General features: G+C 70.8%; 85 protein-coding genes, 1 pseudogene and 2 riboswitches (2 of these 88 cut by a window edge). Of the genes and pseudogenes, 34 read left to right on the top strand and 52 right to left on the bottom strand.

The window, feature by feature from the left end:
* Positions 1-198 carry the start of an anti-sigma factor antagonist gene (locus ABZ953_RS10250; protein WP_361719776.1) on the bottom strand. Its footprint begins 648 nt before the window's first position, so 198 of the gene's 846 nt are visible here — the first part of the coding sequence; it begins with the start codon at positions 196-198; its stop codon lies beyond the left edge, outside the window.
* A gap of 128 nt (positions 199-326) precedes the next feature.
* Between ABZ953_RS10250 and ABZ953_RS10245 the strand changes: the two genes are divergently transcribed.
* Complete coding sequence (locus ABZ953_RS10245) at positions 327-677, top strand: helix-turn-helix domain-containing protein (protein WP_361719773.1); 351 nt, start codon at positions 327-329, stop codon at positions 675-677.
* Between the two features lie 26 nt (positions 678-703).
* Here ABZ953_RS10245 and ABZ953_RS10240 read toward each other — a convergent pair whose 3' ends face one another.
* Positions 704-2206: an acyl-CoA synthetase gene (locus ABZ953_RS10240; RefSeq protein WP_361719770.1), complete on the bottom strand. Its 1503-nt coding sequence runs from the start codon at positions 2204-2206 to the stop codon at positions 704-706.
* Between the two features lie 155 nt (positions 2207-2361).
* Between ABZ953_RS10240 and ABZ953_RS10235 the strand changes: the two genes are divergently transcribed.
* Complete coding sequence (locus ABZ953_RS10235) at positions 2362-4809, top strand: penicillin acylase family protein (RefSeq protein WP_361719767.1); 2448 nt, start codon at positions 2362-2364, stop codon at positions 4807-4809.
* A gap of 50 nt (positions 4810-4859) precedes the next feature.
* On the opposite strand, the gene ABZ953_RS10230 is transcribed toward ABZ953_RS10235, so the two are convergent.
* The 4 genes from ABZ953_RS10230 to ABZ953_RS10215 form a co-directional block, all read right to left on the bottom strand.
* Positions 4860-6410 carry an acyl-CoA synthetase gene (locus ABZ953_RS10230; RefSeq protein ID WP_361719764.1) on the bottom strand — a complete coding sequence of 517 codons (1551 nt, stop codon included), beginning with the start codon at positions 6408-6410 and terminating at the stop codon, positions 4860-4862.
* Entirely contained in the window at positions 6407-7519 is a 1113-nt protein-coding gene (locus ABZ953_RS10225; protein WP_361719761.1) for a nitronate monooxygenase family protein, read from the bottom strand. Before ABZ953_RS10225 ends, ABZ953_RS10230 begins: the two co-directional genes overlap by 4 nt.
* Positions 7520-7673: 154 nt before the next feature.
* A complete protein-coding gene (locus ABZ953_RS10220) occupies positions 7674-8879 on the bottom strand; it encodes a beta-ketoacyl-[acyl-carrier-protein] synthase family protein (protein ID WP_361719758.1) in 1206 nt (401 codons plus the stop codon).
* Positions 8876-9184 carry a phosphopantetheine-binding protein gene (locus ABZ953_RS10215; RefSeq protein WP_361719756.1) on the bottom strand — a complete coding sequence of 103 codons (309 nt, stop codon included), beginning with the start codon at positions 9182-9184 and terminating at the stop codon, positions 8876-8878. Before ABZ953_RS10215 ends, ABZ953_RS10220 begins: the two co-directional genes overlap by 4 nt.
* A 109-nt stretch (positions 9185-9293) precedes the next feature.
* Here ABZ953_RS10215 and ABZ953_RS10210 point away from each other — a divergent pair, with 109 nt between their 5' ends.
* Entirely contained in the window at positions 9294-10058 is a 765-nt protein-coding gene (locus ABZ953_RS10210; protein ID WP_361719753.1) for a 1-acyl-sn-glycerol-3-phosphate acyltransferase, read from the top strand.
* Between the two features lie 21 nt (positions 10059-10079).
* Here the strand turns inward: ABZ953_RS10210 and ABZ953_RS10205 are convergent, their stop codons facing one another.
* Together ABZ953_RS10205 and ABZ953_RS10200 are read right to left on the bottom strand one after the other, a co-directional pair.
* Positions 10080-11534, bottom strand: coding sequence for a hypothetical protein (locus ABZ953_RS10205; RefSeq protein ID WP_361719750.1), 1455 nt, complete (start codon positions 11532-11534; stop codon positions 10080-10082).
* Between the two features lie 36 nt (positions 11535-11570).
* The gene (locus tag ABZ953_RS10200) at positions 11571-13049 is read right to left on the bottom strand and encodes a hypothetical protein (RefSeq protein ID WP_361719747.1); all 1479 of its coding nucleotides are present in this window, start codon (positions 13047-13049) and stop codon (positions 11571-11573) included.
* Positions 13050-13212: 163 nt separating this feature from the next.
* On the opposite strand from ABZ953_RS10200, the gene ABZ953_RS10195 reads away from it, so the two are divergent.
* Both ABZ953_RS10195 and ABZ953_RS10190 read left to right on the top strand, forming a co-directional pair.
* A complete protein-coding gene (locus ABZ953_RS10195) occupies positions 13213-14613 on the top strand; it encodes a hypothetical protein (RefSeq protein ID WP_361719745.1) in 1401 nt (466 codons plus the stop codon).
* A 27-nt stretch (positions 14614-14640) separates the two neighbouring features.
* Positions 14641-15381, top strand: a complete 741-nt coding sequence (locus tag ABZ953_RS10190; RefSeq protein ID WP_361719742.1) for a hypothetical protein — start codon at positions 14641-14643, stop codon at positions 15379-15381.
* Here the strand turns inward: ABZ953_RS10190 and ABZ953_RS10185 are convergent.
* The 4 genes from ABZ953_RS10185 to ABZ953_RS10170 all read right to left on the bottom strand — a co-directional run bounded on the left by ABZ953_RS10185 (position 15372) and on the right by ABZ953_RS10170 (position 20880).
* Entirely contained in the window at positions 15372-16943 is a 1572-nt protein-coding gene (locus ABZ953_RS10185; protein ID WP_361719739.1) for an NAD(P)/FAD-dependent oxidoreductase, read from the bottom strand. The genes ABZ953_RS10190 and ABZ953_RS10185 overlap by 10 nt on opposite strands.
* A 93-nt stretch (positions 16944-17036) precedes the next feature.
* Positions 17037-19277 (bottom strand): serine/threonine-protein kinase, encoded by a 2241-nt coding sequence (locus ABZ953_RS10180; protein WP_361719736.1) that lies wholly within the window; start codon positions 19275-19277, stop codon positions 17037-17039.
* On the bottom strand, positions 19259-20203 hold the full coding sequence (locus ABZ953_RS10175; protein ID WP_361719733.1) for an oxygenase MpaB family protein: 945 nt from the start codon (positions 20201-20203) through the stop codon (positions 19259-19261). Before ABZ953_RS10175 ends, ABZ953_RS10180 begins: the two co-directional genes overlap by 19 nt.
* 209 nt (positions 20204-20412) lie before the next feature.
* Positions 20413-20880, bottom strand: coding sequence for a hypothetical protein (locus ABZ953_RS10170; RefSeq protein ID WP_361719730.1), 468 nt, complete (start codon positions 20878-20880; stop codon positions 20413-20415).
* 360 nt (positions 20881-21240) lie between these two features.
* Between ABZ953_RS10170 and ABZ953_RS10165 the strand changes: the two genes are divergently transcribed.
* Entirely contained in the window at positions 21241-22392 is a 1152-nt protein-coding gene (locus ABZ953_RS10165; protein ID WP_361719728.1) for a hypothetical protein, read from the top strand.
* Between the two features lie 291 nt (positions 22393-22683).
* Here ABZ953_RS10165 and ABZ953_RS10160 read toward each other — a convergent pair whose 3' ends face one another.
* The 9 genes from ABZ953_RS10160 to ABZ953_RS10120 all read right to left on the bottom strand — a co-directional run bounded on the left by ABZ953_RS10160 (position 22684) and on the right by ABZ953_RS10120 (position 32230).
* A complete protein-coding gene (locus tag ABZ953_RS10160; RefSeq protein WP_361719725.1) occupies positions 22684-23433 on the bottom strand; it encodes a hypothetical protein in 750 nt (249 codons plus the stop codon).
* A 74-nt stretch (positions 23434-23507) separates the two neighbouring features.
* On the bottom strand, positions 23508-24707 hold the full coding sequence (locus ABZ953_RS10155; protein WP_361719722.1) for an acyl-CoA dehydrogenase family protein: 1200 nt from the start codon (positions 24705-24707) through the stop codon (positions 23508-23510).
* A gap of 83 nt (positions 24708-24790) precedes the next feature.
* Entirely contained in the window at positions 24791-25987 is a 1197-nt protein-coding gene (locus ABZ953_RS10150) for an MFS transporter (protein ID WP_361719719.1), read from the bottom strand.
* Entirely contained in the window at positions 25984-27225 is a 1242-nt protein-coding gene (locus ABZ953_RS10145) for an ATP-grasp domain-containing protein (RefSeq protein ID WP_361719716.1), read from the bottom strand. The genes ABZ953_RS10150 and ABZ953_RS10145 overlap by 4 nt, the downstream gene beginning before the upstream one ends.
* The gene (locus ABZ953_RS10140; protein ID WP_361720171.1) at positions 27222-28325 is read right to left on the bottom strand and encodes a pyridoxal-phosphate dependent enzyme; all 1104 of its coding nucleotides are present in this window, start codon (positions 28323-28325) and stop codon (positions 27222-27224) included. Before ABZ953_RS10140 ends, ABZ953_RS10145 begins: the two co-directional genes overlap by 4 nt.
* A 110-nt stretch (positions 28326-28435) precedes the next feature.
* Entirely contained in the window at positions 28436-29440 is a 1005-nt protein-coding gene (locus ABZ953_RS10135) for an ABC transporter substrate-binding protein (protein ID WP_361719713.1), read from the bottom strand.
* A complete protein-coding gene (locus tag ABZ953_RS10130; RefSeq protein WP_361719710.1) occupies positions 29437-30261 on the bottom strand; it encodes an ABC transporter ATP-binding protein in 825 nt (274 codons plus the stop codon). Before ABZ953_RS10130 ends, ABZ953_RS10135 begins: the two co-directional genes overlap by 4 nt.
* Entirely contained in the window at positions 30262-31386 is a 1125-nt protein-coding gene (locus tag ABZ953_RS10125; protein WP_361719707.1) for an iron ABC transporter permease, read from the bottom strand.
* Between the two features lie 103 nt (positions 31387-31489).
* The gene (locus ABZ953_RS10120) at positions 31490-32230 is read right to left on the bottom strand and encodes a methyltransferase domain-containing protein (protein ID WP_361719704.1); all 741 of its coding nucleotides are present in this window, start codon (positions 32228-32230) and stop codon (positions 31490-31492) included.
* Between the two features lie 226 nt (positions 32231-32456).
* On the opposite strand from ABZ953_RS10120, the gene ABZ953_RS10115 reads away from it, so the two are divergent.
* From ABZ953_RS10115 to ABZ953_RS10090, 6 genes are all read left to right on the top strand, one after another.
* Complete coding sequence (locus ABZ953_RS10115; protein ID WP_361719701.1) at positions 32457-33449, top strand: DJ-1/PfpI family protein; 993 nt, start codon at positions 32457-32459, stop codon at positions 33447-33449.
* Positions 33450-33558: 109 nt separating this feature from the next.
* Complete coding sequence (locus tag ABZ953_RS10110) at positions 33559-34182, top strand: isochorismatase family protein (protein WP_361719698.1); 624 nt, start codon at positions 33559-33561, stop codon at positions 34180-34182.
* 115 nt (positions 34183-34297) lie between these two features.
* A complete protein-coding gene (locus ABZ953_RS10105; protein ID WP_361719695.1) occupies positions 34298-34756 on the top strand; it encodes an SRPBCC family protein in 459 nt (152 codons plus the stop codon).
* Positions 34749-36368, top strand: coding sequence for an NAD(P)/FAD-dependent oxidoreductase (locus tag ABZ953_RS10100; RefSeq protein WP_361719692.1), 1620 nt, complete (start codon positions 34749-34751; stop codon positions 36366-36368). The genes ABZ953_RS10105 and ABZ953_RS10100 overlap by 8 nt, the downstream gene beginning before the upstream one ends.
* Positions 36369-36381: 13 nt before the next feature.
* Entirely contained in the window at positions 36382-37071 is a 690-nt protein-coding gene (locus ABZ953_RS10095; RefSeq protein ID WP_361719689.1) for a YoaK family protein, read from the top strand.
* Between the two features lie 320 nt (positions 37072-37391).
* Positions 37392-39008: a hypothetical protein gene (locus tag ABZ953_RS10090; RefSeq protein ID WP_361719686.1), complete on the top strand. Its 1617-nt coding sequence runs from the start codon at positions 37392-37394 to the stop codon at positions 39006-39008.
* A gap of 92 nt (positions 39009-39100) precedes the next feature.
* Here ABZ953_RS10090 and mmsB read toward each other — a convergent pair whose 3' ends face one another.
* The 5 genes from mmsB to pstS all read right to left on the bottom strand — a co-directional run bounded on the left by mmsB (position 39101) and on the right by pstS (position 45417).
* Positions 39101-40069 (bottom strand): 3-hydroxyisobutyrate dehydrogenase, encoded by a 969-nt coding sequence (gene mmsB, locus ABZ953_RS10085; RefSeq protein WP_361719683.1) that lies wholly within the window; start codon positions 40067-40069, stop codon positions 39101-39103.
* The gene (locus ABZ953_RS10080) at positions 40066-41142 is read right to left on the bottom strand and encodes an enoyl-CoA hydratase/isomerase family protein (RefSeq protein WP_361719680.1); all 1077 of its coding nucleotides are present in this window, start codon (positions 41140-41142) and stop codon (positions 40066-40068) included. The genes mmsB and ABZ953_RS10080 overlap by 4 nt, the downstream gene beginning before the upstream one ends.
* The gene (locus ABZ953_RS10075; protein ID WP_361719677.1) at positions 41139-42293 is read right to left on the bottom strand and encodes an acyl-CoA dehydrogenase family protein; all 1155 of its coding nucleotides are present in this window, start codon (positions 42291-42293) and stop codon (positions 41139-41141) included. The genes ABZ953_RS10080 and ABZ953_RS10075 overlap by 4 nt, the downstream gene beginning before the upstream one ends.
* A gap of 5 nt (positions 42294-42298) precedes the next feature.
* Complete coding sequence (locus tag ABZ953_RS10070; RefSeq protein WP_361719674.1) at positions 42299-43798, bottom strand: CoA-acylating methylmalonate-semialdehyde dehydrogenase; 1500 nt, start codon at positions 43796-43798, stop codon at positions 42299-42301.
* A 210-nt stretch (positions 43799-44008) separates the two neighbouring features.
* Positions 44009-44190: riboswitch (cobalamin riboswitch) on the bottom strand.
* A 72-nt stretch (positions 44191-44262) separates the two neighbouring features.
* Positions 44263-45417 carry a phosphate ABC transporter substrate-binding protein PstS gene (gene pstS / locus ABZ953_RS10065; RefSeq protein WP_361719671.1) on the bottom strand — a complete coding sequence of 385 codons (1155 nt, stop codon included), beginning with the start codon at positions 45415-45417 and terminating at the stop codon, positions 44263-44265.
* A 206-nt stretch (positions 45418-45623) separates the two neighbouring features.
* Between pstS and ABZ953_RS10060 the strand changes: the two genes are divergently transcribed.
* Entirely contained in the window at positions 45624-46346 is a 723-nt protein-coding gene (locus ABZ953_RS10060) for a transporter substrate-binding domain-containing protein (protein ID WP_361719668.1), read from the top strand.
* A 27-nt stretch (positions 46347-46373) separates the two neighbouring features.
* Here ABZ953_RS10060 and ABZ953_RS10055 read toward each other — a convergent pair whose 3' ends face one another.
* The 3 genes from ABZ953_RS10055 to ABZ953_RS10045 form a co-directional block, all read right to left on the bottom strand.
* On the bottom strand, positions 46374-47126 hold the full coding sequence (locus ABZ953_RS10055; RefSeq protein WP_361719665.1) for an SDR family oxidoreductase: 753 nt from the start codon (positions 47124-47126) through the stop codon (positions 46374-46376).
* Positions 47123-48343 carry an acyl-CoA dehydrogenase family protein gene (locus ABZ953_RS10050; protein WP_361719662.1) on the bottom strand — a complete coding sequence of 407 codons (1221 nt, stop codon included), beginning with the start codon at positions 48341-48343 and terminating at the stop codon, positions 47123-47125. The genes ABZ953_RS10055 and ABZ953_RS10050 overlap by 4 nt, the downstream gene beginning before the upstream one ends.
* Before the next feature lie 129 nt (positions 48344-48472).
* Positions 48473-49108 carry an HAD family phosphatase gene (locus ABZ953_RS10045; protein ID WP_361719659.1) on the bottom strand — a complete coding sequence of 212 codons (636 nt, stop codon included), beginning with the start codon at positions 49106-49108 and terminating at the stop codon, positions 48473-48475.
* A 219-nt stretch (positions 49109-49327) separates the two neighbouring features.
* Between ABZ953_RS10045 and ABZ953_RS10040 the strand changes: the two genes are divergently transcribed.
* From ABZ953_RS10040 to ABZ953_RS10020, 5 genes are all read left to right on the top strand, one after another.
* Entirely contained in the window at positions 49328-50278 is a 951-nt protein-coding gene (locus tag ABZ953_RS10040) for an alpha/beta hydrolase (RefSeq protein ID WP_361719656.1), read from the top strand.
* Between the two features lie 114 nt (positions 50279-50392).
* Entirely contained in the window at positions 50393-51049 is a 657-nt protein-coding gene (locus ABZ953_RS10035) for a TetR/AcrR family transcriptional regulator (protein WP_361719653.1), read from the top strand.
* A 75-nt stretch (positions 51050-51124) separates the two neighbouring features.
* Positions 51125-51649 (top strand): GNAT family N-acetyltransferase, encoded by a 525-nt coding sequence (locus tag ABZ953_RS10030; RefSeq protein ID WP_361719650.1) that lies wholly within the window; start codon positions 51125-51127, stop codon positions 51647-51649.
* 537 nt (positions 51650-52186) lie between these two features.
* Positions 52187-52942 carry a hypothetical protein gene (locus ABZ953_RS10025; protein ID WP_361719647.1) on the top strand — a complete coding sequence of 252 codons (756 nt, stop codon included), beginning with the start codon at positions 52187-52189 and terminating at the stop codon, positions 52940-52942.
* A gap of 182 nt (positions 52943-53124) precedes the next feature.
* Positions 53125-53922, top strand: coding sequence for a hypothetical protein (locus ABZ953_RS10020; protein WP_361719644.1), 798 nt, complete (start codon positions 53125-53127; stop codon positions 53920-53922).
* 310 nt (positions 53923-54232) lie between these two features.
* Here the strand turns inward: ABZ953_RS10020 and ABZ953_RS10015 are convergent, their stop codons facing one another.
* On the bottom strand, positions 54233-54877 hold the full coding sequence (locus tag ABZ953_RS10015; protein ID WP_361719641.1) for a DUF6629 family protein: 645 nt from the start codon (positions 54875-54877) through the stop codon (positions 54233-54235).
* Positions 54878-55084: 207 nt separating this feature from the next.
* Positions 55085-55320, top strand: a riboswitch (cobalamin riboswitch).
* Between the two features lie 163 nt (positions 55321-55483).
* On the opposite strand from ABZ953_RS10015, the gene metE reads away from it, so the two are divergent.
* Positions 55484-57802 carry a 5-methyltetrahydropteroyltriglutamate--homocysteine S-methyltransferase gene (gene metE / locus ABZ953_RS10010; protein ID WP_361719638.1) on the top strand — a complete coding sequence of 773 codons (2319 nt, stop codon included), beginning with the start codon at positions 55484-55486 and terminating at the stop codon, positions 57800-57802.
* Positions 57803-57873: 71 nt separating this feature from the next.
* Here metE and ABZ953_RS10005 read toward each other — a convergent pair whose 3' ends face one another.
* Positions 57874-60630, bottom strand: a complete 2757-nt coding sequence (locus ABZ953_RS10005; RefSeq protein ID WP_361719635.1) for a glycosyl hydrolase family 65 protein — start codon at positions 60628-60630, stop codon at positions 57874-57876.
* Positions 60631-60873: 243 nt separating this feature from the next.
* Positions 60874-61749, bottom strand: coding sequence for a PRC and DUF2382 domain-containing protein (locus tag ABZ953_RS10000; RefSeq protein ID WP_361719632.1), 876 nt, complete (start codon positions 61747-61749; stop codon positions 60874-60876).
* Positions 61750-62078: 329 nt separating this feature from the next.
* On the opposite strand from ABZ953_RS10000, the gene ABZ953_RS09995 reads away from it, so the two are divergent.
* From ABZ953_RS09995 to ABZ953_RS09985, 3 genes and pseudogenes are all read left to right on the top strand, one after another.
* Positions 62079-63044 carry a pirin family protein gene (locus ABZ953_RS09995; RefSeq protein ID WP_361719629.1) on the top strand — a complete coding sequence of 322 codons (966 nt, stop codon included), beginning with the start codon at positions 62079-62081 and terminating at the stop codon, positions 63042-63044.
* 252 nt (positions 63045-63296) lie between these two features.
* Positions 63297-63524, top strand: a complete 228-nt coding sequence (locus ABZ953_RS09990; RefSeq protein ID WP_361719626.1) for a hypothetical protein — start codon at positions 63297-63299, stop codon at positions 63522-63524.
* Between the two features lie 307 nt (positions 63525-63831).
* Positions 63832-64053: pseudogene (locus tag ABZ953_RS09985) on the top strand (Tn3 family transposase); the annotation flags it as partial.
* Here ABZ953_RS09985 and ABZ953_RS09980 read toward each other — a convergent pair.
* Positions 64044-64925, bottom strand: a complete 882-nt coding sequence (locus ABZ953_RS09980) for an SDR family oxidoreductase (protein WP_361719623.1) — start codon at positions 64923-64925, stop codon at positions 64044-64046. The pseudogene ABZ953_RS09985 and the gene ABZ953_RS09980 sit on opposite strands and share 10 nt — an antisense overlap.
* A gap of 89 nt (positions 64926-65014) precedes the next feature.
* Here ABZ953_RS09980 and ABZ953_RS09975 point away from each other — a divergent pair, with 89 nt between their 5' ends.
* The gene (locus ABZ953_RS09975; protein ID WP_361719620.1) at positions 65015-65593 is read left to right on the top strand and encodes a helix-turn-helix domain-containing protein; all 579 of its coding nucleotides are present in this window, start codon (positions 65015-65017) and stop codon (positions 65591-65593) included.
* Between the two features lie 159 nt (positions 65594-65752).
* Here ABZ953_RS09975 and ABZ953_RS09970 read toward each other — a convergent pair whose 3' ends face one another.
* Positions 65753-66859, bottom strand: coding sequence for an MFS transporter (locus ABZ953_RS09970; protein ID WP_361719617.1), 1107 nt, complete (start codon positions 66857-66859; stop codon positions 65753-65755).
* 966 nt (positions 66860-67825) lie between these two features.
* On the opposite strand from ABZ953_RS09970, the gene ABZ953_RS09965 reads away from it, so the two are divergent.
* From ABZ953_RS09965 to ABZ953_RS09955, 3 genes are all read left to right on the top strand, one after another.
* Complete coding sequence (locus tag ABZ953_RS09965) at positions 67826-68002, top strand: hypothetical protein (RefSeq protein ID WP_361719614.1); 177 nt, start codon at positions 67826-67828, stop codon at positions 68000-68002.
* Between the two features lie 234 nt (positions 68003-68236).
* Positions 68237-68440, top strand: a complete 204-nt coding sequence (locus tag ABZ953_RS09960; protein WP_361719611.1) for a hypothetical protein — start codon at positions 68237-68239, stop codon at positions 68438-68440.
* A gap of 138 nt (positions 68441-68578) precedes the next feature.
* Positions 68579-69796 (top strand): cytochrome P450, encoded by a 1218-nt coding sequence (locus tag ABZ953_RS09955; protein WP_361719608.1) that lies wholly within the window; start codon positions 68579-68581, stop codon positions 69794-69796.
* Here ABZ953_RS09955 and ABZ953_RS09950 read toward each other — a convergent pair.
* Complete coding sequence (locus ABZ953_RS09950) at positions 69777-70337, bottom strand: isochorismatase family cysteine hydrolase (RefSeq protein ID WP_361719605.1); 561 nt, start codon at positions 70335-70337, stop codon at positions 69777-69779. The two genes, ABZ953_RS09955 and ABZ953_RS09950, sit on opposite strands and share 20 nt — an antisense overlap.
* Before the next feature lie 299 nt (positions 70338-70636).
* On the opposite strand from ABZ953_RS09950, the gene ABZ953_RS09945 reads away from it, so the two are divergent.
* Positions 70637-72199 carry an FAD-dependent oxidoreductase gene (locus tag ABZ953_RS09945; protein WP_361719602.1) on the top strand — a complete coding sequence of 521 codons (1563 nt, stop codon included), beginning with the start codon at positions 70637-70639 and terminating at the stop codon, positions 72197-72199.
* Positions 72200-72240: 41 nt separating this feature from the next.
* Here ABZ953_RS09945 and ABZ953_RS09940 read toward each other — a convergent pair whose 3' ends face one another.
* The gene (locus ABZ953_RS09940) at positions 72241-72843 is read right to left on the bottom strand and encodes a hypothetical protein (protein WP_361719599.1); all 603 of its coding nucleotides are present in this window, start codon (positions 72841-72843) and stop codon (positions 72241-72243) included.
* 479 nt (positions 72844-73322) lie between these two features.
* Here ABZ953_RS09940 and ABZ953_RS09935 point away from each other — a divergent pair, with 479 nt between their 5' ends.
* Positions 73323-74234, top strand: coding sequence for a MerR family transcriptional regulator (locus tag ABZ953_RS09935; protein ID WP_361719596.1), 912 nt, complete (start codon positions 73323-73325; stop codon positions 74232-74234).
* Positions 74235-74289: 55 nt separating this feature from the next.
* On the opposite strand, the gene ABZ953_RS09930 is transcribed toward ABZ953_RS09935, so the two are convergent.
* Together ABZ953_RS09930 and ABZ953_RS09925 are read right to left on the bottom strand one after the other, a co-directional pair.
* Positions 74290-75111, bottom strand: coding sequence for a hypothetical protein (locus tag ABZ953_RS09930; RefSeq protein WP_361719593.1), 822 nt, complete (start codon positions 75109-75111; stop codon positions 74290-74292).
* Between the two features lie 143 nt (positions 75112-75254).
* Entirely contained in the window at positions 75255-75689 is a 435-nt protein-coding gene (locus ABZ953_RS09925; protein WP_361719590.1) for a peptidase inhibitor family I36 protein, read from the bottom strand.
* Between the two features lie 275 nt (positions 75690-75964).
* On the opposite strand from ABZ953_RS09925, the gene ABZ953_RS09920 reads away from it, so the two are divergent.
* The gene (locus ABZ953_RS09920; protein ID WP_361719587.1) at positions 75965-76924 is read left to right on the top strand and encodes a winged helix-turn-helix domain-containing protein; all 960 of its coding nucleotides are present in this window, start codon (positions 75965-75967) and stop codon (positions 76922-76924) included.
* 70 nt (positions 76925-76994) lie between these two features.
* Here ABZ953_RS09920 and xdhC read toward each other — a convergent pair whose 3' ends face one another.
* From xdhC to ABZ953_RS09905, 3 genes are read right to left on the bottom strand one after another with little or no spacing between them, the layout of a single operon-like run.
* Entirely contained in the window at positions 76995-77804 is an 810-nt protein-coding gene (gene xdhC / locus ABZ953_RS09915; protein WP_361720168.1) for a xanthine dehydrogenase accessory protein XdhC, read from the bottom strand.
* Position 77805: 1 nt separating this feature from the next.
* Positions 77806-80253, bottom strand: coding sequence for a xanthine dehydrogenase molybdopterin binding subunit (gene xdhB, locus ABZ953_RS09910; protein WP_361719584.1), 2448 nt, complete (start codon positions 80251-80253; stop codon positions 77806-77808).
* On the bottom strand, positions 80250-81770 hold the full coding sequence (locus tag ABZ953_RS09905; protein WP_361720165.1) for an FAD binding domain-containing protein: 1521 nt from the start codon (positions 81768-81770) through the stop codon (positions 80250-80252). Before ABZ953_RS09905 ends, xdhB begins: the two co-directional genes overlap by 4 nt.
* Positions 81771-82222: 452 nt before the next feature.
* Here ABZ953_RS09905 and ABZ953_RS09900 point away from each other — a divergent pair, with 452 nt between their 5' ends.
* A complete protein-coding gene (locus tag ABZ953_RS09900) occupies positions 82223-82492 on the top strand; it encodes a hypothetical protein (RefSeq protein WP_361719581.1) in 270 nt (89 codons plus the stop codon).
* The gene (locus tag ABZ953_RS09895) at positions 82459-82626 is read left to right on the top strand and encodes a hypothetical protein (protein WP_361719578.1); all 168 of its coding nucleotides are present in this window, start codon (positions 82459-82461) and stop codon (positions 82624-82626) included. Before ABZ953_RS09900 ends, ABZ953_RS09895 begins: the two co-directional genes overlap by 34 nt.
* 100 nt (positions 82627-82726) lie before the next feature.
* On the opposite strand, the gene ABZ953_RS09890 is transcribed toward ABZ953_RS09895, so the two are convergent.
* From ABZ953_RS09890 to ABZ953_RS09880, 3 genes are all read right to left on the bottom strand, one after another.
* Positions 82727-84988, bottom strand: a complete 2262-nt coding sequence (locus ABZ953_RS09890) for an excinuclease ABC subunit UvrA (RefSeq protein ID WP_361719576.1) — start codon at positions 84986-84988, stop codon at positions 82727-82729.
* A gap of 73 nt (positions 84989-85061) precedes the next feature.
* Complete coding sequence (locus ABZ953_RS09885; RefSeq protein ID WP_361719573.1) at positions 85062-85829, bottom strand: ABC transporter permease; 768 nt, start codon at positions 85827-85829, stop codon at positions 85062-85064.
* The gene (locus ABZ953_RS09880) at positions 85819-86802 is read right to left on the bottom strand and encodes an ATP-binding cassette domain-containing protein (RefSeq protein ID WP_361719570.1); all 984 of its coding nucleotides are present in this window, start codon (positions 86800-86802) and stop codon (positions 85819-85821) included. Before ABZ953_RS09880 ends, ABZ953_RS09885 begins: the two co-directional genes overlap by 11 nt.
* A 169-nt stretch (positions 86803-86971) precedes the next feature.
* On the opposite strand from ABZ953_RS09880, the gene ABZ953_RS09875 reads away from it, so the two are divergent.
* The 3 genes from ABZ953_RS09875 (at position 86972) to ABZ953_RS09865 (ending at position 88931) form a co-directional block, all read left to right on the top strand.
* Positions 86972-87820 (top strand): TetR/AcrR family transcriptional regulator, encoded by an 849-nt coding sequence (locus ABZ953_RS09875; protein ID WP_361719567.1) that lies wholly within the window; start codon positions 86972-86974, stop codon positions 87818-87820.
* Positions 87821-88043: 223 nt separating this feature from the next.
* The gene (locus tag ABZ953_RS09870; protein WP_361719564.1) at positions 88044-88691 is read left to right on the top strand and encodes an LmbU family transcriptional regulator; all 648 of its coding nucleotides are present in this window, start codon (positions 88044-88046) and stop codon (positions 88689-88691) included.
* Positions 88692-88724: 33 nt separating this feature from the next.
* Entirely contained in the window at positions 88725-88931 is a 207-nt protein-coding gene (locus tag ABZ953_RS09865) for a ferredoxin (RefSeq protein WP_361719561.1), read from the top strand.
* 78 nt (positions 88932-89009) lie between these two features.
* Here ABZ953_RS09865 and ABZ953_RS09860 read toward each other — a convergent pair whose 3' ends face one another.
* The 8 genes from ABZ953_RS09860 to ABZ953_RS09825 all read right to left on the bottom strand — a co-directional run.
* Positions 89010-90299: a cytochrome P450 gene (locus ABZ953_RS09860; RefSeq protein ID WP_361719558.1), complete on the bottom strand. Its 1290-nt coding sequence runs from the start codon at positions 90297-90299 to the stop codon at positions 89010-89012.
* Between the two features lie 26 nt (positions 90300-90325).
* Entirely contained in the window at positions 90326-91366 is a 1041-nt protein-coding gene (locus tag ABZ953_RS09855; RefSeq protein ID WP_361719555.1) for a methyltransferase, read from the bottom strand.
* A 68-nt stretch (positions 91367-91434) separates the two neighbouring features.
* Positions 91435-92697, bottom strand: a complete 1263-nt coding sequence (gene kynU, locus ABZ953_RS09850; protein WP_361719552.1) for a kynureninase — start codon at positions 92695-92697, stop codon at positions 91435-91437.
* A 71-nt stretch (positions 92698-92768) separates the two neighbouring features.
* Positions 92769-93623: a tryptophan 2,3-dioxygenase family protein gene (locus ABZ953_RS09845; protein ID WP_361719549.1), complete on the bottom strand. Its 855-nt coding sequence runs from the start codon at positions 93621-93623 to the stop codon at positions 92769-92771.
* On the bottom strand, positions 93620-94498 hold the full coding sequence (locus ABZ953_RS09840; RefSeq protein WP_361719546.1) for an alpha/beta hydrolase: 879 nt from the start codon (positions 94496-94498) through the stop codon (positions 93620-93622). Before ABZ953_RS09840 ends, ABZ953_RS09845 begins: the two co-directional genes overlap by 4 nt.
* Entirely contained in the window at positions 94498-95133 is a 636-nt protein-coding gene (locus tag ABZ953_RS09835) for a DUF6875 domain-containing protein (protein ID WP_361719543.1), read from the bottom strand. The genes ABZ953_RS09840 and ABZ953_RS09835 overlap by 1 nt, the downstream gene beginning before the upstream one ends.
* Before the next feature lie 71 nt (positions 95134-95204).
* On the bottom strand, positions 95205-107984 hold the full coding sequence (locus ABZ953_RS09830) for an amino acid adenylation domain-containing protein (protein ID WP_361719540.1): 12780 nt from the start codon (positions 107982-107984) through the stop codon (positions 95205-95207).
* Positions 107981-115343, bottom strand: partial view of an amino acid adenylation domain-containing protein gene (locus ABZ953_RS09825; RefSeq protein ID WP_361720162.1) — the 3' portion only. 467 nt of this gene lie beyond the right edge of the window; the window shows 7363 of its 7830 coding nt (coding positions 468-7830); the start codon falls outside the window, past its right edge — the gene reads right to left on this strand; the stop codon is at positions 107981-107983. Before ABZ953_RS09825 ends, ABZ953_RS09830 begins: the two co-directional genes overlap by 4 nt.

Below are 115343 nucleotides of genomic sequence, written 5' to 3'. Positions count from 1 at the left end.
GCCCGCGTCGAGGTCGAGGTCGCCCCGCACTGCCACGCTCCGCCTGCCGCCGCCCGGCACGGCGGCGAGCGGCGTCGCCGACGACAGGGGCGGCCGCGGTGCCGGGAGGGGCACTGCTGTGCGGCCGTGATTGCTTCCCTCGCCCGCGAACGGGTCCTGCCCCGCGAAGGGGTCCTGGGGGAACGCAGGCTCCGGCATGGCCTCTTCCTCTCCTCGCTGCCTACCGCCGCTCCTAGGCTGCCCGTAACCCCGCACACACGTCAACTAATACCGGAACCTCCGTACGTGTTTTTGAAACCACGTATTCTTCGTCCTAGAGTGAGGGCATGGATGGAGTGCCCGAGTCACACACCGGATGGACGTTTCTCACCAATCACGCGCGCGTGCTGGCGGTCATCGCCGACGACCACAACGCCCGCATCCGCGATATCGCCGCCCATTGCCGCCTCACGGAACGTGCGGTTCAGAAGATCATCGCCGACCTGGAACAGGACGATTACCTCTCCCACACCCGGGAGGGACGTACCAATACGTACCGGATCAATCCCGGCAAGGTCCTTCGCCACCCCGCCGAGTCCGGACTTGCCGTCGCCTCACTGCTCTCCCTGCTCGTCCGGGACGAAGCCGACCGCACCGGCTCCGGCGAGAACGAAGAGCGGCATCACGCCAGGGCCTGACGCGGGCGACCGGCCCACGTCAGCCGTCAGCTCGCGCCGAAACGCTGCCGCAGCTGCCTCTTGAGGATCTTGCCGCTGGCATTGCGCGGCAGTTCGTCCACGAACAGGACCCGTTTCGGCGCCTTGAAGTGAGCGAGCCTCTCACGTGCGTGGGCAAGGAGCCCGGTCTCGGTGAGCTCCTTGTCGCCACGTACGACCACGGCGGTGACCGCCTCGATCCAGCGCTCGTCCGGCAGCCCGATCACTGCCGCCTCCGCGACGCCCGGGTGCTCGTACAGCGCGTCCTCGACCTGCCGCGACGCGACGAGGACTCCCCCGGAGTTGATGACGTCCTTGACCCGGTCGACGACCGTGAAGTACCCCTCGGCGTCCCGCACCGCGAGGTCACCTGAGTGGAACCACCCGTCGCGGAACGCCTCGGCCGTCTCCTCCGGCTTCTTCCAGTAGCCCTCGCACAACTGCGGTGAGCGGTACACCACTTCGCCCTGGGTTCCGTCCGGCACCTCACGCCCGTCCTCGTCGACGACGCGCGCCTCGACGAACAGGACGGGCCGCCCGCACGAATCCATCCGCCCCTCGTGCTCGTCGGGCCCGAGGACCGTGGCGAGCGGCCCGATCTCGCTCTGCCCGAAGCAGTTGTAGAAGGCGATCCCCGGCAGCCCGGCCCGCAGCCGCTCCAGGACCGGCACCGGCATGACCGACGCTCCGTAGTAGGCCTTGCGCAGCGCCCCGAGGTCGCGGGTGGCGAACCCGGGGTGGTGCGAGAGGCCGATCCACACGGTGGGCGGCGCGAAGAGGCTGTCGGCCCGGCCCGCCTCGACCAGCTCGAAGATCCGCTCGGCGTCGGGCCCGTCGAGGATGGTGTTCTCGGCCCCGACCGCCAGGTAGGGCATGAGGAAGACGTGCATCTGTGCCGAGTGGTAGAGCGGCAGCGAGTGCACGGGCCGGTCGGTCTCCCGCAGGTCAAGGGCCGTGATCGCGCTGACGTACTCGTGGACGAGGGCGCGGTGCGACAGCATCGCGCCCTTGGGCAGTGCGGTGGTTCCGGAGGTGTAGAGCAGCTGCGCCAGGTCGTCGCCGCGGGGCCCCTCGCCGTCGTACGCCGGTGCCGTGGCGAGCCGCGCGAGCAACGAGTCGTCCGCGTCCCGCAGCGCCAGGACGGCCACATCCGCGGGCAGTCGCCCGGCGAGGTCCGGATCGGCCAGCACGAGCGAGCAGCCGGACTGCCGGACGATGTACGCGAGATCGTCGCCGGTCAGGTTCTGGTTGACCGGCACGTGGACAAGCCCGGCCCGCGCGCAGGCGAGGAAGCCGAGCAGGTAGGCGTCGGAGTTGTGGGCGTAGGCGGCGACCCGGTCGCCGCGGGCCAGGCCGAGGCCGCGCAGCGCGCCGGCCGCGCCCGAGACGGCGTCGTCGAGTTCCCCGTACGTCCAGGCCCGTTCGCCGTAGCGCAGCGCCGTGCGCAGCGGTGTGCGGCGCGCGCTGCGCCGGAGGACTCCGTCGACCGTGTTGTCGCGTACACCCGTCATGGCGTGATCCTGTGCGCCGCGCGCCGCCCCGGTCAAGGTCCGGCACACGGAGCGCGCCGAGCGGGATCACAACAGGGCACGCCGAGCGGGATCACAGGTGACCAACCGCTTGGTACGCTCAACCGCTCCTTCCCTGACCCCAGTTGGGAGGCACGATGCGCATCCGCACAAGACGCCCGGCGGCCGTGGCGATCACTCTGCTGACAGCGGTGGCCCTGCTGCCGGCGTCCGGCGCGGGGGCCATGCCCCGAGGCGCCCACCCGTCCGGCGGCGGCCTGCACGCCACGATCCGCTACACCGAGTACGGCATTCCACACATCCTCGCCAAGGACTACGAGAACCTCGGCTTCGGCACCGGCTGGGCACAGGCGGCCGATCAGGTCTGCACGCTCGCCGATGGCTATGTGACCGTCCGCGGCGAGCGCTCCCGGCACTTCGGCGCCGACGCCTCCCCCGGTTCCGCCCTGTCGTCCGCCTCCACGAACCTCGCCAGCGACCTGTACTTCCGCGGGGTGCGGGAGGCCGGGACGGTGGAGAAGCTCCTCGACCGGCCCGCCCCCGCAGGACCGGGCCGCCGGTCCAAGGAGCTCATGCGGGGCTTCGCCGCTGGTTTCAACGCGTGGCTGAAGCAGAACCGCATCACCGATCCGGCCTGCGCGAAGGCCGACTGGGTCCGCCCGATCACCGCTCTCGACGTGGCACGGCAGGGATTCGCCGTACAGGTCCTCGGCGGGCAGGGGCGCGCCATCGACGGCATCACGGCGGCCACGCCACCGGGCGCGACGGGACCGAAGGACGCGCAGGACGCAAAGGACGCGAAGGACGCGACGAACCCCGTACCCGATCCCCGGCGTACGGCGAAGGCCGCCCGCGAGCTGTTCTCCACGCAGGACGCCGACATGGGTTCCAACGCCGTCGCGTTCAGCGGGAAGACCACCGCGAACGGCAAGGGACTGCTCCTCGGCAACCCGCACTACCCCTGGCACGGCGGACGCCGCTTCTGGCAGTCGCAGCAGACCATCCCCGGCGAACTCAACGTCTCCGGCGGCTCGCTGCTCGGCACGAGCGTGGTCAACATCGGCTTCAACGGTGACGTGGCGTGGAGCCACACGGTCGCCACCGGCGTCACGCTGAACCTGCACCAGCTCACCCTGGACCCGGCCGACCCGACCACCTATCTGGTGGACGGCAAGCGGCGGAAGATGATCAGGCGGACGGTCACGGTGCCGGTCGAGGGCGGCGACCCGGTGACCCGCACGCAGTGGTGGACCCGCTACGGCCCCGTCGTCACCGGGCTCGGCCCCCAGCTGCCGCTGCCCTGGTCCCCGACCACGGCGTACGCACTGAACGACCCCAACGCCGTGAACCTGCGCGGCAGCGACACCGACCTCGGCTTCGGCAAGGCCCGCTCCACCGCCGGCATCCTCAAGTCCCTGCGCGAGACGCAGGGGCTGCCCTGGGTGAACACCGTCGCCGCCGACCGTCACGGCCACTCGCTGCTCAGCCAGTCCCAGGTGCTTCCCCGGATCACCGACGACCTGGCGCAGCGCTGCAGCACACCGCTGGGCAAGGCCACCTATCCGGCGTCGGGCGTCGCCGTCCTCGACGGTTCGCGGGGCGCGTGCGCGCTCGGCTCCGACAAGGACGCGGTGCAGCCCGGCATCTTCGGCCCGTCAAGGATGCCGACCCTCAAGGACGCCCCGTACGCGGAGAACTCCAACGACAGCGCCTGGCTGACCAACGCCGACAAGCCCATCACCGGCTACGAGCGGATCTTCGGCACGATCGGCACGCAGCGCTCGATGCGCACCCGGGGCGCCGTCGAGGACGTCTCGGCGATGGCGGAGAAGGGCGGGCTCACGGTCCGCGACCTGTGGCGCCAGCAGTTCGCGAACCGTGTTCCCGCGGCGGATCTGGCGGCCGCCGACACGGCGAAGGCCTGCGCCGCACTGCCCGGTGGCTCGGCAACCGGCACCGACGGCAGGGCCGTTGACGTACGCAAGGCCTGCGACGTCCTGGCCCGCTGGGACCACACCATGGGCACCGACAGCCGCGGCGCCCTGCTCTTCGACCGCTTCTGGCGGAAGCTGACGGCGGCCGTGCCGAACGCGCGGGTCTGGAAGGTGCCGTTCTCGGCGGCCGACCCGGTGCGCACCCCGAACACCCTCGACACGACGCTGCCGGGCTTCAGGACCGCGCTGGCCGACGCGGTGACGTCGCTGACCGCGGCGGACATCGCCCTGGACGCGCCCCTGGGCCAGAACCAGTACGTGGTGCGCGGCGGCGAGCGCCTCCCGGTCCCCGGCGGTACGGAGTCCCTCGGCGTCTGGAACAAGATCGAGGCCGACTGGGACGCCGAGAAGGGCTACACCGAGGTCGTGCACGGGTCCAGTCACATCCAGGCGGTCGGCTGGAAGGCCGGACGCTGCCCCGAGGCTCGGACCCTCCTGTCGTACTCCCAGTCCTCCAACCCCCAATCGCCGCACTTCAGCGACCAGACGAAGCTGTACGCGAAGGAGCGCTGGGTGACCTCGCGCTTCTGCGAGAAGGACATTCTCGGCGACCCGGCACTTGAGGTGGTGCGGGTGCGCGAGCGCCGCTAGGGCCTGTGTCGGCAGGGGCACGGGGGGGCAGCCCCCCCGTGCCCCCATCCTCACAGCACCCGCTCCCGCCCCTCCCAGTACGGCTCTCGCAACCGCCGCTTGTACAGCTTGCCGTTGGGGTCGCGCGGCATCGTCTCGATGAAGTCGACGCTCTTGGGCCGCTTGTAGCCAGCGAGCCGCTGCTCGCAGTGGCCGAGGATCTCGACTGCCAGCGCGTCGTCGGCGCTGCGGCCCTCGGCGACCTCGACGACCGCCTTGACCTCCTCGCCCCACTCGTCGTGCGGAATCCCGAAGGCGGCGGCGTCGGCTACCGCGGGGTGCGTGAGCAGCGCGGACTCTATCTCGGCGGGGTAGATGTTGACCCCACCCGAGATGATCATGTCGATCTTGCGGTCGCGCAGGAAGAGGTAGCCGTCCTCGTCGAGGAGACCGAGGTCGCCGACGGTGAAGAAGTCCCCGATGCGGTTCTTCTTCGTCTTCGACTCGTCCTTGTGGTACGAGAAGCCGCCGGTGGACATCTTCATGTAGACGGTGCCGAGCTCACCGGGCGGCAGCCGGTTCCCGTCGTCGTCGAAGACGGCCAACTCGCTGATGGGCCAGGCCTTTCCGACCGTGCCCGGCTTCTTCAGCCAGTCCTGCGCGGTGGCGAACGCGCCGCCGCCCTCGCTGGCCGCGTAGTACTCCTCGACGCACTCGCCCCACCACTCGATCATGGCCCGCTTCACGTGGTCGGGGCAGGGCGCGGCGCCGTGGATGGCGTGCCGCATCGAGGAGACGTCGTACGCGGCCCTCGTGGCGTCCGGCAGCGCGAGCAGGCGGTGGAACTGGGTCGGCACCATATGGGTGTGCGTGCACGTGTGCGCGTCGATGAGGCGGAGCATCTCCTCGGGCGTCCACTTGTCCATGAGAACCAGCGGATGGCCGATGTGCAGGGCGGCGCCCGCGAACTGGAGGACCGCCGTGTGGTAGAGCGGTGAGCAGACGAGATGGACGTTGTCGTCGAAGGGCTTGATCCCGAAGATGCCGAGGAAGCCGCCGAGGTAGGACTCCTCGGGGAGCTTGCCCGACAGCGGGCGGCGGATGCCGCGCGGGCGGCCCGTCGTGCCCGAGGTGTAGTTCATGACCCAGCCGAGCGTGCGGTCGTGCGGCGCGGACTCGGGCTGCCCGTCCAGGAGTTGGGTGTAGCCGCGGAAACCGGGCACGTGCCCGACGGCGTAGCGGTGGCTCGCCGGGAGGTCCGCCTCGTCGGCCGCCGCCACCGCGGCGTCCGCGAACCTCTCGTGGGCGATCAGCACCTTGGCGCCGGAGTCGGCGACGATCCAGGCGATCTCGGGGCCGACCAGGTGGTGGTTGACGGGGACGAGGTAGAAACCGGCCTGGGAAGCGGCGAGATACGCGGTGAGGAACTCGACGCCGTTGGGCAGCACCACGGCGAACGCGTCGCCGCGCTCAAGGCCCGCGGCGCGCAGCCCGTGCACCAGCCGGTTGACGGCGCCGTGCAGCCGGCCCGCCGTCCACTCCTCGCCGCCCGGCGCGACGAGGATGGTGCGGCCCGGGTCGGCCGATGCCTGGGCCCAGAATCCATTCGGGGGTGTGCTCACGACTGACTTCCCCTTCCCGCGATACGGATGACACGGTCGACGGCCCGCTCGAAACCGCGCGTCAGATCGTCGAAGACGGCCTGGACGCTGCGTTCGCTGTTCATCCGGCCGACGATCTGCCCGACCGGGGTGCCGAGCAGCTCCTGGACCTCGTACTTCTGGATGCGTGAGACGGCCTCGGCGACCAGCAGCCCCTGCAGGGGCATCGGCAGCGGCCCCGGGCCCTGCGGATCGTCCCAGGCGTCCGTCCACTCGGTGCGCAGCTGGCGGGCGGGTTTGCCGGTCAGGGCGCGGGAGCGGACGGTGTCGCCGGAACCGGCGGCGAGCAGTTTGCGGGTGAGGGCAGCGGAGTGCAGGTCGGCCTCGGTGGTGGTGAGCCACAGCGACCCGAGCCAGACACCCTGCGCGCCGAGCGCGAGCGCGGCCGCGATCTGCTGGCCGCTGCCGATGCCGCCGGCGGCGAGCACCGGCAGCGGCGCCACCGCCTCGACGGCCTCAGGGGTGAGCACCATGGAGGCGATCTCGCCGGTGTGCCCGCCCGCCTCGTACCCCTGGGCGACCACGATGTCGATGCCCGCGTCCGCGTGCTTGCGGGCGTGCCGGGCGCTGCCCGCGAGGGCGGCGACGAGGACGTCGTGGTCGTGGGCGCGCCGGATGACATCGGCCGGTGGGGAACCCAGCGCGTTGGCGAGGAGTTTGATCGGGTAGTCGAAGGCGACGTCGAGCTGGTTGCGGGCGACCTGCTCCATCCAGCCGGTGATGCGCCAGCCCGACGCCTCGCCCTCGGCGAGCTCGGGCACGCCGTGCTTGGTGAGGGTGTCCCTGACGAACCGCCGGTGCCCCTCCGGGATCATCGCCTCGACCTCGGCCTCGCTCACGCCCTCGACCTTCTTTGCGGGCATGACGACATCGAGCCCGTAGGGCTTGCCGTCGACGTGCTCCTGGATCCAGTCGAGGTCCCTGGCGAGCTCGTCGGGCGCCGTGTAGCGGACCGCGCCGAGCACCCCGAACCCGCCTGCTCTGCTGATGGCCGCGGCCACCGCGGGGAAGGGCGTGAAGCCGAAGATGGCGTGCTCGATCCCCAGTCTCTTGCTCAACTCCGTCTGCATGGGCGCAGGATGCCGCAGGGGCCCGCATGAGGGAAGAGATTTCCTGATGCAGTGTCAGATTCGCCCTGATGCAGTGTCAGGTCCACTCGGTTTCACCGGCACCCGAGACCAGCACCCGAGACCAGCACTCAAGACCAGCACTCAAGACCGGCGCTCACTCCCGGGCCAGCACCACGACCGCGTTGTGCCCGCCGAAGCCGAACGAGTTGCTGACGGCGATGTCCGAGGACAGGGACCGGGCGCGACCGGCGACCACGTCGATGTCGAGAGCCGGGTCCGGATCGGTCAGCCCGGCCGTGGGCGGGACGACATCCTCGCGAAGTGCGAGCACCGTCAGCGCGGCCTCGACCACGCCGGCCGCGCCGAGCGTGTGGCCCAGGCTGCCCTTGGCCGAGGTGACGGGCGGCCGGTGCGGGAGGACCCGGGCCAGGAGAGCCGCCTCCATCGCGTCGCCGCGCGGTGTCGACGTGCCGTGCGCGTTGACGTGACCGACGTCGCCGGGGACGACGCCCGCCTCGGTGAGCGCGGCGCGCAGGGCCCGCTCGGCGTGCCGCCCTTCGGGATGCGGGGCCACGAGGTGGTGGGCGTCGCTGCTCGCCCCGTAGCCGATGAGCCGGGCGAGCCGGGGCGCGGAGCGGGCGGCCGCGTGCTCGGGACGCTCCAGGATCAGGACGCCCGCGCCCTCGGCGATGACGAAGCCGTCGCGGGCCCGGTCGAACGGGCGCGAGCACTGGTCGGACAGCGCGCGGAGCTGGGCGAAGCCGGTCACGATCAGGGGGGTCACGGCCGCGTCGGCGCCGACGACCACTGCGATGTCGCACTGGCCCGAGGCGAGCAGGTCGCGGGCCGTGCCCAGGGCGGTGGCGCCGGAGGCGCACGCGGTCGCGACGTTCAGGGTCGGCCCGGTCACGCCGAGGTGCAGGGCGATGGCGCCGCACACCATGTTGGGCAGGTAACCGGTCAGGAAGTACGGGGAGACGCGCTCCGGGCCGTCCGACGTGAGGCGCGATGCGGCGGTCCGCTGGGTGTGCATCCCGCCGAAGGAGCAGCCGGTGACGACGGCGACGCGGGTCGGATCCCACTCCGTGGGGTCGAGCTTGGCCGCGTCCAGGGCCTGGGTGACGGCCGCCAGGCCCATACGGGCCACGGGATCGAGGTGTGCGGCGCCGGGCTGTCGGGGGTGCGGCCCGTCCGTGTCGTCGACGCGGCAGCTCAGGGAGACCGGCAGGTCCCGCAGTTCCGGGTCGGGCCTGGCGGTCGCACGCCCGGATCGGACCGCGGCCCAGGTGCTGTCCGTGTCGTGCCCTGCCGCGGTCACCAGGCCCAGGCCGGTCACCGCGGCGGTGGCGTCCCGCGTCATCCGGCGCGGCGCTCGTCGACGCGTCGCTCGTCGACACGGCGTGCGTCGACACGGCGTGCGTCGACACGGCGTGCGTCGACGCGGGCGGAGAATTCGGCGAAGGTGAGCTTCCGAAGCTCGTCCTCGGTGGCGTCGACACGCAGTTCGTCCTTGAGCGTGATGGCCATCTCCACGACCATCAGCGAGTCGACGAGCAGATCGGTCATATGCGCGTCGGGGCGCACGGCGGCCGGGTCGACGCCGAACCTGTCGATGAGCAGACCGGTGATCAGATCCGCGGTCGCGGGGGACGCAGAGGTACTCATGGCGGGCCTTTCCTGAACGGCACCCGGAATTCGGGCGCTAGGAAGAGAGACCACCTCAATGGCACCTTTAGTCTTGCGGTGGCCCATTTTCAACTGAAAGTGGGACCTTGTGACCGAAACGAATACGGGACCGCGAACCGAAGCCTCGACCGGCCTGCTGGCCGACGTCGGCATCGATCTGCTGGACAGCGTGCTGGGGTGGCTCGCCGACGACTACCTCCGCGTCGAGGTGTCGGGCCTGGAGAACATTCCGCGCTCGGGACCCGCGCTCGTCGTCGCCAACCACTCGGGCGCCTGGGGCCTCGACGCGTTCGTCCTGCACAAGCTCCTCCACCGGGAGCTGCGCAGACCCGTGCACGTCTACGCCTCCCCCGTGGTCTTCCGGCTGCCGGCCGTGGCCGCGTACGCCCGCCGGTACTCGGTCTTCACCGACGATCCGACGCTCGGCCGGGACCGGTTGACGGCGGGGCACCTCGTCGCGGTGTTCCCCGAAGGCCTCGACGGGGTCGGCAAGCGCTTCTCGCAGCGCTACCGGCTGCGTCCCTTCAGCCCCGGCTTCGCGGTGACCGCGGTGCGGACCGGAGTCCCGGTGGTGCCCGTGTCGATCGTGGGCGCCGAGGAGACATTGCCGAAGCTCGGTGAGATCCGCACGTTGGCCCGTCGGTTCGGCCTGCCCAGCTTTCCGGTGACCACGCCGCTGCCGCTGCCCTTCAAGTGGCGGATCGGCATCGGCGAACCGATCCCTGCGCCCGCCCGCGCCGCGTCCTTCGCCGACCGTGCGGCAGCCGCGCGGCAGCTGTGCGACGAGGTGTGGTTCACGGTCCAGGGGATGGTCGACCGGGACCGGCGCCGCAGGCCGACGTCGTTCTGGTAGCCGACGTCGTTCTGGTAGTCGTCAGTTCGCCAGCCATTCGGCGGCTCGGCGGGCGTCGGCCGCCGACCGGGTGCAGCGTTCGGCGTGGGCGAGGAGCGTCATCCGGCACTGTTCACCGAACGCGTCGTGGTTCCAGCCGGACTGCTGTGCGCAGTCGGTGAGTTTCCTGGCGTGCTCCTCCAGACTGCAGGCGCCTGCCTCGGCGGACGCGGCGTAGTGGGCGGGGCTCTGTCCGCCCGCGGTGGCCACGTATCCGTCGGCCACAGGGCGGGCAGGCATGTCGGCTGCCTCATGTGCGCCGTCCGCGAGGGCGAGGCGGAGGGAGGCGGCGGGCAGGTCGGCCGGCGGCGCGTCGGGGGTGAGGTGGGGAGAGAGGACGACTGGTTCGGCGTGCCGGGTGAGGGCGCGGACGAGTTCGGTGGCCGTGAGGACGGCGAGTTCGGCGGCGGCGCACGGTCCCGGAGCCGCGCACAGGGAGGCCGACGGGTCGTGACTGCCGTGCCCCTGCGCCTCGTCCAGATCGCGCAGCCAGGCGGTCGCACAGAGGATCTCGGCGCCTGCGTCGACCTCCAGGCCGCGCCAGGTGAAGGGGGCACGGACCTCGTGCAGGCTGGCGGCCAGCGGCGGATAGCGGCGCAGGGCCTCGCCCACGGCCCGCTCCGTGCGGTCGGTGGCGGGCATCAGCGGCTGCACCGTGAGCAGCGCGAGGGCCTGCGGCACGGTGTCGGCGAGGGCCCGGGTGAGAGTCTCCAGCGCGTGCTCGACCACGGTGTCCCTGGTGTCCTCGGCGACATCCTCGCGGACCGACCCGGCGAGTCCGCCGGGGTGCACCGCATGGACGTACACGTCGAGACGCCGCCGCAGCGCGGCCGCACGGGCGGCGTACTCGGTGCTGTCCTCCGCCTGGGCCACGGCTTCGAGGATGGCGCTGATCAGGCTGTCGTCGGCTGCGGCGTCCCCGAGGACGATCCCCCGCGCGAGGCGCGCCGTGAGCGCGCACCAGTCGTCCCGGGCGACGCTGCCGTCCCTGCGGCGGGCCGCGCGGATCTCGGTGGCCTCCCGAGCGACGGCCTCCCGGACCTGAGCACGCATCGTGCCCAGCGCGACGGGCAGCGCCGCATGCGGCGTGACCCGCAGGCGGCGCCCCTCAGCGGTGAGCGCGGTGACGGTGCCCCGGGCCCCGGCTTCTTCGGCCCGGTCGATCAGACCCGTGGCGTCGTCAGCGTGCAACGGCATCAGGAAGGTGCCGAACGCGGTGCGCAGCCGGGTCGGCCGCCCGCCCGTCGTACGCCGCAACTGAGCCAGGACCTGCCGGGTCAGGTGCTGCCGCGTGAACGGCTTGAGCCCGAGGGCGCGTGCCGGGGCATCGATCCAGGACACGCGCTGGGCCGCAAGCGCGGCGCTGATCAGGGCGCTCTCCAGGGGCCATGCCTGCTGCGGGCGGCGGGAAGCGGTCGTGGTGTCACTGGCGTTCATCGCCGGTCTCCCTCTGGGGTCTGCTGGCCCGCGGCGTCACTTGTCGCGCGTCAGGTAGGGCTGGTTGCCGACGATCTCGCCGTCGTAGCGGGTGATGAGCTCGTTGACGCGGTCGCGGTACGACACCTCGCCTCTGCGCAGGGTGTCGGCGTACGCCTGCGGGGCGTGCGAGAGCGGATAGTCGTACGTCTCGTCCAGCCAGGTGCACTCGATCCAGCTGGCCGGTGTGTCGTTCGCGGAGGCCGGTCCGCGCCCGTCGAGGCCGGGGATCACGTCGTGTTCGTTGACGAGGCTGACCACCTGCGTGGTGGGGTCGACGGGCCGTTTGGCATCGATGGGTGAACCGACGGCGACCACATGGGTGAGCCGGTACGTGGACACGAAGTCGAGGTCACAGGCCAGGTTCATGGCGGTGATGCCGCCCAGGCTGTGCCCGATGAGCATCACCTCGGCGCCCTCGGGCACGCCCGCGCGCACCAGCACCTGCCGCGCGGAGCGGCTGTACGTGGTGTCGGTGCGCAGCAGCGCGTCGAACGCCCCGACGAGATCTTGCGGAGTTCCGTTGTTCAGCCGTCCGAAACCGGTCCCGGGAAGCAGCAGGACGTATCGCGTGGCGCCGTCCGTGCAGTCGATCCTCCGCAGCAGGGCGAGTCCGTGGTTGCCGAGGGCGGCGATGTCGTCGATGTAGCGGACGATGTCGTTGCCGGACCGGGCCAGGACGCGGGCCAGCATCGCGTCGGCGTCGCAGCGCTCGGCCCGGCCGGGACCCGGGTTGAATTGCCTGATCAGGGCGGAGGGCAGGCCGAACAGCGGTTCTGTGGTAGGTACTCCACCGGCCAGGGTGACCCAGGCGAAGCTGTCGTTGGTCGGGTTCTCGTCGAGCAGCCCGGTCAGCGCGAGCAGCTCCATGACCACGGGGCTGATGGTGGTCAGGGTGCGGGTGACGCCGAGAAGTTTCACCAACTCCCTTGCGGCACGCAGCGCTTCGATCCTACGGCCCGCGACGACGGCGTTGGTGAGTCGCTTGGCGAGCGGCGCCGCGAGGCTCGGGTGTGCACGGGCGGCGGCCTCGATGCGCATCGCGAAGGCGTCCACGGCCATGGCGACGCAAGCGGGTCGCCGGCGCGCCACGACTCCCAAGGACCGCACCGTCTCGCCGACCGGGCCGCCGTTGGCGGCGAGCCCGAGCCCCGCGGGGTTCGACATCGCGCGGGCCGCGGACAGCGCGGTGCCGAGAGCCCACGCGGGGCGCCGCACCGCTTGCAGACCGACCCGCCAGCTCGCGCCCGCCAAGCTGAGCTCGGCGCCGGTCCTGCGAGCGGCGAGCGCGGCGTCCGCGAGCAGAATCGAGGCCGAGATCAACAGCTCGGGATCGGTCTGTTCCAGCTGTTCGTGCGGTACGGCGTGTTGCTTCCGTACGGAGTGCTCCTGACGTACGGGTTGCTCCTGACGTACAGGTTGCTCTTCCCGTACGGGCGTCGTCTCGTCGGCGGCGTCGGCTGCCCGGGCTGTCATCCCCGCACCTCTTCCCTGAAGGTCACTCCCAGCAGTAGACCTTTCCCCATGCCGGTCGGCAGGGCCGCTGCCGCCGCTCAGGTGAATCACCGAGCGTGCGCGCGTGCCGGGGTCGACGGCCAGGGACACCCCGTACCAGCATTCCGGTGTGATCATCGGGAGAGTGGGCGCGAGATCGGCGCGGACGCGATGGCTGCTGGTCGGCCTTCTCCTGACCGGGGGCTGCTGGTGGGCCGCCGGGCCCTCCGCCGCCGACGGCCCCACGGCCGACGGACTCGCCCTGGAAGTCACGGTCAACACCCGCCCCGGCCTCGGCGCCCTCACCCCCGGCATCCGTACGGGCGCCGCGGTCGTGAAGTCGTACCGCCTGGTCAACCGCGGCGGCGCCGACCTGTACGACGTGCGGGTACGGGACCCCGCCCTGCCCGGCGCCGCGATCCGCTGCCCCGGCGGTCTCGACCGCGTGCCGATGCTGACGGGGCTGCGCTCGGCGCTCTGCACGGCCACCGCGCCCGCACGCCCCGGAGCCTGGGTCGGTGACGTACGCGCGGTCGGACAGCAGCCCTACCTGCGCGCGACGGTGCAAGCGACCGCGCGCTCCGGATACGCCGGGGTCGGCGCGGCCCTGGGCCTGGCGGAGACGGCGCGTGTCACGGGACCTGACCGGGCGGAGGTCCGCTACGACGTGGCCAACCATGGCAATAAGCCCGTCCACGGCGTACGTGTCACGGATCCGGCGCTGGGCGCGGAGCGGATCGGCTGTGCGGGGTCCGCGCAGCCGGTCGTCGCCCACCTCGCCCCCGGTGCGCGGGCCACGTGTGTCGCCGTGGTGCGGCGCGCTCCCGGTACGTACGAGAGCCGCGGGCAGGCCGACGGCAGCGACCTGCTCCGCACGCTCGATGCCCGCGGCGGACCCGTGGCGCCCCCTCTGTTGACGGCACGTTCCTCGGCACGGTTCACGCTCCGCGCGCCGCCGCCCGTCGCGCGCGTGCCGCGGCCTCCCCCGCGGGCGGCCGTGGCACCGCGGCGCCCGCCCGCCGTGCCGCCCCCGGAGCGACCGCGCGTCGCGCCACCCCCGCCCGGGCCTCCCCTCATCGCGCTCTTCCCCCTGCCACCGCCTCCCCCGGGCATCGCGGCACCGGTGCCCGGCCCCCTGGGCCCCGCCCCGCCGCCAGGTGGCGGTCTGGGGGTGGTGGTCCCGCCTGGGGTGGCCGCGCTGGGTGCCGTACCGCCTGGGGCCGTACCCCCACCTGGGGCCGTACCACCAGGGGCCGTACCACCAGGGGCGGTTCCGCCGGGCGCCGTGCCGCCGGGGGGCCTGCCACCGGGCGCGGCCCGCAAACAGGTGCAGCCGCCGAAGACGAACGAGTCACGTACCGAACGACGAAACGAACGACGAGAAGAACGGCGTGACGAACGACGTACCGAACCACGGCGCTCCCTGACCAGCCGCTTCGTCCGCAGGGACCACACCCCCACCGGTCTCGGCATGCTGACCGCGCTGTTCCTCATCCTGCTCCCCGCAGCCATCGCGGCCGCCGTGTTCGGCTCCCGCAGACTCTGACCGTGCCACAACGAATCGGGACCGCCGATGATCGAGAGTTTCGCCATCGTCCTGGGCGTCGCCCTGCTCGCCGCGGCGGCCGTCCTCCTCAAACACAAGTTCTGGCCGCCGAAACCGGACGACGAACCACGCGAGGACGTCGCCGAGTACATCTCGATGATGGTCAGCGTCCTGTACGCCCTCGTCCTGGGCCTCGCCCTGGTGTCGGTGTGGGACGCCCACTCCGGCGCCGAGGACCACGCCGCCACCGAGGCCAGTGCCGCGCACCAGATCCATCTGCTCGCGGCGGGTCTGCCCGCCGGTCAGGCCGCCCGGATGCGCGGCGACATCGAGTCGTACATCCGGCACGTCACCGACACGGAGTGGCCCGCCATGGCCGAGCGCGCCCCGCTCGGCACGACGGGCTGGCAGCTGCTCGACAAGGTGCGCGCGGCGGGGCAGGTTCCGGCCGATGCCACACCGGCCCAACAGGCGACGGGCCAGGAGACGCTGGCGCAGCTGAGCATCCTGGACGAGGCACGCCGCGGACGCGAGGCCGATTCCGGAGAACAGCTTTCCCCGGTGATCTGGTTCGGTCTGATCGTCGGCGGCGTCCTCACCATCGCCTTCATGTTCATGTTCGGCGTGCAGCGCAGCTTCACCCACGTGGTGATGGTGATGGGCCTGTCCGGCCTGATCGCCTTCACCGTCCTCCTCATCTACCAGCTGGACAGCCCCTTCAACGGCTTGTTCGCCGTGGACGCGACCCCGTTCACGCGCTACTTCTGACCGGCCTTCGACTCCGCCTCCAACGCCGCCATCGCGGCGTTGTGGCCGGGGATGCCGCTGACACCACCGCCGCGCACCGCGCCCGCGCCGCACAGCAGGACGTTGGCGTGCCGGGTCTCCACACCCCAGCGTCCGGTGCCCTCCCGGGCATGGGGGAAGGCGAGATCGCGGTGGAAGATGTTGCCGCCGGGCAGACGCAGGTCACGCTCCAGGTCGAGCGGGGTCTTCGCCTCGATGCAGGGGCGGCCTTCGGCGTCGAGGGCCAGACAGTCGGCGATCGGCTCCGCGAGGTGCGCGTCGAGCTGGGCGAGGGTGGCCTTCAGGAGTTCGGCGCGCGCGGAGTCGTTGTCCCGGGCGAACAGCCGGGCGGGCGTGTGCAGCCCGAAGAGGGTGAGGGTCTGATGGCCGCTCTCGACGAGGTCGGGCGCGAGGATCGTCGAGTCGGTGAGCGAGTGGCAGTAGATCTCGGAGGGCGGCGCGGCGGGCAGCACTCCGGCGGCGGCCTGCGAGTACGCGACCGCGAGCGCCTCGTATCCCTCGGCGATGTGGAAGGTCCCCGCGAAGGCCTCGTGCGGGTCGACGGACGCGTCGCGCAGCCGCGGCAGCCGCTTGAGCAGCATGTTGACCTTGAGCTGGGCGCCTTCGGCGGGCTGCGGGGGCTCGTCGCCGAGGAGCGCGGCGAGGGCCTGCGGTGATGCGTTGACCAGCACGTGCCGGGCGTCGGCGGTCCGTTCCCCCTCGTCCGTCACGTACGTGACCTCGGCGTGCTCGCCGTCGGTGGCGATCCGCGTCACTTCGCACCCGGTGCGCAACTGCGCCCCCGACATCCGCGCCGAGTCGGCGATGGCGGCGGTGAGGGCGCCCATGCCGCCGACGGGCACGTTCCAGTCACCGGTGCCGCCGCCGATGACGTGGTACAGGAAGCAGCGGTTCTGGCGCAGGGACGGGTCGTGGGCGTCGGCGAACGTGCCGATGAGGGCATCGGTGAGGACGACGCCGCGCACCAGGTCGTCGTCGAAGCGCTCCTCCACCGCCGCGCCGATCGGCTCCTCGAAGAGGGTGCGCCAGGCGGTGTCGTCGTCGACGCGGGCGCGCAGCTCCGCGCGGCTGGGCAGGGGCTCGGTGAGGGTGGGGAAGACGCGGCGGGCGACCTCGCCCGTCATGGCGTAGAAGTCGCGCCACGCCTCGTACTCGCGGTGCCCGCCGGTGAGCCGCGCGAACGCCTGCCGGGTGCGGGCCTCGCCGCCGCCGACGAGCAGTCCGGTGGGCCGGCCGCCCCGCTCGGTCGGGGTGTACGAGGACACGGTGCGGGTGCGCACCCGGAAGGCCAGGTCGAGGTCCCGGACGATCTTCTTGGGGAGGAGGCTGACCAGGTACGAGTAGCGGGAAAGGCGCGCGTCGACCCCGTCGAAGGGCCTGCTGGAGACGGCGGCGCCGCCGGTCGCGTCGAGCCGCTCCAGCAGCAGCACGGAGCGCCCGGCGCGGGCGAGATAGGCGGCGGCGACCAGGCCGTTGTGGCCGCCGCCGACGATGACGGCGTCGTACGCATCACGATCAGGCATGGCTCTTCCTAGCACGGAGGGCCGGGAGTTGGGGGGCTGTGTGCCGGGTCAGGCGTGGCGGTCGCGCCAGGCCGGGACGGCTCCGCAGACCGCTCAATGCCCCCCGGTGGCCCACTGCTGACGGAGCGCCGCCACCCGGCGGTAGAGCTCGACGGCTTCCGTGCCGCGGCCCAGTTGTTCCAGGCAGTGCGCCTCGTCGTTGCGGCTGGCGAGGGCGTCGGGGTGGTCGGCGCCGAGCACCTGCTCGCGGGCCGCGGCGACCCTGCGGTACTCGGTGAGCGCGTCGGCCCAGCGTCCGAGCCAGCCGAGGCCGACGGCGACCTCGCGGCGGCTCACCAGGGTGTCGGGGTGGTCGGGGCCGAGGACCCGCTCGCGGATGGCGCACACGTCGCGGGCCTCCGCGAGCGCCTCCTCCCAGCGGCTCTGGCGTCCCAGGTTCACGCCGAGCCCGTGCCGGGCCCGCAGCGTCTCGGGGTCGGCGGGTCCGTTGACGCGGGTGCGGTCGTCGATCAGGTCGCGGTACAGCTCAAGGGCCTCACCGCTGCGGCCGAGCCTGCCGAGGCTGATGCCGACCTCGTAGCGGGCGGCGAGCGTGTCGGGGTGATCGGCGCCGAGGGCGTGCTCCCGCGCGTCGGCGACTTCGCGGTAGGTCTGCAAGGCCTCGGGCCAGCGCCCCAACTGCCCCAGCGCGTACGCCACTTCGTACCGCGTGACGAGCGTGTCCGGATGGGCCGGGCCGAGCACCCGGGCCCGCGCCGCGGCCACCGCCTCGGCCAGCCGGTAGGAGTCCTCCAGGCGCCCGAGGCGGCTCAGGTTGTACGCGAGGTTGTGGCGGCAGCGCAGCGTGTCCGGGTGGTCGGGGCCCGCCGTGCGCTCGCGGGCGGCGAGCACCGCGGTGTACGTCTGGTGCGCCTCGAAGTGCCGGCCGAGCTGGCCCAGTACGTACGCCATCTCCTGGCGGGCGGCGAGCGTCTCCGGGTGTTCGGCGCCGAGCATGCGCTCCCTGCCCTGGGCGACGCGGCCGTACTCGCGCAGGGCGTCGGCGGCCCGGCCGGTGCGGGAGAGCGTGAAGCCGACCTCGTACCGGCTGGCGAGCGTGTCCGGGTGGTCGGGACCGAGGGCGTGCTCGCGCTCGGCGGCGACGGCGCGGTGCACCTCGCCCGCCTCGGCCCAGCGGCCCAGGCGCCCCAGGCTGAGCCCCGCGTTGTGGCGGCTGGTGAGGGCGGCGACCACTTCCGGCTCCGGCTCGGGCCGTTCGGGGCCGCGGAGGGCCGCCGAGCGGCGTGCGTCGACGCGCGGGATCCACTCGCCGGTCAGCCCGGCGGCCGCGTCGGGCGGGGTGGTGCGCAGGACGGACGCGCCGCTCGCCTTGTGACCGGTGGTCATGCCGCGGGTCCAGGAAGGCAGCCGGGGCTCGTGGGACGGCAGGTGTTCGGGGTCCCGGCCGGGGGGCGTGGTGGCGGTGGTCGGGGCGTACGGGAGGGAGGCGCGGCCCGCGGCGATGCGGCGGCCCAGCTCCCGCGCGTCGTGCGGTCGGCCGCCGGGCTCCTTGGCGAGCAGGTCGAGGACGATCCGGTCGAAGTACTCGGGCAGTTCGTCGCGGTGCGCGCGGAGCGGTTCGGGCGCGGTGTCGCGGTGCCCGACCAGGACGGCCCAGGCGTCCTCCATGTCGAAGGGCGGGGCGCCGGTGGCGATCTCGTAGAGCACGCAGCCGAAGGAGTAGAGGTCGCTGCGCTGGTCGACCGGCTCGCCGCTGATCTGCTCGGGCGACATGTAGTGCGGCGTGCCCATCGCGATGCCCGTACCGGTCAGGCGCGACGTGAAGCCGATGTCGGCGCCGAGGCGGGCGATGCCGAAGTCGCAGATCTTCACCGTGCCGTCGGCGAGCCGCATGATGTTCGCGGGCTTCAGGTCCCGGTGCACGATGCCCTGTTCGTGGGTGTACGCGAGGGCGGCGGCGACCTGGTCGGCGATCTCCACGACCTCGGCGACCGGCAGGGGGTGCTGCTTGTTGTCCTCCAGGAGCTGGCTGAGGTTGTGGCCTTCGAGGAGCTCCATCACCAGGTACAGCACGCCGTCGTACTCGCCGAAGTCGTGGACGACGGTGACGCCGCGGTGCTGGAGCGCCGCCGCGACGCGCGCCTCCCGCCTGAACCGCTCGCGCAGCACGCGCGTGAAGGACTCCTCGTGCTGGGGCCCCATCGGCTTGAGGCATTTGACGGCGACCTGGCGGCCGAGCGACTCGTCACGCGCCCGCCACACCTCGCCCATGCCGCCGCGGCCGATGAGATCCAGAAGCCGGTATCGGCTCTGGATCAGCCTGGTGTCCGCCATCTCCTGCTGTCGCCCCCGTTGCCTCGCTGCGTCCTCCCCGGCCCGTCCAGTATGGCGTTCCGTCTGTCGAGTTTGTACGGGGCCGGGCGGCTGCCGGGCCCGAGTCTCGCGATGGCGCGCAGGATGTGTTTGGGCGGAAGTTGCCAGCGTACGCGTGTGGGGATGCGGCGCAGCACGGTGCCCGTGAGGGCGAGGCGGCGGGCGACGGTCGTGGGCGGTGGGGCGGGCCTTCCGTACAGCTCGTGGGCGTACGGCGGCAGGGAGGCGTACGCCAGATTCGCCACGCGCCGCCACAGCAGGGCGCGCGCCGGAACGAGCAGCGGGTGCGTGGGCGGGCGCTGCAGGAAGTCGTCGACGGCGCGGGCGTCGGCCCCGGCGGCGAGCTCGGGGCGTACCTTCTCGAAGTACGCGGCGAGGTCGGCCGTCGACGCGGGTACGTCGGCGGGGTCGAGCCCCACGAGACGGGCGCTCTGCCGGTGCTCGTCGACATACCGGTCGGCCAGCTCGTCGTCGAGCGGAAACCCTGAACGCCGTACGACGTGCAAGTAGGAGTCGATCTCCGCACAGTGCACCCAGAGCAGCAGCCCGGGCTCGTCGACGCCGTAGCGCTCCCCCGTCATCGGGTCGGTGGCCTTGAGCATCCGGTGGATCTTCCGCACCCGGGCCCCCGCCTTCTCGGCCACCTCGGCCGTCCCGTAGGTGGTGGTGCCCACGAAGCCCGCTGTCCGCATGAGGCGCCCCCAGGCGTCCTTGCGGAAGTCGGAGTTCTCCATGACGCCGCGGACGGCGCGCGGGTGCAGGGCCTGAAGGTAGAGGGCACGGATCCCGGCGACCCACATCATGGGATCGGAGTGGGCCTGCCAGGTGACCGAGCCCGGCCCGAAGAGTCCCGGGTCGGGGTCGGACGCGGGTATGTCGTCGGGCATGGCGCGTTCATCTCCTCACGGGTCAACTACCGAGGTCGACAGGGCTTGTTCGCCCTCTGCAGGTTACGTCCATGCGGGATGAGGGGCTGTGCCGCATGCCCGGTCGAGCTTGCCCGATCTGGCCCTGCTGATCACGATGGCACTGGTCGGCGACCACTGGGCAGTGGCCCGAAAACCGGAACGACCGCGCCCACCGGGAGAAGGACGGCTCAGTTGCCAGTGGTGCCGTTACTGTTCAGCGCGGTGGTGAACGCCTCGATCGTGCGGCGGCGTGCGGTGAGGAAGGCGAGCCAGGATCCGTCCGCGTAGTGGACCCGGAAACGAGCCATGAGCTGAAGGCGGGGGCGCCGCTCCACCTGGGCGGCCCAGGTGCGGGGGATCTCCCAGACAGGGGTGCCGTCCAGGTGTCGTACGAGGCCGATCCGCTGGTCCGTCACCCGCATCAGCAGCGCGCCGGACGTGGACGGCATGGCCGCCGCGATGCTCTGCGCACCGCCTGACTGGGCGCCGTACCGGTGCATCAGGTGGTCGCCGAGCTTCCCACCGATCATCCCGTGCTTGACCTTGATTCCTTCAGCGCTCTTCACCGGGACGACGATTCCGAAGGAGAGGAGCTGCTCGCCCGGTGCCAACTGGCTCAAAGCAGATTGCTGTTGGACGGACTGGACTTCCGGCATGACGATGCTTCCCCGTGATCTTCTCGACTACGACGGGGATCGTATCGGCCGGAGCCGCCACGGTGGACGGCGCCCCCAGCGGTGGACCACGTAGCGAGAGGTCCGCCTGCCGCATGAGGTCGGCTTCACCGGCCGCGGGTGTTGCGCGACCGCGGGGACCTGCTTGTGCGGGAGCTACCGCACGCGTGACAGGCTGCTGGTGACGCCCGATCCAGCCAGGTACACGTCCAGGTGCACGTGATGGCCTGGCAGGAAGGCAGCGTTGACGTTGATGTGGACGATGATCGTAGCGTGAGCAGCGTCAGCGGGACCTGCAGCGAGGTGCCCGGCGACAGCCGGCGCCGGAGGAGGGGATGGCGAGTGCACCGTGCTCGTGAGAAGGACACGGACCGTGGTGTCTTCCGGCGCCACATCGGACCACCCCATGACTTCAGCGGCGACCTGATCTGCTGGAAGTGCACGGCCCCCATGGAACCGGTGCGCGCCCGCACACACATGGGGGCGCCGGTGCAGGCGCGGTACCGGCTCCTTGACCGTGCCCACGACGAGGCATGCCCGCTCAACCCGGACACCGTCACCGACCGCATCGCCGCCGGGTCTCACGGTCTCGCCGACGTGGACGCGAATGGCGTGCTACGACTCACCCTGCCCCGCCGCCTGGACGAAGTGCGCCAGAGGGGCACCACGGGCAAGCCGTCCCTGCCGCCCGCGGTCGGCACCGCAGCGATGATCGCTCAGTTCCTCCAACTCCACGACTACGAGCCGGAGATCTCCTCGCGGTTCCGCGTCCGGCCGTACGACGGCCGCCTCATCCCGTGGACGGACTTCTGCTACGGCCCGCAGCACGACTCCTACGGCCGGCTCTTCTCACGCCTTCGGGCAACGCCCGTACTCACGCACCCAGTAGCCGTGATGGGCACGGTCGAGCGCGTCAGCAGCGACAGCAACTACAGCCCCTTCGTCCTGCTCGCCGTCGATGTTCCCTCCCGGGCCGGGCGGTTCCACGTCACGATCCGCTCCGGCTTCGCGAGCCTGATGGAGCCGCTGACTGTCGGAACCCAGGTACTGGCGGTCGGCGGGTGGGAGATCTTCGCCGGTGGCTTCACGCCCTCGCTGCGGCTGTGGACCGACGCCCACTGGCAGCTGGCCTTCTGGCGGGAGAACGAGGACGGCGCCTCCGGCCCGCCGCGCTGCTCCGACCCGGTGCCGGCTGAGCAGCAGACCTCGGAGCGCTGGCGGAAGCCGGACACGGGCACCAACCGCACCGCGCATCCCCCAGCACCGTCCAGGCAAGCCACCCCGCCCCACCAGCCACCAGCGGCCCCCGAACCCGCCCCGGCTCCCGCACGCCCCGACTCGCCGCAACAGGTCGGCGACGCGCCCCCAGCGGGGCCGGACGTAGTCGAGGAACGGCACGCCGCGGCGTCCGCCCCTGAGGCCATGGACGAAAACAGGGCATTGAGGCGCCACAATTTCGTGCCGCGTTTCCTGCGTCGGCAGCGGAACTCGTAACGCCATGGCGGCTGGCAGCGACTGCTTGTTCGGACAGCGGTGGCCGAAACCCGCAATTCGTCCCTGTGGCCGCGAACGCACATCGGCCGGTACCTCGATGTCTCCGAAGCAGCCCGCCAGCTGCAGAAGACGTATCCCAAAAGGGCCATTACCCCCTCACCGCCTGTGTGCCCTACCCGGACTCCAAGGAAGCGGTCTCGTCGTCTGGTTGAAGCAGGTGACCGAAGTCAGCTCAGAATCGCGGCGGTGCGGCCCGGCGCTCACCGCGAGTCGCACTGGGCGCGGTGGGGCTCAGCCGTCCCTCAGCCGGAGCGACGTGCGGCCGGACGACGGGTCGTGGTCCACGATCACGTATCGGCCGAGGGCCGCGAGGGCCACCAGGCAGCCGCTCATCTCCAGGCCCTCCTCCACGATCGTTCCCAGCATCAGCACCGTGCTGTGGTCGTTCTCCAGGGCCCAGCCGTTGAACGCCTCCGTCAGCAGCGCGCCGCCCAGGTATACCGCCAGTGCGCCAAGGAGCCCGGACCGCAGGTCGCCTGGGAGTTTGCGGGCCCAGAGGACGGCGCACACCGTGCCCACCGCCGCGAGGAGCGCGCCGGGCAGGACCCAGGCGTGCGTGGGCAGCGCTCCCCCGGCCCAGTTCTTCCACGAGCGGCCGACCTCGCCCAGGCGCTCGTGCAAGGAGACCGTCTCGTCGATGCTGAGCAGTGCGGTCGCCGCGGCGAGGCCCAGCCAGGACAGCCGCCCGGGGCGCGTGCCGCGTCCGCTGAGCAGCGCGGCGGTCAGCGCCATGCCCGTCACGGCAAGCAGCAGCGTGCTGTTCCACCAGGTGGCCAGGTTGGCCTCGAGGTCGACGTTCACCAGCCTGCGGATGGACGGGATGGAGTCGTACGCGTTGTACGCGCGCGTGGCGAGGTCGGCGACGAGCAAGAAGGCGGTGGCGCCTGCGGCGCACCATAAGACGCGGCGGACCGGCGGTCTCGCGAGCTCACTCGCGACGCGGTCGCGCGTTTCGTAGTCCCGTGTTTCGTAATCGGTCATACGCACGAAGGCTAGTGACAGGAGGGGGGCATAAAACGACCGGGGTGCCTGTATGACCTACCGTCAGGCTGGCGCTAGCGGCGGACTCTTGGCATTCCCAGGCCGATCCACGAGATGATCTCGCGCTGGATCTCGTTGTTCCCGCCGCCGAACGTGAAGATCACGGCCGAGCGGTAGCCGCGCTCCAGATCGCCGTGCAGGACCGCGCCCGCCGAGCCCTCCTTCAGGGCGCCTGCCGCGCCGACCACCTCCATGAGCCAGGCATAGGCGTCACGGCGGGCCTCGGAGCCGTAGACCTTGACGGCGGAGGCGTCCTGCGGGGTGAGGGTGCCTTCGTGGACGGCGTTCACCATCTGCCAGTTGAGGAGCTTCATCGCGTCGAGCTTCGCGTGGGTCGTCGCCAGGCGTCGGCGGACCCAGCCGAGGTCGATGACGCGGCGGCCGTCGGCGAGCTTGGTGTCCATGGCCCAGCGCTGCACGTCGTGGAAGGCGCGGATCGCCATGGTGCCGTGCGCGGCGAGCGTGACGCGCTCGTGGTTGAGCTGGTTGGTGATCAGGCGCCAGCCCTTGTTCTCCTCGCCGACGCGCCGGGAGACGGGGACGCGGACGTTCTCGTAGTAGCTGGCGGTGGTGTCGTGCGAGGCGAGGGTGTTGATGACGGTGCAGGAGTAGCCGGGGTCGCTCGTCGGGACCAGGAGCATCGTGATGCCCTTGTGCGGCGGGACGCCCTCCTCGGGGGCGGCGGTGCGGACCGCGAGCCAGACCCAGTCCGCGGTGTCGCCGTTGGTGGTCCAGATCTTCTGGCCGTTGACCGTGTAGTGACCGGTCTCCGCGTCGCCTTCCCTGACGGCCTTGGTCTTGAGGGAGGCGAGGTCCGTGCCCGCGTCGGGCTCGCTGTACCCGATGGCGAAGTCGAGTTCGCCGGAGAGGATCCGGGGCAGGAAGTAGGCCTTCTGCTCGTCCGTGCCGAACTGCATGATCGTCGGGCCGACGGTGTTGAGGGCCATCAGCGGCAACGGAACGCCCGCCTGCGCCGCCTCGTCGAAGAAGATGAACTGCTCCATGGGTGTGAGCCCACGCCCGCCGTACTCCTCGGGCCAGCCGACCCCCAGCCACCCGTCCGCCCCGAGCCGCCGGACAGTCTCCCGGTAGAACCGCTTCTGAGCGGCAGGCTCGCCATACCGCGTGTAGGAGTTGTCCGGCACCAGCTCGGCGAAGTACGCACGCAGCTCGGTGCGCAACTGCTGTTGCTCGGGCGTGTATTCGAGGTGCACGGCCCCTCCAGGCTCTACTGGCCTTACCGACGGCGCACACAGTAGAACCCGTTGCAGAAATAGGGAATGGTGGTGACGCGGGCCTATCGTCGGCGCACGGAGCGGATCAGCAGCAGAGGCAGCAGCGCGCACTGCACCGCCACCGCCACCCAGAAGAGCCCGGCGTGACCGGCGCGCTCGGCCAGGTCGTAGCCCTCGCCGCCCGCGATGCCGCTGACGAAAGCGCCGATCCCCGCCGCCATGCGCTGGCGGCCGAAGACGACGGCGGGTGCGCGGGAGGACCTGGCCAGGGCCTCCAGGTCGTTCTTGAGGAAGAGGACGACCTCGCCGAGACAGATCAGCAGCGCCCCGGCCAGGAGGGCGGCGGGGTGGCCGAGGGCGAGCGCGGCCATGCCGGTGGCCAGCGCGGTGAAGCCGATGCGCAGGGCGCGGAGGTAGGGCAGGCGGGCGATCCACTGCGACAGGAGGGGCTGGGTGACCACGAGGAGCACGGCGTAGAGGGCGAGGACCAGGCCGTAGAAGAACGTCGAGGTCCGGGGGACGACGTAGAGCGCCAAGTAGTGTTGGAAGAACATGAAGACGTACACGCTCAGGACGGTCATCGCGAAGGGCAGGCGACGCGGTCCGGCCGGTGCCTCCTCTTCCTGCTCCCGCCCGGGGCCGGGCGACTCTTCATCCGCAGGTTCCGCCAGGAGTCGTCGCGCGTGGTCTTCCACGGGCAGCAGCGCGTGTCCCACCGTGATCGCCGCGAACAGCACGGCGACCGCGGTGAACAGGCCCGTCGAGGCGGTCAGCACGAAGGGGGCGGCGGCGAGGGGGCCCAGCGCGATGCCCGCGTTGAGGGCCGAGCTGCTCGCGGACAGCAGCATCGGGTGCCGCTCCGGCGTCGCGCCGTGGACCAAGTACCCCTTGTTCGCGGGCAGATAGAGCGCGGCTCCGCTGGATACGAGGAACAGCGCGGTGACGGCCACGCCCGGCCGGTTCAGCCCCGGTACGAAGGCGACGAAGCCCGCCGTGCGGATCAGGAGGGCGAGCAGCATGGTGCGCTGCAGCCCGATCCGCTCGGCGAGCGCCGCCCCGACGACCCCGCCGGAGAACTGCACGAACGAGGCGACGGCCAGCACCACGCCGACCGTGCCGAGCCCCATTCCCAGGCGTTCGTGCAGCAGGACCGACATGAAGGGCAGCACGGCGAAGCTGCCGAGGGGTATCAGAAACGAACCGGCCAGCAGGAAGTACTGCGCGCCGGTGAAGCCGGACTGTTTCCGTGCCGTCGTCATTCCCGGTCGGCGTCGGCCACGACGACCGGCCGTATGCTCCCGGCGGCGCTGAGTGCCCGGTGCAGGGCCAGTTCGGCGGTGGCCGCCTCCGCCAGCACGATGCCGGTGCAACTTCGCTGGTCGCTCAGGTGCTCCACGCGTCGGCCGGGGACCGCGGTGGGATACCACTCGGGCGATCCGGGGAAGTCCGGCAGGCCGTCGAGGCCGGTCCAACCGGTGAGCGTGCCGGGGCGTTCGGGGTACACGAGCACGAAGCCGGTGGCGGGACCGCGGTCCTGGCCGATGTCTGCGACGGCGTCAAGGAGTGCGGGACGACGGCCGAGCGCCGTGTCGACCATGGCCTCGTAGACGTTCGTGCGCAGGGAGCGGCACAGCGCCTCGCCGACGAGCGCGCCGCCGATGCGGCGGTTGATCTCCACCAGTTCCGGGCCGTCCTTGGTGAGGACGAACTCCACGTGTGCGAAGCCGTCGACGTGCCCGGCGGCGGCCAGCACGCGCCCCACCCAGGCCTGGATCAGGTCGAGTTCGGGCGCGGGCAGCGCGACAGGGAAGGCGGCCGCCTCCTCCCGCACGGAGGGCTCGGGCGACATCTGGCGGCTGAGGACGCCGAGCAGCCTTGTCTCGCCCGCCCAGCCGAGGGTCTCCGCGCTGTAGACGGGGCCGGAGAAGAGGCGCTCCGCGAACAGCCGCCCGTTGAAGGCGCGTCGGGACGCCTCCGTGAGGGCGGTGCGGAGTTGTTGTTCGTCGCGTACGAGCCAGACGTTGCGGGAGGAGGTGCCGGAGGAGTCCTTGAGGACGGCGGGGAGGCCGATCTCGCGGAGGACCTCGGCGGCCGCTGACGGGTCGGCGGGTACGACGCGGGCGCCGCTGCCGCTCAGTCCCTGCTCGTGGAGGAGGGCGCGCACCCGGCTCTTGTCGCGCAGTTGCCGGACCGCGCTCGGGTCGGGTCCGGGCAGGCCGAGTTTGACCGCGAGGTCGGCGCCCGGAACGCTCCAGGTGTCGGTCGAGTTGATGAGGCCGCACAGGTCGGGCAGGGCCGCCAGCGCGTCGGCGCAGGCCGCTTCGTCGGTGGTGTCGATATCGACGATGTCCAGTGCGCCGGGAGGCAGTTGGGCGAGCTCGTGCCGGTAGACGTCGCGGTCCCCGGTGAGCAGGCACAGCCGGTGTCCGGCGTCGGTGGCCGCCTCGATCAGGCGCCCCAGGCCGAAGGTGAGTGCTTCCAGAGCGGCGATGGTCACGGTGCCTGATCCTCCTGGGCCGGTGTTTCGAACGGGGGCGGTGCTGTGAACGCGGGCGCGGCTTGCGCGGGTACGGCGGGTACGGCGGGTCTGCGTACGTCGTGTGCAGCGGCGCCTACGTCGTACTGCCGTCGCCCCCACTCCATCGTCGACCAGGGCGGGGCCAGCTCGGCGAGACCGGTGATCTGATGGGGTTTCAGGGTGTGGGGGTCGAGGGCCTCTTGGTGGCGGGAGAAGACCCGCTCGGTGTAGCGGTGCCCGGTGTCGGCGCCGATCACCAGGTGCGTGCGGTCGGGGTGGCGGGCGGCCTCCCAGCCCGCGACGAGGTGGGCCGCGCCGGTGGACAGGCCCGCGAACACGGCGTGTTCACGCAGCAGGCCGACGGCCCCGGCCATGGCGTGCCGGAAGTCGAGCCAGTGGAGGGTGTCGTACAGGTCGTGGCGGACGTTGTCGAACGGGATCGAGCTGCCGATCCCGGCGATGATCGCCTCGGGATCGCTGAACCCCTCGCTGCCGAAAGTGACGCTGCCGAAGGGCTGGACCCCGAGCAGCCGTACATCGCGGCCGGTGCCGCGCAGCGCCTGGACGAGGCCGCCGCTGGAGGAGCCCGTGCCCACGGCGCCCACCACGGTCAGCGGGACGCCGGGCAGCGCGCGGTCGACGAGGGCGGCGAACTCGCGGTAGCCGGTGTAGTGGACGGCGTCGTGGTACTGGCGCATCCAGTGCATGCCGGGCCGCTCCGCAAGGAGGGCGCGGACCCGGCGGACCCTGCCCTCCTGGTCGAGCCGCAGGTCCTTCGAGGGCGGCATCTGGTCCACGGTGGCGCCGAGGACCTCCAGTTGGGCGCGCATCGTGGCGTCGACGGTGGTGGAGGCGACGATGTGGCAGTGCAGGCCGTAGCGGTGGCAGGCCATGGCCAGGGCGAGTGCGTAGATGCCGCTCGAACTGTCGACGAGGGTCTGGCCCGGTTTCACGGTGCCGCGTTCCAGCAGCGTGCGGACCGCGCCGAGGGCCGCGTAGACCTTCAGGGTCTCGAAGCGGGCGAGTACGACGTTCTCGGAGAGCCGCAGCAGGTCGGGGGCTTTTATGGCGTCGGTGATGTGCTCGTGGACGGGCGGGGCGGGAGAGGTCTCGTCGGCCGAGGCCGGGGCCGGGGCCGCGGCGGCGGCGGTGTGCGCGGGGCGTGTCGGTGTCACGGTCACGGTCGCCGTCACCGCCCGACCGAGCGGAGGTAGCGGCCGAGCTTCTCGGCGCCCGCGACGTTGCGCGGTCCGCTGACGACGTCGCCGTAGGAGAGGACGAGGAAGCGGTTGTTCCGCACTGCCGGGACCGACTTCAGGGCGGGCCGCGACTTGAGGTGGGCGATCTTCTCCGCGGCGGGCTGGTCGGCGTAGTCGACGATCACGATGACGTCGGGCCTCTCCTTGATGACGGGCTCCCAGCCGACCGTGGTCCAGCCCTTGTCGAGGTCTCCGAAGACGTTCTTGCCTCCGGCGGCCGTGATGATGTCGTTCGGCGCGGCGTGCCGGCCCGCGGTGAACGGCTGGTCGGTGCCCGAGTCGTAGACGAACACCTTGGCCGGGTCGCCCTTGTCGGGCCAGGTCTTCTTCAGCGCGGCGACACGGCCCCGCAGCCCGGTGACGAGGCCGCGGGCCCGCTTCTCGACGCCGAAGATCCTGCCCAGGTTGTCCAGGTCGGTGTAGAGCGCCTCCAGCGGCGGCACGTCGACGCTCTTGTCGCCGTAGTCCCAGCAGGTCTCGGTGTGCAGGTAGCTGTCGACGCCCACCTTGTCGAGCAGGGCGGGGGTGACGCCGCGCTCCTCGCTGAAGCCGGAGTTCCAGCCTGCGAGGACCCAGTCGGCGCGGGCATCGACGACGATCTCCCGGGTGATGCGCTCGGTGCCGAGGCGCTCCACCTCCTTGTAGTCCTCGCGCCAGGGCGATCCCTTGATGGCGGGGTCGCCGAGCTTGTTCATGACGTAGCCGCGCATCCGGTCGGCGAGGCCGAGGGCGAACATCTTCTCCGCGCCGCTCACGTCGTAGGCGACCGCCCGCTCGGGACGCTTGTACGTGACGTTCTTGCCGCAGTTGGAGACGGTGACGGTGTCGGGCTTGCCGTCCGCGGCCGGTTCGACCTCGGCGCCGCAGCCGGTCAGCAGGAGCCCGGTGGCCAGCAGCCCGGCGGTGAGGGCTCGGGGGAGCGGTGGTCTGGTCACGCGTGGGGTCCTTCCGAAAGGGCGTCGGTGGGGGTGTCGGCGGGGACGGGGGCGATCGGGGCGAGGTCGTAGAGCAGTTGGGGGATGCCGGTCCGCGGGTGGGGTACGACGTCGGCGTCGACGCCGAACACCTTGCGGACCAGCTCCGGGGTGAGGACCTCGGCGGGGGCACCGGAGGCGACCAGGCAGCCCGTGTCGAGCACGGCGATGCGGTCGCAGACCTGGGCCGCGAGGTTGAGGTCGTGCAGGGCCGTGAGCACGGTAAGGCCGGAGCCGCGCAGGAAGGAGAGCAGCTCGACCTGGTGCCGTACGTCGAGGTGGTTGGTGGGTTCGTCCAGGACGAGGAGGCGGGGTTCCTGGACGAGGGCGCGTGCGACGAGCACGCGCTGCCGTTCGCCCCCGGAGAGGGTCAGCACGCTGCGGTCCGCGAGGTGCGTCACGTCGAGGCGGTCCATCGCCTGTCCGCACAGCTCGCGTTCGCGGGCGGTCAGGGGCTGGTTGCCGTGCGCGTGCGGGGTACGGCCCAGGGCGACCACCTCCTCGACGGTGAAGTCGAGTTCGGTATGGCTCTCCTGGGTCAGCGCGGCGATCGAGCGGGCGCTGTCCCGCAGTTTCAGCGACGCCAGGTCGGTGCCGTCGAGCAGTACGGCGCCGGACGTCGGGCGCATCGCCCGGTAGACGCAGCGCAGGGCGGTCGACTTGCCGCTGCCGTTGGGGCCGACGACGCCCACGACGGAACCGGCGGACACCTCGATGTTCAGCCGGCCCACGAGGGTGCGCCCGGCCGCCTCGACCGTCAGGTCACGCAGGGAGAGGACCATCTACCGGCCTCCGAAGAGATAGCCGCGGCGGCGCATCAGCACGATGAACACCGGGACGCCGATGAGCGCGGTGATCACGCCGAGCGGCAGTTCCTCGGGGGCGAAGGCGGTACGGGCCACCAGATCGACCCAGACCATGAAGCAGGCCCCGGCGAGCGGCGCGACCGCGAGCACCCGCCGGTGCGTGGAGCCGACCCAGATCCGCACCACGTGGGGCAGTACGAGGCCGACGAACCCGATGGCCCCGCTGACGGCGACGATCAGCCCGGTGACGGCGGCGGTGAGTACGAAGAGGCGGCGCCGCAGCGTCTCCGCGTCCACGCCGAGGCTGGCCGCGGTCTCGTCGCCGAGCGAAAGGACGTCCAGCGAGCGGCTGTGCCGCAGCAGTACGACCACCGCGACCAGAACGGCCGCCGTCACCAGGGGCAGCGACTCCCAGGACGCGGAGCCGAGGCTGCCGAGGAGCCAGAACAGCACGGTCCGCGCGGCCTGCCCGTTCGGGGCGAGGAACACCAGGACGCTCATCAGGGCCTGGAACCCGTACGCGAGCGCCACCCCGGTGAGGACGAGGCGCAGCGGCGTCAGGCCCATCGGACCGCGCGCGGCCAGATACACCAGTACCGTCGCGCCCAGCGCGCCGAGGAACGCGGCGGCCGACAGGGCGTACACCCCGAGCCCGGCGAAGACGCCGAACACCACGACGGCGGTCGCCCCCACGGAGGCGCCGGACGAGATGCCGAGCACGAACGGGTCGGCGAGGGCGTTGCGCACCAGCGCCTGGATGGCGACGCCGACGACGGAGAGCCCGGCCCCCACGACCGCGGCGAGCAGCACCCGCGGGGTGCGCACGTGCCAGACGATGGAGTATCCCGTCACCTCGTCCGCGCCGATGCTGCCCCCGGTGAGCGCCGCGTACAGGAAGTGCACGACGTCGCCCGGCGGTACGACGGTGGGCCCCAGCGCGATCCCGGCCAAGACCGAGAGGACCAGGGTGACGGAGAGCGCCACCAGTGTCGTCAGCAGGCGTCCGCGGCCGGCGGGCCGGTCCTCGGCGGCCTGACGCGGTGCGCCGCGCGGGCGTGCGGCGCGACGCGAAGACGGCGTCACGGGTGCGGCCTCGGTCATGAAGTCCCCTCGTTCACCGGCACGTTGGCAGCGGGCCGTGCCGGACTCCGCCCGCTGACCAGTAGTCGGCCGCGACGGCCGTGGAGTTCCCGCGGTCAGGCTCTTACGGTCGGGTGCCGCTCACGATCAGTCGCTTGGAGCGGTTGTCGTACGGGCCGCCGTCGAAGTCGCCGTAGCACCGCACGTCGCTGAAGCCTGCCGCCTCGAAGAGCGCGCGCAGCTCGGCCGCGCTGTAGAGGAAGGAGGTGATCGACGCCTCGCGCGCCTCGCCGTCCCGCACCAGCGTCCAGTCGGTGCGCAGCCGGGTCCAGCTGTCCAGGACGGTGTCGCGCTGCAGCACGTACGCGCCGCCGTCGAGCTCGACGACCTGGGGCCTGCCGATCCAGCCCGCGAGGACCTCCTTGCCCATCACGTCGACGAGGAGGCGGCCGCCCGGCACGAGCGAGTCGCGGGCGTTGCGCAGCACCCGTTCGTTGTCGAGCGGGTCGTCGAAGTAGCCGAACGAGGTGAAGAGGTTGAGCACCACGTCGTACGACTCCTGCTCGACGTGCGTCATCATGTCCGCGCGCACCAGGCGGACGTCGGCCCCGGCCGCCTCGCACGCGGCCTCGGCCCGCTTCAGCATGGCGGGGCTGAGGTCCACCCCGGTCACCGCGCAGCCGCGCCGGGCCAGCGGCACCAGATACAGACCGGGCCCGCAGCACAGGTCGAGCACCCGGCTCCCGGCCGGGAAGGCGAGCAGCGGCGAGGCGGCCACGAGGCTCTCCACCTCCGCGCGCCTGCGCTCGGAGAACATGGTCTCGGAGAAGTCCGACCAGAATGCGTCGTCCTCGTACCAGTTCATATAGCTGCTACCTCGTTCCGGTGCCGGTGCGTGGGGCCTGTGCTGCAGGGAGGCCTGTGTTGCAGGGAGGCCTGTGCTGCAGTGAGGCCTGTGCTGCAGTGGTCGGACGGCCGGCCTGTCTGGTTCCCGCCGGGTTCGAGAAAGCGCACGGGAACAGCGGCTCCGTGTCCGGATGTGACAGGGAATCGTCATTGCGGCCATCGGGTGGGGCGGTGAGGATGAGGACATGCCCCTCACACACCGGGTCGTCATCGCGGTCTTCCCCGATGTCGACCTCCTCGACGTCACGGGACCCGCCGAGGTCTTCGCGCTGGCCAACCGGGAGACCGCGGGCCGCGCCGGGTACCGGGTCCGCCTTGCGGGGCCCGCCGCCGGTGCGGTCCGGACGTCGGCGGGTGTCCGGCTTCTCGCCGACCTCTCCTTCGAGGAGGTCGGTGCGGAGGTGGACACCCTGCTGGTGCCGGGCGCGGTCGACATGACGGAGGACGGGCCGCAGGCACGGGTCGACCCTGAGGTCGTGGCGTGGGTGAAGGCCACCGCCCCGCACGCACGGCGCGTGGCATCGGTATGTGTGGGCGCCCATCTGCTCGCCGCCGCGGGCCTGTTGGACGGGAAGACGGCGACCACGCACTGGTCGACCGCCGCCCAGCTCGCCGCCGACCACCCGGGCGTCACGGTCGACCCGGACCCGATCTTCGTCCGCGCCGACCGGGGCAGGCTGTGGACCGGGGCCGGGATCAGCGCCTGCCTGGACCTCGCGCTCGCGCTGGTCGCCGAGGACCAGGGGGAGGAGACCGCGCTGACGGTGGCCCGGCAGCTGGTGCTCTATCTCAAACGGCAGGGCGGTCAGAGCCAGTTCTCGGTGCCGCTCAGCCGTGCCGCCACCAGCCGTCGTGACATCGACGAACTGCGGCTGTGGATCGCCGACCACCTCGACGACGACCTGTCCGCGGGGGCCCTGGCCGCCCGGATGTGCCTGAGCGAGCGGCATTTCGCCCGCGTCTTCACGCAGGAGACGGGCACCAGCCCCGCGTCCTACGTGGAAGCCGCCCGTATCGAGGTCGCCCGACGGCTCCTGGAGGCCACCGACCGTCCACTCGACCAGATCGCGGCGGCGGCCGGGCTCGGCTCGGTGGAGACGCTGCACCGCGCGTTCCGGCGGCAGCTCGCGACGACGCCGGTGGCCTACCGCCGCCGCTTCCGTACACAGACCGGCTGACCGCCCCGGCCCACCTGAACCACCCTGAACCACCCTGAACCACCCCCCAGCTTCCGGCATGCGAGGCACCGGGCTTCGCCATGCCCAACTCCCCTACGAAAGGCACCTCATGAGCACGAACACCCCGTCCAAGGCCCTGCGCGACGTCTTCGGCCTGGACAACCGGCCGCCCCGGCTCGCCGAGTCCGCCCTGGTCCTGATCGACTTCCAGAACACCTACCGCACGGGCGTGATGGAGCTGACGGGCGCCGACGAGGCGCTCGCTGCGGGCGCCCGGCTGCTGGCGCGTGCCCGCGCCGCGGGCGTTCCCGTCGTGCACGTCATCAACGACGGCGGCGAGAACACCCCGTACGACATCCGCGCCCACATCGGCGCGATCTGCGACGAGGTCGCCCCGCGGGACGGCGAGCCCGTCGTCGTCAAGGGGTTCCCCGACTCCTTCCACGCCACGGACCTGGAGAAAACCCTCGTCGACCTGGGCTTCGCTCCCGGCGGTGACAAGAGCCTGGTCCTCGCCGGCTTCATGACACACATGTGCGTCGCCTTCACCGCGCAGGGAGCCGTCAACCACGGCTACCGGCCCACCGTCGTCGCCGAAGCCACCGCCACCCGCTCCCTCGCCGCCCCGGACGGCACCGTCCTGTCCGCCGCCACCGTGCGGGCCGCCGCCCTGACCACGATCACCGACCGGTTCGGTCCCGTGGTGCACACGGTCGACGACCTGCCCGCCTGAGCACGTGTGTCCGCCGGGCCCGCGCCGCCGAGGTGCGGGCCCGGCGCCCGTGGGCGATGTTGAAGAGGTGCCGAACCGGGGCACTCGGCGGTGACGACAGCTCAGGGAGGCAAGGATGGCGCTGCGTCATCGACTCATCGAGGTGAGCCCCGCGACGGTGTGGGCGGTACTCGCCGACGGCACCAAATACGCTCAATGGGTGGTGGGCACCGCGTCGTCGCGGCCGGTGCGCGGCCAGTGGCCGGCCATCGGCGCGGCGATCGAGTACGAGGTGCGCCTCGGTCCGTTCCGGGCGACCAACGAAACGGTCGTGCGCCGCTGCAAGAAGGGTTCCGGAGAGGAAGCTTCCGTACTGGAGCTGGAGGCGAAGGCGGGTCCCCTCGGCACGGCTCGGATCGCGATCGACGTACGCCCCTGGGGAGAGCACACCCTGGTGAGAGTGGACGAGCATCCCCTGCACGGAGTGGCGGGCGCCCTGCACAACGCCGGCGTCGAAGTGGTGATCCAGCTGCGCCACCGCGCGATGCTCGCCCGCCTCGCCCGCGTGTGCGAAGCCGAGGCAGGCCATGCCTGATGCGGTGGTGATCGGGGCCGGACCCAACGGTCTGGTCGCGGCCAACCTCTTGGCGGACGCCGGATGGAGCGTCACGGTCCTGGAGGAACAGCCCGAGGCCGGTGGTGCGGTGCGGCACGACCGAGGCGTCCACCCGGACTTCGTCAACGACCTCTTCAGCTCCTTCTACCCCCTGGCTGCCGCCTCGCCGGTACTGAAGCAGCTGCGGCTGCACGAGTACGGGCTGCGGTGGAGCCACGCGCCCAGAGTGGTGGCCCACCCCCTCACCGGCGGCCGCTGCGCCGTCCTCGACCGGAGTCCCGACGTCACCGCCGCCTCCCTCGACACGTTCGCCGCGGGCGACGGGGCGTCCTGGCGGCGCCTGCACGACGTGTGGGAAGGCATCCGCCCGGACCTGCTGAACGCCCTGTTCACGCCGTTCCCGCCGATCCGGGCCACCGCGCGCATGGCCCGGCGCCTCAAGCCCGCGGGCGCGCTCCGCCTGGCCCGCTCACTGGTACTGCCGGTACGGCGTCTCGGCGAGGAGGAGTTCGCGGGCGAGGGCGGCCGCCTCCTGCTGGCGGGCAACGCGCTGCACGCCGACCTCGCGCCCGAGGCCGCGGGCAGTGGCGGGTTCGGGTGGCTGATGGCGATGCTGGGCCAGACCTACGGGTTTCCGGTGCCGGTCGGCGGCTCCGGCGAGCTGATCAAGGCGCTGGTCGAGCGGCTGACGGCACGCGGCGGCAGCGTGCGGTGCGGTCGCAGGGCGGAGCGGATCGTCGTGCGCGACGGGCGTGCGGTCGCCGTGCGCACCGCGGACGGCGACACTGTGCACGCCGCGCGCGCCGTCCTCGCGGACGTGTCGGTGCCCGCCCTGTACGGCGAACTGGTCGACGCGGAACACCTGCCGGGGCAGCTCCTGACGGACCTGCGGCGTTTCCAGTGGGACTTCGCCACCTTCAAGGTGGACTGGGCGCTCGACGGACCGGTCCCCTGGCAGGCCGAGGGTGCGGTGGGGGCGGGCACCGTCCATCTGGCCGACGGGGTGGACGAGCTCACCCGGTTCGCCGCGCAGCTCGCCATGCACCAGGTGCCCGACCGGCCGTTCCTGCTCTTCGGCCAGATGACGGCCTCGGACGCCACCCGCTCGCCGCGTGGCACCGAATCCGCCTGGGCCTACACCCACGTACCGCAGGAGGTCCGCGCGGACGCCGGTGACGAGGGCATCTCCGGGGCGTGGCGGCCGGGAGACCAGGAGGCCATGGCGGACCGGGTCGAGCGGCAGGTCGAACGCTTCGCGCCCGGCTTCCGCGCACTCATCCGCGCCCGCCGTGTCCTGGCGCCCACCACCCTGGAATCCCTGGACCGCAACCTGCACGGCGGCGCGCTCAACGGCGGCACGACGGCGCTGCACCAGCAGTTGTTCTTCCGGCCCGCCCCGGGTACAGGACGCCCGGAGACGCCCGTGGCCGGGCTGTTCCTCGCGTCTGCCGGGGCGCATCCCGGCGGTGGCGTGCACGGAGCTCCGGGAGCCAACGCGGCGCGGGCCGCACTGCGGCGCCGGTTGCCGGTGCCGCTCGCGGGGGCGCAGCGGCTGCTCACCGGCCGCGGCCGCCCCGGGCTTGGCCGGTGAGGTAGAGACCGGCATGGCGACTCACCACGGAAGCCGCTCCGTACCGACCGCGGAGATCGGCGACGGCCATCCGCTGTCGTTGGCCCTCATCACTCTGACGGCGGTCAGCGGCCTCGTCGATGCCGTCTGCTATCTGGGCCTCGGCCGCGTCTTCACCGCCAACATGACGGGCAACGTCGTCGTCATCGGGTTCGCCCTGGCCGGGGCGCCGGGTTTCTCCGTCATCGGCTCCCTGGTGTCCCTGGCGGCGTTCCTCGTCGGCGCCGTGGCCGCGGGCCGGCTGGCCAACGCCTTCCGCGACCGGCACCGCGTGCCGTGGGTCCGCACCGCGGTGTGGATCGAGGCCGTGCTGCTCGGCGCGGCCACCGCCGTCGCGTTCACCGCGGGAAGGACGCCGCCGTACCCCGTGATCGCGCTCGTGGCCCTCGCCATGGGGCTGCGCAACGGCACCGTCGGCAGGCTGGCCGTCCCGTCCATGAGCACGACGGTCCTCACCCGGACGCTCGCGGCGCTGGCCGCCGACTCCCGGCTCGCGGGCGGCGCCGACCGGCGGGCCGTCCGCCGGATCATCGCCGTGGCCGCGATGGTCGCGGGCGCGGTCCCCGGCGCGTGGCTCGTCCTCCACCACGGGATCGGCTGGCCGCTGCTCCTGACCACGGTGATCGTCGCCGTGACGGCTCTCGCGTACCGCGAGGGAGACTGACCCCTGCTGTCACTGTCGAGTCGGCTCAGGAAGGCAAGTGGGCCCCGCCGCGACGGGGGAGACACGGCGGGACCCACCCATCGAGTGCCCGCTGAGAACGCCCTCACACCCACGACTTCCGTTCGAGTTCGGGCGTGCCGTCCGGCACCCCGCCGAGCGCACCCCTCAGCGGTCGTCGTTGGATCTCGTTCCGCCCTCGTTCCGCGCTCGTTCCGGCTCCCCACACGTCTTTCGTCTCATTGACGGTGTTGTTCTGCAGGAGTAGGAAACCAGTATCGCCCCACCCTCATCCGGAGATGGTCAATTCAGGAGGGCAGCCCATGGCCATCGATCAAAAGCAGTTACTGCAAGGGATTTACGACGCGATCTTCGACGCGCTCACCACCACCCCTTCCGGAATCGGCGGCGGACAGCCCATTTTGCGGCGGGCTCAGACATATATGTCGCTGCAACTTCCCGGAAATCCCGTGGACCAGGCGCAGTTCGCGAACCCGTGGTCGCCGAACAATCCGAACGGTTCCGTCGCGGCGAGCGAGAACTTCGCAACCCTGGTGGACCCCGTCCCCTTGCTGACACCGGCCTATGCGGTCGGCGGCGTCAGCACCGACAACGTCTACGGCGAGATCGTCCGCGCCAACGTGAACCCACCGCCGGCGGACCCCGAAGGGCAGCGGGCCTACGAGAGGGCGTTCAATCTGCTGTTCGTGGACGGGCAGGACTTCGACCAGGACGGTCTTCCCGTCACGGTGAAGGTCGACTCGCCGCTGTACCGCAACTACAAGAACAAGATGCAGCTCTACAACGCCGCACTGCTCAGCTACACCACCAACTTCCTCCAGTACGACCTGAGCAAGCCGGAGGACCAGCGGAAGTGGGCCATCCTGGCGCCGGTGCTCAGGGCGCCCGTGGACCTGGCCTACCAGGACCTCCAGGCAGCCAGTCCCGGCGTGGTGGAGAGCGCCCTCGCCACCCTGGGGCAGCATCAGCAGTCGAGCCTTGCGGGCATCTTCTCCCGCGCCCGCCAGACGTATATGCAGACCAGGCGAGGCAGCCTCGTCGACGCCAACATCTTCTGGCATCTGTGCGAGGCCTTCCCCGGCAACTGGTTCGCCGAATCGGCCGCCGCGAACTTCACGGCATTGACGCTGACGTCCAACAGGCTCCGCATCAACGAAGAATCGCGATTCTCCCGCTATGGAGCAGGCGGCGGGATCAATCTCGGCCTGTGGCGGGTCGGCGCGGCAGGTACCACGGAAAGGACCCAGTACAGCCTTCACACCGAGACGTCGAACATGAACATCTCGTTCCGTTTCGGGCGGATCGAAATACGCCGCCGTTGGCTGGACACGTCCTTGACGTCCTTGCGCGGCTGGAGCACGGCAGGGCGCCGACCGGGCGACTATTCGACCGGTGAGATCAGCGACAAGAACGAGGGAATCTTCTCCCTCCTTCCGACCGCATTCATCGTCGCCAGGGACATCAAGATAAGCGCGGACTGGGGGACGACGGATCTCCAACGGGCCACACAGGCCACGTCGATCCGCAGCAGCGTCGGAATAGGTCCCTTCTCTCTGTCGGGCAGCTACCAGAACAGCTCGTCGACCCGTCGGTTCGCGTCGTCCTTCGACGGCACGACCCTCACGGTCCCCGGCGTGCAGATCGTCGCCTGGCTGAGCAGTCTGGTTCCCTACTCGCCGCCGACCGACGGACCGCCGTCGGCCAGGGCGGAGCAGCTGGCCCTGGCGGCAGCCCGGCAGCCGGCCCGCACCAACGTGTACGCCGTACCGTGGCTGGAGTCCGCGGGCACCGTCGGCCAAGGTGCCTCGCCCGCTTCGGACACCGAAGGCATCCGGGAGGACGCGCCCGAGGTCACGGGCTCCGCGGCGACTCCTCCCCCGGACGCCCCCGACAGTCAGTTCGTCTCAGTGGAATCGTGAGCGTCACCGGAATCGTGAGCACCGTCGCCACACCGTCGGCAACCCGCTCACACTGACCGCAAGGCCGCCGAGGCCTTGCGGTCAGCCCATTCTCAGGTGGCATCCACGCCGGTGATGTCCGCGCCGGAGCGTTCCCTGATCGCCTGCACGATCGCCGAGAAGTCACGCTCCGCTCCGCCGTCCGCGGCGAACTCCTCGTACAGTTCGGCCGCGCGCAGGCCGAGCGCCGCGTCCACGCCCGTCGCGCGCGCCGCCCCGGCGGCCAGGCCGAGGTCCTTCGCCATGAGCGCGGCCGCGAAGCCCGGACGGTAGTCGCGATTGGCCGGGCTCGCGGGGACCGGTCCCGGCACCGGGCAGTTGGCGGTGAGCGCCCAGCACTGCCCCGACGCGGTGGAGGCCACGTCGAAGAGCGCCTGCGCGGTCAGGCCGAGGCTCTCGCCGAGCACGAAGGCCTCGCTCACGGCGACCATCGAGACGCCGAGGATCATGTTGTTGCAGATCTTCGCCGCCTGCCCGGCACCGGCCGCCCCGCAGTGCACGGCGCGCTTCCCCAGCACGGCGAGCAAGGGCTCGGCGGCCGCGAACTCCGCCGCGCCACCGCCCGCCATGAAGGTCAGCGTGCCCGCTTCGGCGCCCACCACTCCGCCGGAGACCGGCGCGTCGAGGCCGCGGTGACCGGCGGCGGCGACAGCCTCGTGCGCGGTGCGGGCGTCCGCGACGTCGATGGTGGAGCAGTCGAGGAACAGCGTGCCCGGAGCCGCCGCCGCGAGCAGTCCCCCGTCGCGGTAGAGCGCGAGGACGTGGCGTCCGGCGGGCAGCATGGTGATCACCACATCGGCGTCCGCCACGGCTTCGACGGCCGAGGCGGCGGCCACCACTCCCCTCTCCGCGGCGGCGGCCAGCGCGTCGGCCGACAGGTCGTGGCCGACGACGCGGTGCCCGGCCGCGGCAAGATTCGCGGCCATCGGCCCGCCCATGTTGCCGAGCCCGACAAAGGCGATGTTCTTCACCTCGGCCGCCTCGGCCGCCTCGGCCGCCTCGGTGTCCTCGGTCCGGCTCACCACGCCACCTCCTGCGTCACGGCGTCGCCACGCAGGCCGAGTTCACGGCCCCCGAGCGGCGCGAAGAAACGTACGACGTCGTCCGCGCTCACCCCGGCGAGCGTGCCGGGGCTCCAGTGCGGCGTGCGGTCCTTGTCGATGACCTGGGCACGGATGCCCTCCGCCAGGTCGTGCGAGGCCAGGGCCGCGCACGAGACGCGGTACTCCTGGTCGAGGACCGCCTCCAGCGAACCGAGACCGCGTGCGCGCCGCAGCGCCTCCAAGGTCACTTTGAGTGCGGTCGGCGAGCGCCCGAGCAGGGCCTCCGCGGCCTCCTTCGCCGCGCGTGATCCCTCCGCGTGGAGCCGGTCGACGATCTCCTCGACGGTGTCGGCGGCATAGCAGTGGTCGATCCACCCGCGCTCGTCGGCCAGTTGACCGGGCGGCGCGTCCTGGACGTACCGCGGAAGGACGTCTCGTACGGGCGCCCCGGCGAGGTCCGCGATCAGCGAGGGCAGGGACGACGACGGTACGAAGTGGTCGGCGAGTCCGCACCTGAGCGCGTCACCGGCTGTCAACTGTGCTCCCGTGAGGGCGAGATGAGGGCCGAGCCCGCCGGGCGCGAGGCCGAGCAGGTAGGTGCCGCCGACGTCGGGCACGAATCCGATGCCGGTCTCGGGCATCGCCACGCGGGAGCGCTCGGTGACCACGCGCACGTCCGCGTGGGCCGAGACGCCGACACCGCCGCCCATCACGATGCCGTCCATGACGGTCACGAACGGCTTCGGGTAGCGCGCGATCCGGGCGTCGAGGCGGTACTCGTCGCGCCAGAAGTCCCGCGTCGCCCCTCCGTCACCGGTCGTGACGTCCTCGTGGATGGACCGGATGTCGCCGCCCGCGCACAGGCCGCGCTCGCCCGCGCCGGTGAGGACGACGGTCTCGACGGCGGGATCGTGTTCCCAGTCGGCGAGCGCCTGGTCGATGCGGCGCACCATGGCATGGGTGAGGGCGTTGAGGGCCTTGGGGCGGTTGAGGACCAGATGGGCCGCGCGGCCCTCGACGCGCAGCAGTACGGAGTCGTCGGCCGCGGTCATCGGACGGCCTCGGTCAGGCCGCGGGCCACGATCAGGCGCATGATCTCGTTGGTTCCTTCCAGGATCTGGTGGACCCGCAGGTCACGGACGATCTTCTCGATGCCGTACTCGCTCAAATAGCCGTAGCCGCCGTGGAGTTGAAGGGCACGGTCGGCCACGGAGTAGCCGGTGTCGGTGGCGAACCGCTTGGCCATGGCGCAGAGCTGCGGAGCCCGTGCGTCGCCCCGGTCGAGGGCGTCGGCGGCCTGGCGGACCAGCGCGCGGGCCGCCGACAGTTCGGTGGCCATGTCGGCGAGCCGGAACCGCAGCGCCTGGGAGTCCAGGAGGGACGCGCCGAACGCCTCACGGTCGGCGAGGTAGGCCACGCTGCGGTGCAGTGCGCTCTGCGCGCCGCCCAGGGAGCAGGCCGCTATGCCGAGGCGCCCGCCGTTGAGGCCGGACATCGCGATGCGGAAGCCGTCCCCCTCGGCGCCGAGCCGCCGGTCGGCGGGGATGCGGACGCCGTCGAGGAGCACTTGGCGGGTCGGCTGGGCGTTCCAGCCCATCTTGCGTTCGTCGGCGCCGAAGGAGAGACCGGGGTCGTCCCGTTCGACGACGAACGCGGAGATGCCGCCGGGTCCCTCCTCGCCGGTACGGGCCATGACGACGTACACGTCCGTGGCGCCCGCTCCGGAGATGAACTGCTTGACGCCGGTCAGGACGTACGCGTCGCCGTCGCGTTCGGCCCGCGTCCGCAGGGCCGCGGCGTCCGATCCGGCACCGGGTTCGGTGAGGCAGTAGCTGCCCAGGGACGCGGCCGTGCACAGGTCCGGCAGCCAGCGGGTGCGCTGGCCCTCGTCGCCGTACCGGTCGATCATCCAGGCGACCATGTTGTGGATGGAGAGGTAACCGGCGATGGAGGGGCAGCCGGTGGCCAGGGCCTCGAAGACGAGGGTGCCGTCGGTGCGGCCGAGCCCGGAACCGCCGTGCTCCTCGCGTACGTAGACACCGCCGAGGCCCAGTTCGGCGGCCTTGCGCAGGACGTCCACGGGGAAGTGTTTGTCGCGGTCCCAGGCGACGGCGTGCGGCGCCAGATATGTGTCTGCGAAGTCGAGTGTGACCTCGGTCAGTGCGAGCTGGTCCTTGGTGAGGGTGGTGGCCATCGTTGTCATCGCCGTCATCCCATCGTCGGGATGGTGAAGCTCGCGCCTTCCTTGGCCCCGGAGGGCCAGCGCGAGGTGACGGTCTTCGTACGGGTGTAAAAGCGGACGGAGTCGGGGCCGTGCTGGTTGAGGTCGCCGAAGCCGGACCGCTTCCAGCCGCCGAAGGTGTGGTACGCCACCGGGACCGGGATCGGCACGTTGACCCCGACCATGCCTGCGCCGACGCGGCGCGTGAAGTCGCGGGCGGTGTCGCCGTCCCTGGTGAAGAGGGCGACGCCGTTGCCGTAGGGGTGTTCGGTGGGCAGGCGCAGGGCGGTCTCGTAGTCCGCCGCGCGGACCACGCAGAGGACCGGGCCGAAGATCTCCTCGCGGTAGATCCGCATGCGGGGCGAGACGCGGTCGAAGAGCGTGGCTCCGGCGAAGAATCCGTTCTCGTGACCGGACAGCGTGAAATCCCGGCCGTCCACGATGAGTTCGGCGCCTTCGTTGACGCCGATGTCCACATAGCGCCGGACCCGGTCGAGCGCGTCGCGGCTCACCAGCGGGCCGAAGTCCGTCTCGGGGTCGTCGGAGCGGCCGATGCGCAGTTCGGCGACTCGTTCCTTGAGCCGGGCGACGAGCGCGTCGGCGGTCTCCTCGCCCACGGGGACGGCGACCGCTATGGCCATGCAGCGCTCCCCCGCCGAGCCGTATCCGGCGCCGATGAGGGCGTCGACGGCCTGGTCGAGGTCGGCGTCCGGCATGACGATCATGTGGTTCTTGGCGCCGCCGAAGCACTGGGCGCGCTTGCCGTGCGCGGCGGCGGTGGCGTAGATGTGCGCGGCGATCGGCGTGGACCCGACGAAGCCGAGCGCCTGGACCCGGGGGTCCTCCAGGAGGGTGTCGACGCTCTCCTTGCCGCCGTTGACGACATTGAGGACGCCGGGCGGCAGGCCCGCCTCCAGGAACAGTTCGGCGAGCCTGAGCGGTACGGAGGGCGCGCGTTCGGACGGCTTGAGGATGAAGGAATTGCCGCAGGCGAGCGCGGGGGCCGCCTTCCACAGCGGGATCATCGCGGGGAAGTTGAACGGGGTGATCCCGGCGGTGACGCCGAGTGGCACCCGCAGGGAGTGCACGTCGATGCCGGTGCCTGCGTTGTCGGTGAACTCGCCCTTGAGGAGATGCGGGATGCCCGCGGCGAACTCGACGACCTCCAGGCCGCGTTGCAGGTCACCGTGGGCGTCGGCGACCGTCTTGCCGTGCTCGCTGGAGAGCAGTCGGGCCAGGGACTCCCTTTCCTCTTCGACGAGTTGGAGGAAGCGCAGCAGGACGCGGGCGCGCCGCTGCGGGTTCCACTCGCCCCACGCATGCTGCGCGGACTCGGCGTCGGCGATCGCCGCGGCCGTCTCGTCGCGCCCGGCCAGCGGCACATGTGCCTGTACGGAGCCGGTGTTGGGGTCGTACACGTCGGCGAAGAGCCCGGATGCCCCGCGCACGTGCTTGCCGCCGATGAAATGTGTCAGTTCACGGACCATGAGAGCCTGCTCTCGTCAGGTGAGTCCGGGGATGGCACGACAGGCCGACGGCGCCACCGGGTGAGGTGGGCGGGCGGTTCTGACGTGGGACGCGAAGGCCTAAGAGCCGTCGTGGAGTCGGACGTCGACAGGGGTCGCCGCTCGCTTCGCCGGATCACCTGGGTCGTGGTTACGGACCGGTGCCATGCGTGTCTGCTCCATCCTCGTGGACAACACGGAACACCCCGCGGCCGGTATCCTGACTCCCGGATCAGCGCGCGTTCTCCCGCCTTCCCGACGGGACTTGCTCCGTCAGTGGCGTATCGCTCGGCGAGAACGCACTCCCCGGTCACAGTGGCGGGACCGCGCCGGATTCACACCGGCTTCCCTGCACCGCGGGCTCTGGTCACGAACATATAGTTGGACGTCCTAGTAAGTCCACCCCGCCAGGCAAGTCGTTGCCCGTAGGTGTCGCTGCCCGTAGGTCAGGAAAGCGTGCCCACCACGTCACGCACCTGACCGGCGACGGACTCCGGGAGCGGTGCGTAGTGCAGGTCGGACAATTCCTTCTGGCCCGCCCGGCTCGCCGTATACGCCAGGAACGACTTGAGGGCGGGCAGCGTCTCCGCGCGGTTCCCCCTGTCGCAGACGATCTCGTAGGTCACCTGGACGATCGGGTACGCGCCCGGAGTCGCGGCGCCGTAGCGGAACTTCAGCGTCAGGTCCTGGCCCTTGCCCGCGACGCGCGCCTCCGCGATGCCGGCCGACGCCGTCGCGGGTGTCGGTCCGACCGGGGCGGGCGCGCCCGTGTCGATGCTCACGGTCCTTATCCGCCGGTCCCGCGCGAAGGACAGCTCGAAGTAGCCGATGGCGCCGAACCCCGAGGTCACCTCCGATGCCACGCCGCTCGACCCGCTCGCCGAGGCGCCGCCCCCGCCCTGCCAGGCCTTGCCGACCGGGTGGGCCCAGGCTTCGGGGGCCGCGCCCGCGAGGTAGGCCTGGAAGTTCTGCGTGGTGCCGGAGTCGTCCGAGCGGTGCACGGGGCGGACCGGGATGGAGGGCAGGTCGGTGCCGGGGTTGAGGCGCCGGATCTCCGGGTCGTCCCAGGAGGTGACCTTCCGGTCGAAGATCCTGGCGAGGGTCGGGGCGTCCAGAACGAGGTCCTCCACGCCCGGCAGGTCGTACCCGATGGCGATGGGCCCGGCGACCATGGGCAGGTCGATCGCGCGCCCGTCCCGGCAGACCTCCTTCGAGCGCTCGACCTCCGCGGGCTTCAGCGCGCTGTCGGAGCCGCCGAACGCGGTCGCGCCCCGCAGGAACTGCGCCCCGCCCGCCCCGGACCCGATCGGGTTGTACGCGATCCGCACGCCCGGGCACGCCCCCTGGTACTGCTTGATCCAGTACTTCATGGCGTTCTGCTGGGCGCTCGACCCGGTGCCCGGGACCTTTCCGGCATCGGCGCAGTCGATCCCGGCGACGGCGGAGGATCGGGCGGCGGCCCGCTCGTCGCCGTCCCCGTCGTCACCCCCGATGCCCGCGAGGCCGCATCCCGCCAGGGAGAGCGGGAGCAGGGCCGTGAGGGAGACCGCCGCGCGCGTTCTGCCTCCTCGGTACGTACGTCCTGGACGTGGGCGTTGCAACGTTGTCCCCTCGGGGTACCGCGACATGGATCTCGACCGGGCTCTGATCCCGGCCTCAGATGCTCGCCGATCCACGGCAGCGGCGGGTGAAGCGGAGGCGAACATCGAGCGACGTACGGCGATACGGGGATACGAGGACACGGGGATACGGCGATGCGGCGATGCGGCGATCGAGCGGCAGGCGGGCGTGCCCTAAACTCCGCTGCATGAAGATCACGCCTGCTGCCGTCGCCGAGGACCTGGCACCGACCGGCGTCCTGCGGGCGTCCATCAATCTGGGCAACCCGGTGCTGGCCCAGGGCACTTCGGCGGCCCCCTCCGGCATCACCGTCGACCTCGCGCGCGAGGTCGGCGCCCGGCTCGGCGTCCCCGTTGAACTCCTCTGCTTCGACGCGGCACGCAAGTCGTACGAGGCCATGGCGGAGGGCCGGGCCGACCTCTGCCTCCTCGCCGTCGAGCCGGCCCGCGAGGCCGAGGTCGCCTTCACCGCGCCGTACGTCGTGATCGAGGGCGTGTACGCCGTGCCCCGGGAAGCGCCCTTCACCGCGGCGGCCGACGTCGACCGGGCGGGCGTGCGGATCGGCGTGAAGCGGGGCTCCGCCTACGACCTGTTCCTCTCCCGCACCCTGCGGCACGCGAGCGTCGTACGCGGCGACGAGGGAGTCGACGTCTTCCGCACCGAGGGCCTGGAGGTCGCGGCGGGCATCAGGCGGCCGCTGACCGAGTACGTGGCGGCCCACCCCGAACTGCGCCTGGTCGAGGACCGGTTCATGCAGATCCGGCAGGCGGTGGGCACGACACGGAGTCGCGCGCCCGGGACGGTCGAGTTCCTCCGTGACCTCGTCGAGGAGCTCAAGGCCACGGGATTCGTCGCCGCCTCCCTCCGGCGCTCGGGACAGAGCGAGACGCTGGCCGCCCCGCCCAGGTAGCCCTCCCCCTTCCCTTCCTCCTCCCCCTCACAACGGCCCCGACCCGAGAAGCTGTCCGCCGTCGACGACGAGCGTCTCGCCGGTGATCCAGCGCGCGCCGTCACCGGCGAGGAACGCCACGGCCTCCCCCAGGTCCTCGGGTTCGCCGATGCGGCCCAGCGGGGTGGCCGCGGCGACCCGCGCCTCGTTCTCCTGCCACAGCGCCTCGGCGAGCCGGGTGCGCACGACGCCGGGGGCGATGGCGTTGACACGGACCTTCGGGCCGAGCTCCAGGGCGAGTTGCTTGGTGAGGTGGATGAGCGCGGCCTTGGACACGTGGTAGATGCCGACGTCCCGCGCCACCGAAAGCCCGCCGATCGAGGCGGTGTTGACGACGGAGCCGCCGTGCTCGCCCATCCACGCCTTCACCGCGAGCGACGTCCACAGGATCGGCGCCCACAGGTTGACGTCCATCGTCTTGGCGAACCGCCCGTGGTCCTGGTCGATGACCGGGCCGTACGCGGGGTTCGTACCGGCGTTGTTCACCAGGATGTCCAGGCGCCCGTACGTCGCCACGGTGTGGTCGACGCAGGCGCGCGCGGCGGCTTCGTCGGTGGCGTGGGCGCCGAACCCCGCCACCGACCCGCCGAGTTCACGGGCCGCCTCTTCGGCGCGTTCCTCGCTGCGCGAGGTGATCACGACCTGGGCACCGCGGTCGCGCAGGGCCGCGGCCGCCGCGAGGCCGATGCCCCGCGACGCTCCCGTGACGACGGCGACCTTTCCGTCGAGCGGGCCGCTCATCGCGGGCTCCGCTCGGCCTCGCGGCGCCGCAGCTCGCGCACGGCGATGGTGCGCTTGTGCACCTCGTCGGGGCCGTCGGCGAGGCGCAGGGTGCGCAGGTGGGCGTACATGCTCGCGAGCGGGAAGTCGTCGCTGACGCCGGCGCCGCCGTGCACCTGGATCGCGCGGTCGACGACCTTGAGGGCGACCTCGGGCGCGGCCACCTTGATCGCGGCGATCTCCGTGCGGGCCTCCTTGTTGCCGACGGTGTCCATGAGATGGGCGGCCTTGAGGGTCAGCAGGCGGGCCATGTCGATCTCGACACGGGACTCGGCGATCCAGTCCTGGATGTTGGCCCGGTCGGACAGGGGCGCGCCGAACGTCGTACGCGACTGCGCGCGGTCGATCATCAGGTCGAGGGCACGCTCCGCCATGCCGATCGTGCGCATGCAGTGGTGGATGCGGCCAGGGCCGAGCCGGGCCTGGCTGATCATGAAGCCGTCGCCCTCGCCCGCGAGCAGGGCGGTGCGCGGGACGCGGACGTCCTCGAAGAGCACCTCGGCGTGACCCTCGCGGTCCTGGTAGCCGAAGACGGGCAGGCCGCGCAGGACGGTGACGCCCGGCGTGTCGAGCGGGACGACCATCATGCTCTGCTGCCGGTGGCTCGGTCCGTCGGGGTCGGTCTTGCCCATGACGATGAGGACGCGGCAGTTCCTGTGCAGGGCGTTCGAGGTCCACCACTTGCGGCCGTTGAGGACGTAGTCGTCTCCGTCGCGGACCATTCGCATCTCGATGTTGCGGGCGTCGGAGCTGGCGACGGCCGGTTCGGTCATCGCGAACGCGGAGGCGATCTCGCCCGCGAGCAGCGGCCCCAGCCACTTCTCCTTGTGCTCGTCGGTGCCGAAGAGGGTGAGGACCTCCATGTTGCCGGTGTCGGGCGCGTTGCAGTTGGTGGCCTCGGGGGCGAGGTGTGCGCTGCGGCCCATGATCTCGGCGAGCGTCGCGTACTCCAGGTTGGTCAGCCCCGGGCCCCACTCGGGATGCGGGTGGAAGAGGTTCCAGAGGCCCTGCCTCTTCGCCTCGGCCTTGAGCTCTTCGAGAACCGGTGGGTGGAAGTGCGGGTCGCCCGACTCCGCCATCTGTGCCTCGTACACCGCCTCGGCGGGGTAGACGTACTCGTCCATGTAGGCGAGCAGCCGCTCCTGGTACTCCTTGGCCCTGTCGGTCACGTCGAACACGGGTCGTCCTCCCACGGTCTTGGTCCGGATCTGAGTCTGGGCCCACGGCTCGCCCGGTGGATACACCGCCGGGTTTCGCGGCCCGTGTCACGGGCGGGGCGTCACGAGTGGGGCGTCATCGGTGGCGTGTCACAAGTGGCTCGGCCCGAGGAGCCGGGCCAGCTCGACCGCCGTCGTGGCCGCGTCGCGGTGCGCGATTCCGGCGATGCCGAGCCGCTGAGCGGCCACGATGTTCTGGGGCAGGTCGTCGACCAGCACGGTCTCCGCGGGCCGCGCGCCGAGCCGCTCGCAGGCGATGGCGTACGCGCGCCGCGAGGGCTTGCGCACCCCGATCTCCCCCGACACCGTCACGGCGTCGAACATCGCGGGCAGGTCGAAGCCCGCGTAGCAGTCGTCGCCGAGGGAGTTGGAGAGGAGCCCGGCCCGGTACCCGTCGGCCCGCACCTTCGCCACCAGCGCGATCATGTCGGGGTCCGGGCTCAGCCGCGCCTGGATGCGGCGCACCAGGCCCGGCCCTTCGACCGCCGCCCCGTGCGCCCGCAGCCGCGCCGCGAAGCCGTACTCGAAGTCCCGTTCACCGATGCGCCCTTCCTCGTGCGCCACGAGCAGCGCGCTGCACTCCGCGTCCTTGGAGAGCAGCCTGAGCAGCAGCCGCGGGTCGTCGGCCAGTTCACTGCCGAGCCCTTCGAAGGCGGCGACGACGCTCGTGGTGAGCACTCCGCCGAAGTCGAACAGGACCGCACCGCGCGTCCGCACGTCGCTCATCGCACCGCACCTTCCCTCGCCTCGGGTTCCTTCAACGTATTTGAATCCGAGTTCAAGTTCAAGGGTTAAGGACCGCTGGCGCCCTGCACCGGTTCCTGTACCTTTGAATCCAACGTCAAGTTCAGCACCTGGGCGTTCACCACCTGGGCAGGGTTCACCACTTGGGCAGGGTTCACCACTTGGGCAGGGTTCACCACTTGGGCAGGGAGGTCTGCACACATGAGCACTCACATCCCGATCGCCGACTGGGAGCGCGTCACGACGCGTGAGGTCACCGTCGGCGACGTCACCCTCAGGGTCTTCGACCACGGCGAGGGACGGCCCGGCCGGCCCCCGGTGGTGCTGTGCCACGGCTTTCCGGAGCTGGCGTTCTCCTGGCGCCATCAGCTCTTCGCGCTGGCGGCGGCCGGGTACCGCGTCCTGGCCCCCGACATGCGGGGCTACGGCGGGAGCGGACGGCCTGAGGACGCCGACGCGTACGACATCCTGACGCTCTGCGGCGACTTGATCGCGGTCATCGACGACGTGGGCGCGGACGACGCGGTCTTCGTGGGACACGACTGGGGCGCCGCTGTGGTGTGGCAGCTCGCCCTGGCCCACCCGGAGCGGGTGCGCGCGGTGGCCGGGATGAGCGTGCCCGTGACGCCGCGGGCCCCGGTGGCGCCGGTGCCGATCCTGCGCGAGCGGCTCGGCGAGGACTTCTACATGGTGTGGTTCCAGGAGCCGGGCGTCGCGGACGCCGCTCTCCACCGGGACGTGCGCAGGACGCTCGTCACGAAGGAGATCTACTCCCCCGAGTGGGCCGACCGGACCGAGCGCGCCGACGGCGAGCTGTCGCCGCCCCCGTGGCTGGACGACGACGAACTCGCCTACTACGTGGACACGTTCGAGCGGACCGGCTTCACCGGCGGCCTCAACTACTACCGCAACCTGGACCGCAACTGGGTCCTCACCGAGCACCTGGCCGACCGTCGCGTCACGCAGCCCGCACTGTTCATCACCGGGTCCAAGGACGTCGTCGCGCAGTTCATGCCCGCGAAGGACCTCGACCGGATGCTGACTGATCAGCGCGGCAACATCGTGCTCGACGGCGCGGGCCACTGGATCCAGCAGCAGCGGCCCGACGCGGTGAACGCCGCTCTCCTGGAGTTCGTCTCCGGGGTCGGCTGATAGCATCCGCTGCCACCGGCACGTACGGAACCTATACGTACGGAAGCGACACGTACTGAATCGGTACGTACGGAATCGGTACGCACAGGTTCGACCTCCAGCGAATGGATCGCAGTGGCTGCCCAGGCCCCGGCCGCAGACGGCGGCCAGAAGCAACCGATCACGCCCCGCAGCGCCCGCGGCGTCAGGACGCGCAACGCCCTGATCGCCGCCGCCCGCGAGGTCTTCGAACGCGACGGGTATCTGGACGCCCGCATCACGGACATCTCCAAGGCGGCACACGTCGCCTCCGGGTCGTTCTACACGTATTTCAACAGCAAGGACGAGATCTTCCAGGCGCTGGTCGAGCAGGTGCAGGAGGAGATGCTCCACCCGCACCTGCGCGAGCGCACCGGCATCACCGATCCCCGTGAGCTCATCGACGCCTCGAACCGCGAATACCTGCGCGCGTACAAGAAGAACGCGCGCCTCATGGCGCTGTTCGAGCAAGTCGCCCAGGTAGACGAGCAGTTCATGGCGCTGCGCATCGAGCGCGGCAACGCCTTCGCCCGCCGCAACGCCAAACTCATCCGGACCCTGCAGGAGAGTGGCCAGGCCGACACGAGCCTGGACCCGCTGATCACCGCGCACGCCCTGTCCGTGATGGTGAGCCGCATGGCGTACATGGTGTTCGTGCTCGGGCAGCGCATTCCGTACGAGCGACTCGTCACGACGCTCAACACGATCTGGGAGAACGGCCTTCGGCTGACGGACCCCCCGGCCAGGACCTGAGAGCCTGTCCGGCCTGCTTGGCACACAGTTGGTAAGGGTTGTTGTGCACAAGGTCATTACTTCAGGGTGATCGTCATGAGACAGCCCACCGAACAACTCACCCGGCGTGGCGCGCATTTCACCCCTCTCCGCTCCGACGTCCGCCAGGCGGTGGAGGCCGATCTGTCCGAGCTCGTGCGGCTGCGGGCGCTGCTCTTCGAGACCCTCGGCGGGGAGTACTTCAACCCCTCGCCGGAGCAGGACGAATGGCGCCGCAACCTCACCTCGGTACTGCGGGACCGGCTGACGGCGGACTCCGCGCGCATCCTCGTCGTGGACGGTGAACACGGCCTCGCCGCCTGCGGCATCGGCTCCGTCGACCAATGGTTCCCCGGTCCGCACAACCCCAACGGACGGGTCGGCCATGTGATCGGCGTGGTCACCGACCCCGTGTACCGGCGGCGCGGCCACAGCCGGGCGATCATGCGGACACTTCTCGACTGGTTTCGCGCGCGTGAGGCCTCCCGCGTGGACCTGTACGCCTCCCCCGAGGGCGAACCGCTCTACCGGGACCTCGGCTTCGTCGACCATCCCGACCCGGCGCTGTACTGGCGCCCGTGAGCCCCGGGCTCTTCGTGGCCCACCCATCCATCAGCTAAAGGGATACCGGGCACCACGCCTCCACAGCATGATGAAAGGAGGCGTTACGGGGGTGCCGTCATGGCTGTTCGCTCTGGTTCAGGTGTCGTTCGGGTGCCGATGTGGGCTTATGCCGTCGTCGGGTTCGTGCTGGTGGTGGGGCTGTTCCTCGGGATACGAGGAGTGGCGTCACCCGGCGGCGGGGCACGGAGTGGCGGAGGTGGCTCGGGGTCCCTGGACGGGGGCACGGGGACGGACACCGGTGGCGGTGGAACGGGTACCGCGGGGGGCGGCGGGGGCTCGGGGGGCGGGACGACCAGCGGGTCGTCGGGTGAGGCCTCGGGTGGGTCCTCGGGCGGAACTTCAGCTGGGGCCTCGGGTGGGTCCTGGCAGACCGGCGGTGGAGACGGGGGCGAGGACGGTGACCGTGGCAGCGCCGGGGGCGGCGGGGGCGGCCACGGAGGCGGGAAGCCGCCCGGCTGGCTGCCGTGGGGGCCCAAGTCGCCCAACACGGACGAGGTGTTCGAGCCTGACAGCCTGTACGACCTACTGCAGAACGGCGAGTGCCGACAGGCCTACAACACCTCGGTCGACCCCGGCAGGCGGATCGACGACTCGGCGACTCCGCAGGCCTGGAAGACCATCGAAGGGCTCGCCGGGATCTGTAAGGCCGCGCAGGGCGAGACCGGCGGACTGGCCATTGCCGTCAAGGCCGAGGCGGGGCTGCGCTCAGCCGGGTACCGGCCGGGGAACACCGGGTACCTCTGCAAGGACGGGGACGCGTTCGCGGTCCTGCGACGTTTCGTCGCCTACTACCGTCAGCACCCCGGCGAGCGAGTGGTGCTGCGACCCGCCCCGACGGGTACGGCAGCCTGCGCCAGCGGGATCTCCGCCACGGACTCCACGTACACGCCGGGCTCGACCGCCTACTTCCAAGGCACCTGGCCGGACGCGCCGGCCACCGTGGAGCTGCGCGCACGGGAGCTGACGGATCCAGTCCCCCTGAAGCCCTTCGGCGACGAGGAGGACAAGGCGAGATGCTGCAAGGACGGATCGATCGCCGTGAACCTGCCGGGGCCTGACGACTTCGGCGGCCTGCGCCCGACGGTGATCGACGTGACGCTCGTGACGAAGAACGGAGCCAGGGTGGCCAGACGGGCGGCCTTCACCCTCGACTGGAGCGGCACAGCGCCATCTCCCTCGCGGTCGCCATCGCCGTCTTCCTTGTCGCGTTCACCCGGCTCCCCCGGCCCGGCGAACGCGTTCGCCCGATGAGCGAGCCCCCGGCCCCCGAACCGGAACCCGAACCGAGACCGGAGCCGGAACCGGAACCGGAGCCGGAGCCGGAACCCGGACCTGACCCGAGCCCCGACCCTCCACCCGACCCGGAACCCCAGCCGCCCCCACCCGCACCACCGCCTCCGCCTACGCCGCCCTCCGACCCCAGAGTCGGCTGGGTGGAGATCGTCGGCGCCATCGGATCCCTCGTCACCCTTCTCACCGCGGTCCTCTTCTACTTCGGCTGGGCGAGCACCGACGCCGAGACCAAGGCGCTGGGGCTGCGCGAGACCGTGTTCCACTTCTCCACCAGCGACTATCTGTTGCGCAGCGTCGGTGCTCTCTATCTCCCCGCCTGGCTGGCCGCGGGCATCGCGCTCGGCGTGCTCGGGCTGCTCCGCCGGGTGGCGGACGAAGCGGAGCGGCTCGCCCGCGCCGTGCGGGTGCTCCGGTTCGCCTGGGCCGTGCCCGTCGTCCTCGTGCCGCTGTATCCGCTCAGCCCGTGGCTGTTCGACCTGCTCCTCCCGCTCACCGCGATCGGCGGCTTCGCGCTCAACGCGTACCCCCGCACCCGCACACGCCGGGACCTGCGGCTATGGGGGCTCACGCTGTTCCTCTGCGTCCTGTCACTGTTCTGGGCCGTGTCGGCGTACGCGGCGATCGCGGGCCGCGGCCGCGCGGAACTGACCGAGCGGACCCTCCGGAGCGACTTCCCCGCCGTCGTCGTCTTCAGCGAGAAGGACTTGATGATCCGGGGCGGCGGCAGCTGCTTCCGGCGCGTCACCGACAAGGGAAGCCAGTACGCGTACGAGTACGCGGGCCTGCGCCTGTTCCACGTCTCCGGAGACCGGATCTTCCTCGTACCCCGCGACTGGTCGCCCGGGAACGGCACCCTCTACGTCCTCAAGGAGGGAGCGGCGCAGCGCGTCGATCTGCTCAGCGGGGCCGGTCGCCGGGAACAGGAGTGCCGGGGGTAGCCGACCGGCCGCCGGAGTGGCCTCCGGATCGGCGCGTCAGAGGTAGCCGTCGCGCCGCGGTGCCGGAGCGCCGCCGTCCGCCGGGGGAACCTACGGGTCGGCAGGGGGGTCGTCGGCTGCGGGTCCCGGCTCGGGCGATCCGGCGGGGCCGAGGGCTCCGGGGCGCGTCGAGCCCCGCAAGGGAACGCCGCCCGCGGAACGCCCGTACCGCCGCGTCCTCACCGGGAAGCGGCCGGTCGTCGTGCGCTTGCGGGGAACCGAGAGCCAGCAGGCGCTCTCTGAGGCTCCCCGACTGCCTCACCTCCCTCTGTCAACGAACCTCCCCCTGGGACGTATCGGGCCCCGGGCGACGCCTGCTGACCCAGAGCAGCAGGACCACCGAGCACACCGCGGCGAACGCACACCACGTCGAGATGTACTCCTGTCGCCACAGCACGACGGTCACCGCGGCCCCGACCGCCACCAGGACGCCGAAGAGGACCAGGCCGCGGTCGCCGGACAGGAGCAGGGAGCCGATGGTGGCGAGGAGGTAGCCGACGATGATCAGCTGCGCCTGCGGCAGTCCCAGGGAGTATCCGACGGTGTGCCCTCGGATCTCGGCCGTCACGGTGCGCGTCGCCAGTACGCAGGCGAGCGTCGCCGCCGTCGCGATGCCCGCCGCCAGCGGGACGAGCAGACGGCGACGGGCGCTCGGCGGCGCGGAGCACAGCACGGCCGCCGGTACCCACAGGGGAAGGAGCGGAAGCGCGATGACGGCCCAGGCGACGGTGGCGGGCCCGGTGCCGCCGTCGTGGTGCCAGACGGCGGCCTCGATGATCTGGTGGATGCCCAGGAGGAGCGGCAGCGCGGCCAGTGGCAGGTCACGGGGGCGCCGGGCCGCCAGGGTCACGGAGGCGACCCCCACGGCCGTGATGCCCGCGCCCGCGACGAGGTCGGCCGTCTCGCTCCAGCACATGGCAGCAACGGTACGGCCACCCCGGCCCGGGAGCGCGTCGGCCGACCCTTTCGGGGACCCCGGGCAGGCGCGCGCGCAGGACAAGACTCAGGACACGCCGGACCGTGCCTTTTCCCGCTCTCCACGTCGGCGAAGCACGAACATCACGTGTTCCACCTCACCATTTGAATGCTCAACGCGACGCGGTCCACCGGCGGGTGGCCCCGTATGGTGATCGGTACAGCTGGTTCGCCCCGTCCGCCAGGCGGGAGCGTCGCAAGAGGGAACCCGGTGTGAATCCGGGACTGCCCCGCAGCGGTGAGCGGGAACGACCGCCGTCACACGCACTGGGACCGGAGTCCGGTTCTGGGAAGCGACGGCCAGTAGGTGTCCGCCCGCCTTCTTCACGAAGGCGGTGGACGGGCCCGCGAGTCCGAAGACCTGCCCGCTGTCCGTGCGCGAACCATTCGTGCGCGGATATCTCGGTGACCTCGAGGGCGGGTCGGCGTACACACCAGACGGGCGACCGCGCCGACCACGCGATCCGGACCCGCCCGGTGCTGCCACCCTTCGCGCTCTCGTCCCGTCTCCGGGATCTCAGGGATTCGTCTCGCGAAGGAGATCTCCGTGACCACCAAGCCCGCAGCCGCGGCAGCACGGGCCACCGTGTACGGCTACCCCCGCCAGGGCCCCGACCGGGAGCTCAAGAAGGCGATCGAGGGTTACTGGAAGGGCCGCGTCAGCGCGGACGCCCTTCGGGACACCGCCGCCGAGCTCCGCCGCTCGAACTGGCGGGAACTCACCGACGCAGGCATCGGTGAAGTCCCGACCGGCGACTTCTCGTACTACGACCACGTCCTCGACACCAGCGTCATGGTCGGTGCCCTCCCCGAGCGGCACCGTTCCGCGGTCGACGCGGACGCGCTCGACGGCTACTTCGCGATGGCGCGCGGCACCCAGGATGTGGCGCCGCTGGAAATGACGAAGTGGTTCGACACCAACTACCACTATCTGGTGCCCGAGTTGGCCCCCGGAACGGTGTTCCGGGCCGACTCGAGGAAGCAGGTCGAGGAGTTCAAGGAGGCACGGGCTCTGGGTCTGACGGCGCGGCCCGTCCTCGTCGGCCCGGTCACGTACCTCCTGCTGGCCAAGCCCGCGCCCGGAGTGGCCGCCGACTTCGACCCGCTGACCCTCCTCGACCGTCTCCTGCCGGTTTACGCCGAGGTCCTCGCCGACCTGCGCGCGGCGGGCGCCGAATGGGTCCAGCTCGACGAGCCCGCGCTCGTCCAGGACCGCACGCCCGCCGAGCTCAACGCGGCCGAGCGCGCCTACCGTGACCTCGGCGCCCTCCCCGACCGGCCGAAGCTCCTCGTCGCCTCGTACTTCGACCGGCTCGGCGACGCCCTTCCGGTGCTCGCCAAGGCCCCGGTCGACGGTCTCGCCCTCGACTTCACCGACGCGGCCGCCGCCAACCTCGACGCGCTCGCGGCCGTCGGCGGGCTGCCCGGCAAGCGCCTTGTCGCGGGTGTCGTCAACGGACGCAACATCTGGGTCAACGACCTGGAGAAGTCCCTCACCACGCTCGGCACGCTGCTCGGTCTCGCCGACCGGGTCGACGTGGCCGCCTCCTGCTCCCTGCTCCACGTCCCCGTCGACGCGGCCCTCGAACGGGACATCGAGCCGCAGATCCTGCGCTGGCTGGCCTTCGCCCGCCAGAAGACCACCGAGATCGTCACCCTCGCCCGGGGCCTGGCGCAGGGCACCGACACGATCTCCACCCAACTCGCCGCGAACCGCGCCGATCTGGCCTCCCGGACCGGCTCCCCCATCACCCGCGACCCGGAGGTCCGCGCCCGCACCGGGGCCGTCACGGAGGCCGACGCCCGCCGCTCCCAGCCGTACCCCGAGCGTGCGTCGGCCCAGCGGACCGGCCTCGGCCTCCCGCTGCTGCCCACGACGACGATCGGCTCCTTCCCGCAGACCGGTGAACTGCGGGCCGCCCGCGCCGACCTGCGGGCCGGGCGGATCGACGGCGACGGGTACGAGGAGCGCATCAAGGCCGAGATCCAGGAAGTGATCTCCTTCCAGGAGAAGGCGGGCATCGACGTCCTGGTGCACGGCGAGCCCGAGCGCAACGACATGGTGCAGTACTTCGCCGAGCAGCTCACCGGGTACCTCGCCACCCAGCACGGCTGGGTCCAGTCGTACGGCACCCGCTATGTGCGCCCGCCGATCCTCGCGGGTGACATCTCGCGGCCGGAGCCGATGACGGTGCGCTGGACGACGTATGCCCAGTCCCTCACCGGCCGCCCCGTCAAGGGCATGCTCACCGGCCCCGTCACCATGCTGGCCTGGTCCTTCGTACGCGACGACCAGCCCCTCGGCGACACCGCCCGCCAGGTCGCCCTCGCCCTGCGCGACGAGGTCGTCGACCTGGAGACGGCCGGGACGTCGGTCATCCAGGTCGACGAGCCCGCCCTGCGCGAGACGCTGCCGCTGCGCGCCGCCGACCACCCCGCCTACCTGGCCTGGGCCACCGAGTCCTTCCGCCTCACCACGAGCGGGGTGCGTCCGGACACGCAGATCCATACGCACATGTGCTATGCCGAGTTCGGTGACATCGTCCAGGCCATCGACGACCTCGACGCCGACGTCATCAGCCTGGAGGCGGCCCGCTCACACATGCAGGTCGCCCGCGAACTCGCCGCCCACGGCTATCCGCGGGAGGCGGGTCCCGGCGTGTACGACATCCACTCCCCGCGGGTGCCGAGCGCCGACGAGGCCGCGGCCCTGTTGCGTACGGGGCTCGAGGCCATCCCCGCCGAACGGCTGTGGGTCAATCCGGACTGCGGCTTGAAGACGCGCGGCTGGCCCGAGACGCGTTCGTCCCTGGAGAACCTGGTCGCGGCGGCCAGGACGGTCCGCGAGGAGCTCGCCACGCCTTGACGGCACGGCACGCACCGCAGCCCCCTTGCTCGTCCTCGACTCCGGGGACGAGCAAGGGGGCTGATGCAGCGTCAGTTCACGGTCAGCTCCGCGATCCCCGGATGCTTCTTCGACTCCGCGTCCCCCCGCACCGTCACCCGTACGTACCGTGCGAGCCGTCCATCGGCCGTGGCGCCGGCCGCGCGGTGCCAGTGGCTGCCGTCGAGGGAGAGCTCCACGGCGTGCGTCACCGGCTCGGTGTCGGTCCAGGTGGGGGTGACCTTCTTGACGCGGACGGGCCTGGCGAGATCCGTCGTCAGATGGCCACGCGCACCGTCCGGGACCCAGGCCGTGGCCGTATTGCCGTCGACGGCGGCGCCCGCGTACATGCCGGGCTGCTGGGAGGAGGCCGTCGCTCCGGTGCAGCGCGCCGCGTTGGTGGTGGGCGTGAGGTCGGGGCGGCGGGTCTTGAGGACGGCCGGGGCGCCCTTGCTGACGATCTGCCGGCCCTGAGGGGTGTCGAGCGTCATCGGCTCGCCGTCGGTGAGGCGCACGGTGGTGCTGTGCGCGCCGATGGCGATGTCGTACGTACGGCCCTGCCAGGAAAGGCCGCGCAGCGTGACGCCACGGTCGAGCTGCGGGGGCAGCATCGGGTCGAGGTGGAGGCGGTCCTCGCGCATCCGCAGGCCGGTCAGGCCGTTGGTGAAGACCTGTAGGAAGCCGCCCTTGCCGGTGAGGAAGTCGTGCGCGGGCGAGCCCGACAGCGGGTCCGAGGCGCCCGCCTTGTCGCCGCGGGCCTCCGAGAACTGCGCGAAGGGGCCGCGCACGAACGGCTTGATGGAGCGCTCCAGATACGTGTACGCGGAGCAGCCCGGCTCACCGATCCCGGCGGCGTCGATGGCATGCACCGAGTCGGTCATGGCCGGGCCGTCGGGGTCGGTGCGCTGCGCGTAGTAGTCGAGGGTGCCGGCCGCGGCGCCCTCGGGCATCGGCCACTCCAGCGGGTACATCAGCAGGACCGTGTCGGCCTGCTTGATGGTGCCGCCGTCGTAACCGTCGTACTGCTGGAAGACCTTGCGCTTCTCGTCGTACGGGATCCGGATGCGGTCGGCGATCGACTTCCACTCGGCGGGGGCCCGCTCACCGAGCAGTCCGGCGGCGCGGGTGGCGTGGCGCAGGGCTGTGACGGCACCGGCGTTGGTGAAGACCGCGTCGTCGACGCCGTTGCTGTACTCGTCGGGTCCGGCCGTGTCCTTGATCGAGTAGCTGTCGTCCTTGTTGCGGCTGACGCGGCCCGCCCAGAACTCGGCGATGCCCTTCATCACCGGCCAGCCGCGCTCGCGCAGCCAGCGGGTGTCCTTGGTGGCGAGGTAGTACTGCCAGGTGGCCAGGGAGATGTCGGACTGGAGGTGGATCTGCGTGCGGCAGTGCGGCGGGTCGACGCTGTGGCACTCCTCGGCCAGGTTGCCCGAACTCCCGCTGTTCCAGGGGTAGAAGAGGCCGCGGTAGCCGAGTTCCCGGGCGTTCTCGCGCGCCCCGGCGCGCGTACGGTAGCGGTAGTCGACGACGGACTTGGCGAGCTCGGGGCGGGTGGCGAGCAGCCCCGGATACATCCACGTCTCCGCGTCCCAGAAGACGAGGCCCGCATAGTTGTCGCTGGTCAGGCCCGCGGGGGCGATGCTGTTGGACGCGCCTTCACGGGTGCTGGAGAACAGCCCGTACTGCGCGGAGCGCACCCACGACTGCATGTCGCGCCGCCCGGCCACCTCGATGTCGCTGCGCCACAGCCGCGACCAGGCGGCGGTGTGGGAGCGCAGCAGCTTCTGCCAGCCGCGGTCGGCGGCGCGCCGTGAGGTGGCGGTGGCGTCCCGGCGCGGGGTGCGGGAGGTCAGGCCCGTGTCGACGCCCACGTACTTGGTGAAGCCGTACGACTGGCCGCGCCGGACGGGCAGCGACATGGACTGACGAGCAGTCAACTTCCTTGCGCCATCGGCATGCTGGGCCTTCGCACCCGGTACGCCGCCGTCGGCGCGGAGGGTGGAGGCCACGGCCCCGTCGACCTTCGTGCCGTCCGTACGGAACGCCACGTCCATGGTCGGTCCGGACCGGCCGTCGCCGCGGTGCCCGTCGGTCCGGTCGCCGCCGCCGGTCTGCCGGATGCGCCGCGCGCCGCGGCCGTCCAGCGCGTCGGTGACGGTGGCCCTGCCGCTCCAGTGCGGCGTCATGCTCATGCGCACGGCGCCCGCGTGCGGGTCGGCGCGGTCGGCGAGCACCTCGTAGACGAGGTCGGTCCGGCGGCCGTCGGTGGCGGTCCATGTCAGCGACGTACGCACCACTCCGCAGTGGAGGAGCAACGTCTGGCGGTAGTGGGAAATCCGGCCGGTGGGCGTCGAAGAGTTGAAGGTATCGCCGTGTGCTCCGCCGGTGCCGACGGTGAGCGCGGACCAGGTGGGGAGGGCGGCCACGGCCTGCCGGTCCTCGGCGGTCCGCTTGTTGTGCGCGTAGAGACCGGACACGAAGGAGCCGTCGTAGCGCGGCGTGAACAGCGGCCAGCCCGTCTTGACCTCGCTGTCGGCGTATCCGGCGCCGTTGGGCGGCACGCGCTGCCCGAGGTAGCCGTTGCCGACGAAGGCGTGGTGGGTGTCCTTCACGTCGGGCCGGGTGGTGCCGAGGCTCCAGCCGTCGCTCCGGCGGCAGTTCGCGGTGGTGGGGGTGGTGTCTGTGGCGGCGGTGGCGGTGCTCCGCGCTGTCTGCGAGGCCGCCGACGGCACCGAGGCGACGAGCGCTCCGGCCAGTAGCACCGCGGTCAGCTGGGCGGCGCGCGGCCGTACGCCGAGGGAGTACGTCATTGTTCTCCGTCACTCTGGTTCACCTGGGAGGGTCCAGGGACCATAAATTTCCTGAACAAGCCACGTCAATAGATGCGCATCATCAGTCAAGTCTCGAACACATGCACATCAGTTTCAGGCCCGGCCCACGCGACACACGAGAGGGAGGGAACACTCGAACCGAGTGTTCCCTCCCTCTGCCCTCTGGCCTCTGCGCTCTGCCTTCAGCTGCCCCCGGCCGGGGAGCCCTGAGAGGCGTCAGCGTCAGTGGCGCGGGCCCTGCTTCCGGTCGCGCCAGTTCTCGCCCTTGGCGTCACCGCGGCCACGCTCGCCCTTGGCGCGGTCGAACTCGATCTGCTCCTTGCGCACCTGGTCGGAGACCTCTTGGGTCTCGGTGACGTTCTCGGTCTCCAGGCGCACGCGCTCGACCGGCACCGCCTCCTTGCGGACCACCGCCTTCTCGGCGTGCAGGGTCACCTCGGCCTCTTCCTCGCCGATCCTCGCGCGCGTGCCGTCACCCTCGCGGACGGGCTCGCGGACCACGCGAACCTCCTCGTGCGAGAGGGGTACGGACGTCGTGACCTCCTCGGTGACGACCACCTTCCGCAGGCGGGCCTGGCCGACCGTCTCCTCCTCCTTGCCGACGCGCAGCCGCTCCTCGGACCGGATCATCTCGTCCTTGTGGTGCTCACCGGCACCGGCTCGGGTCGCGAACTCGCGGCCACCGCCTGCGCCCGCTCCGGCCATGTCGCCGCGGCCACCTGCCGCCGGGGCGGTACCGGGCCGCATGCCGCCCGCCATGCCGCCCGCGCCCTCGGGCCGCGCAAGGCCGTAGTGGCGGTAGAGCTCGTGCTCCTGCTCCGGCTCGAGGTGCTGGTCGGCTTCCACGCGCGGGGCGTCCTTGACGGCCTCCTTCGTGGTCGCCACGTGCAGCTGGTCGTCCTGGCGACGGGCGCCGGCGAGCGGGACGAAGCTCTGCTTCATCCCGAAGAGACCGGTCTTGACGGTCACCCACTCGGGACGGCCGCTGCGGTCGTCGAGGTAGACCTGCTCGACGCTGCCGATCTTTTCGCCGGTCTGGTCATAGGCCGTCAGGCCCGCAAGCCCGTCGGGATTGGTGAAGGCCTCGCCCTGCGTCATGGGTGATCACTCCCTTGGAGCGCGCGACGGGCAGAATCGACTCTCGCCACGGACGACGCACGCTTCCTCTCCATCGCGCGCTGCCCGGCAGCACCCCGCAACCAGGAGCGTCACGGAACGTGTGCGGATTTCCCCGGGAAGGGCCTTCGGCGGCACGATTGCGGCGATTTGGCCCCGGTATTCCGGCAGCTGCGAAATTAGGCCATTCGGGTTGCCCCGTGCGAGAGCGGAGTCGCCCTGGCCGGACAGGTGCGGGAGCCGGTACGGAGCAAGTGGCAGGACGGCGGACGTCTGCCGGTCAACCATGATCGCAAGCTAGGTTGAGCGGTATGAGCAACCTTGACCGTCAGGCGGTTCCGTCCTTGTGCGGCGGCCGCGGGTTCGTCGTCGCCGAGCCCGTACGCGAGCTGCTGAGCCCCCGCCGCGTGCGGCTCGGCGCGTCGACCGAGGTCCGCCGGCTCCTGCCGAACCTCGGGCGCCGCATGATCGGGGCGTGGGCCTTCGTCGACCACTACGGCCCCGACGACATCGCCGACGAGCCGGGGATGCAGGTGCCGCCCCACCCGCACATGGGCCTGCAGACCGTCAGCTGGCTGCACGACGGCGAGGTGCTGCACCGCGACTCCACCGGCAGCCTGCAGACCATCCGCCCGCGCGAGCTCGGCCTCATGACGTCGGGCCGGGCGATCTCGCACTCGGAGGAGTCGCCGAAGCCGCACGCCCGCTTCCTGCACGGCGCCCAGTTGTGGGTGGCCCTGCCGGACGCGCACCGGCACACCGACCCGAAGTTCGAGCACCACGCCGAGCTGCCCACGGTCACGGCTCCCGGCGTCGAGGCGACCGTGCTCCTCGGCGACCTCGACGGGTCCCGCTCCCCCGGCAGCACGTACTCCCCGATCGTCGGCGCCGACCTCACCCTCACGTCCGGCACCGAGGCACGCCTGCCGTTGGACCCCGACTTCGAGTACGGGGTGCTCTCGATGTCGGGCGAGGTGCACGTCGACGGCGTACCCGTACTGCCGGGTTCGATGCTCTACCTCGGCTGCGGGCGCACCGAGTTGCCCCTGCGGGCCGATTCCGACGCGGGACTCATGCTGCTCGGCGGCGAGCCCTTCGACGAGGAATTGATCATGTGGTGGAACTTCGTCGGCCGCACCCAGGAGGAGATCGAACAGGCGCGGGCGGACTGGATGACGGGGTCGCGGTTCGGCGAGGTGAAGGGGTACGACGGGACGCCTCTGCCTGCACCGGAGTTGCCCGACCTCCCTCTCAAACCACGCGGAAGGGCGCGCTGACCTGGGAAGAGGTGGACCGCCGGATCAAGAACCGGCGAGGCTCCACCTGTTTACGCCCGAGCCTCGACCTGAGCGACTCCGGCTGCGCCGGAAGCCGATCACCCCAGGGCCACAGCCGTGGGAGCGGGATCACATCGGCGATTGCGGGATGCGACAACGCTCGACGCAGCGGTGTCGCTCCGTGTTCGTGGTGCCTCCTCGGACGGATAGGTTCACCGTGGTGTGTTCGAGTCATTTCTGGAGGGGTCACCGGTGAACGTTGTCGCGATCATGGAGGCGCTGGCCGAACAGGGCATAACCGTGCTGTTCAAGGCTGATGCTGAGCGGATGGCAGAAAGGCGGAAGCCCTGGACGTTCGTGGCCAGTGGCGCCCCGTTACGTGACGACATCCTCGTGCGTACCGATGCTGCGTCGGTGGAGCAGTGCCTCGAAGCCTGCCTGCCCCGCCTGCGCGAACTGGGCTTCACTTTTCCCGAGTGACGAGGCATGCCAGCGGGAGTGGAACGACATTTCACCGTGTGTGGCAGCCGGGAGCGTATCGGCTCCAGGTTCCGCCGGCCTCGGTGACCAGGCGGGTGGCGGTCTTGTCGTGATATCCGAGTGCCTTCGCGATGACGGGGGCCGGGGCTTGCAGGACAAGCTGACGGCCGGGAAAGAGCCACTGTGAGCTCCTGCTGCTGGCGTAGGGCAGGTGCTGGCGGGACCGAATGTAGGCCCGCATCAGGTCGGCGACGGGCTCCCGCAGCGGGGACGGCGGGTCTCCCAGCCGGACGGTGACGACGCTCCCGTCGTCCATGACGTCGTCCTGTGGAACACCCGCTACCTCGACGCCGCCGTCGCCCAGCTCCGCGCCGAGGGCTACGACATCAAGGACGAGGACGTCGCCCGCCTCTCCCCGCTCAAGGACCGGCACATCAACTTCCGGGGCCGCTACCTGTTCAACATCAAGGCCAGCGGCCCCGGTCAGGGACTGCTCAGTGTGTGTTCTGTCGAATCCCGTCAGGGCTGAATGTTCTCCAGGTCCTCGAGGAGGCTGGGGTGCGTCGGCTGCCACCCGAGGGCCTTGCGGGTGTGGGTGCTGGACGCAGGCTGGTCCATGGCGAAGATCGGGCCGAACGGGCCGAAGGTCTCCTCCGACACCGCCTCGACCGGCAGGCCCAGCCGTCGGCCGACGACGGTAGCGATCTCCCGCACCGCGTCGCCCTCGTCGGCGACGGCGTGCCAGGCCGTCCCGGCCGGTGCCGATTCGAGGGCCAGACGGAACAGGACCGCCGCGTCGAGCGCGTGCACGGCCGGCCAGCGTTGGGTGCCATCGCCCGGGTAGCCGGCCACCCCGGTGCGGCGCGCTCGTTCGGTCAACAGGCCGGCGAATCCGCCCTGGCCCTCGTTGTGCACCGTGCGCGGCATGCGGACAGCCGTACTGCGCACACCGCGCGAGGCGAGGTCCAGCAGTGCATTGACCGAACGGCCCCGACCACCCACCGGTCCGTCGGTCGGCAGCGGATCGGCCTCGGTGGAGGCACGTCCCGGCACCCAGGGCGTGCCGGAGACCGTGACGACCGGGCGGTCGCTTCCGATGAGTTCCTGCCCCAGCGTGGCGAGCGCGGCGCTCTCCTCGGCGATGGCCTGCGCGAGAGCGTTCGGACTGCCGTAGTCGCGTCCGAACGCCAGACTGATCACGCCGTCGCACTGCGCTGCGCCGGACCGCAGGACGTCGAGGTCCGCCAGGTCTCCTCGCAGCACCTTGGCACCAGCACTTTCAAGGGCCTGCGCGGAGCCGTCCGAGCGAGCCAGTGCGAGAACGGTGTGGCCGTGGCCGAGGAGTTCGGCGACGACGGCGGAGCCGATGGTGCCGGTACCGCCGGTGACGAAGACATGCATGAGCTCTCCCTGAAAGTGATGGGACCATTGTCCCATCACTGACCCTACACGGGTGACGGGACAGGTGTCCCATCACCTATCCTGGTCGCATGGCTAGATGGCAAGCGGGGGCGACCCAGCGACTCGTCGTTGCGGCAGTCGACCTGTTCACCGAGCAGGGGTACGACGCCACCACGGTGACGCAGATCGCCGAGCGCGCCGGTGTCACCAAGAGCACCTTCTTCCGGCACTTCGCCGACAAGCGCGAGCTACTGGTCGCCGGCCAGGAGACGCTCAGCAGGCTGCTCGCCGACGGCATTACCGAGGCCCCTGCGAGCGCCAGCCCGCTCCAGGCGGTAGCAGCCGGTCTCGAGCGCGCGTCGAGCGCCATGGGACCAGCGAACCGCGAACTCGGCCCCCGCCTCAAAGCAGCCGTGGCAGCCAGCACCGAACTACAAGAGCGCGACGCCCTCAAGAGCGTCGGTCTCGCGGCCGCCATGACAGCCGCGCTCATCGCCCGTGGCGTCCCCGACCCGACCGCGCACCTGGCGGGCGAGCTGGGAGTCCTCGCCTTCAAACGGGGCTACGCCCAGTGGTCCGAAAGCGATCGCGATGACACAGAAGGGCTCGCGCCTCATGCACTGGCAGCCCTGGAGGACCTGCGCGCGGCAACGGCATCCCTGGGCTGATCAATGCCACCCGACTGTTCGCCGACCGGGCCCGGTCGTGGTCGACCTGGCGCAGGGTCATGTCGGCCAAGGCTGCTCCGATCATGCCGAGGCCGAGGCCGACCGTCAGCATGGGCACAACCGTCAACACTGGGGAGAGGCCGGTGTTGTGCTCGGTGATCAGCCACGCGTATCCACCCAGGGTGGCCGCGGCCAGCAAAGCGTCGGCCTGGGGGCGCGCCTGCCGTGCCGGACGGCCAGGCTCATCGCCAGCCAGGCGCCGGCCATCTCGCCCACCGAGGCCGTCACAAAGCCCGTCGCCGCCTGCCGCGGGGAGAGCCCGAGCCCGTCCTGCATGAACAGGGTCCACGCCAGGAAGAACACGCCGGACAGCAGCCCGAAGACCAGCTGTGCGGACAGCCCCGCGGTGAACGCCCTGCTCTTGAACAGCGCCAGGACGACGAGCGGCTCGCGGCATTGCGTGGTCCTGGCCCGCTGCTGGAGCACGAAGACCGCCAGGGTCAGCGATCCCCCGGCCATCATGAAAAGGCTCCAGGCGGGCCAGTGGTGTGCGCCGCCCACGGTGAGCGGGTAGGCGATCAGCAGCAGGCCCAGGCTGGCCAAGGTCATGCCAGCAAGGTCCAGGCGCCGGGCGGCGAGGTCGCGTGATTCGGGCAGGTACCGCAGGCCCAGGAGCACGGTCGCCACTCCGATGGGCACATTGATCAGGAAGATCGGGCGCCATCCGAGTCCGAAGAGATCGGCGCTGGTGAGCACCCCGCCCAGGACCGGTCCGGCGACGCTGCCCAGCGACATGATGGTGCCGTAGAGGCTGAACGCCTTGGCGCGGGAGCCTTCGTCGAAGGTGACATGCAAGGTGGCCAGGACCTGAGGAACCATGACCGCCGCGGCCCCGCCCTGGACGACGCGGGCAGCGATCAGCAGGGCGGGCGTGCCGGCCAGACCACAGAGCAGGGACGCCGCGGTGAAGACGCCGGTACCCAGGAGGAAGAGCCGCTTGCGGCCGTAGAGATCGCCGAGCCGCCCGCCGGTGATCAGCCCGAGGGCGAAGGTCAGTGCGTAGGCGGCGTGAATCCACTGCACCGCGGCACCGGAGGCGCCGGTGTCGTGCTGGATGGCGGGCAGGGCCGTGTAGACGACGGAGCCGTCGAGGGCGTTCATCAGCTCCGCGACCAGGACGACAACCAGCATGACGGTGCGACCCGTGCCGGGATGGGTGCCCGCGGGGGCGGAGCGGGAGGGGAGGGATGGGGTGTCAGCGGACACGACGCAGTTCCTGTTCTGATGGACAGAAGGGGGGAAAGGGGCAGGCCAGGCATGCCCGTCCCGCTTACTGCGCGACAGGAAGATTCGGGGTGCGGCAACGCCCAGGCCGAAGGGCAGACCGCTGCTGAGACGACCGCGCGCTGCTGCACAGAGCAGGGGGTCAAGTCTCATGGCCAGCGGTTCTCAGGCCTGGGAGATAGGTCATCACCTCGTGACATATGTGAACGGAGTGGACAGCACTACGAGCGGCTCAGACTACGTTCCTGATCGCGAGGCCAGCAATCGAGTTTCGCCCCCGCTGGCTCCCGCGCCGTACCGCATCACAGATCCCCGCAGTGCGAAGAAGACGTGCGCTATGGGGCGCGTGCCAGGGAACTCTTCGTACGCGCAGCGGATTTCGGGGGCCCGGCGCGGGCTCGAACCACATCATGGCTATGGGGCGCCACTCGGCTGCAATCGTGCTATCTGCATGCCCACCTCGTGCGGTCAGCACGAGCTCTGCCTCTCGCGGGGCCGACCAGGAACGACCGGAGGAGTTGGCCGGTCCCGTCATCAACCCGCGTGCCGCGGGTCCGCGGGGATTTGACGGTCGACTTCTTGCCGGGCGCACCCTTCGGCGAGCTTCGACCCTGCGGTGACCTATCACGCGCCCATGGCTTCGCCGTGATTGTTGCGCCGCCTTGGCGGCAGCGGGCGGGCCGGGCTCGACATGCGGCTGACAGCCGCCGCACCAGGGCGTTGGACACGACGGTCAGGTAGGTGATGCCGCACCGGGCAGGCGCGGGAGGGCGAGACGACCGGTTGACGTTCACGCCGCGGCGTTCGTGTTCGTGGCCTCGATGGCTCCACGCACATAGCGGCACACGGTTCCCCGAGTGCGCCCTGGAGGACGACGTTCGCTCACCGTCGCTGCGCTACCTCATCGATCGGCTCGGCCTGCGGTGGTCATCCGACCGAAGAGTGGCGATGCCGGACAAGGGACTCACCGGCCGCTGGGACAAGTACGAGGCGGAGCCCATGGCCGACCGGTTCGATGAGCAGGCCTGCGGCGACCGTGGCACCGAGCCACCTGGCCGCCCGGCCTGGGTTCCCCCTCATCCGTTCGGTCGCCGTCTGCTCGCCGCCTCCCGGGGATCCACGTGAGATGGGTTCAGTCCGGGTCCTGGATGAGAGGCGCACCGGAGGGTACGCGGAAGGTCATCGGGCAGCCCGCCCGGTGGACCGCGCAACATCGACGGCCGATCGTCCATGAACAAGCAACAACTCGCCAAGGCCCTGGGCCACTGACCGACCACCACAGCGCCCATGAGGGCCGGTTCAGCCCGCGGTCCCGACCGGGGCGCGCCACGCAATCAAGGAGAGGGATCAAGGAGAGGCATGAGCACCCACGATCCCAAGCACCAGCCCGCCCAGGACGAGGAGCACCCCGCCACGGCCGCCGACGAGGTTCTGCACGAGGCGGAAGAAGCCGAGACGAGCGTGGTGGACGACGGGGAGCGGCGGGGCAAGGACGGCGAGGCGGCCGACGCGCTGACGCCGAACGAGGACGCGCAGGAAGACGTCCACGATCGCGACGCCTGACCGCTGCCCTGGCAAGCAAGCTCCACCCGCAGTCCATGCCCCAGCCCGTGCATCCGTGCGCGGGTGCGCATCTCGGCGCCCAGTTCCCGGTTCCCGGTTCACGGTTCACTGCAAGTTCACAGCACACGGAGGCACTACGTGTTCGACAGCACCTTGGCATTGATGACCCAGGGCTACACGTGGTTGCCCGACCGGCGCCGACGCAGCCGTGGCAAGCCGGTGCAGAGCCGTCTCATGGGTAAAAAGGCTGTGGCCCTTCACGGCCCCGAAGCGGTGCGCTTCTTCTACGACGAGAATCACGTCGAACGCCACGGAGCGCTTCCGGGCCCCATTCTCGACACGCTCTTCGGACGCGGTGCCGTGCATACGCTCGACGGCCGGGAACACCGGGTCCGCAAGGCCCTTTTCATGTTCCCGCTCAAGGACCGCGACGGCCTGAAGTCCCTTGCGGAGCACCTCGGGGCCGAATGGGACCTGGCCCATCAGCGGTGGGCGGGCCGCGACCAGGTGGTGTTCTTCGACGAGGCGGGTCTGCTGCTCACGCGCGCGGTCTGCGCCTGGTCCGGCATCGCCCTTGACGATGTGGAGACCGAGGAGATGGCCCGCGATCTTGTGGCCATGGTCGACGGCTTCGCCTCTCCGGGGCCCCGCCATCTACGGGCCCGCCGCGCCCGCAGCCGTCAGGAAGAACGGCTGTCCCAGCTTGTCGAGAAGGTACGCGAGGGGTCGGAAGAGGCCCCTGCGGATTCGGTCCTTGAGGCAGTGGCCACCCACCGTGACGCCGAGGGGAAACCACTGGATGCGCATACCGCGGCAGTCGAGGTCCTGAACGTGCTCCGCCCGACGGTCGCCGTCAGCTGGTTCCTGACCTTCGCCGGGCATGCCCTGCACCGCTGGCCCGAACACCGCAAGCTCCTCGCCGATGGCGACGCGGCCTACGCACGCGCCTTCGCCCACGAGGTCCGGCGGTTCTACCCCTTCGCACCCTTCGTCGGCGGTCTCGCCGCGGCCGATCTGCTCTGGGACGGCCAGGACATTCCCGTCGGCACGATGGTCCTGCTCGACCTGTACGGGCAGAACCACGACCCGGAGCTCTGGCCGAAGCCCTACACCTTCGACCCCGGCCGTTTCGTGGGCCGCGAGCCCGACCGCGACGAACTGGTGCCCCAGGGCGGAGGCGACCCCACCACCAACCACCGCTGCCCTGGGGAGGACGTCACGCTGACGGTCCTCGAAACCCTCGTCCCCCGGCTGGCCGCACTGCGCTACGACGTGCCGGACCAGGACCTCAGTATTCCGCTGCGGCGCATCCCCACAGCACCCCGAAGCGGCTTCGTCATGACGCTCTTGCCCTAGGTGCGTCGAACCTGACGTCGTCCGCGTCGACGATGCGGGCACCCATGTTGATCTCCATCATGCGAAGAGCGGCGTCGGCCAGATCCGAGTGAATGTGGGCCACCGCGTCGCGGGGGACGGTGACCTGGAGGTGGCGGATGTGTGCGTCCAGGGCGGAATACAGGACGCACTGCTCGGTGACCTGACCGCACAGGACCACGTGATCGACGTGCTGTTGGGTGAGGAGGTAGTGGAGCGGCGTCTCGTAGAAGATGGAGTGCCGTGCCTTGATGACGAACTGTGACTTCTCGTCCGGCGCGAGCGGACGCACTAGTTCGGCGTGCGGTCCTTCGAGTGCCGTTTGCAGGATTTCTCCGTGGTGGGACCGCCACTCACCGAAATTGTCGTTGGCGTAGATGACCGGGACGCCGTGTTTACGCGCCCGTTCGACGAGCCGCACGAGGGCGGGGAGAGCAGCCTCGGCCGAGGGAAGGAGAAGGTGGGCGTCGTCGTGCTCATACGTGTTGATCATGTCGATGACGACGAGTGCGGTCTCTGTCATGCCTTCACTTTGGGTCCTTCGCGCGCCCGTCGCCGTCCGGAGCCTGCAGGGGAGCGACCACGACGGCGGCAGAGCCCGGCGGGCGAACTCGTTCCTCGGGCTCGCTTGGCAGCGCAGCCGTCGTGCACGGGCCTTCCTCGTTGCGTGCCCCGCTCGCGCGGCCCAGGTCGACGTGGTGGATTGGGTCTGGCCCTCGCGGGGCACCCGTGCCTGCCGAGGCGACACCCTTTCCGGAAGGCAGGCACACCCCCGTGACGCACCCTGACGACGCGCTCCCAGGCCGGGAAGAATCCTTCTGGATGGCCAGCTGCCCGACCACGGCCCACCCTTCCCTGGGCACTGCGGCCGAGGTGGATGTCGCCGTCGTCGGGGGCGGCATCGCGGGGTTGAGCACCGCATGGGAACTGGCCAGGGCGGGGCACAGCGTTGCCGTACTGGAGGCGGACCGGATCGCGGCCGGGGTCACCGGTTACACCACGGCCAAGGTTTCTGTGCTGCACACGCTCGTCTACGACCGGCTGCGCCGCACGCGTGGCCCCGACGCCGCCCGCTTCTACGCCCGGTCCCAGCAGGGCGCGCTCGACCGGTTGCGCCAGATCGTGGCGCAACTGGACATCGACTGCGACCTGGAGCAGCTCAGTTCGTTCACCTATGCGGCCGAACCGGGTGACGCAGAGGGCGCGAAGATCCTGCGGGCGGAGGCGAAGGCCGCCGCGGAGGCAGGGCTGCGGGCCACATACGTCGAGGAAACCGGGCTGCCGTTCCCGGTCGGCGGTGCCGTGCGCGTCGCCGACCAGGCACAGTTCCACCCCCGCAAGTACCTGCTCGCCCTCGCGGAAGACTTCCGGCGGCTCGGCGGTGTGATCTACGAGCGGACCCGGGTCACCGATCTCTCGGAGGGCTCCCCCTGCAAGGTCACCACCGAGTCCGGGCACACCGTCACCGCCCAGCACGTCGTGGTCGCCACCCACTATCCGATCTTCGACCGCGCTCTGCTCTTCTCTCGGCTCACCCCCTCCCGCGAGGTGGTGGTGGCGGCCCCCCTGCCGGTGGCCGACGATCCGGGCGGCATGTACATCACCGAGGACGAGGGCAAGCGGTCGGTACGGACAGCTCCGTACGGCGACGACGCCTCGCAACGGCTGCTCATCGTCACCGGGGAGGGCTTCACACCCGGCACCGGAGACCCCGCAGCGAGCTTCGCCCGCCTGGACGCCTGGCTGCACGAACGGTTCCCGACCGCCGGGCCGACCGCGTACCGCTGGGCCGCCCAGGACAACTCCTCCACCGACACCGTTCCGCTGATCGGGCCCCTCCACAAGGGTTCCCGGCACACCTACGTGGCCACCGGCTTCGGCGGGTGGGGCATGACCAACGGCATCCTGGCCGGGCAGCTCCTCACCGCTCACATCGCCGGGGCACCGCCGGCCTGGGCGGAGCTGTACGACCCGCGACGACTGAAGAGCGTGGTCAAGGAGGCGTCGGGGTTCCTCACGGCACAGGCGAAGGTGGCCAAGCACCTCGTCGGGGACCGGTTGACCACCGGGCACGTCGACTCGGTGGCGGAAATCGCGCCCGGCACCGGAGCGGTGGTACGGGTCGACGGCAAGCGGTGCGCGGTGTACCGGGACCCGGACGGCACTACGCACGCGGTCTCCGCACGCTGCACCCACCTGGGCTGTCTGGTGGCGTTCAACGCGGCGGAGACGTCGTGGGAGTGCCCGTGCCACGGGTCGAGGTTCGGCGTGGAAGGTGCGGTGCTCCAGGGGCCCGCGGTCCGGCCGCTGGAGGGGGTTCGCCTGCACGGCGACCGGGACGAGGACACAGGCGGAGACACGAGCGGGGGCGTCAGGCAGAGTTGAGGCCACGCCCCCAGGGGCAGACTCCCAGGTCGCGACCCCCTCTAGCCTCGTTGCCGGGCCTCCATCGTCACGGCCAGCGCGAAAAGCAACTGCCTGTCGACGGCATCCACGTGCACGGTCAGGCGATACCAGTCGTCGAACACCTTGGGCTTGTCGATGCTGAACACCAGCTCGCCCTCCCGCCCGAAGCCCTCCCGCACGAAGTCGAAGTGGTACTTGACCAGAGCCCCGGCGATCTCCCCGACCGCGTCCAGGAGCGTCAGCAGCCGCCGGGCCCGCGCCGTCGCGACGCTGCGCTCGGTACCGGTGAGCCGGCCCAGGCCAGGCTGCTCGAACTCCCAGGTCGTACGGTCGACCGACTTCTTCGGCAGCACCCCGAACGAACCGAGCAGCCTCCCCTCGTGGTCGAACGCCTCATAGCCGGTCAGAGCGGCGAGCCAACCCTTCGAGCTCTCCCGCACCGTCACCAGCTTCTCGCTGCGCCCCTCGTCACCATAGATGTCCAGCTCGTCGGACACCTTCAGCTGTTTCTCCGCGTAACCGAGAGACTTGCCCGGCTTCCCGCTCCCGTCGTCGGCGGAGATCCGGTACTTGCGCTTGAGACCGAGCGAGGTCTTGCGGATGTGGTAGATCGATGTCGGCACGCTCAACAGGGTATTCGCCCTGGCCACGACGCCCATGCCGACAAGCGGGCCGCCGCCGACCCACCCAGTCCCATCCCCAGCCGTCGTCGCGCCGCTGGCGCCATTCATCAGTGAGGCCACTGGGGCACGCTACGAACCGTTCGACACGGGACGCCAGTCCACGTCCTTGCTGGAGTCCCTTCTTCACACGGGCCCCAGGGGGCGTACGCCTGGCTGATCGCCGCATGGGCGTCGGCACGCTGGTTGTCTTCGCCAGGCCCGAGCCGAGAACATCGACGCCCCCGACCGCATCCGCTTGCAGGGGATCTAACCGACGACGAAGTCGCCGGACTGCTCAGCCTCGGCGCCACCACAGTGGACGTGGGCCAGGGCCCTGCCCCGGCTGGACGGTCGCGGCCGACCGTACGGGTTGCACCTTCCGTAGCGGCATGTGGTCCGGTGGACTCACGTCCCGGTCCCTTGGAGAAAGGTCCCTGCTCATGCCCTCGTCCTTCGTGCCACCCCGCCAGGTCAAGATCGGTGACGCGGCGGCCTTCGTCGGCAGCACGCCGCGGGCGATTCGCCACTACCACGAGATCGGGCTGCTCCCCGAGCCTGAGCGGGGCGGCGACGACCGTCGCCGCTACGGGTACGAGGACATGATCCGCCTGCTGTGGATTCGCAGGATGGCCGACGCCGGGATCGCCCTGGACGACATCCGTGACGCCTTCCCCACCGGCACGGCTTCCGCCGGTGCGGACAGCGGAGACGGTGTCGCGGGCATCCTGGAGCGGGTGGAGGAAGCCCTCGCCGAGCAGGAGGCGGAATTGCGGCGGCAGCGGACCGCCGTGCAGCGGATGCGCACCGAAGGCAGCCGGATGGGCCTGCTCTCCGACTTCGTCACCGACCGCCTCAAGAGCCTGCCCGAGGGCTCCGTGCGCCAGGCGGACCTGGACACTCTGCTGGTCACCGAGCGGATCTTCGGCCCACTCGGCGCGGCCGTCCAGGCCACCCGCTTCGTCGCCCTGGCCACGCACCCCGCTCTGCGGGAGGAGTCCGACCGCATTGATGACGCCGAGGAGGCACTCGATGACAGCGTCGCCGTCGATGATCCACGGGTGGCTCAAGTGGCCGTCGAGCGGCATGCCTTCGAAAGCGCCCTGCGGGCCGTCATCGAGGAGTCCGGCCTGGAGAAGGACGACGATGCCCTTTTCGACGCCTGGGACACTCTGCACCCCGAGGACGGCGAGGACGGCGAGGACGAGGTCGACCTCACCTCTGGCAGACGGGTGGCAAATTCCATGAACGTGTTCGAAGCCATCGGCAAGATGCCCTACGACTTCTCCCCAGCCCGCCTGCGCTGTATGGAACTGGCCGAAGAACTCTCCGTCCAAGACTCACCCCGTACCTGAACCAGGATGTCGCGGAACATGAGCATGAGCATGCGTTGCTCGATGCGTGCCTGAGTCAGCGGCGGAGGATCGCCTTCGCCCGTTTCAGCGCTTCACTTTGGTAACTCGCCATGTCGGCCAGAAACGCTTGGTCCTTCTTCGGAAGAGTGGCAATGGTTTCCTGTCGCACCCGCACGGCCGTTCCGGGGACGTCGGCCTCGATGGCACATGCCCCATCGGCCACGGCGACCGCTTTCTCGCGTTTACGGAATGCGTCTTCTGACCTCCCCTTTCGGTGTTTGTTCTCCAGGAAGTGGCGATTCAGCGAGTCACGTGCCTCCTCTGGCGTCCGGAAGGCGTACCCGCGTGCCGCCATGCACGACCGCCAGGCAGACATCGCGGCTTTGAACTCACGGGCTTTGGGCACTTTGGCGTCGAGGCGGCCGTTGAGGGCTTCGGGCGCGTAATACATACGGGCCCACACCGTGACGTCGCCGGTCAGGTCGCGGCGTGCCTCGGCGTCGCAGCCCTGTCGCCGTACCCGTACGGTCCCGATGCCCGTCGAGACGTCGTCACCAGAATTCGCGGGGCCGGAGAAGGCCAGGTCGAAGGAGCGTTTCCGGTCCGGCGGCAGGTCGGTGTAGTACGGGGCCGGTGGCGGGCCCGATGGCCGAGGCTTGGTGGCGATGGCGTAGCCATGGTCTTTACGGCCGCGGAGGTCCACGACTGCGGCGGAATCGTCGAGCGCCGTCGGCAGTGGGGCCCGCTTGGCGGGGTAGGTGAAACCCTCGTCCTTCATGCAGCGATGAACGAGCTTGTTGACCGCCGTGTCCAGCGTCTGCTGCGCTCGCGGCCAACTCCCCGACCGGGTCACCATGTCCAGTGCCTCGGTACTCAACCGCCCGCTGAACGCGGGCGGCTTCGGCAGTGGCGCCCCCGCCGTGTCCGGCTGCGCCGAAGCACAGCCGGACACGGCGGCAAGGGCCGCAAGGGCTGCAAGGGGTGCCGCGGCGAGCCACCGCTCCCTTGGGGATGGCCTCATCACCTCGGCGAGCACCAGTGGTTCGAGCTGATCGTGTCGTTGAACGCCGGGTCGTTGTAGCCGACGGGCGGCGCCGCCCCGAAGTCAGGAACCTGGTCGTTCCTGCCGAGACTGTGATAGCGGCCGGTGTAGTTGGCGCTCGTCCAGTAGTAGACCGTGCACTCCCTGCCCCGGTTGGCGATGGAACTGATGCAGTCGTTCCAGGTGCCACCACGGCACTGACTCTGCGCGAAGGACGTGAAGTTCTCGTTGTCACCCGCGACGCGGCCCCGGTTGCCGCCGTAGTTGCTGTTCACCCAGAAACACGTATCTCCGGCCGCGCAGGTGATGAGCGCCTCCGCGCTTTCGTCGGAGCTCGCCGTGGCGGGCCCTGCGGTGAGGCCGCCGAGCACCAGCAACGTGGATCCTGCGGCCGCGGCCAGCATCTTTCGCATGACTGTCCTCTCTTCCCTCATGGATGTGTGGTTCCGCTTCCTGGTGCCCCGGCGGCATGCGCGAGCGCTTGGGCGTCGGGAACCGCACCGACCCGCAATCTGGCTGGGCAGGCCCTTCTGTCATGCCGGGGTCACCGAGACCATCGGTCGTGTTCGTGCGCTCCATGCTCGCGACCGCGCTGGGCAGCCGCGATGGTTTCGGCTGTGGCCGAACTGTCGGTAAGGGAACGGCTGTTGGCAGGCGCGTGGCCGCGGTGATCAGTGGGGGAGGACACTTGTTGCGCCTGCACTTCACCGCCGAAGACCTACTGCGGGTGACGTTCGCGGCTGAGCCCGCGCCGCTGATGGAACTGGGCTTCGCCATAGCGATGCTCCAGCGCGAAGCGGTTCCGCAGTTCGCGCGCTGGCAGCGGAGGACACGGGAGTCCTTGTCGCCGGAGACGACAGCGCTGTTCAGTCTGGTGCCTCCCACCGCGCGGGGCCCGATGTTCCTCGACCCGCTCAGCAAAGGGCTCGATGAAGGCCTCGACCGGGTCCGTGCGACGCCCCTTTCCCGCGTACGGGCGGAACTCGGCCGAGTGTGCCCGGCGCACCGGCCGATCACCCCGTGGGTCAAGGAGCTCGCCGTTCACGAGCGAGAGGCCTGGCAGACCCTCGAACACGCCCTGCGTGCGGCGCACTCGGCACTGATCGACGAGCCCTGGGGCCGTATCGAGGCCGGCTTCCAGGCCGAACGCGCCTGGCGTACGAGGCTGCTGGCCAGGGACGGCATCCGTACGACGCTGGCCGGTCTCGCGGCCGGCGGCCGCTGGGAGGGGACGACGCTCGTCTTCCCCCGGCCCGATGAGACCGACGCCGGCCTATCGGGTCACGGAGTGGTGCTCTTGCCGTCCGCTTTGTGGTCCAGGCCGATGGTGGCTCTCTACGACGACGAGCCGAGCATCCTGATCTACCCGGCCGTCACTCCGCTTCCGCTTCTGGACGAGGCCCCCACCGACCCCTTGGGCGTCCTGCTGGGCCGGACGCGCGCCGCCATCCTGGACCTTCTCCCCCATGGGCACAGCACGTCGGACATCGCCAAGGAGCTGGGCATCAGCAAGTCTTCTGCCTCTGAACACACCAAGACCCTCCGGGACGCCCGTCTCATCGTGACCCAGCGCGACGGCAAGGCCGTCTGGCACTCCTGCACCCCGCTCGGCCTGGAACTGCTGCGGGGAGCGGGCACCGTCGGGTGAGCGACCCGCGCGGCCCGACACCGGGACCACCCGACACCGGGACCAGTAGAACCCCGCGCCCTCCGGAGAATCACTCCCCCTCGTTCTGGAAGGTCCGCAGCAGATCCGCCGCGACACTCACCGCGATCGTCGCGGGCTCCTTGCCGGTGATCTCGGCCAGTCCGATCGGGGTCTGGATCCGGTCGATGGTGGCGTCGTCGTGGCCGCCTTCGGTGGCGAGGCGCTTGCGGAACCGTGCCCACTTGGCCGCCGACCCGATCAGCCCCACGGAGCCGAGGTGCGTGCTGCGCAGGGCGGCGTCACAGAGGGCCGCGTCCTCGGCGTGGTCGTGGGTCATGATCAGGATGTGGGTACCGCGCGGCAGGTCTTCGAGGATCTCCTCGGGCAGCAGGGGTGTGTGGTGTACGTGAAGTTGTGCCACCGAGTCCGACAGCGCGCCGAGTCGCTTGTCGGTGAGCATGTCCGAGCGGCTGTCGATCAGATGCAGGTCGAGATCCTGGCGGGCCAGGACGCGGGCCAGCTCCAGGCCGACGTGCCCTACGCCGAAGATCGCCACCGCCCGTACCACCGGCAGTGGTTCGAGCAGGACCGAGACCGTACCGCCGCAGCACTGCACGCCGTGCTGGTTGGTCACTTTGTCGTTCAGGGCGAAATCCATCAGCTCCGGCTCCGCCTTGGCGGCGGTCAGCATCTCCCGTGCGCGGTCGATCGCGACGGCCTCCACGTTGCCGCCACCGATCGAGCCCCATGTCTCGCCGTGCCCGACGACGAGCTTGGCACCGGCGTCGCGCGGGGCATGGCCGCGCACGGTCGCGACGGTCACGAGCACGCCGGACTCCCGGCGTGCCCGCAACCGCGCGACCGCGGCGATCCACGTCATGTCAGGCACCGTTGAACGCTGCTGTGTCGGCCCGCGCCCGGCCCTTGGCCGCTTGTGCGGGATCGGGCAGGCTGTCGGTCGGCGACGCGTCGAGGGTGTGGCCGTCGTGTGGGGCGCTGCTGCGGCGTGCCTCCTCGATCGCCCAGAACACCGCTTCCGGCGTCGCCGGTGAGGCCAGGTCGACGCTGATGCCGCTCGGTCCGAACTCCGCGGCGGCCTGCCGCAGTGCCTCACGTACCGAGAATGCCAGCATCAGTGGAGGCTCGCCCACCGCCTTGGAGCCGTAGACCGCGCCCTCCTCGGTGGCCCGTTCGAGCAGCGTGACGTTGAGCTCCTCCGGCATCTCGGAGAAGCTCGGCAGCTTGTACGTGCTCGCCGCCTGGGTCTGCAGCCGGCCGCGCTGAGGGCCGTCACTGGTGTCCCAGCGCAGGTCCTCCAGCGTCAGCCAGCCGGCGCCCTGGACGAAGCCGCCCTCGACCTGACCGACGTCGATCATCGGGGAGAGGCTGTCGCCGACGTCGTGCACGATGTCCACGCGCCGGATCCGGTAGGCGCCGGTGAAGCCGTCGACCTCCACCTCGGTCGCGGCGGCGCCGTGGGCGAAGTATTTGAACGGCGAGCCCCGGAACGTCTTCGCGTCCCAGTGCAGCCCCTCGGTCCGATAGAAGCCCGCCGCCGACAGCTGGACCCGCTGGAAGTACGCGGTGCGCACCAGGTCGTCCCAGGCCACCTCCTTGTCGCTGCCCAGGGCGCGAGCGACGCCCTCGACGATGCGTACGTCCGACGCGTTCGCCCCCAGCTGGGTGGCGGCCACCTGCAGCAGGCGCTCGCGCAACTGCTCGCAGGCGTTCTTGATCGCGCCGCCGTTGAGGTCGGCGCCCGCGCTGGCAGCGGTGGCGGAGGTGTTGGGCACCTTGTCGGTACGCGTCGGGGCGAGGCGTACCTTCCGCAGCGGGATGCCGAGCGTGGTCGCGGCCACCTGCATCATCTTGGTGTGCAGGCCCTGGCCCATCTCGGTGCCGCCATGGTTGATCAGGACCGAGCCGTCCTTGTAGATCAGCACCAGCGCGCCGCCCTGGTTGAAGGCGGTGAGGTTGAAGGAGATGCCGAACTTGATGCCGGTGATGGCGACGGCCCGCTTGGTGTGCCGGTGCGCGGCGTTGAACGCGGCGATCTCGCGCTTGCGGTCTTCGATGGCGGCGTCCTTCCGCACCTGCTGCCAGACGGTGGAGATCCGCTCGGCCTGCGTGACGGGCTGTCCGTAGGGCGTCGTCTGGCCCTGGCCCGGCCGGTAGAAGTTGCGTTCCCGCAGCTCCATGGGGTCCAGGCCGAGCATCGGTGCGCAGCGGCCCAGGATGTCCTCGATCACCAGCATGCCCTGCGGGCCGCCGAAGCCGCGGAAGGCGGTGTTGGAGACGGTGTTGGTCCTGGCGATACGGCCGGCGACGCGTGCGTTGGGGATCCAGTAGGTGTTGTCGATGTGGCACAGCGCGCGGGCGAGGACGGGCTCGGAGAGGTCCAGGCTCCAGCCGCCGTCGGCGACGAGGGTGGCGTCCAGGGCCTGGATGCGGCCTTGCGCGTCGAAGCCGATCTTCCAGGTGGCGTGGAATCCGTGCCGCTTGCCGGACATGGTCAGGTCCTGGGTCCGGTTGAGCCGGAAGCGGACCGGGCGGCCGGTGAGCTTGGCGCCGAGCGCGGCGACGGCCGCGAACCCGTGCGGCTGCATCTCCTTGCCGCCGAAGCCGCCGCCCATCCGCAGGCACTGCACGGTCACTTCGTGCGCGGGAACGCCGAGCACGTGCGAGACGATCTCCTGCGTCTCCGACGGGTGCTGGGTGCTGCTCTGGATGAACACCTGCCCGTTCTCGTCGATCTGGGCCAGCGCCGCATGGGTCTCGAGGTAGAAGTGCTCCTGTCCCGCGAACTGGAACTCGCCGCTGAGTACGTGTGCGGAGTCGGCGAAGCCCGCGTCGATGTCGCCGGTCTCCATCAGGGGCCGGGCGCCGTGATAGCTGCCCGCCTGGATCGCCTCCTGGAGTGTGACCAGGGAGGGCAGTTCCTCCAGGTCCACCTCGACGGCCGCCGCGCCGAGACGGGCCGCTTCCAGGGTCTCGCCGAGCACCCAGGCGACCGCGTGGCCGTGGAACATGACCTCGTCGGGGAAGAGCGGTTCGTCGTGCTTCATGCCCGCGTCGTTGACACCGGGCACGTCGGCGCCGGTCAGCACGCGGATCACGCCGGGCACGGCGAGCGCGGGTCCGGTGCGCAGTGCGGTGATTCTGCCGCGGGCCTTCATGACCTGCACGGGGTACGCGTGCAGCACGTCCTTGGTGCGCTGGACGAGGTCGTCGGTGTAGAGGGCGGTTCCGGTGACGTGCTGGACGGCGCTCTCGTGTGGCATCGAGACGCCGACCACGGGCTTCTCGGGACGCTCGGACAGATGACTCATGACGACACCGCCTCAGTGGTTTGTGCGTGCAGCTTGAGCAGGCTCTGGCCGAGCATCGCGGAACGGTAGAGGGCGCTGGCGCGATGATCACTCATCGGGGTGCCCTCCCCGCGCAGCACCCGGGCCGCGGTCTCGACGGTCTCGGCCGACCACGGCTTGCCCTCGAGGGCGGCCTCGGTGACCAGGGAGCGGATCGGGGTTGCGGCCACGCCTCCCAGACCGATGCGTGCCTTGCGTACGGTCCCGTCCTCGATGTCGAGGGCGAAGGCGACCGCCACGCTGGAGATGTCGTCGAAACGCCGCTTGGCGATCTTGTGGAAGGCCGTGACCGGCGACAGCGGCAGCGGGACGCGGACCGCCCGGATCAGCTCACCCGGACGGCGGACGCTCTGCCGGTATCCGGTGAAGTAGTCCGCGAGCGGGACCACGCGTTCGCCGTCGGCGTCGGCGAGTACCAGCGACGCGTCGAGCGCGAGCAGCACCGGCGGACTGTCTCCGATGGGCGAGCCGGTACCCAGGTTGCCGCCGAGGGTGGCGCCGTTGCGGATGAGCCGGGATGCGAACTGCGGAAGGAGTTCGGCGAGCAGCGGGACGTCCGGGACGTCTCCGCCCAGGCGGCGCTCGATCTCCGTGAGTGTCAGCGCCGCCCCGATCTCGATGTGGTCGGACTCGACGCGCAGCTCCCGCAGTTCGGGGAGCCGGTCGATGGCGACCACGCAATCGGCCCTGCGGGAGCGGATGTTGACCTCGACGCCCCAGTCGGTGGAGCCGGCGACCACGACGGCGTCGGGCCGCTCACGCAGCAGCTGCAACGTCTCGTTCAGGGTGTTCTTGCGCAGGAACGCACAGCCGTCCTGGGTGTACTCGGTGGCCACGGGTACGGGCGGGGCCTGTTCGCGGCGCCTGGCCAGCGGGTCCTCTTCGGCGGGCGCGCCGACGGCGAACGCGGCGTCGCGGATGGGGCGGTAGCCGGTGCAGCGGCACAGGTTTCCGCTCAGCGCGTGCAGGTCGAAGCCGTTCGGTCCGTGTTCGGAGTCGGCACCCGCGTGCGCCTTCGCACGGTCGGCGGCTGCCTCTTCACCGGCCGCTTCCGCACGGTCGGCGGCGTGCTCGCAGCGGCCCGGACGGTAGTACTCAGCGGCCATGCTGCAAACGAATCCCGGCGTGCAGTAACCGCACTGGGAGCCGCCCCGGACCGCCATCTCCTCCTGTACGGGGTGCAGGGAGGGCATCGCGCCGGGCTCGCCGGCCGTCGCGAGCCCTTCGGAGGTGATGATCTCCTGGCCGTCGAGTGCGGCGGCCGGGACCAGGCAGGCGTTGACCGCGACCCAGTCGGTGGGCCTGTGCACGCCGGGCCTGGCCACCATGACCGAGCAGGCGCCGCACTCACCCTCGGCACAGCCCTCCTTGGTGCCGGTGAGGCCGCGCTCGCGCAGGAAGTCCAGCGCTGTGGTGTGGGGCGTGGCCGGGGAGAGTGGTGTCTCTTTCCCGTTGACCGTGATCCGTGCCTCTGTCACGCCGGGCGGCTGTTTCGGTGCGTGACCGGTCGATGTCATGTTCGCCAATTTCAGGCAGCTTTCTGTGTTCAGACCGTGTTCAGACGCGCCTCGTCAGAGAAGCGGGCGCGGGAGAAGCGGGCGCATGGGGGCAGCACAGCACGGGACAGCGGCGTGCCGAAGCATGATGAGGAGAAACCCGGAAAATGCCGCAGTGCGGCACATCAGGACGGCGTACTCAGGAGCCGTGCGCGATCCGGCCCGGAGCCCAGGCGGTGCACTGGACGAGGCGACCGAGAGCAGAGCTGGTGTACATCCGCTGGTCGCCTCCTCTCGTTGCCATGGGTCAGTTCGATGCCATGGGTCAGTGTCATCGCAAAGTAGTGACTTGGTTCACGCAGGTCAAGTGACTGGGCGCACACAGGTCGGTCAGCGGCTCTGGTTCGTCGCCGCGGGGCCCCGCCGGAAAACACATGGGCGGCATCGCCCTGTTCACCCTGTCGTCGCGCGCCTGCGGCCTCGCGCCGAACGCCGTCTCGCTCGACATCGCGCGCTGTGTGCAGGGCATGGGCGCAGCCTTCGTGCTCGCCAACGCGATGCCCCTGATCGCCCAGGTCTACGACGGCCAGGCGCGGAACATGGCCATCGCTGTCTGGGGCACACACTCGGGGCCTGCGGTGCCGTCGCCCCGGTCATCGGCGGTCTCCTCGTGGACCTCACCGAGTGGCGCTACCTCTTCCTGATCAACGTGCCGGTCGGCGCGGTGGCGCTCTTCCTCTGCCGTACCCGGCTGCCCCTGGACCCCCCGCGCAGCTCGCTCGCCGGCATCGACTGGACGGGCGCCGCTCGCTTCAGGGCGACATCTCGCGGGCCCTGAAACACGTCCCCGGCGGTCTGCGTCGGCACGGCGACCGTCGCCCTCACCCTCGTCCGCAAGAAGGACCTGCTCACGGTCGTCGTCACGCGGCGCGGATCCGTCAGACGCCCGATAGGTCCCGGCCGAGGTATTCGGCGGTGTACGAGCCAGGGGTTTTCAGGAGGTCGGCCGGGGTGCCCTCGAACAGGATCCGGCCGCCGCCGCTGCCACCCTCGGGGCCGAGGTCGATGATCCAGTCGGCTCTCTTGACGATGTCGAGGTTGTGCTCGATGACGATCACGGTGTTTCCCTGGTCGACGATGCGCTCGATGATGCCGAGGAGGCGGTGGGTGTCGTACATGTGCAGGCCGGTGGTGGGCTCGTCCATGACGTAGACGCTGCCGACGCGGTGCAGGTCGGCGGCGAGTTTGAGGCGCTGGCACTCGCCGCCGGACAGGGTGCTGAGCGGCTGGCCGAGGCCCACGTAGTCCAGCCCCACCTCGGTGAGCGCGCCAAGTACCTGGCGGAGCTTGGGCTCGGTGAAGAACTCGGCGGCCTCGGCTGCCGTCATCGCCAGTACGTCGCTGATCGACCGGCCGCGCAGTCGGTGGCCCAGGACTTCGTCGGAGAAGCGGCGGCCCTGACAGACCTCGCACACGGACTTCAGCGTCTCCAGGAACGCGAGGTCGGTGTAGAGCACGCCCAGCCCTTGGCAGTTGGGGCAGGCGCCCTTGGAGTTGGCGCTGAACAGCGAGGCACTGACGTTGTTGGCCTTGGCGAACAGCTTGCGGATCGGGTCGAGGAGCCCGGTGTAGGTGGCGGTGTTGGACCGCCGACCGGCCGTCACCGCGGACTGATCGATCACGATCGCGTCCGGATGCCCGCTCAGGAAATCGTCGTTGACCAAGGAGCTCTTCCCCGACCCGGCCACTCCGGTGACCACGGTCAGGACACCGGTCGGGAAGTCGACCGTGACATCCCTGAGGTTGTTGCTGTTCGCCCCGGTGACGGTCAGCGCGCCGGTCGGGCGGCGGGGCTCGGCCTTCACCGGCAGGCGGTCCCGGAGGTGGCTGCCGGTAAGGGTGTCGGCCTCGACGAGACCGGCGAAGCTTCCCTCGAAGACCACCTCGCCCCCCAGAGTTCCGGCCCGCGGGCCCATGTCGACCACTTGGTCCGCGATGGCCATGACGTCCGGGTCGTGCTCGACCACAAGGACGGTGTTGCCCTTGTCCCGCAGGTCGAGCAGGAGTTGCTTGAGACGGTGCACGTCCCGTGCGTGCAGACCGACGCTCGGTTCGTCGAAGATGTACAGCATGTCGGTCAGGCTGCTGGCCAGATGGCGGACCATCTTGATCCGCTGCGACTCGCCGCCCGAGAGCGTGCGGGTCTCCCGTGCCAGGCTCAGGTAGCCGAGGCCGATGTCGGACAGATGCCGGAGGCGGCGGATCAGGTCGTCCAGGACCGGTTTCACCGCAGGCAGGTCCAGGCCCGCCAGGATCTCGCCCAGGCGTTCCGCCTCCATCGACGTGAGGTCCGCGATGTGGTGGCCCGCGATCCGGCAGGCACGGGCGGCGGGGGCGAGGCGGGTGCCCGCGCAGTCCACGCAGGGGGCCGAGCGTACGAACCGCTGGAAGACCCGGCGGCTGCGCTCGGACATGTCCTCCTTCTTGATGTAGAGCCTGGTGAACTTGGCGGCCACGCCCTCGTACTTGACGTTCAGCGTGTTGCCCTGCCAGACCAGGCGGAGCTTCTGCGGCATCTCACCGTGCAGCAGCAGCCGCCACTCCTCCTCGGTGAAGTCGGCCAGCGGCTTGTCGTTGTCGAAGAAGCCGGAGCTCACGTAGCTCAGCCAGTACCAGCTGTCCGTGGAGAAGTCGGGGTGCAGCAGCGCGCCCTGGTGGAGGGATCTGGTGCGGTCGACGAACGCGTCGAGGTCGAGTTCCACGACTCTGCCCAGGCCCTCGCAGGTCGGGCACATGCCCTGCGGGTCGTTGAACGAGAAGGTGCTGGGCGGCAGACCGGCGGGGTCGCCCGCGCGGGAGAAGAGCAGCCGCAGCAGGGGGTTGATGTCGGTGACGGTGCCCACTGTGGAGCGCGGGTTGCCGCCCAGGCGCTTCTGGTCGATGACGACGGCGGCGGAGACGTTCTCGATGGCGTCCATGTCCGGACGGCCGTGGTCGGGCAGGAAGTTGCGGACGAAGGCGGTGAAGGTCTCATTCAGCTGGCGCTGGGCCTCGGCCGCGATGGTGTCGAACACCAGGGAGGACTTGCCTGAGCCGGAGACGCCCGTGAAGACCGTCAGGCTCCGTTTCGGGATGCGCACCGAGACGTTCCTGAGATTGTTCTCCCGCGCACCGGTCACCTTGATGGCGTCGGTACCCACGTGTGCTCCTCGGATAGTACGGGTGAGGCTCCCCGGAGAGCCCCGGTTCTGGTCGGGCAGCGAGACGCCGCTGTCAGGCGTTCTCCTTCTGGAACGTCCGCGTGCCCCACACGAGGGCCAGCGCGGCCATGGCCAACAGGATGAGGGAACCCGTCAGCAGCCCCGTCGAGCCCATGTCCCCCCGGAACGCGGCACGTTCGGCGTCGACCACATGTGTCAGAGGGTTGACCCGGGCCAGGTTGTAGAGCCAGCCGGGGGCCAGTTGTTCACTGACCGGCAGCAGCACACCGGACAGCAGGAGCAGCGGCAGGAGCACGGCGTTCATCAGCGAGGGGAACGCGGCCTCGCTCTTGAGGATCATCGCCAGTGCGTACGATCCCGAGGACAGCGTGATGGCCAGCACCGCCGCGATCGTGAGGCTGAGCAGCATGCCGGACACCGGCGCGTCCAGGTCGAAGACGAGCAGCGTCACGATCACGATCAGCACCGACTGCGCGGTCGCCTGAACGGCCTGGGCCAGCACCTTGCCGAACAGCAGAGCAGACCGGCTGACCGGGGTGCCGCGGAAGCGGTCGACCACGCCGACCCGGTACTCGGTGAGCAGTCCGACCCCGGCGAACGAGCCGCTGAACAGTGCCGTCTGCACGATGAGCGCCGGTGTGAGCACGGCCCAGGCGTTGCCGGAAGGGAAGCCGGGGGTGTGGTCGACGACCGTCACCATGAGCGGTCCGAAGAGGAAGAGATACAACAGCGGCTGCATGATCCCGATGATCAGCCAGGTGGGATTGCGCAGGCACAGTTTCATGTCCCTGAGGAAGATCAGCCAGGTGTCACGCGGCATGGGTGGCCTCCAGAGCCGGGGCCGGCGCCTCGCCGTCGCGCAGGGAGCGCCCCGTCAGGCTGAGGAACACGTCGTCGAGGGTGGGCCGGTTCACCTTGACCGAGGTCATCGTGATCCGTTGGCCGTCCAGGGCGCGCAGCAGCTCCGGCAGCACGGCGTCACCGCGGGGAACCCTGAACCGCACGGTGTCGGCGACGACCGTGACGTCGTGTGCGTCGGGCAGGCGGCGGGCCACTTCGGCGGCCTGGTCGGCCTGGTCGGCCACGTCGACCGTGATCGAGTCACCGGCGACGCGGGCCTTGAGCTCGTCCGGGGTCCCCTCGGCGACGATCGTGCCGTCGTCCGTCACCAGGATGCGGTCGCACAGGGCGTCGGCCTCGTCGAGGTAGTGGGTGGTGAGGAAGACGGTCATGCCCTGCTCGGCGCGCATCCGTCGGACGTGGTCCCACAGGTTGGCCCGGCTCTGCGGATCCAGTCCGGAGGTGGGCTCGTCCAGGAACACCAGCTCGGGCTCGTGCACAAGGCCGAGCGCGATGTCGAGCCGACGCCGCTGGCCGCCGGAGAGCGTCTTGGCGGGGCGCTGGTCCAGGCCGGAGAGATCGAGCCGCTCCGCGAGCAGCGCCCCGCGCCGCCGGGCCTCCGCCTTCGACAGGCCGTAGAGCCTGGCTTGCAGTTCGATCTCCTCGGCGACCTTGGACTCCGGCCATGTGGAGCCGCCCTGCGCCACGTAGCCGATCCTGCGCCGCACTCCCTGCGGGTCCGTCAGCAGATCGCAGCCCGCCACCGTGCCCGTGCCGCGGGTGGGCCGCAGCAAGGTGGTCAGCATCCGCAGGGTTGTGGTCTTGCCGGCCCCGTTGGGGCCGAGGAACCCGACGAGTTCCCCTGCCGCGACATCGAAGTCGATGCCCTTTACCGCGTCGACGGTCCGCCCGCGAAGGGTGAACTGCCGTGCGAGGCCTCGCACTGTGATCATGAAAGCCTTCTTTCGTGCGTGCCGCTTCTCGGTATCGGATCATGATCCGGAATGGCCCGGTACGCCTGGCGCTCTCGGAAGGTTTGTGGGCGGGCCGTAGCCGCCTGATAAGCTTACGCTGTAAGGAGATGCTCGAGGGAGCGTACTTTATGCCGTAAGGAGTTGCAAGGTGGTTATTTTTGCCGGACAGGGCGACGCCCGCCGCTCGATGGCCCTCCTCTGGCGCTCGGCCGATTCCGGAGCCACCAGAACCGGACCGGGGCCGAAACCCGGACTCGACGTCGACACGATCGTGGCCGCGGGCATCGCGGTCGCCGAGGAGCAGGGAATGGCCGCCCTGTCGATGCGGGCCGTAGGGGCGTGGCTCGGGCGTACCGCCATGGCGCTCTACACCTATGTGCCGAGCAAGAGCGAGCTGGTCGACCTCATGCACGACCGGGTCCTTGCCGAGCTGCCCACCGAGTACGACACGGACGCGGGATGGCGCCCGGCGATCGCCGCCTGGGCCGACGACACCTGGGCGTTCTACCTGCGCCACCCATGGGTGCTGCAGGTCTCCCAGGCCAGGCCGGTGCTCGGGCCCGGTGAATACGCGCAGTTGGAGACGGTCGTGCGGATCCTGGACGGGATCGGTCTCGAGCCGTTGCGGGTCCGCCGGGTCATCGCGGTGCTGTTCCAGTTCGTCCGGGGCATGGCCCGGGTCGCCACGGAGCGACGGCAGGCCGCGTCGGCGACCGGAGTGTCCGACGAGGAATGGTGGACGGTGCGGACCGCTCTGCTCGCGGAGGTGGCGCCGGACTTCGCCGAGCGTTTCCCGGCACTGGCGGCACTGGAGTCGCACGCGGCCCCTGCCGCCGTCGATGACGTCAGGGAGGATCCGGAGGACGCCCTACCGTATTTGGAGTGGGAGACCAAGGAAGCTTTCCGGGTTGGCCTGGAATTGATCCTCGACGGCATCGATTCGGCCGAGCGGTCCGGCCTCGGCAGCCCGGACCATTCAACTCCGTCCGCACCATGACGACCAGGTGCGTAGGGCTTTTCGGGAGGTTCGAAGCCGTCGGCGGACGAGCGTGTCAACCGTATGCATAACACCCCCGCTATTCACAACCCGTCCGAAAGCGATCATTGACGCTACACCAATCGACAATCTACGATTTTTGCGGCTGGTGACCTTTCATCACTCTCAGCCGTCGGCAACTGGTACGAGATTTGGCCATGGCTCAATTTCCAGGGGGAAGCTCTTGCAGCAGACCGCCAAGTACCACCAGCGCGACAGTCAATTACCAGTTGGTCGCAGACCGAGTGACGCCGCAGCCCGGCACGGAACCCATGACCAGGAGCGAATTCTGACCACGCGGGTCGGGCTCAGGATCCCGGCCGTCCTGTCGTATGACCGGTGGGAGAAGGCCGGACTGCACATCTTCCGAATCGCCGACTCCTCCGCCTGGTGTCTGGGCGACTGGCTCGTGTACGGCCAGGAGCGCTACGCCGACCGCTACCGGACCGGAGTGCAAGCCGCCGGGCTCGACTACCAGACGCTGCGCAACTACGCCTGGGTGGCGCGGCACTTCGAGCTCGGCAGGCGGCGCGAGAACCTGAGCTTCGGCCACCACGCCGAGGTGGCCTCCCTGCCGCCCGCGCAGGCGGACGCGTGGCTGGAGCGCGCGGAGCAGCACGGCTGGTCGAGGAACGGGCTCAGACTCCGGCTGCGGGAGAGTCGGCAGGGCAATCGGTCGGCCCCGCTCGCCCAGGTCAGTCTGCCCAGGATCAGCGTGCACGCCGATCGCGTGGAGCGCTGGCGCGCGGCCGCGTCGAAGGCCGAGGGGGACTTCGAGGAATGGATACTCGTGGCACTCGACCGCGCCGCCGCCCACGCACTCGGTGACTGACCCAGCCCACCCGACCATCGGAGACGGCCTTTCATGCAGATCAGCATCGACCATCACACGTGTATCGGGTCCGGGCAGTGTGTTCTCACAGCGCCCGGCGTATTCACCCAGGACGACGACGGGTACTCGGAGTTAGTACCCGGAGGGGCCACGACAGCGGAGCGGCAGCAGGTGCAGGAGGCCGCACTGTCCTGCCCGGTGCAGGCCATCGCCCTGGGAAACGGACCACCGGGCGACTGAGCGTCCTTCCGGACCGCCTCCGGAAGGCTCATGGACAGGGGCCGCCCGGCGTCGGGCGGCCCCTGTCCGCGAGCACGGTCAGGGCCGCAGCCGTAGCCGCAGCGAGTTCAGTCGCCAGCTGCCCGGCAGCCGGGCTCGGTCCAGTTCCGCGCCGTCCGCGAGCGCCAGGTCCGGATAGCGCTCCAGCAGTCCGGCGAAGGCCACCTCGCCCTCCTGCCGGGCCAGCGTGGCACCCAGGCAGTAGTGGATGCCGTGGCCGAAGCCGACATGGTTCTCGGCCTGTCCGTCCTGCTGACGCATGATGTCAAGGAGGTCAGGGTCGGTGTAGTGGCGCGGGTCGAAGTTGGCCGACACAAGCACGAGTTGGACCGCGTCGCCACGGCCGATGCGCGTCCCGGCGAGCTCCAGATCCTCGGTGGCGTAGCGCAGCCGCGCCACATGCACCGACCCGCACCAGCGCATCAGCTCGTGCACCGCGCGCGGCAGCAGCGCCGGGTCCTTGCGCAGCAGCGCCAGCTGGTCGGGGTGGGTGAGCAGGGCGGCGGTGCCGTTGCCGATCAGATGCGCGCTCGTCTCGTGACCGGCAAGCACCAGCGTGAGGATCATGGTGACCATCTCGACGTCGCTGAGCCGTCCGCCGTCGTCGTCCTGGGCCCGGATCAGCTCGCTCAGCAGATCGTCGCCGAGCGCGGCCCTGCGCCGCTCGATCAGTGCGTGGCAGTAGTCGATCATCACGGGGAAGGAGTACCGCAGCCGTTCGGGGCGCATCGACACCAGGTCGCCGCCCCACTCCCGCCACCGGTCGAGGTCGACCGCCGGGATCCCGACGAGCTCGCAGATCACCGTGATCGACAGCGGGTACGCGAAGTGCTCCAGGAGATCGACCGCTCCCCCGTCCTCCCGCTGCGGCAGCTCGGCGAGGAGCCGGTCGGCGATCCGCTCGATGTCCGGCCGCAGGTCGAGGATCCGGCGGGCCGTGAACGCCCGGGTCACGAGGCGGCGCAGCCTGGGGTGGTCCGGCGGGTCGCTGTCCAGGATGGAGCCGAGCAGATAGCCCCGCAGATGCTCGGGAACCTTGAGGAGCTCCATCATCCCCTCGCGCGGGTCCGCGCCTCCCTCACCCGGCACGTGGGAGGGGGTGTTGACGAACCGGGGGTCGCGCAGCGCCGTGCGGACGTCGTCGTAGCGGGTCACGAACCACACCGGGGTGCCGTCGACGAACCTGCCGCCGACCACCGGGTCCTGTTCGCGCAGTCGGCCGTAGCCGCCGAAGGGGTCCTGGAGCAGCTCCGGATCCATCATGTGCGGACCGGCGGGGCACTGGGCGGCCCCACTGGTCGGCGGGGCGTCGGGGGAAGTGAGGGACATGGCCGGCTCCGGTTCTCGCTGGGGCGTCACTTGACCGCTCTGATCACGCCGTGCGGCGTCCACCGGCCGCCGGGCAACCGCTCGGACTTCGCGAAGCCCGCCTCGGCGAACCACTCCTCGTACTGGCCCCACCGGTAGATGGTGCTGCTCGCGGCGGGCAGGGTCGCGAAGTACACGTTGTCGAGGGCCGCGTACAGCGGACCGTCTCCGCTGTCGTCGGACATCGCGTTGAACACCAGCACTCGCCCGCCGTCGGGCAGGGCCGCGTGGGCCTTGCGCAGCAGACGCACGTTCTCCTGCGGCGACCAGATCACCAACTGGTTGGCGAACAGCACGCAGTCGTGTCCCGGCGGGTAGGCGTCGGCGAAGATGTCGGCCGCCGACACGGAGATCCGGTCGGTCAGGCCGTGCTCGGCGATCTTTCGGCGAGCGATCTCCACCGTGCCGGGCAGGTCGAGGACGGTGAACTCGACACCGGGGTTCGCCTGCGCGAGCGCGATGGCGTTCACGCCGTCACCGCCCCCGACGTCGAGCACCCGGCGCACCCCGGTCAGGTCGGCCTGCTCGACCAGTACCGGGTTCGACAACCGGGACCAGGACCGCATGCAGCGGTAGAAGAGCTGCTCGAGGTCGGGGTCCTCGGACAGCCTGTGGTACAGGTCCGTGCCGGTTCCCTTGATCCGCCGCAGACCGACGTTGGTGTTGCTGCGCAGCGACTCCGTGAAGTCCACCTCGGCGGGGCGGACGATCCGCTCCTCGTACTCGATGAGGTCCTCGATGATCTCCCAGGTCCCGTCGGCGAACGTGCCGTTCAGAACCTCGGCGTTGAGGTATCCCTCATCCCGGCGGACCGTCAATCCCAGGGCGGTGGTGCCAAGGAGCAGGATCTGTACCGGGCGTTCCGCCAGGCCGAGTTCACGTCCGATTTCCTGCGGGGTCAGTCCGGGGCGCCGGTGCAGCAGTGGGAACAGACCCAGATTGCGGCCCGCGTTGAGCATCTGGAAGGCCGAGGACCCGAACAGGATCTGTACCAGGCCGTCGGTGGTGAGCGGGGTTGCGTCTGCCATGGACACTCCCTGTCGAGTGGGGTGGTGGTAGGGGTTCGGGTGAGCGAGGGGGCACGCCGGGCCGACGGTCATGTCACCCGGGCGAGGCCGGTGGGACGGGACGCGTAGGTGCGTCCGGCGGTGACCTGACGCAGGCGGTCGAGGGCGTCCCAGACCTCCGTGAACCGGGTGTAGAGCGGTGCAGGGCCGATCCTCAGCCGGTCCGGGACCCGGTAGTCGCAGACGACCTTCGCGTCGGCGGCGAGCGTCTGGCAGATGCGCCAGGCGTCGGGGTGGTACAGCGATACGTGCGAACCGCGCCGCTCCGTCGTCCGAGGCGAAGCGGGGCGGAATCCCAGCGGGGTGAGCCAGGCGTCGGCCAGGTCGTCGACCAGCCGGCCCAGTTGCAGGCCCTTGGCCCTGATCCGCGCCACACCGGCCTCTTCGACGAGAGCGAGGGCCGGGTCGATCGCCGCCAGCGAGAGCAGCGGCGGAGTACTCACGAGGAACCGCTCGATCCCGGGCACCGGATCGTAGTCGGGCCCCATGTGGAACTGCTCCCGCTGCCCGAACCAGCCCCACACCGGCTGACGCAGCGCGGCCTGCAACTCGCTGCGCACGTAGAGGAAGGCGGGCGAACCCGGGCCGCCGTTGAGGTACTTGTAGGTGCAGCCCACGGCCAGCTCAGCGCCGGTCGCGGCGAGGTCGACGGGGACGGCTCCGGCCGCGTGCGACAGGTCCCACAGGACCCGGGCGCCGGCCGCGCGCGCCAGTTCGTTCACCTTAGCCATGTCCAGTAGCGCGCCGCTGCGGTACGACACCAGCGACAGGACCACCAACGCGACGTCCTGGTCCAGGGCGGAGCGCAGCACGTCGAGATCGAGGCCGCCGTCGGGATCGGAGGGGAGCCGGTTCAGACGCAGCCCGCGCTGGTGGGCGAGGCCTTCCAGGACGTACCGGTTGGTCGGGAAGTCCTCGGCGTCCATCAGGACGGTGTCGCGTCCCGGCGCGGCGTCCAGTGCGGCACCGGCCAGCTTGTACAGGTTGACCGAGGTCGAGTCCGAGATGACGACCTCGCCGGGCCCGGCGCCGAGCACGTGCTCGGCGAGCCGGTCGCCGAGCCGGGCGCCCCAGTCGATCCACCCCTGCCAGGACCGTATGAGGCCGCCGCCCCAGCCCTCCTCGACCACCTCGCGCAGGTGGTCCGAGGTGGCCGCGGGCAGCCGGCCCAGCGAGTTGCCGTCCAGGTAGATCAAGTCCGGATCGGTGATGACGAACCGTTCCCGGAACTCGGCCAGCGGATCGGCCGCGTCCTGTTCCTCGGCCTCCGCGCGCGGGATCCCGCCCTCCATCGGCGCTCCTCTGCTTTCGTGTCGTCGGCGTCCGCCGTGTTCCCGGCGTTCCCCGTCAGGTGTCCGGTGGGTCAGAGCGTCGTGCGCACCGACCACAGCTCCGGGAAGAAGCGGTGCTCGCTGATCCGGGCGAGCCAGGCGACGCCTTCGGTGCCGCCGGTGCCCGGTTTGGCGCCCAGCATCCGCTGCACGGTGACGAGATGCGTGTAGCGCCAGCGGGCGAACTGCTCCGCGGTGTCCATGAGGGCCTCGGCGAGCAGATGCAGGTCGGGGTGGAGTGCGGGGTCCCGGTAGACCGCCCGCCAGGCCTCCTCGACCTCCGCGCCGGTCCGGTACGGCAGGGTGGTGTCCCGCGCCGGGGAGTCGTCCGGTGTGAGCAGCCCGCGGCGGGCGAGCAGCGCGAGCGCCGCGTCGTACAGGCTCGGCTCCCGCAGTTGGTTCACCACGGAGTCGTGGCTGTACGTGTTGCGGTGGGGCGCCACCATCGCCGGGTTCTTGTTGCCGAGCAGGAACTCCAGCCGCCGGTAGCCTGCCGACTGGAAGCCGGAGGCCGACCCGAGGACGTCCCGGAACTCGGCGAACTCCGCGGGTGACAGCACGGAGAACGTCTCCCAGGACACCAGCAGGACCTGCTGCACGCGCGCCGCTCTGCGAAGGGTCCACAGCGCGTCGCCGAGCGCGTCCTTGTCCAACTGGCCGCGTGCGGTGGTGAATTCCGTGTGAAGGAGCTTGAACAGCAGCTCTTTGACCTGGCTCATGATGATGAAACCCGGCTCGGTGTCCGCCGGGCTGAGCGGATGCTGCAGCGCCAGCAGCTCGTCCATGCGCGCGTAGTGCGCGTACGGGGTGGTGCCCGCCGGGGCGGCGTCGGACAGGGGACATCCGAGGCTCCGGCCGGAGCCCTGGGCGGTCTGCTCGGTGGTCATGTGGTCGTTCCTCCCAGGTGCATCTGCGCGAGGACCGCCTCGCCCAGTTCGGTGCCCGTCGCCCCCAGGTCGTAGGGGAGATCGAAGTGGTCGCGCCCTTCGGCGACGACCTCCGTGACCGCCGCCCGGGGGCGCAGCGCGGTCACCATCCGCTCGTGCTGGCGGACGTACTCCTCGGTCTCGTTGCCGCCGCGGGCGGCCACTACCTGGGGCAGCCGCGTCGGGAGGAGGCCCAGCGGACTGTTGCGGCGCGCCCCGGCCTCGTCGAGGCGCAGCGCTTCGTTGACGTACGAGAGGCGGACCGGCTCCAGGTCGTAGATGCCGCTGAGCAGCACCGCCCCGGCGATCCGCCCCGACACGTCCGGGCCGGACGGGGGTCCGGGCAGCAGGGCCATCGCGGCCAGGTGCGCGCCGGCCGATGTGCCGCACAGATGGAGCCGGTCCGGCGCGAACCCGAGCGGGTCCGCCTGGCGCAGCAGCCAGTCGACGGCGAGCCGCACCATACCCGCCATGGCATCGAGGCCGACGTCCGGTGCCAGGCCGTACTCGACGACCGCGACCGCCGCGCCCGCGGCCAGCAACGGCGGTGCGAAGAAGGCCGATTCGGTACGGCCGAGCGCCTGCCAGTTCCCGCCGTGCACGAAGACGAGCAGCGGCGGACGCCCCGGTCCTGTGCCCGGGAAGTAGTCGAGCAGGGCGGCCGGATGCGTGCCGTAGGCGAGACCGGTCCGCACCGGGTGGTCACGGCGGGCGGCCGTGCTCAGCCGCTCGTACTCACCGAGGTAGGCCTTGAGGCTCGGCACCCGTGAGCTCGGCGAGTACTGCCGGTCCAGCGTGGCCTGGTCCATTCCCCGGTACACGGCGGCGCCGTGCATCACGCGGCTCCCGGCCGGTGTGCGGCGCAGGCCCTCTCGTACATCTCGGTCAGCAGCGGATCGATGCCGTGCGCCGAGTTGCGGTAGCGGGCCCCGAAGCGGCTCGCGTACTCCTCGAACCACTCCCGCCGGTCCGCCAGGAAGAGCACGTCGTGGATCGCCATCGAGCGCACCGCCATCATCGGCACGGGGGCGTAGCTCACCTCGAACTCCGGGTTGCGGGCGGCCTTCTCCCGGCACTTCTCGTGGAACTGGGCGATCATCAGCCCGCGGTGCACGCTCTCGGGTTTGAGCGCGGTGTGCGCCGCGTCCAACAGGTGCAGGTGCTCGGACGGCAGGTCCGGCAGGACGAGCAGCAGCGAGCGCAGGTTCGGATTGCCGGCCTTCCAGTCGACCTCGCTGAACTCGTCCAGGCCGCAGCGGACGATCTCGTCGATGAGGGTCTGGCTCGGGGTGGGTCCCACCAGCCTGACCCGGATCTCCAGTGCACCGGCGCGCTGGGCCGGCTCGACGAACGGGCACACCGGTCCGGTGCGTCCGAGCTCGCTGTGCGGTTGGCGGATGTAGTCGCTCAGCCAGCCGTTGGCGGCTTCTAAGGCCTTGGTCAGGTCTACGGAGAGCACGTCGGTCAGCATCGTTGTCAATCCTCGGGAGTCGGTCCTCACAGAAGGCGGACGGGGTGTGCCTGGAAGGCGGCCTGCGAACGTCACTCGCCGCCGGTGAGTTCGTGGAGTTTGGCCGACAGGATCCGGCCGATCTCGGCCAGCGTGTCCGGCCGGGTCAGCATGGTCCCGTGCTCGCCGGGCACCACGTGCGCTTCGACTGTGCCGCGGACGTACGGCTGCCAGGCCGCGGCGTCGACCGGCGGGTCCTGCTGTTCCGAGCAGGCGATGAGCAGCAGGTCGCCGTCGATCGCGGCGGGCCGGTAGTCGATGGTCAGGTGGGTGTTGTTCGCCGAGATCTCGGTGATCGCCGCGAGCCTCTCCTCGTCCAGGTTGGCCAGCGCGCTGCCCTGGCGGCGCAGGATCTCCCGCGCCCTGGCGAAGGTCATCTCCTCGTCGTCCTCCTTGTGGGTGCCGTCGTCGACGAGCCCTACGTGGTAGAGCAGCATCACGCGGTCGTCGGGCGCGGGGACGTCCGCATGGGTCAGGCCCTGCCAGTCGGGGATCACGTCGAGCACCGCGACCAGCGCCACCGGCTCGCCGCGCCGCCGGAACTCCGTGGCCAGCGCGTGCGCGCACAGGCCGCCGAAGGACCAGCCCGCCAAGTGGTAGGGCCCGTGCGGCTGCACGCCCTGGATCCGGTCGGCGTAGTCCACCGCCATCTCCTCGATGCTGCCCGGCCGTGGCTCCGGACGGCCCAGGCCGCGTGCCTGGATCCCGTACAGCGGGTACTGCGGATCGAGTTGCTTGATCAGTGCGCTGTACGACCAGCTGATGCCACCACCCGGGTGGATGAAGAACAACGGCGGCCTGCTGCCCCCGCCGCGCAGCGGCAGTACCACCTCGTAGGAGCCGTCCGGGTCGTCGACTTCGAGCCGGGCCGCGATCCCGCCCGGAGTCGGCGCCTCGAACAGGCTCCGCAGCCCCAGCTCGACACCGAAGGCGGCCCGCAGCCGGGCCATGAGGCGGGTGGCCAGCAGCGAGTGCCCGCCGAGGTCGAAGAAGTCCTCGTCCACACCGACGACGGGCCGCCCGAGCACCTCCGCGAACAGCTCGCACACGACCTGTTCCTGCGGGGTGGCCGGTGCCCGGCCGATGTCGGCGCGCTCCGGCGCGAACGTGGGGAGCGCGACGCGGTCGAGCTTGCCGTTGGCGGTGAGCGGCAACCGGTCGAGGGGGACGATGGCGGCGGGGCGCATGTAATCGGGCAGCAGGCTGCGGGTGTGCTCGCGCAGAGCGATGAGCAGGGCGCCGGTGTCCCGTCCCGCGGCCGGGCTTGTGGTCCAGGAGGCCAGCGGCGTATCGGCACCGGCGGTGCCCGCCGGGGCGTACGCACCGACGGCGACACGGTCTTCCAGGAGTCCGCACTGGACGTAGGTGACGTCGACGGCGGCCGGGTCGTGCGTGCTCCAGCTGACCGCGGTCCGGTATCCGTGCTCCTCCCCCAGCCTGTGCAGCTCCTCCGGATCGATACCGGGCGCGGGCGGGCCGGTCGGCGCCGTCCCGGCTTCGAGGGCGTGCTGCACGGCCAGGTCGTGGGCGATGCGTGCGTTCGGGACGCCGGTCACCCGCAGCTGCTCGGGACGGGTGGTGCGCAACTGCTCGGCGAGGGCGTCGAGCTTCCGGGGCCAGGGGCGGGTGGGTGTGTCGGTGAGGGGGTGGGGGGTGATGCCGGTTTTGTAGAGGGTGGCGTCGTAGCGGTAGCGGGTGAGTTCGTTGTGGGCGGTGCCGCGTTTGAGCTGGATGTCGGTGCCCGCGAGGTCGGGGATGTGGTGGGCGAGCGCGGCGAAGTACTCCGGGTCCACGAGGAGTTCCTTCTCCAGGACCAGGCTCTGCTCCACCGCGCGGCGCACCGCGGTGGTATCCGCCGGGTCGTCGGCGCAGGCCGCCTGGACCGCGCTGGTGAAGGTGCGCAGCAGCCGCGGGTTGCGGACATCGCCGATGAACAAGGCGCCGCCGGGAGCGAGCAGTCGGAAGGCCTGCTCGATGACCTGTTCCAGGTAGCCGGAGTTCGGGAAGTACTGCACGACGGAGTTGAGCACGACCGTGTCGAAGTGGCCCTGCGGCAGCTCGCCGTGCTCATGTGCGGCCTGCACCCGCAGGGTCACACGCCGAGCCAGCTCGGGGTCGGCGTCGACGTGGCGCCGCAGCGCTTCCACGACGGTGGGTGAGAAGTCCGTCCCCCAGTACTCCTCGCACTCGGGTGCAAGCCCGGCGAGGAGCAGCCCGGTCCCCACGCCGATCTCCAGCACGCGGCGCGGGCGGAGCGCCGTGATCCGTTCGATGGTGGCCGCACGCCACTCGCGCATGGCGGGCAGCGGGATGGGTTGCCCGTCGTAGCTGCTGTTCCATCCGGAGAAGTCCTCACCGAACTCCGAACCCGGCTCGGCATACAGCGAGTCGTAGAGATCCTGCCACTCCCCGATCTGGCTCCGCTCCTCCTCGCCGCTGGAGGCTGTCGTGCGGTTGTCGGTGACGACGTAGGCGAGGAGGCGGGGGGTGCCGGGCTGGTCCTCGTGGACGACGACGGCGGCCTGAGCGATGTCGGGATGCCCGGCGAGCACGGCCTCGATCTCCCCGGGCTCGATACGAAACCCACGAATCTTGACCTGCTGATCGGCCCGCCCCATGAACTCAAGGACACCGTCCGGACGTTGACGCACCAGGTCACCGGTGCGATACATCCGCGCCCCCGGCCCGTCCCCGTACGGATCAGCGACGAAACGCTCCGCCGTCAGACCCGGCCGACGCAGGTAACCACGCGCCAGACCCGCACCCCCGACATGCAACTCCCCGATCACACCCGGCGCCACCGGCTGCAGACCGGCATCGAGCACATAGGCACGCATACCCGCCATCGGACGACCGATCGGCACCACCGGCCCATCCGTGCAGGGCCGGACGACGGGATAGCAGGTCGCGAACGTGGTCGTCTCCGTCGGCCCATACCCATCCACCACACTCACGCCAGGGCACACCTCCAGCACCCGCCGCACCGACGCAGCAGACACCGCCTCTCCCCCGGTCCACACCTGCCGCACCCCGGCCAGACACTCCGGAGCATGCTCGGCAACCACATCGAACAACGAACTGGTCAGCCACAACGCGGTGACCTGCCGCTCGGTGACAACACGGTGCAGAGCAGACACATCAAGATCACCAGCAGGAGCGACCACGACAGTCCCCCCGTTGAGCAGCGGCACCCACAGCTCATACGTCGACGCATCGAAAGCCATCGGCGAATGCAGCAACACCCGCTCATGCGCCCGCCCATCAAAACGGGGATCCAACGCCAGCGCACCGACATTGCGGTGCGTGACCACCACACCCTTGGGAACCCCCGTCGAACCAGACGTATACATCACATACGCCGCAGCATCGGGATGGACGGTGACCTCGGGGTCCGCGATGTCGGACCCGGGAACGCCCACCTCGGCCGGCCGGATCACCTCACATGTCTCAGTGCCTGGCCGGTGGTCCGAAAGGTCGTCGGTGACCAGCAGGCGGGCGCCGGTGTCGGCGAGGACGTGGCGGATGCGCTCGGCCGGGTAGCGCTCATCGAGCGGCACATGGACGGCACCGGCCTTCGTCAGGGCCAGAACGGTGGTGAGCGTCGCGACGGAACGGGGCAGAAGCACCGCGACGGAGTCGCCGGGGCGTACTCCCCTGGCGGCCAGCTCGTGGGCGAACTGGTTGGCGCAGGCGTTGAGTTGCTCATACGTCAGGGACGTCTCGCCGTCCGTGACGGCGGGCGCACCCGGGGTCTTGACCACCTGCCGCGAGAAGAGCGCCCCAAGAGATGCTTCCGGCAGAGGCAGCGGCAGAGCCGTGTCGTTGAAGTCGCCGACGACCTCGCGGTACTCCTCACCGGACAAGATGCCGATCGTGCTGAGAGGCTGGTCGGGATGGGCGGTGGCCGCGTCCAGCAAACGTATCCAGCGATCGAAGAGAGCCTGGACGGTCGAAGCGTCGTAGAGGTCGCTGGAGTACTCCACCGCGCCCGAAATCCCCTGCGGCTCACCACGCGCGCCGCGCTGCTCCGCCAGGCTGATGAACAGGTCGAACTTCGCTGTGTGGGTGCGGCCGGGCGCTACGTCGATGTGCAGACCGGGCAGCTGGAAGGCGGCCTCGGGAGCATTTTGCAGCGCCAGCATGACCTGGAAGAGGGGGTGGTGGGCGAGGGTGCGCGTGGGGTTGAGGTGCTCCACGAGGTACTCGAAGGGGACGTCCTGGTGGGCGTAGGCGGCCAGCGACGTCTCACGCACCCGCGTGATCAGCTCGGTGAGCGTCGGATTGCCCGACGTATCCGTACGCAGGACCAGCGTGTTCACGAAGAACCCGATCAGATGATCGAGACTGTGATCCGTACGTCCCGCGATGGGGCTGCCCAGCGGGATGTCGCGCCCCGCGCCCAGCCGCGTCAGGAGCGCCGCGAGACCCGCCTGCAACACCATGAACAGACTCGCACCCGTGGCCCGCGCGAGATCCGCCAGACGCTGATGCAGCACCGGATCGATGTCGACCGTGACATAGTCCCCGCGATACGACATCACCGCCGGACGCGGCCGGTCCGTCGGCAGCGACAACTGATCCGGCAACCCCGCCAACGTCCGCGTCCAGTACTCGATCTGCGTCGCGAACAGACTGTCCGGATCATCCTGATCACCCAGCAGCTCGTTCTGCCACAACGTGTAATCCGCGTACTGCACCGCAAGCTCCGACCACCCCGGCGCCTCCCCCCGTACCCGCGCCGTATAGGCACGCGCCAGATCAGCCGCCAAAGGACCCAACGACCAACCGTCACCCGCGATGTGATGGACCACCACCAGCAGCACGTACTCCTGTGACGACAGCTCGAACAGGTCGGCGCGCAGGGGCGGTTCGGCCGCGAGGTCGAAGGGGTGGCGGGCCGCCGACGTGAGTATGTCCGGCAGCTCCGCCTCGGTCGTCCGTGTGACGGTGAGCCGTGGGACGGCCGTCTCGGGCGGCAGGACCTGCTGGTACGGCACGCCCTCGGCCTCCGGGAACACCGTCCGCAGGCTCTCGTGCCGGGCCACCACGTCACCCAGCGCGGCCCGCAGCCCGTCGCGGTCCAGCTCACCCGTCAGCCGCAGGGCCAGCGGAATGTTGTACGTGGCGCTGGGGCCCTCCATCTTGTGGATGAACCACAGCCGTCGCTGGGCGAAGGACAGCGGCATGACGTCGGGCCGCTGCCGTTGCGCGAGCGCCAGTCGGCCGGGGCCCGCGGTGTCCAGGAGCGCGGCCACCTCGGTCGGCGTCGGCCCCTCGAAGAGCGAGCGCAGCTCCAGCTCGACGCCGAAGACTGCCCGGACCTGGGCGATCAGACGAGTGGCGAGGAGCGAGTGCCCGCCCAGGTGGAAGAAGTCGTCGTCCACCCCGACCCGCGGCAGCCCGAGGACCTGCGCGAACAGGTCGCACACGATCTGCTCCTGCGGCGTACGTGCCTCCCGCCCCGCACCGCCCGACGTGAACTCGGGCGCGGGCAACGCCGCACGGTCCAGCTTGCCGTTGGCCGTCAGGGGGAGCCGGTCGAGGGGGACGATGAACGCCGGGACCATGTAGTCGGGCAGATGGTGGCGGCTGTGCTCGCGGAGCGCGGTAACGAGGGCGCCGGTGCCGCGGCGGGCCGCGGGGTTGGTCGTCCAGGTCGACAGGGGTGTGGCGGAGGTGCTCGAACCGGCAGGCGCGTAAGTGCCGACAAGGGTGCCTTCGGCAGGCCGATTCCGGTCGAGGAGGAGGATGTCGACGGTGTCGCCGTCGTGGGTGCTCCAGGTGATGCCGGTCCAGTACCCGAGCTCTTCCGCCAGAGCCTGGAAGGCTTCCAGGGTGACGTGGGGCCACGCGGTGTCGGCGGCGGGAGGTGTGTCGCCGTAGAGCGTGTGCTGGATGGCGAGTTCACCGGCGAGCCGGGGGTTCGGGACGCCGGTGACGCGGAGTTCGGCGGGGCGTTCGGTTTCGATGTGATGGCGCAGGTCGGTGAGGCCGGCGCCGGGATCAGTGTGCCGGGGCCAGGGGCGGATGGGTGTGTCGGTGAGGGGGTGGGGGGTGATGCCGGTTTTGTAGAGGGTGGCGTCGTAGCGGTAGCGGGTGAGTTCGTTGTGGACGGTGCCGCGTTTGAGCTGGATGTCGGTGCCTGCGAGGTCGGGGATGTGGTGGGCGAGCGCGGCGAAGTACTCCGGGTCCACGAGGAGTTCCTTCTCCAGGACCAGGCTCTGCTCCACCGCGCGGCGCACCGCGGTGGCGTCCGCCGGGTCGTCGGCGCGCGCGGTGTGGACGGCGGAGGCGAAGGTGCGCAGCAGCCGCGGATTGCGGACATCGCCGATGAAGAGGGCCCCGCCGGGAGCGAGCGCGCGGACGGCGCCTGCGACGACCTGTTCCAGATACCCGGCGCTCGGGAAGTACTGGGCGACGGAGTTGAGAACGATCGTGTCGAAGTGGCCTGCGGGGAGGCCGTCGAAGTCGTGGGCGGGCCGCGTGTGCAGACGGACGCGGGAGGCGAGGACCGGATCGGCGTCGACGTGCTGCTGAAGGTCCTTGATGACGGTGGGTGAGAAGTCGGTCCCCCAGTATTCCTCGCACGCGGGTGCAAGCCCGGCGAGGAGCAGCCCGGTGCCCACGCCGATCTCCAAAACGCGGCGCGGGCGGAGCGCCTTGATGCGGTCGACGGTCGTGTCGCGCCACTCCCGCATCTCGGGCAGCGGGATGGGTCTGCCGTCGTAGCTGCTGATCCAGCTCGCGAAGTTCTCGCCGAACGCCGTCCTGGGCGCGCTGGTGTAGACGGAGTCGTACAGGTCCTGCCACTCGCTCAGCTGGTTCCGCTCGACCTCCTCGTCATACGTGTGCGCCGACGTGTCGGCGACGACATATGCGGCCAGCCTGGCGTCCCCCGGCTCGTCCTCGCGGACGACGACGGCGGCCTGGGCGATGTCGGGGTGGTCGGCGAGTACGGTCTCGATCTCGCCGGGTTCGATGCGGAATCCGCGGATCTTGACCTGGTGGTCGACGCGGCCGATGAACTCCAGCTCGCCGTTGCGCAGTTGGCGTACCAGGTCGCCGGTGCGGTACATGCGGGCGCCGGGCTCCCCGCCGTACGGGTCGGCGACGAAACGCTCCGCCGTCAGACCCGGACGGCCCAGGTAGCCGCGGGCCACACCCGCACCCGCGATGTGCAACTCCCCCACCACGCCGGGCGGGACCAGCCGCAGTCCGCCGTCGAGGACGTACACCCGGGTGTTGGCGATCGGTCGGCCGATCGACGGGGCACCCGTGGTGCCGGCCAGGTCCGCGGCGGTCGACCAGATGGTGGTCTCGGTCGGCCCGTACAGGTTGGTGAGGTCCTCGGTGAGGGTCCGCAGCGAGTCGGCAAGGGCGACGGGCAGCGCCTCGCCGCCCACCAGCACACGCAGCCCGCGCAGGGCCTCCGGCTCGTGTGCGACGAGGAGTTGCCACAGTGACGGCGTCCCCTGCACGACGGTGACACGGTGCCGGGCCATCAGGTCGAGCACGGCGGACGGCTGGGGTACGGCCTCCTTCGGTGCGAGGACGACCGCGGCACCCGAGAGCAGCGGGTGGTACAACTCCAGCGCCGCGATGTCGAAGGCGACCGTGGTGACCGCGAGCAGCCGCTCGTCGGGCCTCAGCGGCACCTTCTGCCGCATGCCCTCCAGGAAGTTGAGCAGGGCGGCGTGCGGCACGACCACGCCTTTGGGACGGCCGGTCGAGCCGGACGTGTAGATCACGTATGCGGCGTCGGCGGCGCGCAGCGGCGCGGCACGCTCGGCGTCGGCCGGTTCGGTGTCGGGGCAGTCGGCCAGCAACGCCTGTACGGCCGCGGAGTCCAGCACAAGGCGCTGCGGCGTGCTGTCGCCGGTCGGCAGCTGCGCGTCCGTCGCCAGGGTGGTGAGCAGCAGCGTCGGCTCTGCGTCCGCCAGCACGTATGCGATGCGCCCGGACGGATGGTCCGGGTCAAGTGGCAGGTACGCGGCACCGGTCTTGAGCACCGCCAGGAGAGCGACCACCAGGTCGGCCGAGCGCGGCAGGGCGAGCGCGATCACCGTGTCCGGTCCGGCGCCCCGGCGCAGCAGGGCGTGCGCCAGCCGGTTGACGCTGCTGTTCAGTTCCGCGTACGTGAGGGTGGTGTCCCCGGCGATCAGGGCCACGGCATCCGGCGTGGCCCGCGCCTGCTCGGCGAAGCGCACGGGCAGAAGGTCCTCGCCGACCTCTGCCTCGGTGTCCGACCAGGTGTCGAGCACCTGTTGGTGTTCCTCGGAGGTGAGGAGGTCGATGTCGTCGAGGGGTTGGTCGGGGTGGCTGGTGGCCTCGTCGAGGAGACGTATCCAGCGGTCGAAGAGGGCCTGGACGGTCGAAGCGTCGTAGAGGTCGCTGGAGTACTCCACCGCGCCCGAAATCCCCTGCGGCTCGCCCCGATCGCCGCGCTGCTCGGCCAGGCTGATGAACAGGTCGAACTTCGCTGTGTGCGTGCGGCCGGGCGCCACGTCGATGTGCAGACCGGGCAGCTGGAAGGCCGCCTCGGGAGCGTTCTGCAAGGCGAGCATGACCTGGAAGAGGGGGTGGTGGGCGAGGGTGCGCGTGGGGTTGAGGTGCTCCACGAGGTACTCGAAGGGGACGTCCTGGTGGGCGTAGGCGGCGAGGGAGGTCTCGCGGACGCGGTTGATGAGCTGGGCGAGGGTGGGGTTGCCGGTGGTGTCCGTGCGCAGGACGAGGGTGTTGACGAAGAAGCCGACGAGGTGGTCGAGGTTCTGGTCGGTACGTCCCGCGATGGGGCTGCCCAGCGGAATGTCGCGCCCCGCGCCCAGCCGCGTCAGAAGCGCCGCGAGACCCGCCTGCAACACCATGAACAGACTCGCACCCGTGGCCCGCGCGAGATCCGCCAGACGCTGATGCAGCACCGGATCGATGTCGACCGTGACATAGTCCCCGCGATACGACATCACCGCCGGACGCGGCCGGTCCGTCGGCAGCGACAACTGATCCGGCAACCCCGCCAACGTCCGCGTCCAGTAATCGATCTGCGTCGCGAACAGACTGTCCGGATCATCCTGATCACCCAACAGCTCGTTCTGCCACAACGTGTAATCCGCGTACTGCACCGCAAGCTCCGACCACCCCGGCACCTCCCCCCGCACCCGCGCCGTATAAGCACGCGCCAGATCAGCCGCCAAAGGACCCAACGACCAACCGTCACCCGCGATGTGATGCAGGACGAGAAGGAGGACGTGCCGGTCGGGTGCGAGGCGCAACAGCTCGGCGCGCAGGGGCGGTTCGGCCGCGAGGTCGAAGGGGTGGCGGGCCGCCGACGTGAGGACGTCCGGCAGCTCCGCCTCGGTGATCCCGGTGGCGGGCAGCTCGACGGCGACGGAGTCGAGGACGTGTTGGTGCGGGGTGCCGTCGGCTTCGGGGAACACGGTGCGCAGGCTGTCGTGCCGGGCCACCACATCGCCCACGGCCGCGCGCAGGGCCTCGCGGTCCAGCTCGCCCGTCAGCCGCAGGACGAGCGGGATGTTGTACGTGGCGCTCGGCCCCTCCATCTTGTGCAGGAACCACAGCCGACGCTGGGCGAAGGACAGCGGTACGGGGTCGGGCAGTTGCTGCCTGCACAGGGCCAGTCGTGCGGGCCCCGCGGTGTCGAGGCGGGCCGCCACCGCACCGGCCGTCCGGGCCTCGAAGAGCGTGCGCAGGCCGATCTCGACGCTGAAGGCGGCCCGCATGCGGGCGATCAGACGAGTGGCGAGAAGCGAGTGCCCGCCCAGCTCGAAGAAGTCGTCGTCCACCCCGACCCGCGGCAGCCCGAGCACCTGCGCGAACAGATCACACACGATCTGCTCCTGCGGCGTGCGCGCCTCCCGCCCCGCACCACCCGACGCCGACTCGGGCGCGGGCAACGCCGCACGGTCCAGCTTGCCGATGGCCGTCAGCGGAAGGTGCTCCAGGAACACGACGGCCGCGGGCACCATGTGATCGGGGAGCCGGTGCCGGGTGAACTCCCGTACGTCGTCCTGCCGCAGCGTCTCGCGCGCCACCACGTACGCCACCAGTCGGACCCTGCCGGACTCGTCCTCGCGGGCGATCACGGCGGCCTGAGCGATGTCGGGGTGGTCGGCGAGGACAGCCTCGATCTCGCCGGGTTCGACGCGGAACCCGCGGATCTTGACCTGGTGGTCGACGCGGCCGATGAACTCCAGTACGCCGTCCGGGGTGTGGCGCACCAGGTCGCCGGTGCGGTACATCCGGGCCCCCGGTTCGCCGCCGTAGGGGTCGGCGACGAAGCGCTCCGCTGTGAGGCCGGGGCGGTGCAGATAGCCGCGGGCCACAGCCGCACCCGCGATGTACAGCTCCCCCACCACACCCGGCGCCACCAGCTGGAGCCCGGAACCCAGCACATAGGCGCGGGTGTTGGCGATCGGCCGGCCGATCGGCGCGGAGAGCGGCCACCGGTCGGGATCGTCGCCGAAGGTGTGGGCCGTGACCACGTGTGTCTCGGTGGGGCCGTAGTGGTTGTGCAGGGTGCGGCCCGGCACCGACCGGAAGAACTCGCGGACCGGGCGGCTCAGCGTCAGCGCCTCACCGGCCTGCGCGACGGTGCGCAGCCGCGGCAGCGTCCGGCCCTGCTCGATGGCGGCCTCGGCGAGGGCTTCAAGGACCAGGTTCGGCGCGAACAGCTCCTCCACCCGGTGGTCGTCGAGCCACGCGGCGAACCGGGCCGCGTCACGCCGGACGTCCTCAGCGGGGATCACCAGCGTCTTGCCGAAGAGGAGGGCCGACAGCACCTCCTGCGCGGAGACGTCGAAGCTGATCGCCGTGAACTGCGCGGTCCTGGTGCCCGGTTCGCCGCCGACCGCCCCGTGGTGCCACTCCAGGAGGTTCAGCAGGGCGCCCGCGGGCATGACGACGCCCTTGGGCCGTCCGGTGGAGCCGGATGTGTAGATGACGTAGGCGGGGTGGCCGGGTGCCAGGGCGGGGGCGGGGTTGTGGGTCGGGTGTGCGGCGAGGTCGGCGGGGGTGTCCTCGGCGTCGAGGAGGAGGGCGGGGGTGTCGGGTAGGGCGGGGAGGCCCGCCTGCGTCGTGGTGGTCGTGAGGAGCAGGCCGGGGCGAGCGTCGGCGACCATGTGGGCCAGGCGGGCCCGGGGGTAGTCGGGGTCGAGGGGGAGATAGGCGGCACCGGCCTTCAGGACGGCGAGGACGGCCACGACGAGGTCGGCGGAGCGGGGCAGGGCGAGGGCGACGACGTGTTCGGGGCCGATGCCGCGGGCCGCGAGCAGATGGGCGAGGCGGTTGGCTCGCTCGTTGAGTTCCCGGTAGGTCAGGGTGGTCTCGTCACAGACCAGGGCGGGCACGTCAGGGGACGTGGCGACCCGTGCCTCGAACAGCCCCGGCAGCGTGGCCCCCGCCGTCCGGGGAACCTCGTCGGGGACGGCCGACAGAGTGGTGCGCTCCTCGTCGGTGAGCAGGTCGATCCGTCCGACCGGCCGCTCGGCGTCGGTGGTGACGAGGTCGAGCACCTGGGTCAGCCGGTCGAGGAATCCGGCGGCAGCGGCCCGGTCGACGAGATCGTCACGGAAGTCGAGGCGGAGGTAGAGACGCCGCCCCGGGGCGGCGATCAGGGTGAGTGGATAGTGGGTCGCATCCCGCGCGCGGCCGAGGTCAGGGGTGACGCGCAGGCCGGTGTCAGGCAGCCCGGTGTTCGGCCGCTCAGTACCCGTCAGCTCGGCGGATTCGTCCCAGGGGTAGTTCTCGAACACCATCGCCGTGTCGAAGAGGTCACCAGGACCGGCCAACTGCTGGATGCGGGCCAGACCGAGGTGATGGTGCGCGGTCAGCCGGGTCTGCTCGTCCTGGAGCCGCAGGACGGTGGACAGCAGCGACCGCGCCGGGTCCAGCGCGACCCGTACGGGCACCATGTTGATGAACAGGCCCACCATGGCCTCGACGCCGCGCAGCTGCGGGTCGCGCCCGGCCACCACGGCCCCGAACACCACGTCGTCCTGCCCCGTGTGCCGACTCAGTGCCAGGCCCCAGGCGGCCTGCAGCACGGTGTTCATGGTCACGCCCTGCCGACGCGCCCAGTCGGCGAGCGCCGCCGTGCGGTCCTCGTCCAGCTCGACGGTGATCCGCTCCGGCATCCGGGCGGCCCGCGCCGGGTCCGCCGGAGTGACCAGGGTCGGCTGCTCCAGGCCGACGAGCGCCTCGCGCCAGGCGGCCTCGGCCGCAGGCCGGTCCTGCCGCGCGAGCCAGTCCAGGTACTGCCGGTACGGGGTCACCCGGGGAAGCGCGGCGACATCGCCGCCGCTGCCGTACAACGTGACCAGCTCGCGGACGAGGATGGGCATCGACCAGCCGTCGAGCAGGATGTGGTGGGTGGTCATGATCAGACGGTGGTGTGCCCCGGAAAGGCGCACCAGGGCGAAGCGTAGCAGCGGCGGCTCGGCCAGGTCGAAGCGGCGGCCGTGCTCCTTGGCGGCGAGCCGGACCAGCTCCGCCTCCGCCTCGGCGGCCGGCAGCGGCGACAGGTCGAACTCCTCCCACGGCACGTCGACGTGACGCGGGATCAGTTGGACGGTCTGTCCCGAATCCACCTGCCGGAACCCGGCGCGCAGGTTCGGGTGCCGCTGTACGAGGGCGCGGACCGCCGCCCTCAGGCGCGCCGCGTCGAGGGCGCCCGCGACGTCGAAGACGTGCTGCACCGCATAGACGTCTGCCCCGTCCTGCTCGTAGCGGGAGTGGAACAGCAGCCCCTCCTGCATGGGAGAGAGGGGAAGGATGTCTTCCAGGCCCGACGGCGTCATTTCTGAATCCTCCACGCGGCTTCGAGCTGCTCGATGTCGTGCTGGCTCAGTTCGGTCAGGGGGAAGTCCGAGGGCGTATGGCCGCCCGTGCCGGACCGGTCGCCGTGCCGGACCAGGCCGCTGACGGCCTGGAACCACTGCTCGGCGAGGCCACGGACGTGCTGTTCGGGCCAGAGGTCGGGGGCCCACGTCCAGACGGCCTCAAGCCACGGCCCTTCCGGGGTGTCACGGACCATGGAGTTGACCTCGATGCCGTGCGCCAGGGCGGTCCCCGGATCGGCGCCGCTCAGCAGACCCGTCTCCGACGCCACGGTCCAGGCGGGATTGCCGGGAACCACCGGTGTCCCCGCCGACGGGAACCGGCCGAGGTAGTTGAATCCGAGTTGCGGCACGGCAAGCGCGGCCAGCTCCGGCCCGGTCCCGGGATGGAGGTGGCGCAGCAGACCGAAGCCCATGCCCCGGTCGGGCAGCGCCCGAAGCTGCTCCTTGACCCGTTTCAGGGCCTGCCCGAGAGCCGCCCCGCCGTCGACGACCTCGTCCCAGGCCAGCGGGCCCGGGTCGACGCGGACGGGATACAGCGAAGTGAACCAGCCCACGGTGCGTGCCAGGTCCACGCCCTCAATGATCTCCTCGCGCCCGTGCCCCTCCACGTCCACCAGGACCGCGGTGTGCCGACCACGGGCGTGGCCCCTGCGCCACTGGGCGACCGCCAGGCCGAGGGCGGTCAGCAGAACGTCGTCCACCCCTGCGTGGAAGGCCGTCGGCACGGTGGTCAGGAGCGGGGCGGTGACGTCGGGCGGGAGGGAGAGCGTGAGTTCGCGGGCCCGGCCCACCGTGTCCCGTACGGGATCCAGCCTTCCTGCTGTCAGCGGCGGGTCGGCGGCAGTGAGCAGGTCGGCCCACAGCGTCGCCTCGGCGGCGCGGCCCGGTCGCCGGGCCTCCGCTGCCAGCAGCCCCGACCAGCGGCGCAGCGAGGTGCCCACCGGCTCGAGGCGGGGCGGGCTGCCGAGCCCGACCGCCTCCCAGGCGGCGATGAGATCCGGCAGAAGGATCCGCCAGGACACCCCGTCCACCACGAGATGGTTGACCTGGAACAGCAGCCTGCCGGACCGGTCCGGTCCGGCGTCGAACCAAACCACCTGGAGCAGCGGCCCCCGCTCGGCCGACAGCCGGGCGGTCGCCGCCTTCACCTGGTCGTAGATCAGGGCCTCGTCGACGTCGGCGCCGCCGAGGTCCACGACGTGCACCAAGTCGGCGGCCGTCACGGAACCGACCGGTCCGACCTCCAGCACCCACGCCGGGTCGTCCGGGCCACCCGGCGTCCGGGTCAGCCGCAGCGCGTCATGGTGGTCGACGAGCGCCTGCACGGCCGCGGTGAGACGGTCCTCGCCAAGGCCGGCCGGCACATCCAGCAACATGGCCTGGTGGAACGCGTCGATCGCGCCGCCCCGCGCGTCGAACCAGCGCATGATCGGGGTCGGTTCCACCCTCCCGACGCCGGAGTCGTCGGACTCCGGGACCGACCCGGCGAGTTCGTCGGCGACCTCGGCGAGTCCGGCCACGGTCCGCTGCTCGAAGACGTCCCGCACCGCGAATCCGATGCCCGCCGAACGCGCCAGGCTGACCAGGCGGATCGAGACGATGCTGTCCCCGCCGAGAACGAAGAAGTCGTCGTCGCACCCGACCCTGTCCACCCCAAGCGCCTGGGCGAACAGCTCCCCGAGCAGCCGCTCGCGCGCGGTGCGCGGCTCACGGCTCCCCGCATCAGCCCGTACGGCCGGGCCGGGGGCGGGCAGAGCGGCGGCGTCGAGCTTGCCGTTGGCCGTCAACGGCAAGCGGTCCAGCGTGACGAACACGGACGGAAGCATGTAGTCCGGCAGCCGTCGCCGCGCGAACTCACGCAGGTCTTCCGGCGTCGTGTCGGTGACGATGTAGGCGAGGAGGCGGGGGGTGCCGGGCTGGTCCTCGTGGACGACGACGGCGGCCTGAGCGATGTCGGGATGCCCGGCCAGCACGGCCTCGATCTCCCCGGGCTCGATACGAAACCCACGAATCTTGACCTGCTGATCGACCCGCCCCACGAACTCAAGGACACCGTCCGGACGTTGACGCACCAGGTCACCGGTGCGATACATCCGCGCCCCCGGCCCGTCCCCGTACGGATCAGCGACGAAACGCTCCGCCGTCAGACCCGGCCGACGCAGATAACCACGCGCCAGACCCGCACCCCCGACATGCAACTCCCCGATCACACCCGGCACCACCGGCTGCAGACCGGCATCGAGCACATAGGCACGCATACCCGCCATCGGACGACCGATCGGCACCACCGGCCCATCCGTGCAAGGCCGGACGACCGGATAGCAGGTCGCAAACGTGGTCGTCTCCGTCGGCCCATACCCATCCACCACACTCACGCCAGGGCACACCTCCAGCACCCGCCGCACCGACGCAGCAGACACCGCCTCTCCCCCGGTCCACACCTGCCGCACCCCGGCCAGACACTCCGGAGCATGCTCGGCAACCACATCGAACAACGAACTGGTCAGCCACAACGCGGTGACCTGCCGCTCGGTGACAACACGGTGCAGAGCAGACACATCAAGATCACCAACAGGAGCGACCACCACGGTCCCCCCGTTGAGCAGCGGCACCCACAGCTCATACGTCGACGCGTCGAAAGCCATCGGCGAATGCAGCAGCACCCGCTCATGCGCCCGCCCATCAAAACGGGGGTCCAACGCCAGCGCACCGACATTGCGGTGCGTGACCACCACACCCTTGGGAACCCCCGTCGAACCAGACGTATACATCACATACGCCGCAGCATCCGGAGCGACAGTCACGTTCGGCGCCGCGCAGTCGCCCTCCCAAGCGGTGCGGCCGATGACGAGCAAGTCTGCTGGCAGCGACGTGAGTTCCGTCTGCGAGGTCTCGTCGGTCACGATGAGCGTGGCGCCGGTGTCGGCGAGGACGTGGCGGATGCGCTCGGCCGGATAGCGTGCGTCGAGCGGGACGTAGACGGCGCCCGCCTTCATCAGCCCGAGTACGGCGGTGACGGTCTCAGGGGATCGCCGGAGCAGGACGGCGACGGAGTCGCCGGGGCGTACTCCCCTGGCGATCAGCTCGTGGGCGAACTGATTGGCGCAGGCGTCGAGTTGCTCATACGTCAGGGACGTCTCCCCGTCCGTGACAGCGGGCGCACCCGGCGTCTTGACCACCTGCCGCGAGAAGAGCGCCCCAAGAGACACCTCCGGCAGAGACAGAGGCAGAGACAGAGCCGTGTCGTTGAAGTCGCCGACGACCTCGCGGTACTCCTCGCCGGACAAGATGCCGATCGTGCTGAGAGGCTGCTCGGGATGGGCGGTGGCCGTGTCCAGCAGACGTATCCAGCGGTCGAAGAGGGCCTGGACGGTGGATGCGTCGTAGAGGTCGCTGGAGTACTCCACCGCACCCGAAATCCCCTGCGGCTCACCACGCGCGCCGCGCTGCTCCGCCAGGCTGAAGAACAGGTCGAACTTGGCCGTGCCGGTCCTGCCCAGCTCGACACCCGCTTGCAGCCCAGGGAGTTCGAACTCGCTCTCTGGGGCGTTCTGCAGGGCGAGCATGACCTGAAAGAGGGGGTGGTGGGCGAGAGTACGCGTGGGATTGAGGTGCTCCACGAGGTACTCGAAGGGGACGTCCTGGTGGGCATAGGCGGCCAGCGACATCTCACGCACCCGCGTGATCAGCTCGGTGAGCGTCGGATTGCCCGACGTATCCGTGCGCAGGACCAGCGTGTTCACGAAGAACCCGACGAGGTGGTCGAGGCTCTGGTCGGTGCGGCCCGCGATGGGGCTGCCCAGCGGAATGTCCTCGCCCGCGCCGAGGCGGGTGAGGAGGGCGGCGAGTCCTGCCTGGAGGACCATGAAGAGGCTGGCGCCGGTCGACCGTGCGAGGTCGGAGAGGCGCTGGTGGAGTACGGGGTCGATGTCGACGGTGAGGTAGTCGCCCCGGTAGGTCATGACGGCCGGGCGGGGGCGAGTGGTGGGCAGGGTGAGCTGGTCGGGCAGGTCGGCGAGGACGCGGGTCCAGTAGTCGATCTGCGTGGCGAAGACGCTGTCGGGGTCGTTCTGGTCGCCGAGGAGCTCGTTCTGCCACAGGGTGTAGTCGGCGTACTGGACCGGAAGTTCGGGCCAGTCCGGTGCCTGCCCCTGCGCACGTGCCGCGTACGCCTCCGTCAGCTCGCGGGACAGCGGACCCATCGACCAGCCGTCAGCGGCGATGTGATGCACCACGACCAGGAGCGCGTGCTCCCGCGCCGACAGCGAGAACAGCTCCGCGCGCAGCGGAGGTTCGGTTGCGAGGTCGAAGGCGTATCGGGCGCCCGCCTCCAGCGCGGCCGGCAGTTCGGCCTCCGTCGTCGGGGTGACGGCCAAACGCGGCACGGCCGCATCGGGCGCCAGCACCTGCTGGCACGGCACGCCCTCGGCCTCCGGGAACACCGTCCGCAGACTCTCGTGCCGGGCCACCACGTCACCCAGCGCGGCTCTCAACGCGTTGTGGTCCAACTCGCCGGACAGCCGCACGACGAGCGGGATGTTGTAGGTGGCGCTCGGCCCCTGCATCCGGGCCAGGAACCAGAGCCGCCGCTGGGCCGAGGAGAGGGGAACGACCGGCGGCCGCTGCCGCGGGGCAAGCGTGAGGCGTCCGGGTCCCGCGGTGTCGAGGCGGGCGGCCACCGCGGCCGGGGTCGGCCCCTCGAACAACAGGCGCAGCTCCAGCTCCACCCCGAAGGTGGACCGGAGCTGGGCGATCAGACGCGTGGCCAGCAGGGAATGCCCGCCCAGATCGAAGAAGTGGTCGTCGACCCCGACCCGTGGCACCCCGAGGACCTGCGCGAACAGCTCGCACACGATCTGCTCCTGCGGCGTACGCGCCTCCCGCCCCGCAGCCGGCACCGAGAAGTCCGGCTCCGGGAGCGCGGCCTTGTCCAGCTTTCCGTTGGCCGTCAGCGGCATGCGGTCGAGGAGGACGACGACGGCCGGGACCATGTACTCGGGCAGTCGGCCGCGCGCGAACTCCCGTACGTCCTCGGCCTCCAGGGCGTCCCGCGCGACCACGTAGGCCACCAGGCGGCCGCCACCGGCGGGTTCCTGACGGACCGTCACCGTCGCCTCGGCGACGCGTGGGTGGTCGGTCAACACGGCTTCGACCTCGCCGGGTTCGATACGGAACCCGCGGATCTTGACTTGATCGTCGGCACGCCCCACGAACTCCAGCTCGCCGTCGGGATTGCGCCGCACCAGGTCGCCGGTGCGGTACATACGGGTGCCGGGTCGGGCGGCGTACGGATCCGCGATGAAGCGTTCGGCCGTCAGGCCCGGTCGGCCGAGGTAGCCGCGAGCCACGCCGCCGCCCGCGACGTACAGCTCACCCACGACCCCGGGTGCCACCAACTGCAGTGCGCCGTCCAGCACATAGGTGCGCAGATCAGGAAGGCCGACACCGATCACGCTGGCCGCTTCGGCCGTGACCCGCCGGCGGTTCAGGGGCTGATACGTCACATGCACGGTGGTCTCGGTGATGCCGTACATGTTGATCAGTGTCGGCGCGTCACCGGGGTGCCGCTCGTACCAGTCGGCGAGGCGGGACGGCTGTAGCGCCTCGCCACCGAACACCACGGCTCGCAGGCGGAGTTGGCCGGTCATCCGGTGGGCGTCGGCCTCGTCTTGGGCATCCGCTTGGGCAGCCGCGTCGGCCTGAGCCAATTGGTAGAACGCCGACGGGGTTTGGTTGAGGACGGTGACGCGTTCCTCGGCCAGCAGGTCGAGGAACGCGCCCGGTGTCCGGCTGATCTCATAGGGCACCACGACCAGCCGCCCGCCGTGCAGCAGCGCTCCCCACAGCTCCCAGACGGAGAAGTCGAAGGCGTACGAGTGGAACAGCGTCCAGACGTCGTCCGGGCCGAAGCCGAACCACTTCCGGGTGGCGTCGAACAACCGCACCACGTTCCGGTGGGTGTTGAGGACGCCCTTGGGTTGTCCGGTGGAGCCGGAGGTGTAGATGACGTAGGCGGGGTGGTCGGGCGCCAGGGCCGGAGTGGGGTTGTGCGAGAGGGCGGTGGTCGCGTCCGGGTCGTCCAGGGCGTCCAGAGCGTCCAGGTAGAGGACCGGAGTGCCGTGCCCGGCCGGGAGGTTGGTCTGCGCCGCCGTGGTCGTGAGGAGCAGGCCGGGGCGCGCGTCGCCGACCATGTGGGCCAGCCGGGCCTGGGGGTATGCGGGATCGAGGGGCAGGTAGGCCGCGCCCGCTTTGAGGGTCGCCAGGATCGCCACGACCAGATCGGCGGAGCGGGGCAGGGCCAGCGCGACGACGCGTTCGGGGCCCATGCCCCGGGCCGTCAGCCGGTGGGCAAGTCGGTTCGCCCGCTCATTCAGCTCCCGGTACGTCGTGGTCAGCTCGCCGCAGGTCACAGCCGCCGCGTCGGGGGTGTTGCGGACCTGCGCCTCGAACAGGTCCGTCAGCGTGGCCTCCGTCATCGGAGGGATGTCGTCGGGGACGGCCAGGGCGGCGGCCCGCTCCTCCTCGGTGAGCAGGTCGATCCGGCCGATCGGCAGGGAAGGTTCCGTCGCCGTGACGGCCCGCAGGGCGGTGAGCAAACGCCCATGGTGTGCGGCCAGTTCGCGGTCCGCGCAGATTTCGGGATGGGCGTTGAGGTCGAGGGTCAGTCCGGTGCCGTCGCGTCGGTCCCATACGGCGAGTGTGAGGTCGCCCACCAGGCCCGAGGTGAGATTGTGCGCAGTGGTCGGCAGGCCGGCGAAGGTCACCGCGTAATCGAAGGACATGATGTTGACGACCGGTGCGTACCAAGACCCGGCGTGGCCGGGCAGATCGAGGTCGCGCTGGAGGTCCTCGGCACGGTAGCGCTGGTGGCTGCCCAGTTCGAATATCCGCTTCCCCACCTGGTCGAGAAGTTCGCGGAGTGTCATGTCCGGCCGGAGCAGGAGCCTGAGCGGCAGGACGTTGGCGGCTGTGCCGGGCGTGCGACGCTGGACCTGGTTCAGGCGCGCCGTCACCGGCAGGCCGAGCACCACGGTCGACGCGCCGGTCGTCCGATGCAGATAGAGGGCTGTGGCGGTGAGGACCAGGTACGACCAGGGGACTCTTGCCCGGCGGGCCGCCTCGCGCAGCTCCGTCAGGCCGTCGGGGTCCAGGGCGGCGGTGTGCCGGAGGTAGTGGTCGGGGGTGGTGGACGGGCGATCGACGATCCCGGTCGGCTCGGGGTGGTCGGCGAAGTGCTCGGTCCAGTACGCCCGGTCTTCGGCGAATCGTTCAGAATCGCGATAGTCCTGTTCGGCAGCCAGCAGGTCGGACGGGGAA

Origin of the sequence: Streptomyces sp. NPDC046465, assembly GCF_040646035.1 — a bacterium.
Classification (GTDB): Bacteria; Actinomycetota; Actinomycetes; order Streptomycetales; family Streptomycetaceae; genus Streptomyces.
Note: the sequence above shows the minus strand (reverse complement) of the source record. Positions and strands in the feature narration are given on the sequence as shown.

Coding starts and splice junctions, on each gene's coding strand:
- ABZ953_RS10205 (WP_361719750.1), bottom strand. CDS start 11,534: ATGAACGCCAGTGACACCACGACCGCTTCCCGCCGCCCGCAGCAGGCA.
- ABZ953_RS10200 (WP_361719747.1), bottom strand. CDS start 13,049: ATGACAGCCCGGGCAGCCGACGCCGCCGACGAGACGACGCCCGTACGG.
- ABZ953_RS09865 (WP_361719561.1), top strand. CDS start 88,725: ATGCAGATCAGCATCGACCATCACACGTGTATCGGGTCCGGGCAGTGT.
- ABZ953_RS09960 (WP_361719611.1), top strand. CDS start 68,237: ATGAGCACCCACGATCCCAAGCACCAGCCCGCCCAGGACGAGGAGCAC.
- ABZ953_RS10215 (WP_361719756.1), bottom strand. CDS start 9,184: ATGAGTACCTCTGCGTCCCCCGCGACCGCGGATCTGATCACCGGTCTG.
- ABZ953_RS09935 (WP_361719596.1), top strand. CDS start 73,323: ATGCCCTCGTCCTTCGTGCCACCCCGCCAGGTCAAGATCGGTGACGCG.
- ABZ953_RS10110 (WP_361719698.1), top strand. CDS start 33,559: ATGAGCACGAACACCCCGTCCAAGGCCCTGCGCGACGTCTTCGGCCTG.
- ABZ953_RS09885 (WP_361719573.1), bottom strand. CDS start 85,829: ATGCCGCGTGACACCTGGCTGATCTTCCTCAGGGACATGAAACTGTGC.
- ABZ953_RS10120 (WP_361719704.1), bottom strand. CDS start 32,230: ATGAACTGGTACGAGGACGACGCATTCTGGTCGGACTTCTCCGAGACC.
- ABZ953_RS10060 (WP_361719668.1), top strand. CDS start 45,624: ATGAAGATCACGCCTGCTGCCGTCGCCGAGGACCTGGCACCGACCGGC.
- ABZ953_RS10090 (WP_361719686.1), top strand. CDS start 37,392: ATGGCCATCGATCAAAAGCAGTTACTGCAAGGGATTTACGACGCGATC.
- ABZ953_RS09900 (WP_361719581.1), top strand. CDS start 82,223: ATGGGCGGCATCGCCCTGTTCACCCTGTCGTCGCGCGCCTGCGGCCTC.
- ABZ953_RS10115 (WP_361719701.1), top strand. CDS start 32,457: ATGCCCCTCACACACCGGGTCGTCATCGCGGTCTTCCCCGATGTCGAC.
- ABZ953_RS09975 (WP_361719620.1), top strand. CDS start 65,015: ATGGCTAGATGGCAAGCGGGGGCGACCCAGCGACTCGTCGTTGCGGCA.
- ABZ953_RS10005 (WP_361719635.1), bottom strand. CDS start 60,630: ATGACGTACTCCCTCGGCGTACGGCCGCGCGCCGCCCAGCTGACCGCG.
- ABZ953_RS09925 (WP_361719590.1), bottom strand. CDS start 75,689: ATGCGAAAGATGCTGGCCGCGGCCGCAGGATCCACGTTGCTGGTGCTC.
- ABZ953_RS09945 (WP_361719602.1), top strand. CDS start 70,637: ATGGCCAGCTGCCCGACCACGGCCCACCCTTCCCTGGGCACTGCGGCC.
- ABZ953_RS10070 (WP_361719674.1), bottom strand. CDS start 43,798: ATGGTCCGTGAACTGACACATTTCATCGGCGGCAAGCACGTGCGCGGG.
- ABZ953_RS09845 (WP_361719549.1), bottom strand. CDS start 93,623: ATGACCACCGAGCAGACCGCCCAGGGCTCCGGCCGGAGCCTCGGATGT.
- ABZ953_RS10100 (WP_361719692.1), top strand. CDS start 34,749: ATGCCTGATGCGGTGGTGATCGGGGCCGGACCCAACGGTCTGGTCGCG.
- xdhB (WP_361719584.1), bottom strand. CDS start 80,253: ATGAGTCATCTGTCCGAGCGTCCCGAGAAGCCCGTGGTCGGCGTCTCG.
- kynU (WP_361719552.1), bottom strand. CDS start 92,697: ATGGAGGGCGGGATCCCGCGCGCGGAGGCCGAGGAACAGGACGCGGCC.
- ABZ953_RS09980 (WP_361719623.1), bottom strand. CDS start 64,925: ATGCATGTCTTCGTCACCGGCGGTACCGGCACCATCGGCTCCGCCGTC.
- ABZ953_RS10235 (WP_361719767.1), top strand. CDS start 2,362: ATGCGCATCCGCACAAGACGCCCGGCGGCCGTGGCGATCACTCTGCTG.
- ABZ953_RS09950 (WP_361719605.1), bottom strand. CDS start 70,337: ATGACAGAGACCGCACTCGTCGTCATCGACATGATCAACACGTATGAG.
- ABZ953_RS10130 (WP_361719710.1), bottom strand. CDS start 30,261: ATGGTCCTCTCCCTGCGTGACCTGACGGTCGAGGCGGCCGGGCGCACC.
- ABZ953_RS10240 (WP_361719770.1), bottom strand. CDS start 2,206: ATGACGGGTGTACGCGACAACACGGTCGACGGAGTCCTCCGGCGCAGC.
- ABZ953_RS10040 (WP_361719656.1), top strand. CDS start 49,328: ATGAGCACTCACATCCCGATCGCCGACTGGGAGCGCGTCACGACGCGT.
- ABZ953_RS09835 (WP_361719543.1), bottom strand. CDS start 95,133: ATGCTGACCGACGTGCTCTCCGTAGACCTGACCAAGGCCTTAGAAGCC.
- ABZ953_RS10225 (WP_361719761.1), bottom strand. CDS start 7,519: ATGCAGACGGAGTTGAGCAAGAGACTGGGGATCGAGCACGCCATCTTC.
- ABZ953_RS09965 (WP_361719614.1), top strand. CDS start 67,826: ATGCCGGACAAGGGACTCACCGGCCGCTGGGACAAGTACGAGGCGGAG.
- ABZ953_RS10160 (WP_361719725.1), bottom strand. CDS start 23,433: ATGACCGATTACGAAACACGGGACTACGAAACGCGCGACCGCGTCGCG.
- ABZ953_RS10170 (WP_361719730.1), bottom strand. CDS start 20,880: ATGCCGGAAGTCCAGTCCGTCCAACAGCAATCTGCTTTGAGCCAGTTG.
- ABZ953_RS10075 (WP_361719677.1), bottom strand. CDS start 42,293: ATGACAACGATGGCCACCACCCTCACCAAGGACCAGCTCGCACTGACC.
- ABZ953_RS10055 (WP_361719665.1), bottom strand. CDS start 47,126: ATGAGCGGCCCGCTCGACGGAAAGGTCGCCGTCGTCACGGGAGCGTCG.
- ABZ953_RS09855 (WP_361719555.1), bottom strand. CDS start 91,366: ATGGCAGACGCAACCCCGCTCACCACCGACGGCCTGGTACAGATCCTG.
- ABZ953_RS10180 (WP_361719736.1), bottom strand. CDS start 19,277: ATGGCGGACACCAGGCTGATCCAGAGCCGATACCGGCTTCTGGATCTC.
- ABZ953_RS10105 (WP_361719695.1), top strand. CDS start 34,298: ATGGCGCTGCGTCATCGACTCATCGAGGTGAGCCCCGCGACGGTGTGG.
- ABZ953_RS10015 (WP_361719641.1), bottom strand. CDS start 54,877: ATGTGCTGGAGCGAGACGGCCGACCTCGTCGCGGGCGCGGGCATCACG.
- ABZ953_RS10030 (WP_361719650.1), top strand. CDS start 51,125: ATGAGACAGCCCACCGAACAACTCACCCGGCGTGGCGCGCATTTCACC.
- ABZ953_RS10185 (WP_361719739.1), bottom strand. CDS start 16,943: ATGCCTGATCGTGATGCGTACGACGCCGTCATCGTCGGCGGCGGCCAC.
- ABZ953_RS10125 (WP_361719707.1), bottom strand. CDS start 31,386: ATGACCGAGGCCGCACCCGTGACGCCGTCTTCGCGTCGCGCCGCACGC.
- ABZ953_RS10080 (WP_361719680.1), bottom strand. CDS start 41,142: ATGACCGCGGCCGACGACTCCGTACTGCTGCGCGTCGAGGGCCGCGCG.
- ABZ953_RS10175 (WP_361719733.1), bottom strand. CDS start 20,203: ATGCCCGACGACATACCCGCGTCCGACCCCGACCCGGGACTCTTCGGG.
- ABZ953_RS10190 (WP_361719742.1), top strand. CDS start 14,641: ATGATCGAGAGTTTCGCCATCGTCCTGGGCGTCGCCCTGCTCGCCGCG.
- ABZ953_RS10150 (WP_361719719.1), bottom strand. CDS start 25,987: ATGACGACGGCACGGAAACAGTCCGGCTTCACCGGCGCGCAGTACTTC.
- xdhC (WP_361720168.1), bottom strand. CDS start 77,804: ATGACGTGGATCGCCGCGGTCGCGCGGTTGCGGGCACGCCGGGAGTCC.
- ABZ953_RS10000 (WP_361719632.1), bottom strand. CDS start 61,749: ATGACGCAGGGCGAGGCCTTCACCAATCCCGACGGGCTTGCGGGCCTG.
- ABZ953_RS09840 (WP_361719546.1), bottom strand. CDS start 94,498: ATGCACGGCGCCGCCGTGTACCGGGGAATGGACCAGGCCACGCTGGAC.
- ABZ953_RS09830 (WP_361719540.1), bottom strand. CDS start 107,984: ATGACGCCGTCGGGCCTGGAAGACATCCTTCCCCTCTCTCCCATGCAG.
- ABZ953_RS10095 (WP_361719689.1), top strand. CDS start 36,382: ATGGCGACTCACCACGGAAGCCGCTCCGTACCGACCGCGGAGATCGGC.
- ABZ953_RS10045 (WP_361719659.1), bottom strand. CDS start 49,108: ATGAGCGACGTGCGGACGCGCGGTGCGGTCCTGTTCGACTTCGGCGGA.
- ABZ953_RS10245 (WP_361719773.1), top strand. CDS start 327: ATGGATGGAGTGCCCGAGTCACACACCGGATGGACGTTTCTCACCAAT.
- ABZ953_RS09860 (WP_361719558.1), bottom strand. CDS start 90,299: ATGTCCCTCACTTCCCCCGACGCCCCGCCGACCAGTGGGGCCGCCCAG.
- ABZ953_RS09995 (WP_361719629.1), top strand. CDS start 62,079: ATGAGCAACCTTGACCGTCAGGCGGTTCCGTCCTTGTGCGGCGGCCGC.
- ABZ953_RS09880 (WP_361719570.1), bottom strand. CDS start 86,802: ATGATCACAGTGCGAGGCCTCGCACGGCAGTTCACCCTTCGCGGGCGG.
- ABZ953_RS10220 (WP_361719758.1), bottom strand. CDS start 8,879: ATGACGCGGGACGCCACCGCCGCGGTGACCGGCCTGGGCCTGGTGACC.